A 104,751-nucleotide genomic window follows, 5' to 3' on the forward strand; every position below is an offset into this window, starting at 1 on the left:
CAGTCCTTGCTTCACGGCGCAGTCCTTGCTTCACGGCGCAGTCCTTGCTTCACGGCGCAGTCCTTGCTTCACGGCGCAGTCCTTGCTTCACGGCACAAGGGGGGCCGGCGGGCGGGCGCGCGACAGCGCACGGCCGCTCGCGACGTACCACTGCACGGCGACGACCGCGGCGAGCCCGATCTCGATCAGGTCGCCCCCGTAGTACATCAGCGCGGCGCCCGCCCGCACGTCGCCCGCGGGGAAGGCGGTTCCCGGCGGCGGCGTGCCGTACAGGGACTTGGCCAGGATCGCATGTGCGGCCGAGGCTGCGACGAGCGTGCCGGCGCGCACCGCAAGGCCGTACCGGCGGCGCAGCGGCTCCACCTGGCAGATCGACGCGCTGAACAGCACCCCCGCGGCGACGACGTGCACGTGCACCAGAGCGTGCAGGAGGGGTGCGTGGTGGGTGGCGGCGAACACGGGCGTCCGGTAGAGCGCCCACAGGCCCCCCATGTCCAGCAGGGCGGCCAGCGGTGGGAAGAGCAGCCATGTGACGACCCGTGAGCGGACGACGGCGAGCAGGCGACGCCGTCCCGCGCCCCCGGCGACGCGCAGCGCGAGGGTGACGGGCCGGCCGAGCACCAGAAGCAGCGGGGCGGCCATGCCGGCCAGCAGATGGCGGAGCATATGCGCCGTGAACTCGCCGCCGGGCAGGGGAGACACGGCCGCCACGGCCAGGCTCACACCTCCGAGGGCGAAACATGCCTGCCGTACGGCCGGCCAGCCGCGCCCGCGACGCCGCGAGCGGGCCGCCGCCCACGTGTACAGGACGACGGCGGCCAAGGCGGAGAAGGCCGCGAGCCAGGAAAGGACGCCCGCGAGCTCGCCGCCCGGCGCGTGGCCCTCATGCATCGCCGGCCTCCCGGGAGCGGCTCGACCGGAAGGCGGATCGCAACAGCAACGCCCCGGCCACCAGCAAGATCACCGCGATGATGTTCCACGTCCAGTCGTACGGGACGAGGTTCACGTGGTACCGGATCTGGTGCAACTTGAGGACCTTGTGCTGGAAGGTGCCGTCGTAGAGCTGGAAGGCACCCGCGCCGAGGAGAATGCCCGCGGTGAAGGCCCGGCCGGAAAGGGCGGCCCAGCGGCGCAGGTCGGCGAGCCACACCAGGCCGATGACGACCGCGAACCACCCGAAGGCGTGGAACAGCCCGTCGGAGACCAGCCCGATGTCGGGGGTCGACCGGTCATAGAAGTGGTGCCAGTGCAGCAACTGGTGGAAGACGGTCTCGTCCACGAACGCCGCGATGCCGACCCCGACCAGCACTCCTGCCCAGGCCGACCGCGGATGTGACACCTCCTCCCGCTCGCGTGAGCCGTGCGGAGCGCCTGACGGGTCTGACGGGTCTGACGGGTCTGACGGGTCTGACGGGTCTGACGGGTCTGACGGGTCTGACGGAAAGGTACGCACACGATCACCTGCCCCGAAGCGGCGTCGTCCTGGTCTGCGGAGCCTCCTGCCCACGGCAGTACCCGGCCGCCCTGTCCCACACGCACGGGCCCACACGCACGGGCCCACACGCACGGGCCCACACGCACGGGCCCACACGCACGGGCACACACGCGCGGGGCGAGGCGGGTGCCGATGATCAGCGACGTCGGAACCTGGGCGCGCGCGCCTCGCTGACCCTCCGCCAATGCTCCCCCGCCGCCAGGGTGTACGCCAGGGCGATGACGGTGAGCACGACCGCGACCATGAAGAGCGGCCACACCTGCGCGATCCCCGCTCCGACCGCGAAGAGCAGGAAGACGATCATTGCCGCTGGGGCGACGGTCAGCCTGATGTTCGTGGATTGCTTCATCGCCCTCCCCTACCCTGCTCCACGCAATCAACCGGACGGCGCCTCTTCGGCGGGGACGGCGATCGGCTTCGACGGCGCCCGCATGCGGCGATATCGCCATATCCGCTGGCTGTCGTTTCACCGCCGGGGCATGAGACCACGTGGACCCGCTCGCACGAACGAGGGAGCCGATCATGACAGCCCAGCCCGCGAGCATCATCAAGGACAAGCACTACGACCTGGTGTCCGTGCTGCACACGTCCCAGAAGCTGGTCTGGGAACTCGAGACCTATGTCGAGGACGCCCAGAAGCAGGGCGACGCCGAGCTCGCCGAATGGTTCGCCGGCCTCCAGGCGCACTGCCGCTCCTTCGGGGACGAGTGCAAGCACCTGCTCGCCCAGCGGCTCACCAAAGACTGATCCTCGCCCGCTCCTGCCGGCGTCCCGCACGGTCTGACACGGGCCGGCCAGGCGGCCGGGTCAGGCCGTCCAGCTGGGGTAATCGGTGTAGCCGTGGGCGTCGCCCCCGTAGAACGTGGCGGCGTCGGGGGTGTTGACGGGGGCATGGTCTCGCCAGCGCCGCACCAGGTCGGGGTTGGCGATGAAGGCCCGGCCGACGGAGACGAGGTCTGCCTGGCCGCTGCGCACACGCCGGCGGGCGGTGGTCTCATCGGTCACGGAACTCCAGCCGTCGTTGACGATGAGCGGGCCGCCGAAGCGCGCACGGAGGTCCCGGAGCAGCGGCCCGGCAGGGTCGCCGACGGTGTGCAGGTACGCCAAGCCCAGCGGCGCGATCCCATCGAGCAGCGCCCGGTAGGTCGCGGCCGTCTCCGCCGGATCGTCCTCGATCGCCCCGTGAAGGTTCACCCCCGGCGAGATGCGGATGCCCACCCGTCGGCTCCCGATCGCCTCGGCCACGGCCTGAGCCACCTCGACGACGAACCGGGCCCGGGCCGCGGCGGACCCGCCGTAGGCGTCGGTGCGCCGGTTGCTGGAAGGCGCGAGGAACTGATGGAGCAGGTAGCCGTTGGCGGAGTGCAGTTCGACCCCGTCCAGACCTGCCTCGACGGCCGATCGCGCCGCATGAGCGTGTTCCTCGATCACGGACGGCACCTCGGCCGTCTCGAGGGCGCGGGGCACCGGATGCGGCTGGGGGCCGTACGCGGTGAACATCACGCCGGGCGCCGCGATGGCGCTGGGGGCGACGGTTTCGCAGCCGTCCTTGTTGTCCGGATGAGCGACGCGCCCGGTGTGCATGATCTGGGCGACGATCCGGCCGCCTTCCTCGTGGACGGCGTCGGCGACCTTGCGCCACCCCTCGATCTGCTGGGGCGTGTGCAGGCCGGGGGTGTTGAGGTAGCCCTGCCCGGTCGCACTCGGCTGCGTCCCCTCAGTGACGATCAAACCTGCGGTCGCCCTCTGCCGGTAGTACGTGGCGGCGATGTCCCTGGGCACGCCACCGGTTCCGGCCCGGCTACGCGTCATGGGCGCCATCACGAGCCGGTTTCTCAGCGTCCATGTGCCGACGGTGACCGGGTCGAACAGGTCGGGCATCGACGATCTCCTCCTCAGGCGGTGGTCTGACGATCAGTCGGTCAGGCGGCGGACGGTGACGACGGTGTCGGTGATCACGGCGGTCTGGCCGTCCGGGCCGGTGGCCCGGCGTCGGGGACGGTCGAGGCGTTCGGGCCGCCAGCGCGCCGGATCGAGGTCGAGCGCGCCGAAGATGTCCTCCGGTGCGGGGAAGTGGGCGTCGGGGTCGGGGTTCCAGCTCCACGGGGATACGGAGCCGTGGTCGACGATGAGCAGGAGGCCGCCGGGCGTCAGCGCGTGCGCGGCCTGCTGGAAGAGCCGGGTGCGGGACAAGCTGAACGGCGTGTGCAGGTATTGGGCGTTGACGAGGTCGAAGGTCCCGGTGGGCAGACCGCCGTCCAGATCGTGCCGCCGGGTGGTGACGAGATCCGCGACGCCGGCCGTGGCCGCGTGGGCGGCCGTACGGCGCACGGCGGTCGCGGAGATGTCGACGGCGGTCACCCGCCACCCGCGGGTGGCCAGCCAGACGGCGTCCCCGCCCTCGCCGCATCCGAGGTCCAGGGCGCTGCCGGGCGGCATCGCCTCGGCGGTCGCGACCAGAAGGGCGTTGGGGTCGCCGCTGAACAGCTGTTCCCGGCTGTTGTAGTGCTTCTCCCAGAAATTTTCGGCTTCGCCGTCGGCGAGACGGTCGTGGTGGTGCATGGCTGTGCTCCCTTTCTCGTGGGCCTGTGAACCTCGTGAGCCTGTGAACAAAGCAGGGGCCCGATGGTGGGCGCCGTCTCCCCCCGGTTGCAAAACTTCATGCCGTTTCGGCAAAGTGGCGGGCATGGACGAGCTGAAAGAGGTGCTGGCGGGCGTCGGGCCGAAGCTGCGTGACCTGCGCAGGCGGCGCGGCATCACGCTGGCCGAGCTGTCACGGACCACCGGCATCTCGGAGAGCACGTTGTCGCGGCTGGAGAGCGGCAACCGGCGGCCCAACCTGGAGCTCCTGCTACCGCTGTCCCGCGCGTACGGCGTCCCGCTCGACGAGCTGGTCGGAGCACCGCACACCGGGGATCCGCGCGTGCACCTGCGCCCGGTGCGCCGCTACGGCATGACCGTCGTGCCGCTGACCAGGCGCGCCGGCGGCCTGCAGGCGCACAAACTGGTCATCCCGCCAGGTCGGGACGCGGCCGAGCCCGACCTGAAGACGCATGAGGGATATGAGTGGGTCTACGTCCTGGACGGCCGGCTGCGGCTGCTCCTGGGCGACCGGGACCTGGTGCTCAAGCCCGGCGAGGTGGCCGAGTTCGACACCCACGTGCCTCACTGGATGGGGTCGGCGGACGCCCGCCCGGTCGAGCTGCTCGTCCTGTTCGGCCCGCAGGGCGAACGCGCTCACCTGCGCGCCCGCCCCGCCTGACCAGCCGGTGACTCACTCCTGAGGCGGTCCGGGTGGCAACAGGCTCTCCAGGCCGTGGCGGCGCTCCCCCGCGACCAGTTCGCAGACGGCGGCCTCCCCGGCGGGTCCGAAGGCGCCTGCTCCCCCGTCCTTGTGACGCCGTCCCTCCCGTCTCCGGGCCACTGCGGCGTCCGCGTCGGCGGCCACGAGGTCGGCGTTGATCGCCGCCGCGGCCCGCACACCCGCGGCGGCCGCGGCCGGCACTCCTCCCATGAGGTCGGTCACGTCGCCCGCGACCCAGACCCCGGCGACACCGGTGAGGCCACCGGCTCCCGACTCCACATGGCATCCCACGCCCATGGGGTGCTCCACGGCCGTCAGGCCGAGATCCGCCGGCAGGCCGTCGCGGGCCTCGAACCGGGGCGCCACCACCAGGGCCTGTGCCGGAACGCGGCGGCCTGACGCCAGCCGTACCCCGGTGAGACGGTCGTCATCGACTTCGACGGCCGTGACCGGCCCCTCCACCACGCCGACGCCGCAGGCGGCCAGGCGTTCCCGCTGCTCCACGTCCAAATCTCCGGCCGTGTGCGTGAAGACGGTCACGTCCGCCGACAACTGGCGGAACAGGAGCGCCTGGTGGACCGCCGCCGGGCCGGTGGCCAGCACTCCGATCCGCTGGTCCCGCACCTCCCATCCGTGGCAGTACGGGCAGTGCAGCACGTCGCGCCCCCACCGCTCGCGCAGCCCGGCGACGTCGGGAAGCCGGTCGGCCAGCCCGGTGCTCACCAGCAACCGCCGCGCCGCGTAGCGCCGCCCGCCCGCCGTGTCCACGAGGAACCGCTCGCCGTCGCGACGGGCGGCCACCGCCCGGTCGACGACCACCTGGCCGCCATATGCGGCGACCTCCTCCCGGCCCATCCGCAGCAGCTCTCCCGGAGGGATGCCGTCACGGGACAGCAGGCCGTGCACCCCCGAAGCGGGCGCGTTGCGTGGGTCTCCGGCGTCCACCACGGTCACCGACCTCCGGGACCGGGCCAGCGTCAAAGCCGCCGACAGACCGGCGACTCCGCCACCGACGACCAGAACGTCCACATCAGACGGGTTCTCATCCATGCGGGCACCATCCCCCGCCTCCCGGCGCGGAGGCAAAGATTCTTGCCGATTCGGCAAGCGGGTCACCAGTGCCTGGCCGTACCCAGGAGGTGTTCCCGGACGAGGGCGACGTGGGGCCGTTCGGGCGCGCCCGCGCGCTGCGCCAGGAAACCGGTGTTGATGGGCGGATCGTCGGGGTCGAGGAGCGCCACCAACTCGCCGGAGCCGAGTTCGCCCGCACAGAGATAACGAGGGAGCGCGGTGATCCCCGCTCCGGCGACGACGGCCGCCAGCACGCCGCGCAGATCGGGGACGACCACGGCGGGCGACCTGGTCAGGCGCGTACGGAAGACGTGACGCCAGTAACGGCGCACGATGGGCAGGTCTTCGGCGTAGGCGACCAGCGGCGCGTCCAGGAGTGGGCCGGGGTCGTCGCAGCCGAGGGGGCCGATCCGCTCCGCCCAGACGGGTGCGGCCACCAGCACGAACTCCTCGTCCATGAGCGGCAAGGCGACCACCGAGCGCCCACGCGGGCGGATCGCGGACAGGACCAGGTCGAAACGCCCCGCCCGCAGGCCGTCGAGCAGGTCGTCGGCCAGTCCGGGGGTGACCCGCAGGCGCAGGCCCTGATCGACCAGCGGCGCGAGGGCGGGCAGCACCCGCGTGCTCAGCAGCTCGATCGGGCCGCCGAGGTGTACCGGCTCGGAGGACACGGCCCCGGGCCGAGTCCGTCCGGCCACCGCCGCCAGGGCGTCCAGAGGACCGGCCACCTGTGCCGCCAGCTCGTCGGCCACCGACGTGGCGGCCACTCCCCGGGGCAGCCGCTCGAACAACTGGCGATCGAGCTGCTCCTCCAGCGCGCGCACCTGGCTCGTCACCGTCGGCTGGGACAACCCCAGCAGCGCGCCGGCGGCCGTGAAGGAACCGGCGCGGTACACGGCGAGGAATGTGCGTAGCAGCATCAGGTCCAGCGGCGCGGCTGTTTCCAAGGTATCGGTCTGCCTATGGGACATACAACCAAGGCTATTGGTTCTCCTATGGATCCGCCGCCTACGATCGAGCTCGTTCCCGCCGATGACCTGCGAAGTGTCGTCGGCTCACTCGCCTCGCCTCATGCGAGGGCCGTGAAAAGAGAACCCCGCACCCGTGTACGGCCACGGCAATCCCAGCTATCTGAAAGGTGAAACACCATGGCACTGATCCTCATCACAGGCGCCTCGGACGGGCTCGGCCGCGCCCTGGCCGAGGACCTCGCAGCGACCGGGCAGCACCGGCTGCTGCTGCACGGGCGGGACGCCCGGCGGCTCGCCGAGGTGGCCGAGGCCACCGGGGGCGAATCCTTCCAAGCCGACTTCTCCTCGCTCGCCGACGTCCGGCGTCTCGCCGAGGAGGTCGCCGCGGCGCACGACCGGCTGGACGTGCTCGTCAACAACGCCGGCATCGGATTCCACGTCGACGGAGTAGAGCGGCAGGCGTCGGCCGACGGGCACGAGCTCCGCCTGGCGGTCAACTATCTGGCTCCGGTGCTGCTCACCCGGGAGCTCCTTCCGCTGCTGCGCCAGGCCGCGCCCTCCCGGGTCGTCAACGTCGCCTCGATCGGCCAGCAGCCGATCGACTTCGACGACCCTCAGCTCGAGCGCGAATACACCGACATCGCCGCTTACTGCCGTTCCAAGCTCGCACTCATCTCGCACACCATCGATCTCGCCGAGGAGCTGGACGGCAGCGGCGTCACGGTGAACAGCGTGCATCCGGCGACGTACATGCCGACGACCATGTCCGCACGGTCCGGCATGGAGGTCGTCGACTCCCTGGAGAAGGGGGTGGCGGCCACCTGGCGCCTGGTGGACGCCCCCGAACTGGCCGGGGTCACCGGCCGCTACTTCGACGGCGAGGCGGAGGCGCGAGCCTCCGAGGAGGCCTACGACCCCGGTTACCGCCGGCGCCTCGGCGAGCTGACGCAGAAGCTGCTTGTGGGCTTCTGAGTGAGCCCGTTCGGATTCCCGCGGCGTCCAGGCGGCGGTCGATGGCGTCAAGCCGCTGGACGATCCGGTCGAGGCGTGCGGCCCGAGCACGCGAGGCTCAGCAGGCGGCGGTCCCGAAGGGTCCGCCGGGCATCCCAGCCCGGACGACCAGCCCGATGAGGTAGGTGGTGAGGCCGTCGCGGAGCCCATCCCGAGTCAGGCGTGGCCGTCGGCTACCAGTGCACCAACGAGTCGGGAATGGCGAGCCCGACCCGCGCTGGCTGCCCTGGACCGCCGCGCTCCACGACGCGGTCGAAAGGCAGGGACGGCTGCCGTAAGCCGTACGGCCATGGGGCCGGGCACGGCGTGAACGGCGCGTGAAGCGGACGTGCACGTGACGTCAACGCCGCGGCGGTTTGATCGGGACGTGGCCGGAACGACCGGTCGCAGACGACGCAGAGGAGTTTGGTCCCGATGACCGACAAGAAGATCATCGCCGTGGTCGGAGCCACCGGACAGCAGGGCGGCGGGCTCGCCCGCGCCATCCTCGACGACCCGGCGGGCCGGTTCGCCCTCCGTGCGATCACGCGGCGGCCCGACTCCGACGCCGCGAAGGCGCTCGCCGCCCGGGGCGCCGAGGTGGTCGCCGCCGACCTCGACGACGAGGCGAGCCTGACGAAGGCGCTGCAGGGCGCCTACGGCGCCTTCTTCGTCACGGCGTACTGGGAGTACAGCTCAGTCGAGCGTGAGCAGGCCCAGGCCCGCGCGATGGCCGCGGCCGCCAAGACCGCCGGGCTGGAGCACGTCATCTGGTCGACGCTGCCGGACACGCGCAAGCACATCCCGCTCGACGACGACCGGGTTCCGACGCTCTTCGGCACCTACAAGGTGCCGCACTTCGACAGCAAGGGCGAAGCCGACGCGTTCTTCATCGAGGCGGGCGTGCCGACCACGTTCCTGTCCACCACGTTCTACTTCGACGCGTTCATCGAATTCTTCCGGCCCGCCCCCGACGAGGACGGCGTGCTCGCCATCAACCTCCCAATGGGCGACCGGAAGCTCCCCGGCATCGCGTCCGAGGACATCGGCCGCACCGCGCTCGGCATCTTCGAGCGGGGCACCGACCTGGTCGGGCAGACGATCAACATCTCCGGTGAGAATCTGACCGGCGAGGAGTACGCCGCCGCGTTCAGCAAGGAACTCGGCGAGACGGTCGTCTACCGGCCGATGACCCTGGACGCGACGCGCGCGCTGCCGTACCCCGGCACCGACGACCTCGCGAACATGTTCTTCTTCTACGCCGAGCACGAGGACGCCTTCGCCGGCGTCCGCGACCCCGCCGAGGTTCGGAAGCTGAACCCGCGCCTGAAGGACTTCGCGACCTGGCTGGCCGCCAACCACGACAAGTTCACGAGCTGACCGCCATGCAGTTCGGCATCTTCACGGTCGGCGACATCGCGCCCGATCCCGCGACCGGGCGCGCGCCGACCGAGCATGAGCGAATCACGCGCATGGTCGAGACGGCGCTGAAGGCGGAGGAGGCAGGCCTGGACGTCTACGCCACCGGCGAGCACCACAACCCGCCGTTCGTGACGTCCTCACCCACCACCCTTCTCGGCTACATCGCGGCCCGGACCAGCACCATCCTGCTGTCGACCTCGACGACACTGATCACCACGAACGACCCGGTGAAGATCGCCGAGGACTACGCGATGCTCCAGCACCTCGCCGGCGGCCGGCTCGACCTCATGATGGGCCGGGGCAACACCGGCCCCGTGTACCCGTGGTTCGGCAAGGACATCCACGACGGCATCTCGCTCGCGGTGGAGAACTACGCGCTGCTGCGCCGGCTCTGGCGTGAGGACGTGGTCGACTGGCAGGGCAGGTTCCGTACGCCGCTGCAGTCGTTCACCTCCACCCCGCGCCCGCTGGACGGCGTGCCGCCGTTCGTCTGGCACGGCTCCATCCGCAGCCCCGAGATCGCCGAGCAGGCCGCCTACTACGGCGACGGGTTCTTCCACAACAACATCTTCTGGCCGAAGGAGCACACCCGGCGGATGATCGACCTGTACCGCACCCGGTTCGAGCACTACGGGCACGGGCCGGCCGACCAGGCGATCGTCGGGCTCGGCGGGCAGGTCTTCATCCGGCGCAGGTCGCAGGACGCGATCACCGAGTTCCGCCCGTTCTTCGACCATTCCCCCGTGTACGGCAACGGGCCGTCGCTGGAGGAGACCATGCGGCAGACGCCGCTGTCGGTGGGCAGCCCGCAGGAGGTCATCGACCGGACGCTCCGGTTCCGGGAGGACTTCGGCGACTACCAGCGTCAGTTGTTCAACGTCGACGGCATGGGCCTGCCGCACAAGGCGGTGCTGGAGCAGATCGACTTCCTCGGTGAAGAGGTGGTCCCGGTGCTCCGCAAGGAGTTCGCGGCGATACGGCCGGCGCACATCCCGGACGCGCCGACGCACGAGTCACTGAAGGCGGCCCGATGAGACGCGCCGTCGCCGTGGTGTCCGCCGGGCTCGGCCGGCCGTCGTCGAGCCGGCTGCTCGCCGACCGGCTGGCCGAGGCCGCCGGGAACGAACTGCGCGAGCTGGGCGACGAGGCCGACATGCGCGTGGTCGAGGTCCGCGAGCACGCGCACGACCTGGTCAACAACCTGGTCAGCGGCTACCCGTCCCCGGAGCTGCGCGGCGCACTCGACACGGTCGCGGGCGCCGACGGGCTGATCGTGGTGACCCCCACGTTCACCGCCTCCTACAGCGGGCTGTTCAAGGCGTTCTTCGAGGTCCTCGACCTCCTGGACCACGACGCGCTGACGGACAAGCCGGTTCTGATCGCCGCGACCGGCGGCACCGCCAGGCATTCGCTGGTGCTGGAGAGCGCGATGCGGCCGCTTTTCACCTACCTACGCTGCGTGGTGGTGCCCACCTCGGTGTTCGCCGCGCCGGAGGACTGGGGCGGTGCGTCCGCCCCCGACCTCCTGGCGCGGCGGATCGGCAGGGCGGCGGCTCAGCTGGCGGAGGAGATCCACCGGCGGGGCGCGCGGGCTCACCGTGACCCGTTCGAGCCGACGCCGTTCCAGGAACTCCTCGACGGCGGGTGACCCGGAATACCGGCCGTACACCGCGCGGTTGATCACAAGAAAGGTTGCGGAAGGGGTCGTCGGTGGGCGAACGGCTGCGGTTCGAGGTGCTCGGCCCCGTGCGCGCCTGGCGGGGCGCAGACGAGATCGAGCTCGGCTCCCCGCAACAGCGGGCGATCCTGGGGATCCTGTTGCTGCAGACCGGCGCGGCCGCCTCTCCCGACCAGCTGATCTCCGCGATCTGGGGAGCCGCCGCGCCGCCCGCCGCGGTCGGCATGGTCCGCTCCTACGTGTCGCGGCTGCGCCGCGTGCTCGATCCCGGCCATCCTGCCGCGGTGATCGAGTCGGCCGGCGGCGGCTACGTGCTGCGGACCGGCGACCTCGACCTCACCGAGTTCCAGCGGCGGCTCGGCGTCGCGCGGGAGGCCCGCCGCGCCGGTGACGCGCCCGCGGCGGCGTCGGCGCTGCGCTCCGCGCTCGGCCTGTGGCACGGCACTCCGCTCGCCGGCGTCAACGGGGAATACGCCGAGTTCGAACGCACCCGGCTCGCCCAGCTGCGGCTCACGGCGATCGAAGACCTGGCCGCGGCCGACGTCGATTCGGGGCGGCACGCCGAGGCCGCCGCCGAACTGGCTGAGGTGATCGCCGAGCATCCGCTGCGGGAACGGCCGTACGAGCTGCTCATGCTCGCGCTCTACCGGTCCGGCCGCCAGGCCGAGGCGCTCGCCGCGTTCGGCCGGGCGCAGCGCCTCCTCGCCGACGAGCTGGGCCTGGACCCGGGGCCCGACCTGCGCGAGATGCAGCGGCGGATCCTCGCCTCCGATCCGGCGCTGATCGGCCCCGCCGTACCGGCGCCGGCCTCCGCCGCGAAACGTCCCACCCAGCTGCCACCTGACCTGCCGGAATTCGTCGGACGCGAGAAGGAACTGGCCCGCATGGCCGACGCCATGACCCCGTCCCACGCGAGCGTGCCCGTGATCGGGGTCGAAGGGCTCGCCGGAGTCGGCAAGACAGCGCTGGCCGTGCACCTCGGGCACACGCTCGCCGCGAACTTCCCCGACGGCCAGCTGTTCGTCGACCTCGGTACGGCCGGCGAGCCGCTGGCCGAACTCCTCCGCGGCGTCGGCGTCCTGGACGCGGGACTCCCCGCTTCGTTCAGTGAGCGGACGGCGTTGTGGCGCACGCTGACCACCGGCCGGCGTCTGCTCGTCGTGCTGGACGACGCCCGCGACGCCGAACAGGTGCGGCAGCTACTGCCCGGCTCCGGCGGGTCCGCCGTGGTGATCACCACACGGCAGCGGTTGTACGGCCTGGGATACGTCCAGTGGGTGAATCTCGGCGGGCTGGAGGAGCCCGACTCGATCACCCTGCTGGAGCGGCTCATCGGCGCCGACCGGGTGCGGCCGGAGCTCGCCGAGGTGCGCGAACTGGTCCGCCGCAGCGCCGGCCTGCCGCAGGTACTGCAGATCCTCGGCGCGCGCGTCGCCTCACGCCCCGGCTGGAGCATCGCAGACGCGAACCGCCGGCTCGGCAGGCCCGAGCCCGGCTCCCCCGTGCTCCCCTCGGAGTGCAGGGCCATCGAACGGCCGTACATGTCGATGATGGAGCAGTTGTCGCCGCCGCAGGCTCGGGCCTTCCGGCTGCTCTCTCTCCCCGACGGTCCGGAGATCACGCTCAGCGCCGCCGCGGCCGTACTGGATGTGCAGCCCCGCGATGCGGCGATGCTGCTGGAGTCGCTGGTGGACATGCACCTGCTGGAGGCCGCCGGCATCGACCGGTACTACTACCACGAACCGGTGCGCAAGTTCGCGCGCAGCCGGGCGTTCGACGACGACGGCCTCGAAGCGAGCCGGGCCGCGCTGAGCCGCCTGAGCCGGGTCGGCGAAACCACGACGGTCCGCCTCGGCGTGTAGTGCCGGAAAAGCGGCCCAGGACACCTGTTGACCGTCGCCGACCCTGATCTCGGGGAGGACCACACGCTCGACGGTGCGCTAGATCATCGGCCCGTCACGTCGAGGAAGAGCCGGAGCAGCGGGGTGATGGTGTTGGGGGCGTCTTCAGGGCTGTAGTGGCCGGTCGCGGGCAGCTCGCTGACGATTCCGTGCGGGAAGGCGGTGCGGAACAGAGGCAGGAAGTGCTCGGCGGCCAGGGTGCGGTCCTCGGTCCCCCAGACCGCGAGGGCTGGAATGCCGGCGGCCCGGTCGCGCGCATCGGCCGTGGGCTCCTCGAATCGGTGGGCGCCGAGCGCGAAGCCCTTGGCCCAACCGAGCGCGCCGGCCGCCTCCGCGCGGGTCGGGAAGGCGTCGGCGTAGGCGCGTATCCAGGTCGGGGTGACGATCTGGTTGTTCAGGAAGCCGTTGAGCTTTAGCGTGCTCAGGATGTTGTAGCCGAGGCCGCCGAGGGTCTCGTCGAGGCTGCCGTCGGCCTGTGCTCGGGCGATCCAGGTGAACCAGGGGGCTCGGGCCGCGTTGGCGGCCAGCGCGGCGGCCAGGTCCGGCTGCCCGAAGGGCGTGGGTCCGTTCAGGCTGACGACGCGGGAAATCCGGTCGGGGCGGCGGGCGAGCAGGCCCATGCCGACCGGGCCGCCGAAGTCGTGCATCACCAGGGTGATCTCGCGCAGGTCGAGATCCAGGACCAGTGCTTCGAGGTTGTCGACGTGGTCCTGGAGCCAGTAGGTGCGGTCCGCCGGAGTCTCGCTCTTGCCGAAGCCCATGTGGTCGGGCGCGATGACGCGGTGCGTGGCCGACAGGCCGGAGATCAGGTGACGGAAGAGGTAGCCCCAGGTGGGCTCGCCGTGCAGGCAGAGCACGGTGGGACCGGAGCCTTCGTCCACGAAGTGCATGCGGAATCCGGCGGCGGAGCTGAAGCGGGGCAAGAACGGGAACGTTCCGTCGAAGGTCTCGCTGGCGTCGATCATCTGGCGGCGTCTCCTCGGGTGGGGCGGCCTGTGGGGCGTGCGCCACCCTAGCCCGAAGCGGTTTTTATTTGCAACCAGTGTAGTCTTTATTCGAAACCGGATGACGAGCGGTGGAGGCACCCAGGTGACCAGGCCCCAGGCGAGCGCGACACCATGCCCCGTGATGCGGACGGTGGACCTGGTGGGAGACCGGTGGACGCTGCTGATCCTGCGCGACGCCTTCGACGGGCCGCGCCGCTTCGGCCAGTTCCAGCGCAGCCTCGGCATCGCCAAGAACATCCTCAGCGACCGGCTCGCCGGACTTGTGGCGGCCGGAATCCTCCGCACCGAGCCCGCCGCCGACACCACGGCATACCTGGCTTACACCCTCACCGAGAAGGGCCGGGACCTGTTCGACGTGGTCATCGCCCTGCGCCAGTGGGGCGAGCGCCATGCCTTCGCTCCCGGCGAGGAGTACCGACCGCTGATCGACCAGACCACGGGGGATCCGCTACAGCGCCTGGCGTACACCCGTCCCGATGGGAGCCCTGTGCGCCCAGACGAGACGGCGGTCGGCGAGCCTCGCCTCATCGGGGCCGTCGCACTCTAGGAGAACGGCATTCCGGCATTGGTGGATTGCGCTCCCTGCGCCTCCTGCCCGCCGACCAGGAAGACGCAGGGAGACCTGTTTCCCGCCGTCCCCGCCGTCCCGCGGCCATCACGGGACGGCGGGGGCGCCGTGGCTAACCGATGCGCTGAACGTAATAAGACGAGACCCAGCCGGGCCTGCCGTTGGATGAGGTGACGGGAACCCAGCCCTGGGTGGCGGTGCAGCCGCCGCCGAACCTCCCGTCAGCCGGCGTGAGGGTTCCCACCGGCTGGTACGTCGCGCCGCGACCGCTGTAGACGGTGACCATGCTGGACGGCTGAACGTGGGCGAGCTGATAGACGCACCCCCACGCACGAACCGTGGACGCGGCGAGCGGCGTTCTGGAGGTCTTGCGCAGGTAGTGGGCCGCCGCCCAGCCGGACCGGCCGTTGGAGGACTTGACGGCGGTCCAGCCGTGTGTCGACGTGCAGCCCCCCGCGAACCGCCCGTCGGAGACCCTCAGCGCACCGACCCGCCGGGCGCCGACCGCCGGAGCGGTGCGGACGTTCAGGAAGCTGGAACGCCGGACGTTGGCGACCTGGTACGTGCATGCCAGAGAAGGGCGTGCGGGAACGGAGATTCTCCGCACCGGGGTGGTCTTGCGCAGGTAGTGGCCGGAGGCCCAGCCGGACCGGCCGTTGGAGGCCTTGACGGAGACCCAGCCGAGCGTCGACGTGCATCCTCCGGTCAGCCGTGCGCCCGTCGGCCTCAGCGTGCCTACGGGCTGGGCCTTGAGCGTCGGCGCCGTCCGGACGTTGAGGTAGCCGCCGGTCCGGAGGTTGGTGACTTGATACGTGCAGGTCTGGGCCTGATGGGTGGGCAGAGGGCTCGCCTCTGCCGGCGATGGGATGGATGCGAGCCAGCCTGTGGCGGCGCAGGTGGCGAGCGCGGGGATGACCCGTCTGTTGATTCGCACGACGTCTCCCTTCTGATCGCATCGCTTTGCCCGGATAAGCCCGGGTCTTGGTTGAGATCGGATGGTCTCCGCCGCGATGCTCACTTTCAGTGATACTCCGATTACACAGAGTTTGCAATATATGAGCGGCTGTTCATTAGTTTCTTTACCTAAGGGAATCCGGCCTCCGTGCTCCGGCCGTCCGTGATTTCTCCATGCCGGAGCACGCTGTTCCCAGCACTCCCATTCGCCATTCAGGCAATGTTCAGCAAACCCTTCGAGAGTTCTCAGGTCGGTATCTACGGCACATGAGCGAAGGGCGGCACATGCCGGACAAGAAGACCGAAGACTCCGAGCGGTCGGCGCTTTCACGGCGTCAGCTGGTCAAGTTCGCGGGCGTCGGAGCGACGTTCGTCGCCGCGAGCCCGTTCGTGGGCGGCACCGCGGCGCAGGCGAGCGACCACGACGACCGTAAGGACCAGGGCCGCGGCGACTCCCGCAACCGGGTGTGGCGCGCCGGGGACCACCACGTGCACTCCGAGTACAGCGGCGAGTTCGACACCACCAAGAACCCCCCGGTGTTCCACAAGGGCGCCGACGCCGTCTACCCGATCGTCACCAACGCGATCATGGCGAAGAACTTCGGCCTCACCTGGGCGATGTGCACCGACCACGGCGGCCCGAACCACTCCAAGGTGAACCTCGAGCAGGCCTATCCCGACCTGCTGCGCTCGCGCAGGCTGGTGCCCGAGGTACTGCAGTTCTGGGGCATGGAGTTCGACACTCCCGCCCTGGACCACCACACGCTCATGATCCCCCGGCACGACGACGAGGCGCAGCAGCTGTTCGAGCTGGAGAGCCGCTTCAACAAGTTCGACGCCTTCCCGACGGACCCGGCCCGCGACACCGAGGCCAAGTTCATCGAGTTCCTGAAGGCCGCCAAGAGCATGCGGCACAAGCCGCTGGTGATCGCCCACCACGCGGCACGCTCGGCCACCGGCCTGGGCGTGTACGGCCAGGACACCCCCCACGAGTTCCGCAACGGCAACAACCTCGCGCCGGAGATCTACGTCGGCTTCGAGGGCGCCCCCGGCCACCAGGCCGGCCCGCTCAACGGCGGCGCGCGCGGCGGGTACGGCAACCACCCGACCTATGGCGGCTTCGACCAGATGACCGCCCGCGTCGGCGGCCTGTGGGACTCGCTGCTCGGCGAGGGCCGGCGCTGGTGGATCACCGCCACCTCCGACTCGCACGTCCACTGGACCCGCGGTGGATCCGACTTCTGGCCGGGCGAGTACAGCAAGACCTACGTGCACGCCAGGCAGGACTACGCCGACATCATGGACGGCCTGCGCAACGGACGCATCTGGGTCACCACCGGCGACCTGATCACCAGCCTCGACGTCACGGCCAAGAGCCAGGGACGCGGCGCCGCCTCGGGCGAGACCCTCGTCGTGAGCCGCCGCAACCGCGGCGACGTCGAGATCGAGATCCGGTTCCGGCCGCTGCAGGGCACGAACGCGAACGGCGACCGCCCGCAGGTTCGGCGCGTCGACCTGATCGTCGGCCAGGTCACCGGCCCCGCCGCCAACCCCGACGCCGACACCAACCCCACCACGAAGGTCGTGGCCCGTTTCGGCCCCCGCGACTGGCACAAGCAGGGCAGCGAATACGTCATCAAGCACACCCTGCGCAACGTGGAGACCGACCTCTACGCCCGTGTCCGCGGCACGAGCACCGACGAGGCCGAGCCCCTCGCCGACGGCAAGGAGAGCCCCTGGGACGACCTGTGGTTCTATTCCAACCCCGTCTTCGTCGAGGTCCGCTGACCGTACGGCCAGGCATGGCCTCCCTGATGGGAGGCCATGCCCCCGGCGGGCACGTGCCGTACCGCCGGGTTGTGCTCAGCCGATGCGAAGCGGGAGCGTGCGCGGCCCGCGCACCTGTCCGGCGGCCCAGGCCACCGCGGCGGGATCGGCAAGGCTGAATTCAGGGATGCGTTCCAGCCAGACCTCGAGAGCGACGCGAAGCTCCATGCGCGCCAGGTGCGAGCCCACGCAGCGGTGGATGCCGAGGCCGAACGCGGCGTGCCGGTTGACCTCGCGGTCGATGACGACCTCGTCCGCCCGCTCGAACTGCTCCGGGTCGCGGTTCGCCGCCGGGAACGACAGCAGGATCCAGTCGTCGGCCTTCATGTCGACGCCCTGCCAGTGCATGTCCTCCTTCACCAGGCGCGCCATCGTCACCGGTGCGTAGGCCCGCAGGAACTCCTCCATGGCGGTGGGCAGCAGCTCCGGCTCGGCGACCAGACGCCGGCGATCGCCGGGCGTCTTCGCCAGGTGCCACAACGACGCTCCGATCGCGCTCCACGTCGTGTCGATGCCGGCGATGAGCAGGAGGGCCATCGTGCCGGCCACGTGGGACGGGTCGAGCTTGCGGCCGTAGAGTTCGGCGTCGATGAGGTAGGTCGTCAGGTCGTCGCGCGGGTTGTCGACATGGTCGCGGATCTGCGCCAGCAGGTAGTCGAACAGCCGGCCCATCCGCGCCATGCGCTCTTCCGGTGGCAGATTGATGCCTTCGAGCGAGTTCTCGATGAACTCCCGGAATCGCGGTCCGTCCTCCGGCGGGAAGCCGAGCATGTCGGCGATGACGCGCATCGGGATGTACTGCGCGTAGTCGTGCGCGGCGTCGACCACAGGCTGTCCCTCGAACGCGTCGATGAGCGAGTGGCACAACGCTCTGGTCGCCGCCTCCCGCCTGGCGACCGCGCTCCTGGTGAACGCCGGAAGCAGCAGCTTCCGCGCGTCGTGGTGGAACGGCGGGTCGGAGGAGATCGGCGGCGTGCCGCCCACCGGCGCCACCTCACGAGGGGGCCGGAAATTGCTCATGATGATCGACCGTGAGGAGAAACTCTCGGTGTCGTACGCGACCGCCGCGACATCCTCATAGCGCGTCGGCAGCCACCCGCCGCCGAACCGCTCGGTGCGCGCGATGGGACAGCGCTGCCGCAGGTCGTCCTGGATGGGGTACGGGTCGGCTGCCCATTCGGGTTCGAGGTGGGAGAAGTCGGTCGCCCAGTCCGAGACCTCGCCGGTGACGACCTCATTGCGTATGCCGACAGGCAGGTCTCCCCGCGTCTCCCTGTAGTCGTGCGTGAAACGGTCGTCGACAGCCACGTCACGCCCCCTCAAGTAAGTCGACCGCCCGTTCCGGGCAGTTGGACGCCGCCAGCCGTGCCGCGTGCTCGTGGCCGGGTGGTACGGCGCCGCCGCCGGCGACGTGTCCGTAGCCCTCGTCGTCCTCTCCGAAGAGGTCGGGGGCCAGGGTGTAGCAGCGGCCGTGTCCATGGCACCGCTGGGGATCGATCTGCACCTTCATCGTTCTCCTCTGTGCAGCACTGTCGGGCGTTGGGGCGAGGGCGGCGACGATGCGGGCGAGCAACGCGGACCACTCCTCTTCGTCGACCGCATGCAGGTCCGGCGTGACGAGCGCGCTGCCCATGGAAAGCAGGAGGCAGAAGTGGGCGAGCGCGTTCGGAGGCAACGAGGAGTCGAGCTCGCCACCCGTCTGGGCGGCGCGCACCAGATCGGCGACCCAGTCGCCGCGTTCGCCGACGTAGTCCCTCATCGGCCGGGCGACGTCCTCGTCACGACGCGCCGCGACCAGCGCCTCGATGATGAGGTAGCCGCTCGCGTCGCGACGGCGTGGCAGCGAGCGGCCGATGGCGAGCAGCAACTCCGTGACCGGCTGCCCGGGATCGGCGGCGAACACGGTGGCGAGCAGTCGCCGCCCGTGAGCGCGCAGCGCAGCCACGATCAGCTCGGCCTTCGAATCGAAGTGCGCGTACAGGGCGCCGTTGCTCACACCGGCGGCCGCCGCGATGTCGGCCACGCGCGTGCCGTCATATCCGCGCTGGGCGAAGACGTCGGCGGCCGCACTCAGCAGCCGCTCGCGTGTCTCAGCCGAAGTCACGCCTGCGATACGGCCCATAGGTCAAATTAAAGATCGTTCATTTAATTCGTCAAGGCTCTACGGCTCGATCAAACCGACCCGGATGGCATAGCGGGTGAGCTCCAGCCGGTCCTTGAGGCCGAGTTTCTGCAGCAGGTTGGCCCGATGCCGCTCGACGGTCTTGACGCTGATCACGAGCATGCCGGCGATCTCCTGCGAGGTGTGCCCCTCGGCGACGAGCTTCAGGATCTCCTCCTCGCGTCCGGTGATCGCTTTGGCGGGTACGGCGCCGCCTTCACCGGCGCGATCGAGGTAGTTGCGGATGAGGGCGGTGACGGCGCCGGGATAGAGGAAGGGTTCGCCCCGCATGGCGGCGCGGCAGGCCTCGATCAGGTCCTGGTCGGCGACGGATTTGAGGACGTAACCGGACGCGCCGGCGCTGAGGGCCTCGAAGAAGTACTGCTCGTTGTCGTACATGGTCAGCATGAGGATGCGCAGGTCCGGCTGGATGCGGGAGAGCTCACGCGCCGCCTGGAGGCCCGTCATGCGGGGCATCGCGATGTCGAGGATCGCCAGGTCCGGGTGGTGGATGCGGGCCAGCTCGACGGCTTGGGCGCCGTCGCCCGCCTCGGCCACGACGTTCAGGCCGGGTTCGTTGTCGAGGATGAGCCGCACGCCGCGGCGGACGAGCGCGTGGTCGTCGGCGAGCAGAATGCGGACGGTTCCCGCCTCGGGCATGTCAGCGGCTCCGATCGTCGACGGGCACGGTCAGGCAGACCTCGGTGCCGCCGCCGGCGCCGGGGCCGAGGGTCAGGGAGGCCCCGACGAGCAAGGCCCTTTCCCGCATGCCGCGGATGCCTGCGCCTTCGGAGGCGTCGCCGACGCCGCGGCCGTCGTCGCGGATGCGCAGCTGCACGCCTTCTGCGACACGGTGAAGGCTCAGGTCGACGTGCCTGGCACACGAGTGCCTGGCGGTGTTGGTGAGGCCTTCCTGGGCGACGCGGTACAGCACCAGTTCGACGTCGTGTCCCAGAGGCGGCAGATCCGAATCGAGGTGGTGACGCACCAAGAGCTCAGGGGTGCGGAACTCGTCGCTGAGCGCCTTGAGCGCCCTGGTCAAGCCGAGTTCTTCCAGGATTCCCGGGCGCAGGCGGCGGGCGATGCGGCGGATCTCCTCCAGGCTGGCCCGGGTGGTCTCCTGGGCCTGGTGCAACTCCTTCGCCACGGCAGGCGGCGCGTGGTCGGCGATGCGCTTGAGTTCGAGCAGGACAGCGGTGAGCGTCTGGCCGATCTCGTCGTGAAGTTCCCGGGCGATGCGGTGACGCTCGGACTCCTGCGCGGAAAGGGCGCGAGCGGTGCTGGCGGCCCGTTCAGACTCCAGGCGGTCGAGCATGGCGTCGAAGGCCGCGATCAGTTCGGCGATCTCGCCGCGCCCGTCGACGGCGATCCGCCGCCCGGGCTGCAGCAGGTCGATGGTGGTCATGGCCCGGGTGAGCCGTTGCAGGGGAGCCAGGCCGACGCGCAGCAGCGCGGCGTTGGCGACGAGCATCGCGGCCAGGCCCAGCACCAGGATCGCCGCCTCGGTCAGCAGCACGGGGGTGGAGACCGTGACGGGCCCGAGCAGCAGCCCGGTGGCCACGATCAGCACCACGGCGTTCAGCAGGAAGATCCGCCTGAACAACGCCATCACCGATCGCCTCCCTTCTTTCACTCCTCTCCGACCCATGGTGCGTTTGCCCGTCCATCGGTGCCGGCACCCATATCTACCCGGTTCCTACAGGCCTCCCACCAGCACATTTGGGGGTCGGCACCGATAGCGGGAGCAGCACGCCCCCGGGCATCGTGGAGCGGGACCGCAATCCGCGTGGGAAGGAGGAGCCATGGCACAACTCGACCAGAGAGAACGCACGACCCGGCCTGCCCCCGCGTCGTCTTCGCGGCCGGCCCGCCGGCGCGGGCTGACCTGGCTCGTCGTGGTCGTCAGCGTCGCGATCCTGCTGACCGGCCTGCTGCTGCCGAACGTGCCGCTCATCACGGCCGGACTCGTTCTGGCGGCTGTGGCGGGCCACCTGCTCGACCCGCAGAACGCCCGGGGCCACCGGCGTACGCGGTGACGGGCCGATCGAATCCTCCGTGCACGAAAGGTGGTGACCCGTGGGACATGCCGACATCCTGCTCGCCATGGGCGGCGCGTTCTTGGCCGCCGCCTTCCTCGCGCGCCTCGGCCGCCGCATAGGGCTGCCGACCATTCCGCTGTTCATGCTGGCCGGCATCCTGCTCGGCCCGCACACCCCGGGCCTCGTGCTGGTCGGCGACGCTCGCGAACTGGAGATGCTCGCCGCGCTCGGGCTCGTGTTGCTGCTGTTCTACCTGGGCCTGGAGTTCCACCTGGACGACCTCAGGAGCGGCGGCCGCCGCCTCGTCGCGGCAGGCGGGATCTACCTGCTGCTCAATGTCGGCGCCGGTCTGGGGTTCGGATTCGCCGTCGGATGGGGTGTGCGGGAGGCTCTGGTCCTGGCCGGAGTCCTGGGGATCTCCTCGTCCGCGATCGTCACCAAGATCTTGATCGACCTGGGGCGCCTCGGCCGCCCGGAGACGCGGCTGATCCTCGGTGTGATCGTGGTCGAGGACATCTTCCTCGCGTTGTACCTGGCGGCTCTTCAGCCCGTCATCAGCGGCGCGCACGGTGTGACGGACACCGTCCTGCAGACGGCCAAGGCGTTCGGCTTCCTCCTGCTGCTGGCCGCGGCCGCCCGCTACGGCACCCGCCTGATCGGGCGCCTGATCGCCGTCCGCGACAACGAACTGCTGGTCGTGAGCTTCCTGGGCGCCGCCGTACTGGTCGCCGGCGTCTCCGAAGTGCTGGGGGTCGCGGACGCGATCGGCGCCTTCATGGTCGGCCTGATCATGGCGGGAACGCCGTCCGCGCCGCGTATCCGCGAGCTGGTGCATCCGATGCGGGACGCCTTCGCCGCGATCTTCTTCTTCGCCTTCGGGCTGGCGATCGACCCCGCGGACCTCGGCTCCGTCGCGGTGCCCGTGGTCGCGGCCGTCGCGCTGACCGTCGCGATGAACGTGGCCGCCGGGCTGGCCGTCGCCCGCCTGCACCGCTACGGGCCTCGGCCGACCGCCGACATCGCCATCACGCTGCTGGCCCGGGGCGAGTTCGCTCTCATCCTGGCCGCCATGGCGGCCGGAGCGGGCCTCGACCGGCGTCTGGCTCCGTTCGTCGCGGGTTACGTCCTGCTCCTCGCCGTCCTGGGGCCGCTCATGGCCGGGCGTTCCCACTGGCTCGCCTCCCTCCTGGCCCGCGTTCGCACCGCCGCGCCCGGCGACCGGGACCGCATCCGCACGGAAGGGGAACCGGTGCCGGCCGGCCAGGCATGCCGCTACGATTCGCGGTGAAATGACCGCTTTGGTCGCTGATGAGATGGGGGTCCGTGTCGGGGCGAGACGACGTCGAGCGCGTCGACACGGTGGTCGACACTGTGGTCGACACGGTGGTCGTGGGAGGCGGAGCAGCCGGGCTGGCGGTCGGCTGGCACCTGCGCCGGCAGGGGCGGCGGTTCGTCATCCTGGACGCCGCCGCTCGCACGGGCGACTCATGGCGGCACCGCTACGACTGCCTGCGGCTCTTCACCCCGGCCCGATTCTGCGCGCTGCCCGGCCTGCCCGTGCGGCTGCCGCCGTACGCCCATCCCGGCAAGGACGAGATCGCCGACTATCTGGCGGAGTACGCGGCCAGGTTCGAGCTGCCGATCCGGCTCGGCACCGCCGTGCACGCGCACCGTCACGCAGGGGGGCGGCACCACGTGGACGCCACCGGCGTCCGGATAGAGGCCAGGCATGTCGTCGTCGCCACCGGGGCCTGGAGCCACCCCGCGTTTCCGGCATTCGCCGGCGAGGTCGACCCGGCGGTGCGCCAGCTGCATTCGAGCCGGTACCGGCGTCCCGCCGACCTGCTGCCCGGACCGGTCCTCGTGGTCGGGGCCGGCACCGCCGGCGCCGACATCGCCCTCGACCTCGCCCTCGATCTGGCCGGGGAGCGGGAGGTCCGGCTCTCCGGGCCGAAGACGGGCCGCGTGCCGCTCTGGCTCGTCCGCAACGCGGCGTTCCGCCGGCTGCTCTACGAGCGCAGGGTGCCGCCCGGCCGGCTGGGCGACGTCGTACGCCACCGGCTTTCCCAGCGCGGCAGCCCGCTGACCTGGCAGTCGGAGTCGGTTCTGCGTGACGCCGGCGTCCTGCGGGTTCCCCGCGTCACCGGCGTACGGCACGGGCGGGCGGTGCTGGCCGACGGACGGGCGCCCGAGGTGTCCAACATCGTCTGGTGCACCGGGTTCCGTCCCGACTACGGCTGGCTGGACCGGCGCGCCGTCGGCCCCGACGGATGGCCGATCCACCGGCGCGGCCTGTCCCGTACCGTCCCGGACCTGGGCTTCGTCGGCTTGCCCTTCCAGTACACGTTCGCCTCGGGTTTCCTCGGCGGGATGTCCGGCGACGCCGGCCACGTCGTGAGCCGCCTCGCCGGTCCGACGCCCGCGGCCTGACATCGCTCCCCCGCCTGCTTCACTGCTCCTGCGCCGCGGAAGCCGGCCGGACCGGGCATTGGGAGGCCCTCAGCAGGGCCGCGAGCTGGCCGGCGTTGACCTGCGCGTAATCGCGATAGCAGTTGTTCATGAGCACATGCGTGCCGGAGGTCTGTTCCGCCAGCTCGCGCAGCCTGGGCGCCCACTCCTTCAACTCGTCGCGGGAGTAGAGATAGCCGAAGCGCTCGTGGATGTCCTTGCTCGTCCACTTGTCGCTGCGCCCGTGGAACCGGACTATTTCGAGGTCCGCCGTGACCGCCGTGACGGGTGGGATCGAACACGGGTAGCCCTGAGGCATGTCGACGCACACGTACGGAATGGCATGCCTCCCGAGGAATTCCAGCGTCTCGGCCTGGTTCTCCTCCGACATCCAGGTCCGGTTCCGGAATTCGACGGAGATCCTCAGCGGCTCGCACCGTCGCCGGCATTCCACGATGTAGTCCTTGTTGCGCCTGCTGATCGGGAACCATCGGGGGAACTGGAAGAGCAGCGCGCCGAGTTTGCCCTGTTCCCCCAGCGGCCGCAGCGCGGCCAGGAATCGTGCCCAGATCTGGTCGATCCGGCCGGGGTCCAGGTCCCGCGGGTACAGGTTCCTGGTTTCGGGGCCGGATTCGACCCGCAGGTCCTTCGGCAGGGCCGCCGGGCGGGTCGGGTGCCCCGTCAGCAGGGAGAACGCCTTGACGTCGAAGGTGAAGCCGGGCGGCGTCCGCTGCGCCCACAGCCGCGCCGTCTCATCCGCGGGAAGCGCGTAATAGGTCGAGTCGACCTCCACCAGCGGAAACCGCTCCGCGTAGTAGCGCAGGCGCTCCTCCGGCGTCGTGACGCCCGGCGGATACCACCCGGACTGCAAGAGCGTCTTGTCGGTCCACGACGCCGTTCCGACCAGAATCTCCCCCATGGGCGGACCGGTTACCCGTTCACACGGGGCCCATCCCCATGCCGTGGTCATGAACTTTCCACCAGGTCGGCAAGGAATGTTTCCGCTCCATCCGGAGGGCATGGGAGCGAAGAACAACCCGGGCCCCGCCGATCAGAAGGGACCCTGTGATCATGCATGACGCTCCGAAACGAGAGCCCGGCACCGAGGAGACGCCGCGCGACGTGATCGAGATCCGGGCGGGCTCCGTCCTGTTCATTCTGGCCCTGACCGTCGCCGTGGCCTCCGCGGCGGTGGGCGTGACCATTGCAACGATCGTCTTCGGCGTGGTGGCGTTGTCCGCCGTCATCCAGATGGTCGCTGCCCTCAGGCGCCGCACGGCGAGAGCCCTGCCCGATGAGGACGATTCGCGCCGCCGGCGCTGAGCCCGGCACCTCTGACGACTCGGCGCGGATCAGCGGATCAGCACGTTGACGAGAATCGTCAGCAGGAGCGAGAGCACGAGCGACACCGCGATCATCGCCAGACAGCCCGCCGCGCCGCCCAAGGGGCGGATCTTGAAGTTGCGTGCCATCGCGCGCCTCCTCAACCCGGGTGTCACCGGCGTGCCCCTCATGACGCAGTCCAACCCGCGCCGCAGGCGGTCCTGCGTCCTCCCCCGGCACGCGGACGAGCAGAGCTGTTGACCGAAAAATGACCCACTCACCGGCGACGCGCCACGATTCGGCCGCCGATCCGGGCCTGCGGCACTGCTAGCGTCGTGCTCGCGCCTCCTCCTTACCGAGGTTCCGCGCAGGTGGGAATCGCTTGGGCCTGGCGTTTCAGAGTTCCCGCCAGGCTGTCCCGCTGCTGAATGAGGGACACGAAGGGCGCCCGTCCTCGGGGGGAGACGGGCGCTCTTCGCCGATCACCATTCGTTCGCCGATACTCCTGCGGCCTGGCCGCGCGCGTCCCCGTACTGATCTCTGCTTGGGGTACCAGGACCGTCGTGGGATCGCTCCCCGCGTACGCGCCGATGACGGCCCAGCTCGGCTCCCTGCCTGAGCCGGGCGACGACTACGGCCACGAGATGAAGTGGGACGGCGTCCGGGTGCTGGCCTACGTGGAGAGCCGCGGCCTCAGGCTGATGTCCCGCAACGGCAAGGACGTCACCGTCGCCTATCCGGAGGTCTACCCGCTCGCCGGCGCGACCGGCGGGCACGACTGCGTCCTCGACGGGGAGATCGTGGCGTTCGACGAGGCCGGTCGGCCCTCGTTCGGGCGGCTCCAGCCGCGGATGCACCAGCGGAACAGAGACAAGATCGTACAGCTGGTGCGGCTCGTGCCCGTCACCTATCTCGTCTTCGACATCCTGCACCTCGACGCCTCGACGTCGATCGGCATGCCGTACGTGGAACGGCGCAGGCTGCTCGAAGAGGTGGTCACGCCGGGCGCGCGGTGGCAGGTGCCGGGATGGTTCAACGACGCGGGGCGGACCGCGCTCGACATGTCGCGGCAGATGGGCCTGGAAGGCGTGGTCGCCAAGCGGCTCGACTCGCCCTACCGGCCGGGACGGCGCTCGCCCGACTGGACGAAGGTCAAAAACTTCGCCACGCAGGAGGTCGTGATCGGCGGATGGAAGCCGGGCGGCGGACGCCGCGAGGGCATGATCGGGTCGCTGCTGCTCGGCGTCCACGACGAGGCGGGACGGCTGGTGTTCGCCGGCCACGTCGGGACCGGGTTCACCGAGGCCGCGCTCCGGGACCTCCGCGAGATGCTCGCGCCGCTGGGGCGGCCGGGTTCCCCGTTCGACGGGCCGGTGCCGCGCGAACACGCCAGGAACGCGCACTGGGTGGAGCCGCGGCTCGTCGGCGAGGTGCAGTACGGCGAGTGGACCGGCGACGGGTACCTGAGGCACCCGTCGTGGCGCGGGCTGCGGCCGGACAAGACCCCGGCCGAAGTGGTGCGGGAAGACCGCCGCGGCCGGCACGCCGACTGACCGGCGACGCGGAGGACGGCTCCCCTGCCGGGGAGCCGCCCCTCGCCTTCTACGCCTTACTCTCCTTCAGCGACTTCGGCGGGGTGGTACGGGAGTCCAGCCAGGCGTCGATGAGCTTGGTGAAGTCCTTGCCGGTGAACTTGTTGACGAACTCGGTGAACGACTCACGGGTCTGCTGGGTGTTCTTGTGCTCCTGCGCCCAGGCGCGGGCCAACGCGAAGAACTTCTTGTCGCCGATCGCGCTCTGCAACTGGCGGAGCATCGCCGCCCCGCAGATGTACACGTTGCTCATGGCGAACTCCGACGGCTTGGGGTGACCAGGCGGGCCGTACTGCTTGCGCAGGGCCGCGTCGGACTGCCGCAACCAGGCGTCTAGGTCGGCGTCGGTCGCGTGGGCCGTTTCCTTCTGGTAGACCAACTGGGCGTACTCTGCCCAGCCCTCGTTGAGCCACAGGTCCTGCCAATCGGCCGGCGTGACGGCGTCGCCGAACCACTGGTGGGCGTATTCGTGCACGACGTCCAGCTCGAACTGGTCCGCGCCGAAGGAGAGCACGGCGGACCCCAGGGTGACCATCTGCTGGGTCTCCATCCCCGATTCGGACTCCACCATGACGACGCCACCGCTGGGGAAGGGGTAGGGGCCGAACTTCTTCTCCAGCCAGGTCAGGTACTTCGGGGACTTCTTCAAGATCGGGAGGGCACGCTTGTCGCTCGGCCGGTACCAGTAGGTCAGCGGCAGCCCGTGGGGGCCCTTCGCGGTGACCTTCTTGTACTTCCCGACGGCGAGCGTCGTCAGGTACGACGCGACCGGATCGGTGCTCTGGTAGCGGAAGGTGTTTCCGTCCTGCCCCTTGGGGGTGCCGCTCGCGATGCCGGACCAGCCCTTCGGCACCGTCACGGCGATGTCGTAGAGCGCCTCGTCCGACGGCTGGTCGTTCGCCGGATACCAGGTGAACGCCCCGTACGGCTCCTGCATCGTCCACAGGCCGCCGGCCTTGTCGACGGTCAGCCCCAGCGGTTCGGAGTCGCCACGCTTCGACGGCATCGGGACGGTCTTCGGCTTGCCGTGGTAGGCCACGACGAGGGTGAACGGCTTGTCCTTGGTGACAGGGGTTGCGACGGTGAGCTTCTCCTTGGTCACCTCCCCTGTCGCAGGGGCGTCGTCGACTGTCACCGAGTCGATCGTGTAGGGCACAAGGTCGAGGCTGAACGACTGCGCGTCCTTCGTCGGCCGGATCTGCAGGGTCGCCTTGCCGGTGAGAACACGCTTCGACGGCGACCAGTCCAGCGCGAGGTCGTAGTGGAGCACGTCGAGGGCGTCGGTGCCCCTCTTCGGGTAGATCGGGTCGCTGACGGGCGTGGACTGCCCGTCCTTCCAGGCCGCGTACGTGTCCACAGACGGGGTCGGCGACGGGGCGGCGGAGGCGGCGCCGGAGGAAGCGGGCTCGGGGGCGGCGGAGGGCTCGGCCGTGCAGGCGGTTATGAGCAACGCCGGCACGAGCGCGGCGTAAAGGAGAGGGCGATACACGGACGCCAACCGTACCGGTCATGATCAGTGAACGAAAAGCGTTATTTGTCGCCTACGTCCGACTCTCCGGGTTAGGAATTGCGAATTTACGCAATTAGCGGCACCATGAAGTCCGCCGAAACCGACGGAGAGGGATGCCATGAGTGGGCCGTTCGCCGCTGCGATCAGGGAGCGGGCGCGTCTGGCGCGGGCGGCGCTCGAGCAGGCCCGCCGCGACGGCGACGCCGACGATCTCATCGTCGCCGAAGGAGAATGGGAGGACGTCGTGCGGCTGGCCCGCGCGCACGGTGTTCCGATCGGCGTCGAGGAAGCCGCGCCTGGCGAGGGGACGATCTGATGATGTCGGTGCCGTTGTACGAGGCGAAGGCCGAGCTGTTCCGCCTGCTCGGGCACCCCGTACGGATCCGCGTCCTTGAGCTGCTGCAGGACGGGCCCATGCCGGTGCGAGAGCTTCTCGCCGCCATCGAGGTGGAGCCGACAGGCCTGTCGCAGCACCTCGCCGTCCTGCGCCGGTCGAGCATGGTGACCGCCCACCGCGACGGATCCACCGTGGTGTACGCCCTGGCCGGGGGCGATGTGGCCGATCTGCTGCGGGCGGCCCGCAAGCTCCTGACGCAGAAGCTCACCGGGCAGAACGAGTTGCTGACCGAGCTGCTCGACACGGAGACTGGCGTTCGGTGAGCACTCTTCTCTCCTCGGGCCTGTCCCGGGTGCGCTCGGTGCTGCCCGAGCGCGCGGAACTCGCCGCCATGGCCCGCCGCCCGCGCCGCGACCTGCTGGCCGGGCTCACGGTGGCGATCGTCGCGTTGCCGCTGGCGCTCGGATTCGGCATCTCCTCCGGCATGGGAGCCGAAGCGGGGCTGGCCACCGCCGTGATCGCCGGTGCGGTCGCGGCCGTGTTCGGCGGTTCAGGCTTGCAGGTGTCCGGTCCCACCGGTGCGATGACCGTGGTTCTGGTGCCGATCGTGCACCAGCACGGCGCCTCGGGCGTTCTGACGGTCGGCGTGCTGGCCGGTCTGCTGCTCGTCGCGCTCGCCCTGGGCCGTGCGGGAAAGTACATGGCCCTGGTCCCCGCCCCCGTGATCGAGGGCTTCACCATCGGCATCGCCTGCGTGATCGGCCTGCAGCAGGTGCCTGCGGCCCTCGGCGTGCCGGTGCCCGAGGGTGACAAGGTCATCGTGGTGGCCTGGCGGGCCGCGGCCGACTTCGTCGCCCATCCGCAGTGGTGGGCGGTGGCCATCGCCGTCGCCGTGGCCCTGCTGATGCTCGCAGGCGCGCGAATTCGGCCCGCGTTCCCGTTCTCGCTGGTCGCCGTCGTCGTCGCCACGGTCGCCGCGGAGCTGGGCGGCCTGCCCGTGTCGCGAATCGGAGACCTTCCCGCCGGGCTGCCCTCTCCCTCCCTGTCCTTCCTCGACCTGAGCGCGCTGCCGTCGCTGCTCGCCCCCGCGGTCGCGGTCGCCGCGCTCGCCGCCCTGGAGTCGCTGTTGTCGGCCGCGGTCGCCGACGGCATGAGCGTCAACCACCGGCACGATCCCGACCGCGAGCTGTTCGGCCAGGGCCTGGCCAACCTGGCCGCCCCGCTGTTCGGCGGCGTCCCGGCGACGGGGGCCATCGCCCGTACCGCGGTCAACGTGCGCTCCGGCGCCGGCTCCCGGCTCGCCGCCCTGGCCCACGCCGGCATCCTGGCCGTCATCGTCTACACCGCCGCCGGCCTGGTGTCCCGCATCCCGCTGGCCGCGCTCGCCGGCGTGCTGCTGGCCACGTCGATCCGGATGGTGGAGGCCGGGTCGGTCAAGGCGATGATCCGGGCGACCCGCGGAGACGCGGCGGTGCTGGTCCTGACCGCGGTCGCCACCGTGGCCCTCGACCTCGTCCAGGCCGTGATACTCGGCCTGATCGTGGCCGGCGCCCTGGCCCTGCGTGCCGTCGCCCGCGACGTCCGCCTCGACGAGGTCCCGATCCGTCCTGATCTGTCCGGCGACCACACCGATGAGGAACACGCGCTGCTCGCCGAGCACATCGTGGCCTACCGGCTGGACGGACCATTGTTCTTCGCCGCCGCCCACCGCTTCCTGCTCGAGCTGTCCGAGGTCGCCGCCGTCTCCGTGGTGATCCTGCGCATGTCCCGCGTCACCGCCGTGGACGCGAGCGGCGCCCTGGTGCTCGGCGACGCCATCCGGCGCCTGGAACACCGCGGCGTCACCGTCTACGTCTCCGGCATCCGCGACGGCCACCACCAGCCGCTGCGCGCTCTCGGTGTCATCGCGCGGCTCGACGAAGCCGGGCGGGTCTTCGCGACCACCCCCGAAGCGATCTCCGCCGCCCGCGACCGGCTGCACCACGCCGGCGTCCTCACCGCCGCCTCGCGCGACGTCGTGCCAGGGTGAACGTGCCAGGGTGACGCCCGGCCGGAAGGAGAGGCCCCGGCCCGGCGTGCGCGGTCAGGAGCGAGCCGCCATCTCGAACCAGACGACCTTGCCCGAGTAGGTGCGGACCGAGCCCCACCGGAGGGACAGACGCTCGAGCAGGAGGAGTCCCCTGCCGCTCGTCTCGTCCGCATCGGGCTGCCGCATGCGCGGAAGCTCCGGGCTCAGGTCGTTCACCTCGCATCGGAGGACACCGTCGATGAGGGACAGGGTCAGGAGCGGCTTCCCCCACGCGTGGTGCAGGGCATTGGTGATCAATTCGTCGGCGAGCAACTCCGCGACGTCGATCTGATCCGGCACCTGCCACCCGGTCAGGGTCTCGCCGATCAGGTGGCGGGCCTGCGTCACCGCGGCCGGCTCGTCCGGCAGGACCCACGTCACGCGGCGGCCGGGCACCGGTCGCCGGGCCGGTTGCGGGGCCGGTCGCGGGGCGGCGCGATACCGCTGGGCGCCGCCGAGCGACGCGTCGAAGGCCGGATCCATGTGCGGACGCGGCGCCGAGGCGGGCTCGGCGGAAAGGGTCGTCGCGGTCATGGCTGCCTTCTCTCCTGCGGCTGTGGTCCCTTTCAGGATTCCGCCGCGGATGCTCGCCGTCTTCGACGGCAGCACCCAATCCCGCCGTGCAGGCAGCATCCATCGCAGATCCCGGAAGCCGGAGCTCCGCGGTTCCCGCTAGCCGGAATGCCCAGGGTCCGGGCCCGTCCTGCCGTACGGCCGGCGCCTGGTCAGCGCAGACGGCCGACGCCGCCGTATCCCACCGACGCCGTCCGCTGGAAGACCGGCTCGTCCTCGTCGGGCCGCCAGTCCTCCGGATAGACCAGGCCTGGCTCGACCAGCTCGTATCCGTCGAAGAACCGCTCGATCTCGGCGTGGCTGCGCAGCGCGAGTGATGCCGTCGCCTTCTCGTATATCTCGAGGGCCTCGGGCGTCATGTCGGGCCGTGCGTCGCGCGCGTGCGAGATCGCCAAGTAGCTGCCCGGCGCGCTCACGGCTCGCAGCTTCTCCACGATCTCGTACGGCTTGGCCGCGTCCGGGACGAAATGCAGCACGGCGTAGAGCATGAACGCGACCGGCTGCCCGAAGTCGACCAGCCCGTCGAGCTTCGCCAGCAGGTCGCCGGGATTCCGTACGTCGGCCTCCACGACGGACACCAGCGCGCCGTCGCTGAGCAGCGCCCGCGCGTGCGCGCACACGACCGGGTCGTAGTCCACATAGACCACGCGGGTGTCGGGAGCGCTCCGGTGGGCGATCTCGTGGACGTTGCCCTGCGTCGGCAACCCTGAGCCGATATCGACGATCTGCCGCACCCCGGCGTCGACCAGGTATCGCACGGTGCGCGCGAGGAAGGCCCGGTTCTCGACTGCCGACGATCGGGTGTCGGGGAAGATCTTCAGGATGTGCTCGGCGGCCTCCCGGTCGGCCGCGAAGTGGTCCTTGCCGCCCAGGTAGTAGTCGTACATCCGGGCGACGTTCGGAACGGACGTGTCCACTCCGTCGGGCGCCGGTCGAAGATCTGCCATTTCCACTCCCGATTCACGCATGCCCAAGGTTGCAGATGTACCGGAAAACGATCATATACAACCGTCCGCCTCAAGGACCGGCGCTGAGGCATCCGGCCCCAGCAGAAGCAGACAGACCGCGACGGTCACCGCGAGGCGCCGGCCTCCAGCGCTGCCCGCAGAGCCGCCTCGTCGTCGGCGTCGAGCGCGGTGACGAAGCGCAGCAGGATCTCGTTGCGATCGGCTCCGGCGTCCAGAGCGGCCCGCATCTGCTCGGCGGCCGCCTCCGCCGCGCCCTTCACCGGCCTGTACGTCGAGCGGCCCGCCGGCCCCAGCCGATGAACCTGTCCCTTGCCGTGTAGCCGGGAGAGGATGGTGTGGACGGTGTTGTAGGCGAGATCGCCGCCCACGGCCGCCTGAACTTCGATCGCGGTCATCGGGCCGTCGGCCGCCCACAACGCACCCAGGATCTCGCTTTCCAGCTGGCCCGCCGACCGTCTCGACCGGCCCGCATCCCTGGGCGCCATCACACCTCGATTCGTCGCCACCACCGTACCCGGAGCCACGGGGACACACAGGCCCAGTGTTGTAGGCCTCATCGGGTTCGCCTTCCTCGCGAGCTGGGGCTGAAGCGCTCCTCACCGGCGCGGGGCCACAGTGACCTGGGTGACCATTACATCGTGTAGGGTCACGTGGTACCTCACCTGGCAAAACATCTGAATGCATACAAGGGAGACCGTGGTGGACGTGCCCGTCGGATCGTCCTGCGCAGCGTCGGCACGGTTCGCATGAGCGCGGGAGTGCCCGAGGCGCTGGCCGACGGTGTCGCCGGCCTTCTCAACCCGACGTCGCTGCTGCAGGCCTTCGGAGTGGCGGGTGTGGCGATCACGTTGTTCGCCGAGACAGGCCTGCTCCTCGGCTTCTTCCTGCCAGGCGACTCGCTGCTGTTCCTCGCCGGCATCGCCGCCTCACCGGTGGCGCGTGACATCGTCGGCGTCCAGTTGAATCTGCCGCTGCTCCTTGCGGCCGCCCCCCTGTCCGCGATCATCGGCGCCCAGCTCGGCCACCTGCTCGGAACACGCTTCGGCAGACGGCTGTTCGCGCGACCCGACTCGCGCCTGTTCAAGGCCGCCTACGTGGCGCGCGCCGAGGCGTACTTCGACCAGTACGGCCCCGCCAAGGCGGTGGTGCTGGCCCGCTTCATCCCCGTCGTACGGACGCTGCTCAATCCGGTCGCCGGTGTCCTCGGCATGCCGGTCGGGCGTTTTCTCCGCTGGAACATCGTGGGCGGCCTGGTGTGGACCGAGGCGATCCTCCTCGCCGGTTACCTGCCTGCCGCTGCGCTGCGCGACACCGTGAGCGCGCAGAACATCGACAACTACCTCTTGCCCGTCATCGCGGTGATCGTGTTGATCTCTCTGGCGCCTCTGCTCATCGAAGCGTTGCGACACCGGCGTGCCGGTCGCACCGTACGGGGACCCGAGTCGGCGACCATCGGCGAAGAGCGCCCCTGAGCGGGCGCCTCCACAGGCACCTCCGTACGGCGAAGGGCGTCCGCGGGGAAATCACACGGCGGCGACGGTCATGTGCCGGCCCCGGAGGCCGCCACGGACCTCCGGATGATCTCCGCCGTTCCGGACGGGTCCTCGGTGATGGGCGAATGCCCGGCGCCGGGCACGACTTCGACGGTGGCGTCAGGCATGGCCCGGTACCGGTCGCACGACTCGGCGCTGCGGAACACCTGGTCGCGTTCCCCGAATATGACGAGGGCAGGCGTTCCGAGCGCGGGAATGCGCACATCGAGAGGCCGCTCGGCGACGTACCGCTCCTTCTCTTCCTGGGTGCCGAGAAAGCAGGCGTACTGCACGGCCCGCACATCCCATACCGGCTGGGTGACGTCGTCGAAGGCCGAGGCCACAGATGCGCCGGGGGCGAGGAATCCCATGACGACCTTGCGGGACACCGACGGCGGCAGGCCGCGGAACAGCAGCGGGCCGAGCACGGGAAGCCTGAGCAGCGCGTTGATGGCGGGAGGGTCGGCGACGGAGTAGTCCGGCCCCTCGCCGACGACGACGAGCCGTGACACCGCCGTTCCCTGTTCGTTGAGCGAGATCGCCACGTCCGCCCCCAGGGAGTGGCAGGGAGTGGCCGACCACGACGGGGTTCGCCACGCCGACCCGGTCCAGCACCGCACCCAGCACGCGCGCCTGGTCTTCCGGTGCGTATCCGCGATCGGGCTTGCTGGAGAACCCGTGTCCGAGCAGGTCCGTCCGGATCAGCCGGAAGTCCCCGGCGAGCAGGGGGACCAGCCGGTCGAACCACCGCATCGAGCCGAGGAACCCGTGCACCAGGACCATCGCGGGCGCGTCGCGGGGGCCGTCCTCGCGAACATGGATCGTGTGGTCGCCGACGGACTCCATCCACCCGATCGGCGCCGGGCCAGGTCTGTTCGGTTGATTCGTCATCGCGTGCGCTTTCGAGTTCGGTGCCGGCGGCTCACATCACCGGGGCCGGGGGCCTTCTGCCGCCCCGAGCGCCGACGCGGTGTCGCGGAGCCGGTCGAGCAGCCCGTCCAGCGTCGCCAGGTCCTGTTCGCCGAAGTCCGCGAAGACGCGGCGCAGGTCCATGGCATGACCCTGGAGCGCCTCGTCGAGCTTGGCCCGTCCGGTGTCGGTGATGGCGGCATAGGACACCCGGCGGTCGGTGGGGCATGGCCGCCGCTCGACGTATCGGGCGGCCTGCATGCCGTCGACGAGCCGGGTCACTCCGCCGGTGGTGAGCGTGATCTGCTCGGCCAGATTGCCCATCGTCATCTGTCCCTCATCGGAGCGCGCCAGCCGGATCAGCACTTCGAACCACACGTGCGGCAAGCCGTACCGAGACTCGAGCGCCTGGCCGAGCCATCGTTCGAGCCGGCTGGACGCCTCGAACAGCCGTCCGAACGTGGTGATCAGCGGGTCGTCGATGGCACTCGATGAGGTCACGGGGGAAGCCTACCGGAACATCACTGAGCACTCATTGGCTGATCAGTCAATATTTGCGCAGTCAGATAAATTGCCCTACGGTGCAGATATCTGACCAGTCAGGTAACTGACCGTGACGTCACGCGCTCCGACTTCCACACGTTTCGCGAAGGGTCTGCCATGGATCGTCGTTCACTCATCAAGAACAGCGGGGTCGCCGCGTTCGGCGCGCTCGCGCTCACCGCATTCGCAAGCGGAGCCGACGTCGCCGAGGCGGCCGCGCGCCACGCGGCGCTGCTGCCGGATCCCACCACCGACCCGGTTCCGAACCCGCCCCTCCCCCAGGGCCTCACGGCGTCGGAGCGCACGCACCTGAGGATCTTCGACGAGCTCGACTTCGACGTCTTCACCCATCAGGACTGGGACCGGTTCAGCGAGAGCCACGCCCAGAACATCCGGGTTCACTGGCCCGACGGGCACTTCACCGACGGGCTCGACGCTCATGTCGCGGACATGAAGTCCTTGTTCGTCTGGGCGCCGGACACCCGTATCAAGGAGCATGCGCTCCGTATCGCCATGGGTGAGCTGACCGCCGTCATGGGAGTCATGCGCGGCACCTTCACCCGCCCGATGCCGGACGGGCAGGGCGGCTTCATCAAGCCGACCGGCAAGAGCTACGCGATCAACATGACCACCATCGGCATCTGGAACAAGCAGCCGCGCATGAGCGAGGAGTTCCTCTTCTGGGACAACCAGACCTTCTACCAGCAGATCGGCGCCGCCTGAGATTCCGTACGGACGCCCCTCACGGCGCCGATCAGGGCGCTGATCAGGGCGCTGATCACAGCGCGGGCCCGGGCCGTCGCGTCGGCCCGGGCCCGCACCGCCGTGTCAGCGGGTGGCGGACAGCACCTGGATCGTGTCGCCCACAGGACGCTCACCGGTTGCGTCGGACGGGCGGTTGACGAGCGCGCCGTTCACCGCCATGGCGGACGAGCCGCCTCCGTCGAGGTTGAGCGCGTCCACCGCGCCGAGGGACCGCATGAAGGCCGCACCCTCGGCGATCGTGAAGCCCTCGCTGCCGCCGCTGAGGCGACCGTCCACGGTCACCAGGAGGAGCCGGCCCTTACGGTCGATGCCGGCCATGGTGCGGGGCTGGCGGTTGTTCGCCCACGCGAAGCCGAAGGACAGGTCCAGCGGGTCTACGGTGCCTTCCGTCGCGGCGTCGATGTGGATCCGCCCGTCCTGGACCAGCGTCGGAGCGGCGCTGACGATGCTGTCGTCCGCGCTGAGCCTGATCCTGCGGCCGTCACCGTCGCGGATGTCCTCCTTCACGGAGATCTTCTTGCCCACCTTCGCGTGGGCGGTCAGCCAGTCGCCCGCCGGGCCGATGCCCTGGAGCACGGTCTGACCGGCCGCGACGGTGCCCGCCCGGCCTCCGACCGACACGACGCGATCCTTGGCGTCCAGCACCACCTGGACGCCGGAGCCGGCCGGCAGGGCGTGGACGTAGTCGTCGGTGAACTTCACCAGGTCGTCGGTCGTGGTGCACGTGGTGTCCTGGCGCGGATCGGCGGTGGGGGTCGCCCCCGGCCGCCCGCAGTTCCGCAGCCGTCCGGGCGTGCGGTTGATGCCTTCGACCGCGTGCTCGGCGTGGCCGGCACGTGCGGTCACGGTGGTGGTGAGATCGGAGATCCGGGCCCGCCGGCCGCCGTCCTGGAGGATCAGCGCCGCACGCGAACCCGCCGCCATCGAGGTCAGTTCGCCGTCGTAGGCGCCGACGCCCGCCAGGGTGCCCTGGACGCCGTCGCTGTCGGAGGTGATGAAGAAGCCGCCGTTGACGCCGACCAGCGAACCGAGCTTGGACGCCACCGAGGAGGTAGTCTCCCGCTGGGTCACGTTGCCGTCGTGGGTGGCCTCGACGGTTCCGCGGAACTTGTGCGGGTCGATGATCGCGATGTTGATGTTCTCCACGTCGGCCGGCTGGTCGGCGTCATAGCCGGTCCACTCCACGACATTGCGGAATCCCGCCGCGCTGATCTTCGACGCCACACTCTGCGCCGCGGCCTGGGTCGGGTAGGAGCCGACCCGGACCCGCACGCCCATGAGCCCGTGCGGCGTGTCGGAGTAGTCCGGCCACGGGATCTCCGTCACCACCGGGTCGAGACCGGCGGCACGCAGCTTGTCCGCCGCCTGCGACGCCCACGACTCCGTTCCCACGACGGCCCACGCCTGGGCGCCGGTGAACCTCGCCTTCACCTCCGCCTGCAGGGTGACGGTCCAGCCCGGAGCGGCGGCGGCATTCCTGAGCGTCCCGGTGCGCACCTCCACACCCGGCGAGACGCTCCGCGTCGTCCACTGCTCCGTGACACCGCCGGTCGTCACCGCGGCGGGCGCGGCCGGCGCGTCCGCCGCGGCCGTTCCGGGGATCGCCAGCGGCGCCACGACGGCCAGAGCGGCCACGCCGAGTGCCAGTCGGGCACGAGCTCTACCTGGACTTCTGTGCATTACCCATCCTCAGGACTCGCCGGATGCCCCGGCTCAAAATGATCCATTTGAAGTCCAGTCCGCCCAGGCGAACGCCGGGGCGAAAGCGCGAGTGTGCAGGCAGACGAGATCGTGAACGATGAGTGGCGCCCCGGCCGCGTCCCGGCCGCGGGCAGACCGGAAGGGGCGGGCTATAAGCTCTGCTCTACACGGCGTAGAGCAGAGGTGGAGGACATGCGCCAGCCTGGATGGTTCCGGATGTTGCGAGCCGGGCTGTTCGCCGTGGTCTGCGTCGGGCTGTCCCAGGCCGGCCACGATCTCATGGCGCCGCGTCCGGTGCCCGCCTGGTCGGTCGCCGTCGCGCTCGGCCTGGTCACGCTGATCGGATACCGGCTGGCGGACCGGGAGCGCTCGATCGGCTGGATCCTGCCCGGTGTGGAGATCGCCCAGCTCTACCTGCACATGTGGTTCGCCTGGACGACCCCGTCGGGGGCGTCCGGCGACGTCGTCCACCTTGCCGACGGCCACAACATGATGGCCGGTCACGCAGGATCGATGGCCGTCATCCATGGGGGCATGTCGACGCCGGCGATGTTCGCCGCGCACGCTCTCGCGGGGGCGTTCGTCGCCGCCTGGCTCTCCGTGGGCGAACGCACGCTGTGGCGGACCCTGCGCGCGCTCTCGTGGATCCTGTCCTCAGGCCTCGGATGGGTCCTGGTCCTCGTCCAGGCGAGACCGCTCACCGTCCGCCTGCCCCCTTCGCGGCCGATCGGCCATGACGATGCCGTTCCCGCCACGGCGCTGCTGCGGCACACGTTGGCGAGGCGCGGGCCTCCGCGCGCGGTGCGAGCTGTCCACATCTCCATCCGGTCACGGCTGATCCGCGCACGCCTCGATCCCGGCACTTCCACGGCCTTCTGATCCCGGCGGGGCGAGCGATCAGCGTGATCGTGTTCGCCCATGTCAAACGCCGAATCAGGAATGACCATGACGTTCATGCGCTCCACCGGTGGCCGCGATCGCCTGCGGCAGGCCGCCGCCGGACTCGCCGCGCTGCTCTTACTCGGCGGCGTCGCCGCCTGCACCACCCAGTCCTCCGGAGCGGATTCCGCCGCCCCCGTACGGGTGCTCGGCCCCTCGTCCGAATTCCACGGAACCTGGCTGCAACAACCGCTTCCCGAGCCCGACGTCACGCTGACCGACACGTCCGGGAAGCCGTTCAACCTGCAGAAGGGCACGGCCGGCCGACTCACCCTCGTCTACTTCGGCTACACCCACTGCCCGGACGTCTGCCCCACCACCATGGCCGACCTCGCCTCGGCGCTGCGGGACATGGCCACGCCCGACCGCGACAAGATCTCGGTCGTCTTCATCACCACCGACCCCGACCGGGACACTCCGGAGGTCATCAAGTCCTGGCTCGCGTCCTTCGACACGTCGTTCGTCGGGCTGACCGGCGGCTATCCGGCGATCCAGTCCGCCGCGAAGTCGCTCGGGATCGCCCTCGAGCAGCCCAAGAGCAAGACCGGCGACTACGAGGTGACCCACGGCGCGGAGGTCATCGCCTTCGACGGCTCCCACCAGGGCCGCCTGATCTTCAGCTCGGGCACGTCGTCCGCCGACTACGCGGCCGACCTGCACAAGCTGCTCGGCCGGGTCTCCCTCGCCGATTCCGCACCGGCCGGCGACGCGGAGGGGGCTGCCTCATGACCAGAACGTCCACCAGGTCGCTCGTGTTCGGCGTGGTCGTGCTCGCCGTCGCCGGTGTGATCGCCTGGGCGGTGACGGGCCGCGCGAGCGAAACGACGATCTCCGATCTGCACGTGACGCAGGCGTATGTGCCGCAACCGGCCTCGCCGGACGTCGCCGCCGCCTACTTCACCATCGCCAACTCCGGTGACACCCCTGCCGTGCTGACCGGCGTCCACGCCGACGTGTCGGACATGTCGATGTTGCACGAGACCAAGGGCACCACCATGACGATGGTCGACGCGGTGACCGTGCCCGCGCACGGCACCTTCGTCCTCAGCCCCGGCCACTACCACGTCATGATCGAGTCTCCGACGCGGGCCCTCAAACCGGGCGATCACGTGACGCTCACGCTCAGCTTCGCGAAGGTCGGCCAGCTCAGCGTGAACGCCCCCGTGATGCCCATCGGCTACCGTCCTCCGGCACAGGGCCGATGAGTCCCGAGAGCACGCCGCGCCGGTTCTCCCGGCGCGGCCTCCTGGCGGCGACGTCGGCGGCCGGTGTCGCGGCCGTCGCGGGAGCGGTGGCCGGGGACGCCACAGCGTCGATCTTCGGAGGGGAGCGTGCCCGCCAGGTGGGCGCGCGGCGCATCCCCTTCGACGGCCGGCACCAGGCGGGCATCCTGGCTCCGCCGGCCGCGCACGGCTGGTTCGCCGCATTCGACGTGGTGCCGGGCGTCACGGTCGGCCAGGTGGAATCCCTGATGCGCACCTGGACCCGCGACGCACGGCTGATGACGGCGGGCGAGCCCGTGGCGGGTGACGACTCCATGGCGCTCGGCCATGGCCCGTCGTCTCTGACGATCACGGTGGGCTTCGGCCCCTCGTTGCTGCGCAAGCTGGACGCGGCCGTTCAGGCAGCGCTCACCCCGATTCCCGCGTTCCCTCGGGACCAGTTGGACCGGGAGCGAAGCGACGGCGACATCGGTGTCCTGCTGACCGCCGACGACGCGATCGTCGTCGCCCACGCCCTGCGGGCGCTCAGCCGTACGGCTCGCGGCACGGCGGCCGTCCGGTGGCAGATGAGCGGATTCAACGCCGCAGATGGCGTCACCGTGGCGCAGGGAGCCACCCCTCGCAACCTCATGGGCCAGGTCGACGGCACGGGGAACCCCAAACCGAGCGATCCGGAGTTCGACGCGCGCATCTTCGCCGACGACGGCCCGGCCTGGATGCACGGCGGCAGCTATCTGGTCTTCCGAAGGATCCGGATGCTGCTCGACTCGTGGGACACCTTGTCCCGCGAGCGGCAGGAACAGGTCATCGGGCGGCGGAAGGACACCGGAGCCCCGCTGTCCGGGGGCACCGAATTCACCCCGTTCGATCTCGACAAGCAGAACCCGGACGGCGGGCTCGCCATCGGTCCCAGCGCACACGTACGGCAGGCCGCCCCCGCCACCTCCGGCACGTGGATCCTCAGAAAGGGGTTCTCCTACTTCGACGGCTACCGAGCCGACGGCGCGCCGGACGCCGGCCTGTTGTTCCTCGCGTTCCAGAACGACCCCCGGCACGGGTTCACCCGAATCCAGCAGCGCCTGGCGCTGGCGGACGAGCTCAGCCGGTTCATCGTGCACGAGTCCAGCGCGCTGTTCGCCGTGCCGTCCGGAACAGACCCGCACGGCTACATCGGACAGAGCCTGTTCGCAGCCCTGTGACCCCTCACCAGCATGTTCTGAAGATCGGGAGCGTTATGAGCAAGTCGAGTCGTGAGCGACTGCGTCTGGAGCGGATCCGGCAGGCGCAGAAGGAGCGCCGCCGCCGGAGGCTGGTGCTCGGGTCCATCGGCGCGGTCGTGGTGGCGGCCGCCGTGGCGGGCGTGCTCGTCCAGGCGATCCGGACGAAACCCACGTCGTACGCGGGCGCACTGGCGCCGGTCAGCGTGCAGGAGGACGGCACGGTCGTCATGGCCCGGCCCGGGGTGACCAAGCCGGTGCTGGACGTCTACGAGGACTTCCAGTGCCCGATCTGCAAGGAGTTCGAGCACATCAACGCCGCCCAGATCAAGCAGTTCGCCGCCGAGGGCAAGATCAAGGTCGTCTACCACCCGATCGCCTTCGTCAACCCCCAGGGGTCGCTGCGGGCCGCCGCCGCGGCGCAATGCGTGCCGAGCGGCTCCTGGATGGCCTACCACGACGAATTGTTCGCCAAGCAGCCGGACGAGCGGATCGCCCTGACGATCGACGATCTGAAGGGCTTCGCCGCGAACGCCAAGATCACCGACCCGGCCGTTCTGTCCTGCATGGAGGCGCAGGGCAACGCCGCCCAGGTGCGGCAACGCACGCAGACGGCCTTGAATTCGATCCCGGGCACGCCCACGCTGCTGCTCGACGGCAAGCAGCTCGGCAACGACCAGGCCCTCACCTCGACCGGCCTGAAAGACGCCCTAGCGGAGCCCGGCAGGTAACAGCGGAGATCACGGCGTCGTCGTGTCGCGCGATCGCCGACGCCGTGATCTGCTCCGCCACCCACCGGCGGCCCAACCTGTCCCTGCCGGTACCGGTGTCAGCGGGGACTTACTGTCCGTGACGGCTCACCCCATCATCGACACCATGACGCAAACCTTGCAGACACCTTTCGGAGCCACCTCGACCTCCGAGGAGGTCCTTGCCGGCGTGAACCTGTCCGGCACCCGCGCCCTGGTGACCGGCGCCAATTCCGGTATCGGCATCGCCACCGCCCGCACCCTGGCCGGCGCCGGAGCCGCCGTCGTGCTGGCCGTACGCGACGTCGAGGCCGGCAAGACCGTCGCCGCCGAGATCACGCAGCTGACGGGCAACCAGGACGTCACCGTCGGCCGTCTGGACCTGGCCGATCCGTCTTCTGTCCGCACGTTCACCGACGCCTGGGACGGCCCGCTGCACATGCTCGTCAACAACGCCGGGATCATGGCGCTGCCCGATCTCACCCGTACCCCGCGGGGCCGGGAGATGCAGTTCCAGGTCAACTTCCTCGGGCACTTCGCCCTGACCCTCGGCCTGCATGACGCGCTCGCCTCCGCCGGAGGGGCCCGCATCGTCTCGCTCAGCTCCAACGCCCACCTGTACTCCCCGGTGATCTTCGACGACCTCGACTACCGCTTCCGGCCGTACAACCCCATCGGGGCCTACGCGGAGTCCAAGACCGCCGACGTGCTCCTCACCGTCGAAGCGACACGACGGTGGTCCGGCGACGGCATCCTGGCCAACGCCGTGCACCCGGGCGCCATCGAGTCCAACCTGCAAAAGCACACCGGCGGAATGCAGACGCCGCCCGACCGCCGCAAGAGCCCCACGCAGGGCGCGGCGACCTCGGTCCTGGTCGCCGCTTCACCGCTCCTGGACGGAATCGGAGGGCGCTACTTCGAGGACTGCAACGAGGCCCCCGTCGTGGACGAACGCCCGGCGCCGTTCGCTGGGGGTGTCGCGCGCTACGCCGTCGACCCCGAGGGCGCCCAACGGCTGTGGAACATCGCCACGGAGCTCGTTTCCTGATCCCGTCATATGTGTGAGGCCAGGTCGTGACGACCCGACCTGGCTCCCCCGCGCCTTGGCCGACCTCAGGCGCGGCACCTGCAGAATCGGTGTTGATAGCGTGGCTGTCGTCGACACTGACCTGCGCGTACGGGAGCTGCATAGCGAAGGACAAACGAAGATCATGAGAGATACCGGCAAAGAACTCGATCAAGATCGCGTCTCGCAGTTCATGGAGCGCGTGGCGTCCGACAGTGCCGCCGCCCTCGCGGGGCTGTGCACGTCCCTCGGTGCTCGGCTCGGTCTGTACACGGCGATGGCCGAGGCCGGGCCGCTGACCTCGGAACAGCTGGCCGAGCGCACCGGCCTCGTCGAACGGTATGTGCGAGAGTGGCTGGCCTCCCAGGTGGCCGGCCAATACGTGCACTACGACGCGGAGACGAGGACCTACTCCCTTCCCGATGAGCACGCGGCCGTGCTGGCGGACGCAACGGCGCCCACGTACCTGATCGGTGCCTTCACCATGCTCAAGCCGCTGTACGGCACGGAGGACGCCTTGGCGGACGCCTACCGTACGGGGGCGGGCGTCGGCTGGCAGGAGCACGAACCCGAACTATTCGAGGGGGTCGCCACGTTCTTCCGCCCCGGCTACTCGGCGATGTTGGTGCAGGAGTGGTTGCCTGCTCTGGACGGCGTCGCGGAGAAACTGGAGCGGGGCGCATCGGTCGCCGACGTCGGATGCGGGTTCGGCTACTCCACCGTGCTCATGGCGCAGGCTTTCCCGACGTCTCGATTCCACGGCTTCGACTTCCACGCCCCGTCGATCCTCGCCGCGCGGAAGGCCGCCGAGGAGCACGGGGTGAGTGACCGCGTGACGTTCGACATAGGCGGCGCCCAAGACTTCTCCGGCGATGACTACGACCTGATCACCTATTTCGACTGCCTGCACGACCTGGGGGATCCCGGTGCGGCCTTCCGCCGCGCCCGGGAGGCGCTGGCCGAAAACGGCACGTGCATGGTGGTCGAACCGAACGCATCGGCCGACCCTCTGGCACTGGTCAACCCGATCGGCCGATCCTTCGCGTCCACCTCCGCCACGCTCTGCCTGCCTGTGGCGATGGCGCAGGAAGGCCCGCAGGCGCTGGGCAATCACGCCGGGGAGGAGGCGATGAGGCGCATTGCCGACGAAGCGGGCCTCCACCGCTGGAGACTCGCCGCGGAAACCCTCACCAACCGCGTCTACGACGTCAGGCGATAGCACCGCCACGCATCGGCCGTACAAGCCGAGCAGATCCGGAACGCCGTCGCGAAACTCGGCCGCCGAAAGCATGGTCAGCGCAGCCGCCGGCGGTACGGAGACGGACGCTCCGCCGCAGGGGCGAGACGCATGCGGACATCCACGGCGACGGCGCCGCCCGGTGTGACGATCACGGGGTTGAGGTCGAGTTCGGCGATCTCGGGAATCTCGTCCATGAGACGGCCGATCGCGACGACATGGGCGGCCAGCGCCTCCGCGTCGACCTCAGGGTTCCCCCGGTATCCGTGCAGCAAGGGCGCGCAGTGGAGCTCGGCGATCATCCGCCCGGCCTCGGCGCGGCTGATCGGGGGCACCCGGAAAGAACGGTCGACCAGCAGTTCGGCGGCCACTCCCCCCATGCCGACCATGATCAGTGCGCCGAACGTCTCGTGCGCGACTCCGCCGACGATCATCTCGACTCCGCCGGGCGCCATGCGCTGGACGAGCGCCCCCGTCATGGCGGGCCCGACACGCTCCGCCATCTCGCGGTAGGCCTGCCGTACCTCGTCCACGCTGCGCAGATCCACCCGCACCCCGCCTACGTCGCTCTTGTGCACAAGGCCGGGACCGGTCGCCTTGAGCACCACCGGCAGCCCCAGCCACGCGACCGCCTCGCAGGCGGAATCCGGCCCGTCGACCGAGATCGCCTCGGCCACCCGGATCCCGTAGCAGTCGAGCAGGCGTGCGGCGGTGGCGTAGTCCAGCCAGCGGCCTTGCGGGTGCTCCGCGAGATCGGTCTCGACGATCTCGCGGGCCGCCGCCGTATGCGCCGGGGGCGTCTCCACGGGAGGGTCGAGCGGCCGCGAGCGCCATGCGGCGTAGTCCGCGGCACGGCCGAGCGCGTGCACCGCCTGCTCGGGGAAGGCGTAGGCCGGCACGTTCGCCCCGATCAGCCCGTCCTGCCCGAGCACGCACGCGAGCACGGTCTTGCCCGCACCTTCGGCCGCGGCCGCGATGGCCTCCCTCGTCCTCGCCAGGCCCGAGCCGAACGGCGGTGTGTAGACCGCCAGCACGGCGTCGACGCCGGGATCGGCCAGCAGGATCCGCATGGCGTCCGCGAGTTCGGTGGCCTCGCCGTCCGCGGTGAGGTCCACGGGATTGCCGACGGCCGCGGCCGGCCGGAGCCGGGCCCGCAACGCCTCCCTGGACGCCTCCGACAGTTCGGGAACGACGAGGCCCCGCCGTTCGCACGCGTCAGCCGTCATGGCCTGCGGCCCGCCGGAGTTTCCCACGATCGCGACCCTGCGGCCGGCCGGAAGAGGCTGCGAAGCGAGCAGCCGCGCGGTGTCGAGCATGTCCTGAACGCTGTCTTCGCGGATCGCGCCCGAAGCATGCAGTAAGGCGTCCACCGCCGCGTCCGGCGTCGCCGCCGCCGCGGTGTGCGACCGTACGGCACGGCCACCGGCCGTCCCCCTGCCGCTCTTGACGACGACGATCGGCTTCTTGGCGCTCACGCGCCGGGCGATGCGGCCGAACCGGCGCGGATTGCCGAACGACTCCAGGTAGAGCGCGATGACTTCGGTGGCCGGATCGTCCTCCCAGTATTCGAGCAGGTCGTTGCCGCTGACGTCGGCCTTGTTGCCGACGGAGGCGAACGAGGAGATGCCGACGCTCATCTGGGCGGCGCGGTCGATCATCCCGACGGCGACGGCGCCGGACTGCGACATCAGCGCGAGCCTTCCCGCGGGCGGCTGACGGGGAAGGAAGCCGGCGTTGAGCTTCGCGGTCGTGCTCACCACGCCCAGGCAGTTCGGCCCGACCAGGCGCATCCCCGCCTCGCGGCAGATCCTCAGCAGTTCGGCCTCCCGGTCGGCGTGCCCCGCCTCGGCGAAGCCTGCGCTGACCACGACCAGGCTGCGCACGCCGTGCCGTGCGCAGTCGCGGGCGACGTCCTGCACCGCGGCGGCCGGGACGGCGACGACGGCGAGTTCCGCCTGCCCGGGAGCGGCGCTCAGGTCGGGATAGGCCTCCAGTCCCTCCAGGTCGGCCGCCCGGGGGTTGATCGGGTAGATCGGGCCGTCGAAGCCGCCCGCGATCAGGTTGTGCAGCACGCGGTGGCCGACGTTCGCCGGGTCGCGGCCCGCTCCTATCACCGCGACGGAGCGGGGCGCGAACAGACCGGTCAGCGAGTTGCGGTCCGCCTCGTGCGCCCGGGCGTCGATCGCCGTCAGCAACGCGGCGGTGGTCTCGGTGGAGATCCGGAACTCCTCCCATCCGTCGATGTGCCGCCGCCTCGTCTCCAGGCCCGCGTCCTCCAGCATCCGGATCACGCGGGTGTTCTCGGCGAGGACGTCGGCCACGAGTTCCTTGACGCCGTTGTCCGCCGCGTTCAGCGCCAGATGCTCCAGCAAGATGGTGCCTAGCCCGTGTCCGTGCGTCGCGTCGTCCAGCAGCACGCCCAGGTCGGCCTCGGCCGACGCGGCGTCGCCGACCCATTCCGCCACGCCGACCACCCGGCCCGACATGATCGCGACCAGCGCCTGGCCCCGATATCCGGATCCGGTCATCCGGTCCACGTAGGCGTGGGCCGTGGCGGTGCCTCCCGCGGCGAACCTCAGGTAGACGGACTGTCCAGAAGCCCGGTCGACGAGGTCGTGAAGCGCGTCGCGATCATGGGGTTGCAGGGCGCGGACATGCGCGACGCCGCCGTCCCGGAGCAGGACGTCGCATTCCTCGGGCAGAGATCGTCTCATGTGTCCAGGCTCCGCCCCCGGCCCCGGGCGGCCACAGGGCCGAAGTCCCCCTCGGCGAGGGACCCTCGGCCCTGTGGAGATCCTCTGTTCTTCCTGAGCGGCGATCAGGACGCCGCGGCTCCCGTGTCGATTGCCGACAGAGCCTCGTTGAAGGCCTGCGCGTGGGCCAGCTTGTCACGTGCCGCGGCCGTGAAGAGCTCCGACGACGCCGTGTCTCCCGCCGCCGCGGCCTGCTGCGCGTACATCGGGTACGTCTCGCCGCCCGCGGTGGACTCCTCGGCGATCGCGGTGCGCAGGTTCGTCCCGGTGTCGCGGACGAGACCGGTGAGGTTCGCCTGCTCGGCGAAATGCTCGGCCCGCTCGACCTCAGCGGTGCGGTCGTACAGCGTGGCGAGCCTCGGCTCGCCGGTCGCCCGAGCGCGCTCGGCGTACATGACGTACTTGGCATGCGCGAGCGCCTCGCCCCGCATCGCGGTCCGCAGGTTCCGCATCGTTCGCGGCGACGACACCTGGGGCATCCCGGCTCGGATGCTCGCCGGCTTGACCGTCACATCCGTGGGGACGGCGGTCTCGGAGGATCGGCCCGCGATCGCCTCGGCCGCCCGCGCGAACCTGACGCGGTGCGACGCCTCGTCGCCGCTGATCTCGTTGAACAGCGCCGCCGCCTTGGGCTCGGCGTCCTCCTTCGCCTGGGCGGCGAACCTCTTGTACATGGTCCTCTCCTCGTAGGACTCGCCCCCGGTGCTCTCGCGCAGGTTGGCGGCGTTGTCGCCGACCATGCCGAGCTGCTTCGCCTGCGGGGCGACGAGCCCGCGCAGCTCGCTGGCGGCGGTGCGCTCGAACAGCTCCCGCACCTGCGGCAGGCTCTCCCTCTCGGCCTGCGCCGCGTAGGCGCGGTAGACGGCGTGGGCCATCGCCTCGCCCTCCATGGCGTTTTTCATGTTGGACCGCGTGGACGGGTCCATGTCGTCGGCGCCGGCCACCGACGCCGTGGCGGCCCCGGCCGGAACTGCGACGAACGCGGCCGTGCCCAGAGCGACCAGGCCGGCCTTCCACCAGATGAGACCTCGGGTTTCCATGCGACCCCCCGGGAATCGGCGTGCTCCGGGGGTCCGCCACGAGATGGACCGGGCGGCGCCGCCGGAGCGCGACTGCCGGCCCCCTCTTGGCGCGGAGACCGGACATGTACTCGCGGTGGTACCCGACGAACAGCGCCAAACCTCCCATCAGCCCCATCTGTGCGTGGGCGGAGGCAAAGTGACGACACCGAGCCGTAAAACGGGTCCGCGTCCAGACCCTGCGGCCCATGAGGTCAAGGCCTTAGGTCCCTGGCCGGTGGGGCCACGACGTGCATCCCTCCGGCTTCCGGTCAGAGGAGGGGCGGCGGCACAAGGAGGTCGTCGAAAAGGAAGGCCAGGTCGGCCCTGATGTCGACGACGCCGTCGACGCCGCGTACGGCCTCCAGCAGGGGTGCCAACTGCGAGTGCCGGGGAAGCCACCCCTTGAGGCTGACGACGCCCGACTCGACGGCGACCCGCAGCTCCGCCGGGTCGACGTCCAGCCGCCTCGCGATGGCCTCGATCTCACCGCCGATGTCCTCCGCCGGCCGGTTGAAGACCTTCAGCAGGTCGCGTTGATGGACGGTCCCGGTGATGCGGCCCGTCGCCGGGTCGACCACGGGCAGCTGCTTGATCCTGTTGTGGTGCATCAGGCGTGCTGCCTCGCCCACGGTGGTCTCGCCGGTCACGGTGATCGCGGGGCTGCTCATGAAGTCGTGCGCCGTCAGGCCCGCGGCCTTGCGGTGCTCCGCCCACCTCTTCGGCCCCTGAATGACCCACGGGCCGGGCCGGGACGTCTCCTTGAGAAGCAGATCGTCCTCCGACACCACCCCGACCGGGCGGCGGTCGGCGTCGATCACCGTGACGGCGCCCACCTTGTACCGCTGCATGATGCCGACCAGGTCGGAGAACGACGCGTCCATACGGGCGGCGATGGCCACTTTGCCCATCACGTCCTTCACTTTGACCGCCATGACACGCCTCCCCGGTCGACTTCGCCTCAGTGAGAGCCTCGCGCTGCCGGCCGCCGACAGGTCAGCGGTGAAGGTCCCGCGTGCCGGGGACTTTCGGCCACAGGTCCACCGGCCGAGCGGGCGGCTCCCGTGCCGATCCGGGCGATCGGCCCCGGCAATGAGGTCCTCCGGCCCTTCCCGCTCCACCTCCGGCCGCGATGCGATGGAGACGAGTGCCCGGCCTGAGAGGGAGCCGATCATGCACATGAAGGTCAGAGACGTCATGACCAGGGATGTCGCGTCGGTCAACGGCACCACCCCGTTCAGGGACGTCGCCGAGGTCCTCGTCAACCACCGTGTGAGCGCCGTTCCGGTGGTCGACGGCGACGGCCACGTCATCGGGGTGGTCTCCGAGGCGGATCTGCTCAGGAAAGAGGAATCCCGCGAGCAGTACTACCGCGAGGCCTACCGCCCCTCGCTCCTCCTGCGGCTGCGCCGGCGGGTCAGCCGTCCGGGCGCCGGCGACGGCGGCAAAGCCCACGCGGAGACGGCGGCCCAGCTCATGACCGCACCCGCGATCACGGTGCAGCCCCACACCAGTGTGGTGAGCGCAGCCCGGATCATGGAGGAGAGGGGGGTCAAACGGCTCCCGGTGGTCGATGACGACGGGCGGCTGGAAGGCGTGGTGAGCCGCCACGACGTGCTCAAGGTCTTCGTGCGGACCGACGACGACATCGCGGGCGAGATCCGCCGCGAGATCCTCGACGGGGCCCTCTGGACCGACACGTCGGACGTTCAGGTCTCGGTTCAGGCGGGAGTCGTCAGACTGCGCGGCCACATGACCTGCCGCAGCGACGCGCACATCCTGGTACGGATGACCGAACGGGTGAACGGGGTCATCGACGTGGTCGACGGTCTGACATGGGCCAAGGACGACGTTCCCGGCGACGGCGTCTCATGACGCCGTAAGGCGGGCCTCCCCGGACGTGCGGAGATCACGCCTGCTTCTGCGTGCGGACGACGGCCAGGGGGCACCGCGCGTGGTGCAGCAACGCCTGGCTAACCGAGCCGAGGACCAGCCCCTTGAACTCGCCCAACCCCCGCGACCCGACGACGAGCAGGTCGGCGCCGCCGGAGGCGGCTTTCAGCACCTCGACCGCATGGCCCTGAACGACCTCCTCAGTCACCTTGACCTCCGGGTAGCGCTCCCGCATGCCCGCCACGGCCTCCGCCAGCAGGCGGATCTCGATCTGCTCGTCCTCGTAGGCGTCCCCCACGGGCACGTAGGCGCCGCCCACGCTCCACATCGGCAGCGTCCAGGCGTGCACGGCGCGCAGCGCCGCACCACGCAGCGAGGCTTCGGCGAAGGCGAACTCCACGACCGCGGTTCCCGTGGGCGACCCGTCGACGCCGACGACCACCTCTCCCCGGGGCGGCGTGGCCGGTTCCCGCACCACCACCACGTCGCAGGGCGCATGGCCCGCCACGCCGTAGGCGACAGAACCGAGCAGCAAACCACGGAACCCGCCCAGCCCGTGGTTGCCGACCACGAGCAGATCCGCCCCCTCCGCCGCCTGGATCAGCGCCTGGCGCGGGTCCCCTGCCAGGAGCGCGGTGTCGGCCGGAACCTCCGGCGCGTCGGCGCGTGCACGTTCGGCCGCGGCCGCCACCACGTCCTCGCCGCCGTCGCGCATCCATCTGGCCACGTTGGCGCAGGACCCGCGAGCGACCCCGGCGAAGATCCAGGCGGGGAGGGCGTGCACGATCTTCACGGGCACGCCGCGCAGCGCCGCCTCCCTGGCCGCCCACCCCGCGGCCTCGATGCCCGCCTGCGATCCGTCGACACCTACGATGATCATCGCAAGTCCCCCTCTGTCGCGTATCTCCATGACATGCGTCATGCCGTCGGGGGCTGAAGCGCCGAAAGTCCTTCCGCCCGGGGACCTCCGTCATGCCTCGCCGGGCCGGCCGGACATGCGGGGACAGCGGCGCGCAGATCGCGAAGTGGGCGCCTTCGATGCCGAAGACGAGCAGCTTTCGCGGCATCCGGCCGACCGGAGCGGTCGGCCGGCACCGGCGGCGGCCGGTGCCGGCGTGGCGATCATCGCCGGGTCACATGCCCGACGGTGTGGCGGCCGGATCTTCGATGCCGGACGCCGCCGCCTGCTCCGGCGGCAACCCGGGCGCCGGCGCGCCTCCGGTCTCGCCGCGGGCCACCGCGCCGGGCGCGGTCTCGCGGTCGATCCCGGCCGCGGCGTACGCGTCGTCCTCGTCCAGCGTCTCGGTCTCGAGCAGCCGGTGAGCCAGCCGGTTGAGCTGCTCACGGTGCTCCCCGAGCAGGCGTACGGCCTCGGCGTAGCAATCCTCGACGATCTTGCGGACCTCGCTGTCGACGAGCTCTTTGGTGGCCGGGGCGACGCCGTCCAGGCCGAGTGGGGACTCCTGGCCGGGCGGAGGCAGCACGGTGACCGGGCCGATCGCCTCCGACATGCCCCAGCGTCCGACCATCTGCCGGGCGATGTTGCTGACCTGGTCGAGGTCGCTCTCCGCACCGGTGGTCATGTCGCCGTACACGACCTCCTCGGCGGCCCGGCCGCCGAGCGCGCCGATGATCCTGCCGCGGAGGTACTGCGCGGAGTAGCCGTACCGATCGGTCGCCGGGCTCTGGAAGGTGACGCCGAGCGCCTGGCCGCGCGGGATGATCGAGATCTTCCGCACCGGGTCGGCGCCGGGGGTGAGCATTCCGAGCAGCGCGTGTCCGGACTCGTGATACGCCGTGCGCGCCTTCTCCTCCGGGGTCAGCATGATGCCCCGCACAGTGCCCAGCACGATCTTCTCCAGCGCGTCGGTGAAGTCGTTGTTCTGCACCACGTCGTGACCTCGCCGGGCCGCGAGCAGCGCGGCCTCGTTGACCAGGTTCTTGAGGTCGGCTCCCACCATGCCCGGGGTCGCTGCGGCGAGATCCTCCAGGCCGACGCCGGGCGCGACCGGCACGCCGCGGGTGTGCACCTCGAGGATCTTGCGGCGGCCGACCAGATCCGGCGGGCTGACCGTGACCCTCCGGTCGAAACGCCCCGGACGCAGCAGGGCCGCGTCGAGGATCTCCGCCCGGTTGGTGGCGGCCAGCACGACCACGCCCTCGCTGCCGTTGAAGCCGTCCATCTCGGTCAGGATCTGGTTGAGCGTCTGCTCGCGCTCGTCGTTGCCGCCCAGCGACTGCCCGCCGCCGCGGGCACGGCCGATGGCGTCGAGCTCGTCGATGAAGACGATCGACGGCGCCACCTTCTTGGCCTGGTCGAACAGGTCGCGGACCCGGCTCGCGCCGACGCCCACGATCATCTCGATGAACTCGGAGGCGGAAATCGAGAAGAACGGCACCTTCGCCTCGCCCGCCACCGCGCGTGCCAGCAGCGTCTTGCCCGTTCCGGGGGGCCCGGACAGCAGGACGCCGTGCGGGACCTGCGCACCCAGCCGCCGGTATTTCTCCGGTTCGCGGAGGAAGTCGACGATCTCCGTGACCTCCTGCTCGACCTCCTCGATGCCGGCCACGTCGGCGAACGTCGTCCGGGGACCGCTCTCCGGCTCATAGAGTTTCGCGCGCGACCGGCCGAAGCCGCCGAACCCGCCGAGCCCGCCCGCCCCGGAGGCCATCCGCCGGCTCACCCAGAAGAGGAGGCCGACGAGCAGCAGCGTGGGTCCGAACCCGACGAGAATCTGCTGCCACAGCGGCGGCGGCGCGTCAGGCGGGTTGGCGTTCACCGGTACGCCGTTGCTCTGCAGCATGGCGAACAGATTGTCGTCGGCGAACGACGGGCGCTGGGTGGTGAACCGGTCGACCTGCTGGGCCTGCTTCTCTCCGGTCGGGGTGTAGGACGCCTTCTTGGTGAACGCGCCCTCGATGGTGTCGCCGGTCGAGGTGATCTCCGCGACGTTGACGGCCTTCACCTGGGTCAAGAAGAAGGTGTACGAGACCGGGGTGCGAGCCGGCGGCGCCAGAAGGACCGACGAGACCACCCAGTTGAGGCCCAGCAGAAGCAGCAGCATCCAGCCGAAGCGCAGCCACGCCGGCCGTCGATTCGACGGGCTTGGCCCGCTTCCGTCCGACGGCGACGGTGGTGCTCCCTCGACCCGCCATGGCGGTTGCGCGGGGCGGTCCGTCGCCCGCGTGTTGTTCGGCGTATCGATGGGCATGGTGGGTCCTTACCTCCCGAGTATCAGGTTCATCAAACGATGGACCACCCCATGAACCCCAGACAAATCGGGATCAGACCTCCTGAACCGATGCGCCTTACGGTCAGCAGATCCGATTCGGGCTGTCGCTCAGCGCCGCACGCAGTGCGGGCGGCATGCGATCGACGACGTGCTGCGGATACTCCACCCGCCGGCCGTCCACGCGGACGGCCAGCGCCGGCGGCCGCGCGGTGAAGCACCGGTCGCAGCGGCCGATCGCCCCGACCGGCTGAAACCGGCCGCACTCGGGACACCGGTCCAGGCCACGTTGCGGCCGGCGGCCCGGTTTGCGCCGCCACACGGTGAGCCGATCGGGTATGCCCGGCCAGGACGGCAGGCCGAACTCTTCGGCGAGGGTCCAGTTCAGCGCGAGCTCGCGATGCAGGCGGACGGTGCCGGTGGGGCCGTCCTGGTCCCCGCCGACGTAGAGCAGCGTGTCGCCACGGTACGCGCGCAGCGCGCCGTACCCCGCGGCGTCGTCGTCCGGGGGCGGCCAGCACAGCAGCAGCGTGCGGTGCGGGTCGGCGCGGACCGCCTCCTCAGTGCTCAGCCGCTCGACCTGCGCAAACCCGGGGGCGTCCGCCTGGTGGAACCTGTTGCCGCCGGACGCCGCAGGCGCGGTGTCGACCGCGCGGACGTCCACGCCGCGCAGCCGGAGCAGGGCCGCCCAGTAGCCGGTGCCGGCCCCGCCGTCGAGCACCGGGGAGTGGTCGGCCACACAAGCCAGTGCGGCCTCGTTGGGAATCGCCCACGCGAGCCGGCCGGCCAGCTCCCGCCTGCGCCCGGGCAGATCGAGCATTCGGGCCAGCCCGGGAGACAGCCGCAACGGGCCGACCCCGGGTGGTCCGCCGGCGAGGATCGCCACCAGCTCGAGGTACGGGTTGCCGGCCGGGCCGAGCCTGCTGCGGCCCAGTTCACCGAGCGCGGCGTGGTAGGTCTCCAGCCTGCGCCGCCCCTCGATCCAGTCCTGCTCTGTGGTCGCAGAAGCCGGGCCGCCGGCCGGCCGTACGGCGTCCGGGTAGCGTGCGGCGAAGTCCTCGTACGTCGGCAGTTCGCGCAGCTCGGCGAGGGTGATCGGCGCGAGCCACCGGGACCGGCGGGGGTACGGCTTCCCGGCGGGCAGGTGCCGCCAGCGGTCCGGCCCGTGCGGCACCACGGCGGCACCGCAGCAGGCGCAGATCGGGTGGCCGTCGACGAGCGCCCGCCGGCCGCCGAGCAGCAGCGGTCGCACGGCCTCGCGGTGGCGGCCCGGCGCGGCACTCGCAGACGGCACGTCGGGTGGCACGGCACTGGCGGATGGCGCACCGGCCGGCGCGGCACTCGCGGATGTCACGCCGGCCGGCGCCTGGCCGTTCACAGCCCGAGCACGCTGCGCCGTACCTCGGCGCTGTCGCGCAGCTCGGCGGCCGGGCCGGACATCACCACCCGCCCCTCCCCCAGCAGGTAGGCGCGGCCGGCGATGGCGAGCGCCCGCTGCACGTCCTGTTCCACCACGACGACGCTCACCCCGCGCTCGTTGATCCGCCCGATCGCGTCGTAGACCTCGTCCACCCGGACCGGCGCCAGCCCGAGCGAAGGCTCGTCGAGCAACAGCAGCCTCGGCTGGGCCATTAGGGCCCGGCCGATCGCGACCATCTGCTGTTCGCCGCCGCTGAGGCTGCCGGCGAGCTGACCGGCGCGCTCGGCCAGCCGCGGGAATATCTCGTAGACGCCTGCCAGGGTCTCCCGGTGCGGCCGCCTGGCGCTCTTCCGGTAGGCGCCCAGGACCAGGTTGTCCAGCACGGTCATCCGGGGGAAGATGCGCCGGCCCTCGGGCACGATCGCCACGCCGTGCCCGCAGACCCGGTGACCGCGAAGCCGGGTGACGTCGACGCCGCCGACGCTGATGCGGCCCCGGTGCGCGGGGTGGATCCCGGCGACGGCGTTGACCAGCGTGGACTTGCCGGCGCCGTTGGGACCGACGACGCAGACCGTCTCTCCCTCGTGAACCTCGATCGCCACGTCCCACAGTGCCTGTGCGTCGCCGTAGCGCACGTCGAGATCCCGGACCTGCAACAGCGGCTCAGACATGGGCTTGCCTTCCCAGGTAGGCACGGATGACGGCGGGGTCGTTGAGCACGGTCTGCGGCTCGCCGTCGGCCAGGCAGGTGCCGCGGTCGAGCACGACGAGCCGCGTGGCCAGCTGGTTGAGCACCCGTAGCAGGTGTTCGACGATGACGATGGTGATGCCGCTCTCGTGGATCCGGCGCACCACCCGTACCGCGTTGTCGACCTCGGCCGGGTTGAGTCCGGCGAGCGCCTCGTCGAGCAGCAGCACCTTCGGGCTGGAGGCGATGGCGCGGGCCATCTCCAGCAGCTGCCGCTGATGCAGGTTGAGGTCGGCCGGGTGGGCGTCGGCCAGGTGGTCCAGCGCGACCGTGGCGAGATGCCGTTCGGCGATCGGGCGGGCCCGGTGCAGCGGCAGCGGCTCCCGGCCGAACATGATGGCCATGGCCACGTTGTCGCGGACCGTCATCGAGTCGAACGGCCGTGGAATCTGGTAGGTGCGGGCCATCCCGACGTGAGCGATCTTGTGCGGGGCCATGCGGGTGATGTCCTGCCCGTCGAGGCGGATCACGCCGCGGGTCGGCCGGAACGCGCCCGAGAGCAGGTTGATCAGTGTCGTCTTGCCCGATCCGTTCGGCCCGACCAGGCCCACCAGTTCACCGGCCCGGATGTCCAGCGTGACGTCCTCCAGCGCGTGCACGCCGCCGAAGTAGCGGGCCACCTGGCGGCACTCGACGAGGACCGCGCCGGGCTCGTCGCCGGGCGTCCCGGCCTCGGCCTCGGCAGGCTCAGGATCGGCGATCGCGGGCTCGGCGATCGCGGGCTCGGCAGGCACGGGCTCGGCGGTCGTTCGGGCCCGCCGGCCGAGCGGCAGCCGGGCGGTGGCCCACCGTGAGCCGAGCACGATCGCCAGCAGGGCGGCCACGAGCATCCCGACGACCAGCCAGTCGAGGAATTCGCCCCAGACGTTGAGCACCGCCAGTCCCCCGCCGACCACGACCAGGGAGCCGAGCGAGACGAGGGGGCGGGCCCGCAACCGGGCGTACAGGCCGTCCGGGGAGACCGCGACCAGCAGCGCGAGGACGCCACCGAGAATGATCGAATTCCAGGCGTCCAGTCCGTACGAGGAGAGCCGGTCCTGCAGGGTGACGATCAGCACCGCGCCGATCACCGGGCCGAGCCAGTGGGTACGGCCGCCGAGCACCCCCATCACGATGACGAAGAGCGGGATGGTCAGGCCGAAGACGCTCTCCACGGTGACGAAGCCGATCTGCAGCGCGTAGACGCTGCCGGCCACGCCGCCGAGCACGCCGCTGATCAGCATGGCCAGCATCTTGTAGCGGAAGGTGGCCACCCCCAGCACCTCGGCGACGTCCTCGGCGTCGCGGATCGCCGCGAGCGCCGAGCCGGTCCGGCTGTGCTGGATGGCGTACGCGGCCGCGACCGCGATGGCCGCGATCAGCAGGGCGAGGAGGTACTGCAACTCCGGCAACGAGCCGAACGCGTCGGGCACCTCCGGGACCGGGACGGTGGTGCCCTGCCCGCCGTCGATCGACTGGTTGATGCGGGCGAACGCGGCGAGGATGAACGGCACGGCGAGGGTCAGCAGGGCGAAGATCTCGCCGCGCAGCGAGCCGAGCCGGAACGCGACGGCCCCCACCCCGAGCGCGAGCAGGCCGCACAGGACGGCGGCGAGCGGCACGGTGAGGAAGAAGTTGACGCCGTGCCGCCCGCTCAGCACCGCCGTGGTGTAGGCCCCGACGCCGACGTACGCCGCCTGGCCGAAGCTGAAGTATCCGCTGTATCCGGACAGGATGTTCCAGCTGGTGGCCTGCGCGATCCAGAAACAGATCGAACCGAGCAGGATGAGGTAGAACGACGGCAGGCCGAGCGGGTCGCTGAACGCGCCCACGGCGACCAGCACCAGGAATGCCACCAAAAGCCCGATGCCACCTCGGCGGATCATCGGACACCTCCCGCCGCGAACAGACCCTGCGGACGCAGCAGCAGAGCCAGGATGATTGCCGAGAAGAGCACGAACGGCGCGGCCGCGGGCGACCACACCGCGGAGACCACGCCGGACAGGACGCCGACCAGGATGCCGGCCGCGAACGTCCCCACCACCTCGCCGATCCCGCCGAGGATGACCACCGCGAAGACGGTGCCGAACCACTCGTACGCGGTGTCCGGGGTCAGCGCGTTCGAAAGGGCGAAGACCATGCCGGCCAGGGCGGCGGTGGCCCCGACCACCCCGCCGAGCAACACGCTGAGCCGGCGGTGGTCGACGCCGAACGCGCCTGCCACCGCCCGGTCCTGCGCGATCGCCCGCATCGCCCGGCCGGCGAAGGTACGGCGCAGCACCAGGTGGGCGCCGAGCACCACCAGCGCGGCCAGCCCGAAGGCGACCAGTGTGGTGACGGGGAAGACCAGCCGGCCGAGCGCGACCGACTGGGTGGCGTACGGGTTGACGTCGGCGGACATCCGCCGGAAGTCGGCGCTCCAGATGTTGCTCGTCACCTGGATGGTGATGATCAGCAGTCCGAAGCTGACCAACAGCGAGTTGAACTCGGTGAGCCGCAACCGGTCGAACAGCCACTGGATCGCGGCCCCGGCGACGAACATGGCCGGCACGGTGACCACCAGCGTCAGGACCGGGTCGAGGTGCCAGGAGGTGGCCACCTGGAAGGTCAGGTACGCGCCGATCAGGATCAGCCCGAAGTGGGCGAGGTTGATGATGCGAAGTACGCCCCAGGTCACCGATAGACCGGCGGCCATGAGGGCGTAGAGGCCACCGATCAGCGCTCCGGTGAGCGTGGCCTGAATAACGTTCATGTGGGGGTCGCCTCGAGTCGGGCCGGGCCGCGGGGTCGGCGGCACGGCGTCGGCACGTGTAGGGGGCCGTCGGGTACGTGGCCGGGGAACCACGTACCCGACGGCGTTGTGCGGTGGTGGCAGGAAGACCCGGGTGCCCGGCGCGGGCCGGGCACCCGGGCGGCGGTCAGGGGCGGGGGCCCTCCAACTTCGCGGCGGCCCGGTCGGCCGGCCACACGGTGACCCAGTCGCCGTTCTGGATCTGCTTGATGCTCTGCGTGGTGGGCCAGAAGTTGTGCGCCTTCGGGTCGAAGGTCAGGTGCCCGCTGAACGTCGTGTCGGCGCCCTTCTGGTGCAGCGTGTCGCACATCTTCCGCTGGTCGGTGCCACCGCTGTTCTTGACCGCGTCGGTGAGGATCTCCCACGCGTTCCAGGACGCCGCGGCCTGCGTCTCGAAGACCGTGTACGGCAGCTTCGCCGCCTCCGCGCGCTTGGTGAAGTCGGCGGTGATCGCCGTGGCCTCCGGGCCGAGCTTGTCGAGGGTCGGCTTGTTCGGCTCGAACATCGAGACCGACAACATCCCCTCGGCCTCGTCGCCGAGCGCCAGCAGCGGTCCGGGTGCGGGGAACAGCCCGAACATCTGCTTCGGCTTGTAGTTGAGCTGGGCCATCGCCTGCAGGATGTTCGCCGCGTCCACCCCGAGGCCGTTGTCGATGATCAGGTCGGGGTCGGCGTCGCGCACCTGGGCGGCGATCGGCGCCCAGTCGGTGGTGGTCGGCGGGTAGTGGATGTCGGCCACCACGTCGAGGCCGCGCTCCTTCGCGATGCTCAGCGCGCCCGACTTGTCGTCGCCGAACCCGTCGGAGACGAAGGCGGCCGACCCGCTCTGGCTGGTCAGCACCGCGATCTTCTTCGGCGGGCTGGGCAGCGTGGCCACCGCGTCGAACAGCTGGTTGGGGATGAAGCTGTTCGGCGTGGGGCCGATCGACCAGGCCGGGAACTGGCAGTCGTAGGTCAGCTGCGGGGCCAGCACGGCGCTGTGCTGGGGCATGACGTACCCGTGCCGCTGGGCGACCGCCATCGCCGACAGGATGTTCGGCGTCGCGTACGGCCCGAGGATCAGGTCGACCTTGTCCTGGCTGATCAGGCGCTCGTAGAGCTGGCTGACCTTGGCCTGGTCCGACTGGTCGTCGACGACCTTCCACTCGACCTTGCGGCCGAGCAGCCCGCCGTTCGCGTTGAGCCGGTCGACGAACTCCTGCCCGGCGATCTTGTGGATCTGGCCGGTCGCGGCGAATGCGCCGGTCAGCGACAGGGTGGAGCCGACGACGATGGGCTTGTCGCCGTCCCCGCCGGAGCCCGAGCCGTTGCCGCATCCCGCGGCCGCGGCGCCGAGCACCAGGGCGGTGCCGATGACAGCTAGGGAGCGCCTGCGCATCTGGATATGACCTTTCGTTGGGGGGTGCGGGGGCAGCGAACGGTCAGTGCACGGCGCCGGTGTCGTGCACGACGGCGCCGCCGACCACGGTCAGAACCGACGAGATCCTCTTGAGCCGCTCGTCCGGGACGGTGAAGTAGTCGTCGTTGAGCACGACCACGTCGCCGAGCCGGCCGACCTCGAGGCTGCCGAGCAGGTTCTCGTCCTCTCCACCGAGGAACCACTGGTTGTCGCGGGTGTAGAGGCGCAGCAGCTCCTGCCGGGTGATCTGCTGGCCGGCGTTGATCACCTGGCCGCGGGCGTTCTTGCCGGTGACCGCGTAGTAGGCGTGGATCCACGGGTTCATCGGGGCGATCTGCATGCCGTCCGAGCTCATTCCGGCCGGAATGCCGTTGTCGAGGATCATGCGGAACGGCGGCCCGGCCGCCGCACCGGTGCCGGCGAGGTACTGCCAGCCGGTGAGGTTGACCCCGCCGCCGATCGCCTTGAGCCGGTTGACGTACTCCTCGGTGATCTGCGGGACGTGGGCGACCACCCAGCGCAGGTCGGCGATGCTCGTCTCGGCGTGCACCGCCTCGAAGGCCTGGATCTGGGTCTTGAAGTCGCCCCCGGTCAGCGAGTGCACCTCGACACGCCAGCCGGCCTTGGCGGTGCGCCGCGCGGCCTCCAGGAAGACCGGGCCGCCGGAGTAGCTGGCGGCGATGAACTCGCCGATCGCACCGGTGCGGACCATGTCGTTGCCGAAGAACTTGAACGCGTTGAGCAGTCGCTGGTTGAGCGTCGTCACGTTCGTGTCGGTGTCCTGGTGCAGATAGTTGATCCGCAGCCGGATGATGCCTTTCTCCTCGTCGTAGACGGAGAGGAAGGGCAGGTTCATCGTGTAGTTGTCCTCATGGGCAGCGCCGTCGGACGGGGTGTTGGTCGCCTGGAACGCGCCCTGGTCGAGGTGCGTGGTGACGCCGAGGCTGACGGCGTACTCCATCGCGTCGAGCACGCCGCGCTTGCGCTGCTCGAAGGTGAGCGTCTGGCGCAGCGCGAGGGTGGCCTTGCCGGTCTCGGTGCCGCCGGCGATCGAACCGTCCGCGCCCACTGTCACCGGGATCGCGGCCGCTTCGAAGAACTTCTTCCCGAGGCTGTTGGTGACCGACGGCCCGGTGAAGCCGATGGACAGGTAGACCGGGTGGTGCGGCAGCGCCTTGTCCAGTTCGGCGAGGGTGGGCAGCCGTACTTCCGTGAACTGGTTGAAGTGGAAGCCGCCGATGGTGGTGATGAATTCGCCCGCGGGGACGTGGCGGGCCCGGTCCCGCAGCGTGTTCTGGACGTCGGCGATGGAGTAGGCGTTCTCCAGCGGGGTGTGGTGACCGGGCCGGTTGCCCATGAGCACGACGTGGTTGTGGCAGTCGATCAGGCCGGGAACGGCGGTCCGGCCGCGGAGGTTGATGGTGCGCGGATTGCCCTCGAAGCCGCGGGTGGCGGCCCGCTCGTCGTTGCCGACGTACACGATCTTGCCGTCCTGGATCGCCAGCACGCTGGCCACCCGGTCCCGCCGGTCCATCGTGTGGATGCGCCCGTTGTAGAGCACCAGGTCGGCGCGGAGAGCGCCCTCGCGATAGTGCTGCTCCTGGGCGAGTGCCGGACCGGCGCCGGTGGCCGCGCCGATGGCGGCGGCCGCGCCGGCCACCGCTCCGCCACGCAGGATGCTGCGGCGGGAAAGTCCTCGTTGTTCGTCGTTGCTCATGTGCGGTTTCACCTCTTGGGGGATGTGCGCCGGCTGCCGCCGGTGGGCGCGGTGCGAGGTTGGGACGAGGGCCACCGGGGACGCGCAGTGGCCGGACGGTGGCGTGTCCGGAGATCTGGGCCGCGCCCGGGTCCGGACGGCGCCGTGGCGACGGCCGTCCGGAATGCGGGTGGGGGTTCGGTGGGCCATCCCGTGATTCCGGTACGGGTGCATGCCGGAGCACAGGGGCTCAGATGTGGATGGGGGGCGGGGGGGTGACCGGCCGGCCCGTGCGGGCGGCCGGGTTTGCTCAGCTGGCCGCCGCCGGGTTTCGGCCGCGGCCGGCCGGGTTGGTCAGTGGTCGGGGTCGAATCGGGCCGCGGGCGGAACCGGTCCGTGCGCCCGGTGGCCGCCGGACATGGCGACCGCGGCAGCGGCGGTCGGTCCGCCGGGACCGATCGGCACCGCAGCGCCGGGGATCGACTCGGCCGGCCGCGCCGTGGCCTGCTGCGCGCAACGGTGAACGGCTGGTGGCCGGGTGCAGACGGCCGCGGCGCCGGAAGTGGAAACAACTGCTGGCGACAGTGTCATAACTCTCCTCCGGAGCCTGAGCCGTGCACGCGGTCCGCCTTTGCGGACGATCGTCCGCCAGACGGACGTTGCGCAGGTCACAATCTGCGCTCACGCCTGGATAATGTCAAGACTCTCGAATGAAACAATTAGTCGCTCTTGCGGACCAATGTCCGCTGCACGGTCAATGGCCCGCCGGTTTCGCCTGGTCGGGCAACCGTACGGCAGGCCCTGCGACGGGAGCGGGCCGATAGCCCGGCCCGGTGATCATGCTGTCGGCATGACGAAGCGACGCGTCCGCGGCCCAAGTGGCGACGGCGACAGGGTGAACGGCTCAGGACCGGAACGACGCCGGCGGCCGGAAAGGGAAGACGGAGATCAGTCGATCATGTGAGAGCCGGAGGGAGACCGCAGGTCAGCACCCCGGATACCTGTCCCCCGCGACGTCCTCGCCGGTGAGCTGGGCGGCGAAGTCGTCGGCGAGCCGGGTGACGGTGTCGGCGCCTTCCAACCGGGACAACCACCGGTGGGGCAGGGCGGCCTCGCCGTACGCGGCTCCGAGGAGGTTGCCGCAGAGCGAACCGGTGGAGTCGCTGTCGCCGGAATGGTTGACGGCGAGCAGCAGCGCCTGCTCGATGTCGTCCTCGCTGACGAGGGCACAGTAGACGCCGATCGCGAGCGCCTCCTCGGCGACCCATGCACCGCCGAGGCGCTCCACCGTCTCCGGCGACCGCTGCTCCGTATCGGCGAGGGCGAGCGCAGCCCGCATGGCGGCGGTGGTCTCCTCGTGTGCGGGCCGCTCTTCGAGGAGGTCGAGCGTGTCCTGCACGGCCTGCCGCAACGGCCGGCCCTGGACGACGAGGCAGACGAGCGCGGCGAAGGCCCCGGCCGCGAGATAACCGGTGGGGTGCCCATGGGTGATCTGGGCGCAGTCGACCGCGAGCTGGAAGGCCCTGCGCGGATCGCGTACGGCCAAACCGAACGGAGCCGAGCGCATGACGGTGCCGCAACCCTTGGAGCCGGGATTGACCGGACCGGGCTTGCCTGGGGCGGCGAGCGCGCCGAACTCGGAGTGCAGCCCGGACAGGCAGGCGTTGCCGGGTGCGCGACGCGAGTACAACCACGTTTGCCGGCGAAGCCAGCCCGTGCGGACGAGTCCGTCTTCCGGCGGCGGGGTGGAATGGTTCTGGGTGTCGAGCCAGCGCAGGTAGGCGTTGCGCACGACGGTCACCTCGGCGCCGCCGATGCCCTTTGCCGCCGCCCGGACGTTCGCGCGGATCAGCCCCTCGACGGTGAACAGCGTCATCTGGGTGTCATCGGTGACCAGACCGGTTTTGCCGCGCCAGTCGTGCACGAGGTCGGTCAGCCCCTCCGGGCCGTGGATTCGCCGGATGGTCGCGATCGAATCGAACTCGATGGGCGCGCCCAGCGCGTCACCGATCGCCCCGCCCAGCAGGCAACCACGCACCCTGCTCGGAAATGCCATGTCACCCGTGCCGCTGTCGTTCACGACGATGCTTTCCTCTCGCCTGCTGAACCGACCGTATCGAAGGAGGGTGACATTTTGTGATTCATCCCTCCGATCTGGAGGACAATCGACACCTGCCGGCCCGGACCCGGCCCTTCTGAGTCAGACGGTTGAGGAGGCCTTTTCTTGAATCTCCGAACCAGCCACGTAACGGCGACCGTCACGCCGGCCAAGGTGGCCAGACCGATGATTTCCAGAGAATTACTGCCGGCGTAGTCACGGGTCACGGCTCTCGTCAACCATGGGAGGCGGAACAGTGCGGATACCCCGAAGACGACGCCCGCTCCGATGAGTACCAAAATCCCCCAGACAACCAACTCACCGACAACCTCCCCGATGAGGTCCATAAATCGTCGGCCTAAACGGCGCATTCCACACCTCCCCTGGGCCAACGCAAATCATGACGGAAAACGATCTACACGGCTATCGGAGTTCCGTGTGCCGACCGAGCCTGAGCAGCTCGGACCCCGAATCAGCCTGTTCGACTACGCGGTGCGCCTGCACCGGCAAGATCCGGACTCCCCCCTGCCGCGCGACGGTGAGCCCATTGGTGCGAAACGGTTCGCGCGAGGCCGCCGGACAGCGACTTCTTCGCCTGGTTCACCGACAACGTGACAGCGCGTCTGCGACTACGGGCTTGGCACGACGCCGACGATCCCAGCTGACAGATCGCGACGGCCCCCGCCCTCCGACGTGGACACTGTTGGTGATCATCCGGATTCTGGCCGCCTACCCTGCCGGGCGGACGCTATGCTTCCCCGCCACTACCAAGCGAGACAAAGAGGCTGGTCACCGCGAGCGCCAGCGCAGCCGGCGTCCCGGTGTACCGCTCCGGCCTACTGCGGGACAGCGCGTTGACGAAGACACTGAGAGTCATCAACCCGCACACTGCCCAGCTACCGACAACCGCGACGGACTCTGCCAGCACATCAATCCGGCCGACCCGATTCAGGATCACAAACGCGAACGCGACATACAGCACGAGCGAGACAGCGCTCCCAACCCGGAGCCGAACGGGAAGGACTCGGTGCTGACCGCCCCACGCGAGCCTCCCCCACGGAGCGCCGCACACGAGCGCGAGTTGGAGTACAGACAGCGGGACGAGGAGGGCGACGAAGATACCTGCGGCTGCCACAGTGACAGCCTAGGGCTCGATCTTCCACTCGGATAGATGATCGGTTGTCGCTGGACAGCACCTCATCCTTGACCTGACATGCCGCCGCTGCCGCGGTTCACAGCAGGATGCGCCGCCGGGCCGAGGGATCGGGGGGCAGCCGGAGAAGGGCGAGCTCCCTCAGGGCTCGCGCGGCTCCGGTACGGCGCGCCAGCACCAGCGCCTCTCGCGCCAGCGCCGCCGCCCGTTCCCGCTCGTGCGCCTCCGCGTACGCGTGGGCCATGCGGGCGGCCGCGAACGCGGCGGCGTAGCCGGGGCCGTAAGAGATTCGTTCACCGGCCGGGCCCGCCTCGACGTGTTCGCGGACACCCTCGCGACCGCCGGCCTCGAACGCGGCGGCCTCCCGTTCGAGAATCTCGACGGCCCCGGCGGGACGGCCCAGGTCGACCAGGCAGCCGGCGCACAGCACGGCCTCCGGCTCGGCGGGGACGTCCAGGCGATATCGCACGTCCTCTCCCTGTTCTCGCTGCTCCGGCGGCGACGCCGATTCCTCCAGGCACCGGTGGCACAGGTCCTGCTCGCCGGCGATGGCGTGGCCCTGTGCCTCGTACCGCCGCGACACCGCCGTCATCCAAGCCGTTATGCGGCCGCGTTCCCTGGCGGACACGGCGGCCTCGACCGCCTCTCGAGGGCCCGTCGCGTCGACGAGCCCCGCCCGCTGCACGAGGGCGTAGGTCTCCAGCAACGTGTCGGCGCACTCCCGTGCCTCGCCGATGGCGCGGTCGGACCACGTCCGCGCGCCACGCGCGTGCCCTGCCTCGTGCTCCAGGCGGCTGATCAGCTCCGCGTCCCGCGACGCGAGCGCTAGGAGCGACCGCCGTACGGCGGGCCGGGCCTCCCTGCGGAATTCCTCGATCGCGGCGAAGACCGGGCGCAGGGCGGCGACCAGGCTGGACGGCACCCGGTCGATCCGGGAGAAGGCGTCGACGAGCGCCTCGAAGTAGCGGACCGTCCCCTCGTCCGCGCGGCCGGGCTGCTCGATCGCCCGTCCGGCCCGCTCCTCCTCGTCCTCGGAGACTAGGCCCGGCACGAGCGGGATCCCGGTGATGTGGTGCCAGAGAGTCGTGCCGGACTGCTCGCCCACGAACAGGCCGCGCTCGGGCAGGCCGAAGGCCCGACACAACAGGTCCGTCTCGGCCTCGCTCGGGCGCCGCTCACCGCACTCCCACTCGCGGACGATCTCCGCGAGCGTGTCGGCTGACGGCAGTCGGTCGCGCTCCTCCTCGTCCGCCGCCTCGCGAAGCCGACATCCCAGTCCGTGGCGGCTCCACAGGCGGCTCTCACGCAGCACACGCAGCCGAGCGGCCCAGATCGGAACATCTATGCTGATCATGACGTGCCCCCGTCCCCCTCTCCCATCGTCCGCCTCAAGCAGAGGGTCGTCCACCCCAGGAGACCCTTGCCGGCGGCGCGAGGAGCGCATCCGCGGACGTGCGCGAGCGGCGCCTTCCATGTGCCCTGCATCGGACAGGTGATGCCCCTTACCGCCGATCACCGGGTGACGAACAGCCGAAGACCGGGATATCCAGGCGTTCGCTGTAAAGGGTGCGAATGCCGCCTTCGGTTACGTACGCCGACTTTCTCGCCCGAGGCCATCGTTCTGCGCCGCTACGTGAAAGTCGCGCGGTGTTATGCGGAATTTGGTGCACGATCATCTGGATCTTGTGCGCTGTCATAGAAATCACGATCTCTGCCGCTGCGCCCGCACCCGCACCACCCTCCACCATGCCGTTCGCCCTCGAAGACCACATCCCTTGATCGCCGCGCGAGAGAAGCCTTCCGGAAATTTCGCTTTTTCGGATCAGCTTCATCGTCATTTCCGGTCTCTCGCTTCGGCCAAAAGCGGCCACGGAAGCCGGCGATCAATTTCGGGAGATCACCCCCTATTCCCCGGCATCACTTCCATGTAGCGTCCGGTGTGGGTTCAAGCCGACGAGGGGCCTCGGCGAGGGGAATGTTTCGTGACGCTGCCACTGGTGCTTGCGGGGCCTGTCGTCAGACGGGTCGACGCGTCTTCCGCGACGTTCTGGATCGCGCTCTCCCGGCCCGCGAGTATCGAGGCGCTCGCCTGGGCCGGTGACCAGACCAGCGCCGGTTCTGGAACGGTCCAGTCCGGCGACCCCGTCGTGGCGCGAAGCATCGCCACTCCTACCCGGGCTTGGGGCGACCACCTCTTCACCGCCACGGTCACCGCCGAGACCCAGGGCGCCGGCGGCCTGTCACCGGGAGCCGTCTTCTCGTACGACGTCGTCGTCGACGGGCAGGGGCTGAAGAATCTCGGTCTGCTCGCCGACGCCTCGGGCGCCGAGAGCGGCATCGACGCCGCCGCCCCCGCGAGGCTCGCCCTCGGCTACCTCCCCGATCACCTGCCGACCTTCGTCACCCCCTCCGGCACCGTCGACGGACTGCGCCTGGCCCACACCTCCTGCCGCAAACCGCACGGCCTGGGGCCGGATGCCATGTCCTGGCTCGACGACCTCATCGCCGACAACCGCACCGACGTCGACAAGCGGCCTCAGCAGCTCTTCCTCACCGGTGACCAGATCTATGCCGACGACGTGGCCGCACCGCTGCTCGGCATGTTGCAGACGCTCGCCTCCGAACTGCTCGGCTACGAGGAGACCGTCGTGATGGCCGGCGGGGCCGCGGGCACCGGGGAAACGCGCGTGGCCCTCAAGGATCTGCCGCCACTGCGGCGTGGGCGGCTGTGCGCCGAGGTCGCGAAGTTCTCCACCACCGACGGCGCCAGCCACCTGATCGGCTTCGGGGAGTTCGCGGCCATGTATCTCGCGTGCTGGAGCCCACGCGTGTGGCGCCCGTTGCCCGCGCGCAGCGCGGTCTTCGCCGAGGTGCCCGACCAGCAGCGCGCGGACCGCCACCTCACCGACTTCGAGACCGCCTTCGACGGCCGGGCGAAGTGGGAGGCCGCGGACGTCAAGGCCGAGGCGGAGGGGAGCGGCACAGGTGCGGACCGGAAGCGGGTCGAGGCCTTCGCCCTCAGCGTGCCCAAGGTCGCGCGCGCGCTCGCGAACTGCTCGACCTACATGATCTTCGACGATCACGAGGTCACCGACGACTGGTACCTCAGCGCCCCCTGGCGTACGCGGGTGCTCACCTCGCCACTCGGCAGATCCGTGATCCGCAACGGGCTCATGGCGTATGCGGTCTTCCAGGCTCCGGGCAACGACCCGGCCAAGTGGCAGCTGCAGGCGGCCCTGGCCGGCGGCCCGCCGCCCACCCCCGAGCAGAAGGTGCAGGAGAAGATCGCCACGCTGCTCGGCGACCGCGCGGCGCCGACCGTCCCGCACGAGAACGACGTCGACGAACTGCTCGGGCTGTCCAGCCCCGCCGACGGTCCCCAGGTCCGCTTCCACTACACCGTCGACGGACCTCGCCACCGGGTCGCGGTGCTCGACACGCGAACGCGACGGGCGTACGACTCCGCGACCCGAGAAAGCCCGCCGAAGCTCGTCGGATCGTCGCTGGATGCGATGCTGCCGGCCGGGCCCCTGACCGACGGGCGCGAGTTGCTCGTCGTGGTGTCGGCGGCACCGGTGCTCTTCCCGCGCATCTTCGACGCGCTCGTACAACCGGCCGCCGCCGCGGTGTTCGACCTGAAGACCCACCTGGTGCGTACCGAGGCGTTCGACCCGGCGCATCCGCGTCCGGCCATCGTCGGCAGCGAACAGTGGGACGTCGAGGGCTGGAGTGCCGACGAGGCCTCTTTCCACGCCTTCCTGCGCCGCCTCGGCAGCTACCCGCGGGTGGTTCTGCTCGGCGGTGACGTGCACTTCGCCTCGAGCCTCGTCTGCGATTTGTGGACCAAGGGCGACGACGCCGCCGACAGCCGGATTCTGCAATGCACCAGCAGCGCGGCCAGGAACGAACCGTCACCCGGAATGCGCGCGGTGTTGCGCGGCCAGCGCAGCGCCCAGCGACTGCTGCAGGGCGACGCCGTCGAGCGGCTCGGATGGGACGGCCAGCACGGCGTGGTGCTTCCCGGAGGCGCGCACATCCCACCCGGGCGGCGTGGGCGCCTTCTGCGAAAGCCCACGTTCGTGCCCGCCCGCGGCTGGCCGCAGGGCACCACGCTCGCGGGCGACAAGCCGCCCGACGTGCGCTACCGCGTCTCCGTGCTGCGCGACGAGCGGCCGAGGGAGGCCCTCGGCGTGGGTGCCCCCGCGCCCCCGAGGCTGCCGGCGTGGAACGCGGCCGACCCCGTCCTCACCTACGCGCAGATCGCCGCCGCCCACCAGCAACTGCTCGACGACGGAAAGGACCCGATCCGGCTCATGATCTTCCGCAGCAACATCGGGATCGTCTCGTTCACGCCGTCGCCCTCGGGACCGGGAGAGTACGTGGCGACGCACTCGGTGATGTCCCCCGTCGGTGACGGCACCACCGGCACCGCGTTCACCAGGCACGTCGTCGACCTGGCGAGGTCGGCCGCCGCCGCCCCGCCCACCTTGGTCACGGGAGGCTGAGCGCGCCGTGGCGGACAAGAAGAAGCCGAATCTGTTCCAGAAGGTCTCCTCGTGGGTCGAGGACGTCGTCGAGTGGGTCGAGGCGACCTTCAGCGACCCCGCCCTGTCGGCACAGATCCGCGCCGACCTCGGTCTCGACGCCTCCGGTCCGGCTCCGGTGCGGGCGGTCGACCCGGCCACCAAGGCCAAGATCGACGAGTTCGTCGCCAAGCAGGACGTCGACGAGGCCTCGCTCATGGCCGTGGTGGCCGAGGTCAAAGCCCTTGTCGACACCGGAATGACCTTCGCGGACGCCGTCAAGACGCAGGGCGTCGACGGCAGAGACGTGCTGTGGCTGCTCTTCAAGGTCTGGATCGCCGACTCCTTCAAGGCGCGCAACCCCGCCGCGTACGGCCTGCTGACGCTCGCCGGGATCTTCACCGAGGACGACGAGGCCCTGGGAGCGCTGGACCTCGCCCCGATCGGGCGCCTGCTCAAGGGCGAGGCGCGCGGGGACGCCGAGGACGTCGTCGACCGGATCTCCTTCCTCGTCGGCACCACCATGGTGGCCCTCGACACGTTCGTCGGCGCCGTCGGCGGCACGGTCGACGCGGCATACGGATGGGACCCCGAGCCGGACGACGACCCGGCCTCGGCACGTGTCGCCGCCCGTGCCCTGACCGTCAGGTTCCACATCCCCGTCATGCCGGTCTCGCCCATGCTCACGCTCATCGGCGTCCCCGCCGCGCACGGCGGACCGGGCATCCTCATGTCGCTCGGCGCCGCCCTGCAGGTGAGCCACTCCACCGGCGACACGACGTACACCTTCAGCGCCGGCGCCAACGGGGCGTTCGCCGTCTACCTCGGGGCCGGCGCGCCGCGTGCGCTCAGCGCCGCCACGCCCTCGTTCGCCCTGCGGACCGAACCGGCCGAAGGCGCCGCGGGCAAGCCGGCGCTCGTCGTCGGCACGAGCGACGCCAGCAGGCTGGAGATCGGCGCCCTGGCGTGGGGCATCGAGGTCGGCGCGGATTTCGCGGCCTTCCGCCTGGCCGTACGCCGAGGCAAGCTCGTCATCTCGCTCGGCCAGGGCGACGGCTTCCTGAGCAGCCTGGGCGGGTCCGTCGAGGTGCCCTTCGACCTCGGGCTGATCGCCGACACCAAGGACGGGGTACGTTTCGAGGGCGGCACCGGCCTCAAGGTCAACCTGCCGGTCGCGGCCTCCCTCTTCGGCGTCTTCACGGTGCAGTACGTCGAGCTCGAAGTCATGCTCGACACCCGGGTGCTGCTGGAGCTGCGCGGCGGATTCTCTCTCAAGCTGGGCCCCTTCACGGCCACCGTCGACAAGCTCGGCCTCTCCGGCGACCTCACCTCCCTGTCCGACGGCGCCGACATCGGTGACGTCGTGAAGTTCCTTCCCCCCAAGGGAATCGGCCTGCGGCTCGACGCCGGCGTGGTCAAGGGCGGCGGTTACCTGTTCATCGACCCCGAACGGGGAGAGTACGCGGGCGCCCTCGAGCTGACCCTCGCCGGCAGCTTCAGCATCAAGGCGATCTGTCTCATCACGACGAAACGGCCCGACGGCACCGACGGTTGGTCTCTGCTGCTGCTCATCTACGGGCAGTTCTCCGTCCACGTCGCCTTCGGCATCTTCCTCACCGGCGTCGGCGGGCTCATCGGCCTGCACCACCGGGTAGATGTCCAGGCGCTGACCGACGGAATGAAGACCGGAGTCCTGGACGACATCCTGTTCCCGGCCAACCCCGTCGGCGACGCGCCGCGAATCATCAACCGCTACCGGCAGCTGTTTCCCTTCGAGTCCGACTCGCTGGTGCTCGGGCCCATGCTGGAGCTGGCCTTCAGCCAGCCCCCGATCGTGTACGTGCGCCTCGGCCTGCTTTTCGAGGTGCGCAACGCCCTCGGCGGTGACAAGCCGCTCACGCTGACCAAGGTGGTGCTCATCGGCCAGCTGCTCGCCCAGCTGCCGCCCAAGGCCACCGGCTCCCCCGCGGTCCTCAAGCTCCTCGTCGACGTCGTGGGGTTCTACGACGCGCAGGAGAAGTTCCTGATGATCCGGGCGCGCCTGCGCGACTCGTTCGTCGGGATCGAGGGGTTCGCGACGCTGAACCTCTCCGGCGAGCTGCTGCTCGCGATGCGTTTCGGGGACGATCCGTCGTTCGTGCTGTCCGCGGGCGGGTTCCACCCCGCTTTCAAGGACGTCCCCGCGGGCGTGCCCGCCGTCCTGGAGCGAATGGCGGTCTCCTTCGGCTTCGGCCCGATGCGATTCCGTTGCGAGACCTACTTCGCGATCACCAGCAACTCGGTCCAGGCAGGGTTCAAGATCGCGGTCTCCGCCAAGCTCGGTCCGGCAAGCATCGAGGGCCACCTCGGCTTCGACGCCCTCATCTACCTCAAGCCGAAGTTCCGTTTCATCGTCGGGATCGACTTCGCGGTCTCCCTCAAAGCGTTCGGCTCATCGCTGTGTGCGGTCACGGTCACCATGCAACTCGAGGGCCCCGGTGAGTGGCACGCGGTCGGCCACTTCTCCTTCTCCATCCTGTGGTGGGACGTCGAGGTCGGTTTCGACGAGAAGTGGGGCAGCGCGCCCGCCATCGAGGAGCAGACCACGAGCGCGACCCAGGCGATCCGCTCCGAGCTGTCCGACCCCCAGCGGATGTTGCCGGAGGCGCCCGCCGGAGGCGCCGGGCTGGTGACCCTGGCCTCGGTCGAGTCCGGGCCCGTGCCCTTCGCGCACCCGTTGGGGCGGCTCACGATCAGGCAGAAGGCGTTCCCCTTCGAGGTCACTGTCGACCGGCTCGGCACCAAGCGGCTCACCGAGGGATCGGTGCGTTACTCGGTCTCCGACGTTCTCGTCGGCGAGAAATCGGTCAAGGCCACCACCACGCCGGTGCTGGACCACTTCGCGCGCGCCCAATTCATGGAGGTCGGCGAGCAGGAGCGCATCGGCGGCAAATCCTTCGAGCGGTTCCCCTGTGGGGTCAGCGTCGGCACGGACGCTTACCGGGTCGACGACATCGGCGCCGCGGTCGAGGCGACCTACGAGGAGAAGATCCTCGAGCCGCAGCCCCGCATCGCCCGGTTCCCCTGGACGCTCACCGCCATGGATGCGCGGGCGCTCCCCGACACGCTTCTCGACGCGCACGTCGCCCTCGGCGCCGCCGCGAGGTCCGTACGGGCGATGGGCGACGCGATCGCATCAGGAGGTCCCGGAGGGGCGACCGTACGCAAGGATCCGGCGCTGGCCGTCGTGGATTCCCTGTCGCTGTCGCCCGCCACGCCGCTGCTCGCAGCGGCCGCCGGGTCCGACGCGATCGCACACCAGGCGGCCGGGCCGGGCTCGGTCGTGATCGAGGCGTTCGAGCTGGCAGGAGTCTGACATGGCGGCCACCGTCTACCGCTTCCTGCCCTGGACCCGCCGTGGGCTCGTCGCGGCTCTGCCCAACGACGGCGCCCCTGACCAGCGGCCCGAGCTCGCGGTGAAGGTCGTGGTGGCGGGGGCGGGCGAGGTCCCGACGTCCGTACGCCTCCACGGGCCCGGCGACGTGGTCGGCATCGACCCCAACCAGGTGGTGCGCACCTATCCACGCCCGTACACCACCGACGCGGAGCCCAACTACCTCGCCGCGGTCGACCTCGATGCGCCGGAGCTGCCATGGTTGTTCACCCCGCGCGGCGTCCCGGGCAGCGGTCACCTGCCGCCGTGGGTCGTGCTCGTCGTCGTCGAGGACAAGCCCGGCGTCTCCCTCACGGTGCCGGCGGGCGCGCCCCTTCCGCAGCTGCGCATCGAGTCCGGTGCCGCCGACGAACTGCCCGACCTGACCGACTCATGGGCCTGGGCGCACGTCCAGCTGGTCGAGCCCTCCACGGCGACGCCGTCGGCGCAGGACGTGGCCATCGCCCTGGCCGCGGATCCCGACCGCAACGTGGGCCGGCTGGTGTGCCCACGGCGGCTCGCCCCGCGGCGTCGCTGGATCGCCGCACTCGTCCCGGCCTTCGATGTGGGCCGGGTACGCGGGCTGGGCGGCACGCCCGCCCCGGACGCGAAGGTCGGTCCCGCATGGGAGCCCGGGCAGGACACGGTGACGTTGCCGGTCTACTTCCACTGGGAATTCCAGACCGGGCCTGAGGGTGACTTCGAGTCGCTCGCGCAGCGGCTGAAGCCGCACAAGGCCGCCACGACCGTAGGGCTCGTGCCGATGCACGTCGGAGAGGGAGCCCCGCCGATCCAGGTGCCCACGGACCAGAACCGCCATCTCGACATGGACGGCGCCCTGCGCGCTCCCGCACAGTCGGACGGGCGCCTCTCCGACGTGCCCGTCGCGCTGCGGGCCGGGCTCAAGGAGGTGACCCGGACCCTCGCGGACGCGGCCGACGGTGTGCTCGACGGCCAGACCCTGGCGGACGCGTCCCGGCAGCCGGTCGGCCCGCCCGTCTACGCCTCCTCGCACGTGCGCCGCTGGCGGGTGCTGGACGGCGAGGACCCCGAGGACGCCGAGTGGTTCCGGGAGCTGAACCTCGACCCGCGAGCCCGCGTCGCGGCAGGTCTCGGCACCGAGTGCGTGCGGGTGAACCAGGAGGACATCGCGAACGCGGCCTGGCGCCAGGTCGGGGATGTGACGGCCGCCGAGGCGGCGCTGCAACGTGCCGCGCTCGGCGCGCTCGTCTCCGGCTCCTTCTTCCGCCGGCACGTCGCGCCGATGCCCGACGAGGCTCTGCTGCCCCTCGCGGGCCCGATGGCACCCCGCACGCCTTTCGCGGGGCGCAGCCTCACCGCGACGATCGCGCGCACCTCGCTGCCGGACGCCGTGGTCGACGCCGGATTCCGCCGGGCGCTCGGCCCCGCCGGACGGGCGGTGGCCCGCTCGGCCCGGCGCCTCGGCGTGCCGATCGGGGCCGTTCGGCCCGGACTCGTCAGCGCGCTCGCCAAAGGCCGCAAGGACCTGGACGCCACCAGGTTTCCCCGGCCGGTGCTGTCCGGCGTGCGGCCGGACGCGCTGACCGGTGGCGACCTGTCCGCGATCGGCCTGCCGGTCCAGGTGGCGCCCGAAGTCCTCACGCGCCTGGCGGCTTCCGCACGCCTGCTGTCCGCTGGGCCGGTCGAGGAGTCGAAGCGACTGGTGATACGCGACGAGGTCCGGACCGTCGGGCTGATCGGCCAGGCGCATGTGGAGGCGGCGCGTCTTCTCGCCTCGCAGGCGGCGGGCACGCTGGCCGGCGCGATCGCCTCGGGCGCCCGGCCGGATGTGCCCGCGGTCGCGACCGTGGCCGCCGCCTCGATGCTCGATGCGATGGTCGCCCAGTCGGCCCTCGCGCTGGCGGCCACTCGGGCGGGGGGTGGAGGTGTGGGCCTGCTCGTGGAAGGCCCCGCCTTCCCGGCCGGAGCCGCCGCATTGGACGTCACTGCGCCCCCCGTCGCGGTCGGGGTGCTCGACCTGGACGCGGGCAACACCCTTGTGGTGCGAACCGGGGCCGGTCAGGCGAACATCCCCGTCGCGGTGCTGGACTCCAACCTGTCCGGTGCCGACCTCGGCGGGGTGCTGTCACGCCTTCCGGTGGGCGTGTTCCGCGGGGGCCGCTCCGGCGTGCCGGTGGACCGGACCACCCTGCCGGTGGTGCGCGCCGGCGGCACCGTGGCAGTGCTGCCTGAAAACGTGCGGCCCGGAAACGTGCGACCCGGGGACGCGCTGCCCCTGCGTCGCGGCGGGTTGTCACCGGTGCTGCGCGGACCGGTGACCGTCGGGCCCCGTGTCGTGCCCGACCCGGTCGTCGTCGGGCCGGTGCGCCCGACCGTTCCCGGCGACCGTCCGACGATCGTCGTGCCCCCGTTGATCCGCGACGCCCAGGTGATCTCCCGCTTCGAGGCCGCGCTGACGCTGCAACGGAACGTGACCGTCATCGCGACCCCCACCCCGGTGGCCACGCTCGTGCCGTACGACCTCGCCGCCGCGGCCACGGCCATACGGACGCACGTGGATCCCTCGGTGGCGCAGCCGCTCCGCCGTGACGCCCTTGTGGCATTCGCCGGTCGCGCCATCGGGGCCCTGCGCGGGATCGGCGAGGAGTTCACCGTGGACGGCTGGTGGGCGACGCACGCCCTGGACCGGATCATGGCCTACCCGACGTTTCCGGTCGCCGCGTCGGACTACCTGTCCTCCTACGACAGCACCCGCTTCTGCCCCGGGGTCGACACCGTCCCGTCCGACTCGGTCACGCTGCTGGAGACCAACCCGCGCTTCATCGCGGCCTTCATGGCGGGCCTGAACCACGAGACCAACCGCGAGCTGCTGTGGCGGGGGTTCCCCACCGACAGCAGGGGAACACCGTTCCGCCACTTCTGGCGGCGGCTGGACGGGAAGGACGACATCCCGCCCATCCACGGCTGGCGGCTGGGCCGCCTGGCCGAGCAGACCACCGACCCCAAGGGCAACCTCGTGCTGCTGGTGCGCGGCGACCTGCTCCGCCGGTACCCGAACACCATCGTCGTGGCGATGCCGGCCGCGGCAGAGCGCAAGCCGGACCACGACAAGGTGGTGAAGCCGGTGTTCGCCGGCCGGTTCGACCCCGACGTGTCGTTCTTCGGGTTCCCGCTGGTCGACAGCGACCTCCAGCAAGGCCGGGGCTGGTTCTTCGCGCTCATGGAGCCGGTCACGGAGCCGCGTTTCGGCCTCGACGAGACCAAAGGGGCATCGTCGGGGGGCGGCGTATCCACGGCGAACGCCCTCGCCTGGACCGACACCGATGTGCCCGAGGGCGGGCACCTCGGAACCGAGACGTTCGGCCCCCTCGGCCTGGACCCGGGGACCGCAGGGGCGGGAGACGTGGCGGCGACGTTGTTCCAGAGGCCGTTCGCCCTGTACGTGCACGCGAAACACCTTGTCGACCCGCTGCCCGTGCAGCAGTGACCCGGAGGCCTGATGTCCGACCTCGATCTCAGCGGCGTCGCCGCGGCGCGCGCGCGGATCGGCGCGCTGGAGGATCAGTTGCGGCTGACCCGGCGGTCCCTGTCCGAGGCGGCCGCCCTTGGGGCCGCCGCCCGCGCGCGGGGCGATGCGGCCGTCGCCGCGGACGCGGAGGCCCGGGCAGACCAGCTGAGGCGGCATCTCGACACGCTTGTGAAAGAGGTGCGCGCGTCCACGACGGCGGTTCGCGGGTTGTCGGACGCGCTGCTGACCGCGGTCTCTCCCGAAAACGCGGTCACCTCGCTGTCCGGCCGGCATCCGGTGCTGCTGCTCCCCGTACGCGTCGAGACCCGTTTCTTCGACGGCGGTCAGACGTTGAAGGTGCGGATCTTCCCCGACCAGACGCACGTGACCGCGCACGACCCGGCGATCACCACCGACGAGCGCGACGGGCTCACCTGGTACTGGACACACCGCTGGCCCGACCTCGACGCCGCCGGAGACCGCGGCCGGGCCCTGGCGGAAGAAGCCTGGCAGGCGCTGACCGCACGGTTCCGCCCCGGGCGCGCCGCATTCCTGGTGCGTGCCCACCCTCCGGTCAACGTGGGGTCGGGCGAGGCGGAGCCGCGCTGGGGTGACCTGCCCCTGCGGTCCGGTGAATGGAGTACCGCCGCACGGGCCGCGCTGCTCCCGGACCGCTGGTGCGTGCTGGGATTCCGCGACGCCGGAGAGGGGCGGCACCAGGAGATCTTCCGCCGGTGGAGCGCTGCCGTCCCCGACGCCCTCGCCGCCGGGCCGACACCGGACCCGGGCGCACCCGCGGAGCCCGGTGGGCTGCCCGACGATCCCGACCTGCTGTGGCTGCACGACGCCGGGGAGGCCGAGCGGCTCGGGATGCTGGTGACCATCCGCCAGGCCGACCTGGTCGCCGGGGCCTCACTCGCCCAGGGCGTCGACCGGCTCGTCGTGGTCGGCGTGGACTGGACCCTGGACCCTGCCCAGGCCGCCGCGGCGGTCGACGCGCATCTCGCCGCGCACGCGAACGAGGGCCGGTTGGCCTTCGTGCCGCAGGGCGTGCCCACCAACTCGACCGGCACGACGCGCAGCGGTTTCTCGACGGACATCTCGGTAGCCCGGCAGGTGCTGGCGCCGCACGCCGCGCCCGCCACGGTGGACGGCGCCGCGGGACCCGTGACCGCGGCGGCGCTCGGCATCCCGGCGGCGACCCTGTCCGGCGTGGCCGGCGCGGACCTGCGCGAGCAGGCCTGGCAGGGTGCGCTCCTCGACGCGACCTGGTCGGCCGCAGGTGGTTACTACCTCACCGAGATGCTCGACCCGGTCGCGGACGACCCGAAGATCGAGGCCTCGCTGAGGCAGCATGTCGCGAGCCATCTACGCGCGTCGGGGCCGATACCGACGATGCGCATCGGGGCACAGCCGTACGGCCTGCTGCCGGTCACCCCGCGCGGCCGGTTCGAGCCGGACGCGCGACGCCGGGCCCAAGCCGACGTGCAGCGGGTGACCTCGGCACTGCGCGAGCTGGTCGAACCGCTTGTGGCCTCGGTGCCCAGGCTCGCGCAGGTGAACCGCCGTGAGGACGTCGACGACGTGCTGCTCGCGCTGCTTCAGCGCACACCCGTCGCCTGGTCGCTGACCTTCCGCAACCTCGTCGGACCCGTCGAGCGGCGTGCCGTCAGCGTCAACTGGGACATGATGGCCGCATTCCAGCGCGACGTCACCGCGACGCTGCTGAGCCGACTGGGGTGCTACCAGCTGACCCTGCTCTCGGAGCTGACCCACGACGACCGCGACCACCCGCTGGACGTGCCGCTCGTGCTGAAGCCGGACCCCATTCCGACCGACCCGAAACGGCAGAGCACTGCCTACCTCGCCGAGGTGCACAGCCTGCTCACCGAGCCCGACGGCGTGGACATCCTGGACGCGAGGAAGGACTCCGTGGCGCTGCTGGAGGCCTTCGTGGCCTGTGCCGCGGTGAACGAGAACCGCAAGGCGGGCAAGCGGGTCGTGGCCGCGCAGGCGGCGTCGCTGCAGCTGTCGGAGCAGTTCGTCGCGTACCTGAACCGGCCTGCGGACCGGGTTCCGTACACGCTGCGGGTGGAGTCTTCACCGGTCGCACCGGCCGCCGCGGGGGTGACCGTGGCCGTGCCGAGCACACCTCGAGAGTTCGGGCAGACCGTGATCCCGGCGCTCACCGGAGATCGGACCGTCGCACAGCACGTGGCCGCGCTCTATCGTGAGCGCCTTGCGCGGCCCGGCGTGCTCGACGTCCCCGACGACCCGCTGCAGCAGTTGCAGCGGATGGGCACGGCTCTCGGCACGCTCGAGCAGGCGCCCGCCGATCAGCTTGAGTGGGCCTTCCGCGGCGTGCTCGACCTGTACGCCACCCGCCTCGACGCGTGGATCACCTCCCTCGCCACGGCCCGCCTCGCCGAGCACCGCACGGCCGCGAGCTCGGGGGTGCACGTGGGCGGCTGGGGCGTCGTCGAGGACCTGCGGCCGGACCGCGGGCCAGGCGCGGAAAGCCTGGGTTTCGTGCACGCGCCGTCACTCGCGCAGGCCGCGTCCGTCGCGGTGCTTCGCAGTGCCCGGCAGACGCACCGGGACGACGAGGGACGGATGTTCGACCTGGACCTGACGTCGCGCCGGGTACGGCAGGCCCTGCGCATCCTGGAGGGGGTCGGCAGCGGGCAGCGGCTGGCCGCCCTGCTGGGCTACCGCATCGAGCGGGGCCTGCAGGAACGGGACCTCTCGCTGGCGCAGTGGATCCTGCCGCTCCGGCAGCAGTGCCCGCTGCGCAGCGAGCGGCCGGATGACCCGGAGCACGTCGAACCCGTCGAGGTCGTCGCGGCACGCGACGTCGTCGACGGCGTCGCGCTGCTCGAACGGTGGCGGACCGACGGAACCGGGCTGCTGGCCGCCGCCGGAATCCCGACCGGCGCCGCACGGGCCGGAGTGGCCGCGGTGCTGGACGAGGTCGCCGCCCTGTCCGACGCGGTGGCCGACGTGCTGGTCTCCGAAGCGGTGCACCAGGCCACCACGGGGAACCTCGAACGCTCAGGGGCCGCCCTGGCCGCGCACGACCGGCAGGACCCGCCCCCCGACCCGGAGTTCGTGCGCACCCCACGGGGCGGTGCCGTCCTCACCCATCGGGTCGGGTTATGGCTGCCACGCGAGGGCACGAGCCCGGCACACGGCTGGGCGAGGGATCTGCGCAGCATCGCCGAGCCACGCCTCGACCGCTGGCTCGGCGGGGTCCTGGGCGACCCGTCACGCTGGACCGTCGGCGCGCGGCTGGTCCGGCCGGGCGCCGACGGCACACCGCCGACGATCGTCCTGCTTCCCGAGATCGGAGTCGACGCGCTCGGGCTGTCGGCTTTGTCGCTCGTGCTGGCCGCCCGCCGCCTTGGCAGCGGTCCCACCGAGCTCGAATCCAGACTCGCGCTGCATGTGTCCGGCAGCCCCGCTGTTCAGGCCGCAGGGGTCTCGGCGGAGGACCGGCTCGAATTGGGGTCCGAGGGGCTGGCCCCCCTGTTCGATCTGGCGGCCTGGGCCGCCGAGGTGATGGGTGGCGCTCCCTTGGCCGCCGATCACCTCGCCTCCTCGGCGGACGTGGGCGCCGGTGTCGCCGGGCCCGCGGCCACTGTGGACGTCGCCGAGGCCGTCGCACGGGCTGAGGCAGTGCTGAGCGCGGTCGAAACGGCCGTGACAGAAGCCGACAGGGCCCTCGGTGCCCACCTCGCCGCACCCGACGCGGACACCGAGTCACAGCTGTTCGGGGCGCTGCTCGGGCTCGTCGAGGTCGAAGGTCCCGACGCGTTGCCCGCGGAGGACCCGCTCGAGACGCACACCGCCTCCGTCGTGGCACGGGTTCGGACCCGGCTGAACGCGGCGCGAGGGGTGCCGCTCCCGGACCCGCCGGCCGTCGAGCCAGGCGACCTGCCCTCCCCGGGGCTCGCCGAAGACCCCCGGCTGGTCCAGGCCCGCGGCGTCGTCAGGGTCCTGCTGGGAAACGCACAACCTTTCCTGCCCGTGCTGCGGCCCACCGATCCGGTCCCGATGGCGGCCGCGTTGGCGGGTCGCGACGGCCTCCTCGCCCAGGATCCGACCGCCGTCGTGTCCTGGCTGCACCGAAGCGCGCTCGTACGCCCCCAGCTGGATCCGTTGGCGGCGCTGCTGGTGCACGCCGAGGCGGACGGGGCGGACGTCGGCGCGAACCTGACGGTGGTGCAGACGCCGTACGCGCCCGACACCCCCTGGATCGCCCTGCCCTTCGGCGCGGCCGGACCGCCTCCGCCGGGCGCCGTCGGCCTCGTCCTGCACGCGCCCGAGGGGCTGGACCCGGTGACGGGCGGGGCCGGCCTGGTGGCCGACTCGTGGACTGAGTCCGTCCCCGCGCGCGAGGAGACCACCGCGGTCACCTTCCACTACGACGCACCGGGAGCGCGCGCCCCGCAGGCGATGTTGCTCGCGGTGCACCCCGCGCGGTCTCCGGACCGCTGGGACTTCGACACGCTTCTCGGCTGCGTACAGGAAGCCGTCGACCTCGCGCACCTGAGAACGGTCGGAGCGAAGGAGCTCGCCCCCTTCACCACGTTCCTGCCGGCGCTCTTCCTGCCGGACGTCTACACGCGCGACGTGGCCGGCATCAGGTTCGGCGAGCTGGCGGCCGCCGCCAAAGTGTCCAAGACCGGCGGCCTCCTCGCCGATCACGTGCTGGGAAAGCGGTGAGCGGCGATGCCTGACCGGCGCGACTGGTCCGTGCAGGCGGCGGCCGCGGCCGCCGACCTGCGGCTGTGGGCGACCGTCCCGGTGATCCCGACATGGTCGCGGCTCGAGCCTCTGCCGCTGACCACCGGGGACCTCACACCGGGGGTCCAGGCTCTCGTCGCCGACCCGTTGTGGATGCTCGGCCGGCAGTGGCAGTTCGACGAGCTGCGCGGTGAGGACGCGGGGAGCCCGGTCAAGGCCACCGTGCGCGGCGAGACCGTGCCGTTCGCCCGCTTCCACGCGGGCCTGCCGGGCGGGCACGCGGCCGCGGCGGCCGTCGACCTCGAACCACCGGGCACGCCGGGTGCGTTGCCCCTTGAGGCTCGCGTCGAGGCGGAGATCCCCGCGGTGCTGCCGCTGCGGCTGCGCACGCAGACCGGGCTGCACCTGATGAGATTGCTGAGGGCGGCGGGTCACGCCTCCGTGGCCGCCGCGGCGGCCGCCGCCTACCCGATTCACGCCGAGCCGATTCACGCCGAGCCGAGCCCTGACGTGTCCGACCCGGCAGGTGAGGCACGCGCACGGCTCGCGGCAGGCCGTGTGCCCGACGGGTCGGCGGTGCTCGACGCCCTGGAAGCGTTCGACGACGGCGCCGGCGGCCTCACAGGGCTGCCCGACCGGCTCGCGAGCGCGGCGGGACCGGACGGGGAGGCCGTGCGCGAGATCGTGATCCGCTGGCGCGTCTGGGCCGGCGGCCTCCTAGTCGCACCGACCGGCGAGTCATGGAACCCGCGCCGGCTGGAACACGCGTTCGCCGCGCAGGCGCCACTGTCGGACGGCCCGGTGACCCTGCTCGTCGAGGAGTACACCGGCGGCACCCTCGACTGGTTCCACGGCGACCTCACGGCGGCGCCCGACCTCGGCACGGCCGCGGCTCCCACCCCTCCTGCTCCGGTGGCCGACACCACGCTGCCGGCACCCGTGCGCTTCGCCGGAATGCCCGCCGACCGGCTGTTCGCGTTCGAGGACTCCGCCGTCTACCTGGGTGGCCTGCAGGCCAGCCGTACCGACCTCGCGCGACTGGCCGTCGTCGAGTTCGCGTTGGCCTACTCCGTGGACTGGTTCCACGTCCCGCTGATCCTTCCGTACGGCAGCGCCACCCGGATCGACGACGTGCGCGTGGTGGACACGTTCGGCGTGACCGCCGACCTGGGGCCGGCGCGTGAGGCGACCTCGCCGGGATGGGCGGCCTTCCAGTCCACCCCGGTGGGCGACACCACGAGGCTGGCCGACGTGTTCGTGCTCGCCCCCACCGTGCCGCGGGTCCTCCAGGGGTTGCCCCTGGAGGAAGTCGCCTTCTTCCGGGACGAGATGGCCAACCTGGTCTGGGGCGTCGAACGGGTCGTGCCGGGACACTCCTCCGGCGAGCCGGTGCCGCGTGCCGGCCAGGCCGCCCGCGTCTCTCTACTGCAGTCGGACCCCGACGACCTCGGGGACGCGCAGATCGTCTACCGCCTCATGACGCCGGTGCCGGACAACTGGATGCCCTTCGTGGCCGTGCGGGAGCGGCAGGGCGACCCCACGGCGCACCACGTCCTCGAAAGGCGGCCCATGCTGCGCTACCGCGCGGACGAACCGGCCGATCTGGTCAATCCGCTGGGAACCGTGCTGCTCACGTCGTCAGGCGCCGACCCGGCCACGGACCGGCTGCTCATCGCCGAGGAAGAGGTTCCCCGCGAAGGAGTGACGATCACGCGTGCATTCCAGCAGGCCCGAACCGAGGGGGGAGGCACGGTGCTCTGGATCGGCCGGCATGTGCGGACAGGGCAAGGCGAGGGCGCCAGCGGGCTGCGATTCGACACGGCCGTTCCGCCGGGCGCGGTCTGACCAGCCTGTGCACCTACTTGCTCCTGCCCCGAGTGCTCCTGCTCCGAGCGACGGCGTCAGTCGGCTGCCGCTTCGGCATCCGCCAGCGCCTTGAGCGACGGGCGGAGCAACTGGGCGATCCTCTCGGCCGAGACCTCCCGAAGCGCGCTGAGGTCCAGCAACTGGTGCGCGATGGTGACGCCGAGCATCGTGCTGATCATCAGGGCGGCCCGAAGGTCGGCGTCCTCGGCCCCGATCGCGGCGCCCACCGTCGCGACCTGATCGTCCAGCGTCGCACGGGCGCGGTCGGCGGCGTCCGGATGCGTGAGCATCGAGCGCATCATCGCCAGTGAGCCCTCGGGAATTGGGCCGATCTTCATGCCGATCCTGGCCAGAAGCTCTTCGATCAGCTCCACCGTGTCGCCCTCCAACGGAGGGATCGGCGGGAGCCGTACGGCCTGATCGAACAGCTCCTGCTTCGAACCGAAGTACTGCATGACGAGGGCGGGATCCACCTCTGCCGCCGCCGCCACCGCCCGTATGGTCGTGCGCTCGAACCCGCGCTCCGCGAACATCCCGCGGGCGACGGACAGAATGCGCTCCTCGGTGCGGCGCCGTCGCTGCGCGCGCGTGGTCGGCGGTTGCTCCACACCTGGACTCTACCGGCGTTGACCGAGCCTTTCATTTCGCTCTACGATCGTTGAGCCAGTTGAGTCAACAACCGTTGAGCAAGGAGCACCGTTGAACGCCACCCCACGCGAATTGCTGCGCCGCTACCACCGCGCCATGATCGACAAGTCCGCCGACGACCTCGCCGATCTGTACGCGGTCGACGCCGTACACGAGTTCCCCTTCCGGGTGCCAGGCTGGCCGGCACGACTCGACGGGCAAGAGGAGATCCGGGCCCTGTACCACGCGGCATGGGACCCGAGCCCCGTCACACTGGCCGAGATCAGCGACGTCGTCGTCCACGAGGCCGCAGACCCGGAGGTCGTCGTCGGTGAATGGCGCAGCGCCGGCACGATCGGCCCCGAAGGGCGCCCGTTCCAGGCATCCGGCCTGCTGATGTTGCGCGCCCGGAACGGCGAGATCGTCGAGATGCGCGACTACATGGACGTCTTCGGCACATTCGGCGCGATGGGCCGCCTCAACGACATCGCCGCCACCCTCGGCGAATCACCGAGCTGACCGTCGCCCGTCCTCGACGCCGAACCTCGTCACCCGTGGATCGCCTTTTCGTCGACGAGTTCGGTGATGGTCGCGACTTCGTCGTCGCTGAGGTCGACCGACGCGGCCGCCACGTTCTCTCGCAGGTGCGCGAGGCTCCTGGTTCCGGGGATCGGGAGCATGGCGGGGGAACGGTGCAGGAGCCAGGCGATCGCGAGCTGCTGAGGGGTGACGCCGTGCGCGGCGGCGATGGGGGCCAGGGCCGACGCCACCCGGTCCGCGTTGTCGCCGCCGTCGCGGAGGCTTGCGGGATGCCAGGGCGAGAAGACGGCGCCGGACTCCTCAGCCGCCGTGAGCAGCTGGGCTCCCCTGCGATTGCCGACGTTGTAGAGGGCGGTGACCGCGACGATGTCGGCAATGCCGCGTGCTGTGGCGAACTGCTCGGGCGTGACGTTGGAGAGGCCGATGTGCTGGATGTATCCCTCGTCCTGCATGGCCTTGAGCTCCCCGATCTGGTCTTCGAAGGGGGCGTCGGTGGCGTAGCCGCTGTGGAGGTAGTAGAGCTGCACGCGATCGAGGCGGAGCCGCCGCAGGCTCATCATGAGCGACTGCCGGAGATACTTGGGGTTTCCGACCCAGCCGAGGGTCGAGTACTCGTAGCCGCCGCGCACGAACCCGCCTTTGGTCGCGATGACGAGCTCGTCCGAATACGGGTGGAGGGCCTCACGGATGAGGAGCTCGTTCGTGTGCGGCCCGTAGACGTCGGCGGTGTCGATGAAGTTCACGCCCTGGTCCAGGAGAGAGCGGAGGAGCCGGACGCCGCCCTCGTGGTCCGGATACGGACCCCACACCTGAGGGCCGGTGAGCTGCATGGCCCCATAACCGATCTTGCGGACCTCGAGGTCGCGGCCGATGGTGATCGTGTCCAGCCTGTCTGCCACGATTCGCTTCTTCCTGTGCTGAAATGGATTACCTCCCCGAATATCCGGGGACACTCCCCATATTACTGGGGAGTGTGTCCGTTTCGACCAGATGGGTTCTGTTCATGCTCGACCTGCTCGCTCAGCGGCGCCCGCACCGGGCGGACGCGGCCCGCAACTTCGACGCACTCGTCGCGGCGGCACGTGACGTCTTCGCTGAACTCGGTGCGAACGCGAGCATGGACGAGGTCGCACGGCGAGCCGGCGTCGGCAACGCGACGTTGTATCGGAACTTTCCGACCCGTGAGGCGCTCGTCGAGGTCGTGTACCTCTCCGAGGTCCAAACCGTGTGCGAGTACGCCGAGGAGCTCGCGGGGGCGGATGATCCGTTCGGCGCTCTCGTCGCCTGGCTTCGACGGTTCGTCGGACTCGCGAGCACCAAGCGCGTGCTCATCGAAGGTCTGGCCTTCAACCCGAACGCCTATCCGGCGGCGCGCGACGCCATCTACGCCGCCGGGGGGTCGCTCATCGCCCGGGCGCAACAGGCGGGGCAGGTCGATCCAATCCTCGACATCGACGACGTGATGCGATTCGCGATCGGCGTGAGCGTCGGCGTCTACCGTGACGACGATCAACGCGAACGGGTCTTCCGCGCCGCGGTGAAGGGAATCGGGGCCGACGCCTGACTCACTCGTCCCGTGTGGAGCGGGACTCCCCCGTCAGGGACACTTCGGCGGGCACGGCCGTGCCCGGCTCCGGCCGTACGGCCAGGCTGCCGAGCAGCCGGAGCTTTTCATGAGACAGGGAACCGGGCTCGGCGTGATAGGTGACCAGCATCTGCCCGGCGGCGCCGGGGATCGCCAGCTTCTCGTACCGCAGATCCAGCGCCCCGACCTGCGGATGAAGCAGCCGGCTGACCCCGCTCGTCTGGTGCCGCACATCGTGACGCGCCCACAACATCCGGAAACGGTCGCTGCGCAGGCTGAGCTCGCCGACCAGTTCGATCAACCGGGGATCGTCGTCGGCGGCCCCGATGACCGACCGTAAGTACGACACGGACTTGGCCGTCATCCCCTCCCAATCGCGGTAGAACTCCCGCATCTCCGGTTCCAGGAAGGCCGCCCGCATCGTGTTGACGCCCGGCGCGAAGAAGGGGCTGAGCGCAATGGCCATCGCGTTGGCCGCGAGGGTCGTCATGTACCGGCCGTGAACGAGCGCGGGCGTGGTCGCCCAGTCGTCGATCAGGCTCTGCACGCTCCCGCTGACCTGCTCGGCGCGGGCCACGGCCCGGCGACGCGCCGGACGCACCGGCCGCGCCAGCTCCCGCAGGTAGATCTCGGCATCCGCATCGAGCTGCAACGCCCGGGCGATGCTCTCGAGGACCTGGTCGGACGGATGCTGATCACGGCCCTGCTCCAGGCGCAGGTAGTACTCCACGCTGATGCCCGCCAGCAGCGCGACCTCCTCCCGCCGCAGACCCGGCACCCGCCGCCGATCACTGCCGGGCAGGCCGACATCCTCCGGACGCAGCCGTTCACGGCGAACCCGCAGGTAATCACCCAGTTTGCTTCCCATGGGCATGCGACCAGCGTAGGACGCCGCCGCCCGCTCAGCCTGTCCCTGTTACTACCGGTGTCAGCGGGGACTCACCGGCGGTGACGATCCCAGGCTTCCTGCGGTACGGCCGGGCCGGCATGGTGGACCTCCGGGCCCCGGCCTCAGGACCGCTCGGGCCATGCGTAGAGAGCGTCGGGCACACCTTCTTCGTTGCCGCTGCCGTCGCCGAACTCGACCGCCGTGAACCCGTGCCGCTCATAGAAGCGGCGGGCCCCGGCATTGGGCTGGAAGACGTAGAGCCGAAGGCCCTCCGGCCGTTGCCGTTTGGCCATGCTCAGCAGCTCTGATCCGACCCCGCGACCCTGCTCGGGCGGTGAGATGTAGAGGTGCTCCAGCCCGTCCATCGACAGCGCGGCGAATCCCACTATTTCGCCGTTCGCGGTGGCGACCCACATCTCATGGTCCGGCACCATCACCTGCGAGATCCACGCGCGGGTCTCCTCATCGGTGTGCAGCTCGGGCAGGTAGGTCATCTTGCCCCGGGCGGCGAGGAACACCTCGGCGATGCCGGCCGCGTCGGCGGCCGAACCCGGGCGAATGAGGATCGAGTCGTTCACGCGGCGACCATAGGGCGGCGATGAGCCGCCTGCCACCGGTTTATCGTCTCCCCGTTCCCGCCGCGGCCGCCGCCGGACGCAGGCGCCGGAGTGGACCGCTCAGTGGTGCGGTTGGGCGGCACGCGGGCGCATGATGAGCGCGGCGACGTAGTACGTGCAGGGAACCGAGCCGGGGTTGGCGTAGCCGTGATCGGCGTCGGCGGCGAAGTAGGCCGAGTCTCCCTCACCCAGCTCGACGGCCCTGTCCGCGACGCTCAGCCGGAGCGTGCCCGACTCGACCACGACGTACTCGTGCGAGCCCGGGGCGTAGGCCGGAAACCGGCCCGCGTCGCAACCCGCGGGCAGCGTCGTGCGGATCCACTCGAAGTTCACCCCGGGCACCACGGGGGTGAGGATCGTCCGGTGCCATCCGCCGGGCTCCTCGACGGTGTCCTGATCGGCGGCGCGGCGCACGAGCAGGTGCCGGTCGTCCGGCTGGGCGACCAGCTCGGCGAGGGGCAGGCCGAGGCCGTCGGCGATGCGGCCGAGCACGACGACGGTGGGCGCCTTCTGGCCGCGCTCCACCGAGGACAACATGCTCACGCTGACGTCGGCCGCGTCGGCCAACTGCTGAAGGGTCAAGCCGAGGACGTGCCTGAGCTCCTGCACGCGCCGCCCCAAAGCCGCAAGGTCCACCATTCCTCTATAATAATGATATATTACGCTATAGCGAAATGAGGATCTCGTGACGATACCCGAGGCCGAAATCCGTGCAGCGGCACCCGAGGACCTGAAGGCCGTAGCCGAGATCGGCGCCTACTACGTCACCAACAGCGTGGCCACCTTCGACGAGACACCCCGGACGGTCGACGAGTGGCGGCGATGGCTGGAGGAGCTCGCCGGGCGCGGCCTGCCGTTCCTCGTCGCCGACCTGTCCGGCGAGGTGGCCGGGTACGCCTACGCCGGCCCCTGGCGCCCCAAACCGCCTACCGGCACACCGTCGAGGACACGATCTACATCGCCCCCGGCCATGTCGGTCGCCGGCTGGGCACGGCGCTGCTCGGTGGCCTGGTGGCCGAGTCCGCCAACGCAGGGATGCGCCAGATGATCGCGGTCATCGCCGACACGGGCGACGACGCCTCAGCGGCCCTGCACCGCCGCTTCGGCTTCACCGAAGCCGGTCGGCTGACCGGTGTGGGGTACAAGCACGGCCGCTGGATCGACACCCTGCTCATGCAACGCTCCCTGACGGGATGATCCTTGAGGCGGGGCCGCCGCCATTCTGGAGCTCCCACTGCAAAGGGTCGGTAATCCCCACAGGTCAATGCCGCCCAGCCGAAACGGCACATGATGCGATGCCCTTCGGTAGGGAGATGACCGCGATGGCCATGTCTGCAGGGAGTTCCACGCATGATCCTCAAGCGCTTCAGTCTGGCCGCGGCCGCCGCTGCCCTCAGCGCCGCCGCGGCCCCCGCGCCTCTCGGCGCACATGCCGATGCAACCCGGCAAGCCGACACCGTCCTGGAGACCTTCACAGGCGCCACCGCGGACCCCAGGTTCCAGGCGTTCGGGTCGGCATGTCTGACCGGCGCACCGCAGGGAACGCCACCCGGCCCGGGTCTCCATCCGCTCGGGGGATGCAGCTCGACCCCGGCGGGCCCGGTACCTCCAGGGTCTGGCGCGCCGTTCGGCTATCTCCAACTGACGGACGCGAGCGAGAACCAAGCCGGCGCCGTGCTCCTCAACTCGCCGACCCCCTCCAGCCGTGGAGTGGATGTGACGTTCGAGCAATGGCAGTACGGCAACACCTCGGGCGACGCGGCCGACGGGCTCTCCTTCTTCCTCGTCGACGGCGCCGCCACGCTGACACAGCCCGGGGCGTTCGGCGGCAGCCTCGGGTACGCCCAGAAGCTCCCTGACGACGATCCGCAGAACACCTTCCTTCCCGGCGTGAACGGCGGATACCTCGGCATCGGGTTCGACGTGTTCGGCGGCTTCTACGGCGACGCGGAGCAGCGCGGCGACGGATGCGCGCTGCGATCACCGGCCGGCACCACGCCCGACAGGCCCCCCGGGCCGAACATGGTGACCGTACGCGGCCCCGGGAACGGCACCGCCGGATACTGCTTCCTGACCGCCACCACTTCGAACTTCTCCGCGACCGGGGCGCGGCCGTCGACGTTGCCCGGCCGGCTCCACGGGCCGTTGACCGACATCTCGTCCGATCCCGAAACGGCCCAGGCAGACCTGGAGCCCAGTAAACGGACCGTCCGGATCCGGATCACGCCGGCGCCCAACCCGATCGTCACGGTGGACGTCGACTTCAATGACGGTGCGGGCTTCCAGCAGGTGTTGTCCTTCCCTGCGCCTCAGCCGGTGCCGGCTTCCTACTTGTTCGGATTCGCCGCATCCACCGGGGGCGCCACCGACGTGCACCTGATACGGAATGTCAGGATCGCCGAGTTGGCATCGTCCCCGCCCGCGCCAAGCCCCTCCGCGCCCGGCCCTTCGGTGCCGATGGAGCCGGCCCAGCTGAGCAGCGCCTCCACCGCCTCCCCTGCCGCGCACGAAACCGGTGGCGCCGTCAGGCACAAAAAGGAGAACTTCGTGGGCTTCGTCGCCACCATGGACAGGAGCAAGCTCCACAAGAAGCTCCGCGAGATTCACGCCCTTCTGGAGCAGGCGAAACACCGCCATCTCGGGCGGAACGTCAACGCCAAACGCCCACGGAGCGCAGGCCCACGCTGACCTCGGCGGACGGGTCACGACGACCTGCGTCAGCGAGCCGGCTGAGGTTGCGGGGTCAGGAACTTCGACCGCTGGTACTCGTAGCCCTCAGCCGGGCTGATGCGGGCGGCCGGGCCCTTGCGGGCGCTCAGCATGTTCATCGAGAGCGCCAGCGAGACGCCGTACACCACGTGGCCCAGGGCCAGCAAGGCCTGACGTCGCGGGTCGTCGTGGGAGACCGGCGGAAGCGCGCCGATCCGGGGCGTCCAGTGCTGGAAGCCTGCATACCAGAGCGCGAGGCCGTACGCCGCGCCGATCGGCAGGGGCACCTGCTGCCCGCGGAACAACGAGGCCAGCACCGCCCCGGCGGAACTGCCGTACGCGAAGTGAGCGATCGTCGCGAACGCGTTCTCGCCCGGTTTGGGGCGATGCCTGCTGCCGGGAAGCAGGATCCGCATCACCTTCTTGGGGGGCGGGTGATCCAGCAGGCCGGCGCGCTTGCCCGCCATCAGCACAGCGCTGTACACGCCGGTCGCGATCGCGCCGCCGACGGCGCCGTTCACCATGTTGCGCCTCATGATGGTGCCTGTTCCCCCGGCTCGAGGGACTCGCTCCCCGGAACCGCCCTAATTCGGGTAAATGCCCCACCTGGCGTTTCCTTGGGGAAACGAAAGTGCGCTAGGCCGGGTTGGTGAGGGCGGCCGCCAGGCGGGCCATGCCGTACTCGTAGGCGCGGTCCACGTCGCCGCCGAGGTTGAAGGCGGCGGCCAGTTCCATGCTGATGAAGCCGTGCGCCCAGGCGGTTGTCGTGCGGGCCGCCTCCAGGGCTTCGGCGGGGCCGGCCAGGTCGGCGGATATCTGCAGGAGGGGGGCCGCCGCGCGGGCCAGGAGGGCGGGGTCGGGCCTGCCCGAACCCGGGGTGTTCGTGAAGACCAGATGGTAGGCGGCCGGGCGGGCGTGGGCGAACGCGCGGAAGGCGCGAAGCAGCTCGACCAGGGTCTCACGGGGGTCGGGAGCCGCCGGGACGGCGTGGAGTTGCCTCTCCAGGTCGAGGAGGGTGACCTCGGCGACGAGGCGGACGAGGGCGTCGCGGTTGCGGACCCGCTTGTAGAGCGAGGGGGCGCGCACGCCGACCCGGTCGGCGACCGCCTGCATGGTCAGCTGCGCGAGCCCGTGCGACTCCAGGATGTCGCGGGCTGCTTCGACGATGGCTTCGAGCGAGGTGCGTTCGGGCGTCGGCATGCTGTTCTCCTTCCGGGGTCGATTTCATCATAGCTATGGACCATAGCTATGATGGCTATGTACCGTAGCCATCATCGCAGATCGGCGAGGAGAAGGATCATGAAGCTCGATCACCACCTGCATCGCATCGGGAACGACATCGTGGCGGTCTATCTGGTCGTCACCGGCGACGGCGTGACGGTCGTCGACGCCGGGCTGGCCGGCCACTGGCGGGAGCTGACCGCCGAGCTCGCCGCCCTGGGCCGGACTCCGTCCGACGTCCGCGGCGTCGTGCTCACCCACGGCGACACCGACCACCTCGGCTTCGCGGAACGGCTCCGCCGCGAGCACGGAATCCCGGTCTTCGTCCACAGCGCCGACGCCGCGCGCGCCCGGGGCGAGGTCAAGGTCAAGAACAGCTGGGGGCGCGCCAGGATCGGCGCCACGGCCGGCTTCCTCTGGTACGCCAGCCGAAAGGGCGGCCTGCGCACGACGTACCTCACTGAGGTGTCGGAGGTGGCCGACGGCGACGTGCTCGACCTGCCGGGCGCGCCCCGCATCCTGGGGTTGCCGGGGCACTCGCCGGGCAGCATCGCCGTTCATGTGCCCGAAGTCGATGCGGTGTTCGTCGGCGACGGCCTCACGACGCGGCACGTACTCACCGGACAGCGCGGGCCGCAGCCGGCGCCGTTCACCGATGATCGGGAGCAGGCGCTGGCGTCGCTCGACCGGCTCGGGGAGGTGCGGGCGAAGTGGGTGCTGCCGGGGCACGGCGCGCCCTGGAACGGGGGCGTGCAGGAGGTGGTCCGCCAGGTCCGGGCCGCGGCACGACCGGAGTAGCGTCCGGGCCGTCCTGCGACCTCTAGCGGACGAACTCCGCTCTGACGCCCAGCAGCCGCACCGGCCGCCGTTCGGTGAACCGATCGAGGGCGGAGCGGGCGGCCTGCTCGATCTCCGTGGCCGCCGCGGTCGGCACCGTCAGCGTGTGGCCGTGGGTGTGGGTGATGAACGGGGCGTACCGCACCTTCACGACGACGCGGGTCGCAGGCCGCCCCTCGACGGCGACGTCGTCGGCGACGCGGCGCGCCAGACCGGCGACCTCGCGCCGCACCTGACCCCAATCGTCGAGATCGTGCTGGTAGGTGGTCTCCCGGCTGCGGGAGCGCGCCGCGCAGGGCGTGCCGATCACCGGCGAGCTGTCCCGGCCCTGGGCCAGCCGAACCAGCCACGGGCCTGTCGTGGGGCCGAACTGCGCGGCGAGGGCGTCCGGGTCGGCGGCCGCGAGCCGCGCCACGGTGTCGATGCCTATCGCGGCCAGCCGCCGGGCGGTCTTGGGACCGATCCCCCACAGCGCGTCGGTGGGCCGGTCTCCGAGCACCTCGAACCATGTTTCGCCAGTGAGCCTGAAGATCCCGGCGGGCTTGCCGAACCCGGTCGCCAGCTTGGCCTGCAGCTTGTTCGCTCCGATGCCGACGGTGCAGTCGAGATCGCTCGACTCTCGCACGCGCCTGCGGATCTCCCGGGCCGTCTCCTCCGGGTCGTCGGTTTCGACCCCGAGGAACGCCTCGTCCCAGCCGAGCACCTCCAGGACGGCGTCGATCTCCCGCAACGCCGCCATCACCTGTGACGACGCCGCTTCGTACGCCTCCCGGTCCACGGGCAGGAACACCGCGTCGGGACAGCGCCGCGCCGCCGTCCGCAGAGGAAGGCCGGAGTGCACGCCGTACGGGCGGGCCTCGTAGGACGCCGTGCTGACCACGCCCCGCTTGGCCGGATCACCGTCTCCGCCGACGACGACCGGGCGGCCGCGCAACTCCGGACGGCGCAGCAGTTCGACGGCGGCGACGAACTGGTCGAGGTCGACGTGGAGCACCCACCGGGCCATATTTCATTCTCACCCGGCCGTCTCCCGGCGGCGACGAGGCGGCCGGGCCCTGGGCCACCTTGAACCGGGCCTCCGGAAGGCGCTCATGCCACCCTCAATGTGGCCACCGCACCGGAATTGGCCGAGACCACGGGTACTTCCACATCGGAACCCAAATCCGCTCCCCCGCCGCGTCCTACGATGTCGGGCTACAACGGCGAATATGGGATATGACCGTCGCCTACATCGCTCGCAATGGCGTCGAAAAGGAGCTGTCCGGTAGTCACAGCCACGCCCCCGGTTCCGACGGGTGCGCCACCGCGCAGATGCTCGCGCGAGGTCTGTTTCGCCACGAAGCGTGGGTGACGGTCGAGCGGCAAAGCGTGGCGCTTCGCGTGCCGTCATGCGGCGGCGAACTCCCGGCGAACATCGGAGAACCGGTCAGTTAAAACACCCGAATCCTCATTGCCGCCACATATCGCGAGCGAAGATCATATGTGGGGCTATTGCCGTATCAAATTGAAAGCCCGCATTCCGGGGCATTCACGGGGAGCGTCACAAGGGTGAACTGGTTCAGCCCCGAGAACATCGTCGCCGTGGTCGCCGCGCTGCTCGGCCTCGTGGCGCCCGCCGCGGGCGGCCTTTACCAGCTGCGAACGCGGCGCGGCAAACGCATCGGCCACCGCGTCCAGATGGACACCGCCGTCGGCGGCAACGGCGGCGAAGAGACGCGGCCGAACGCACCGCTCGGGCTCTTCACCGATCAACCCGGCATGTCCAATGTCACCCTCGCGCTCCTCCGTATCGAGAACACCGGCACCAGCAGCATCTCCGACGCCGACTACACCAACCCCGACAAGAATCACGGCCTCACCGTCGTCTTCGCCGGGCGCACCGTACGGAACGTCGAGGTCATTCCCGACCCCGAGGCAGAGCACCTGCTGGGCTACTTCGTCCCGGTCGAGGGCAAGGGAGGCATGCAGTACAGCGGCAACGCCATCCGCCTGCCGCGCGTCCCGCTCAATGAGGACGAGTACTTCAAGCTGCTCGTACTGCTCACCGGCGGCCGCGTCGGGAGGGTCGAAGTCACCGGGGGCATCCAGGACGGCAAGGTGGAGCGCACCCGCAGCATGTCGGTCGACGACAAGCCGCCCCTGTTCAGCAAGCTCGCCTTGGCGACCACCATCGTCCTCGCCGCCTGCCTCCTCATGCTGGCGGGCATCATCGTCTTCCGGCAGTCGGCCCCTCCCATCGGTTGCGCCACGGGCGAGCTCAGGGTGGTCGGGTCCACCGCCTTCGCCCCGGCCATGCGGGAACTCGCCACTCGGTATGAGGCGGACTGCCCGGGCTCGGAGATCACGGTGGACGCGCACGGCAGCAACGAGGGAGTGCGCGAACTGGCCGAAGGGGGCGGCGCGAACAACGGGTCCCCGGCCCTGCTTGCCGTCTCCGACGGCCCCAAGCCGGCAAGCTACACGCAGCTCAGGGAGGACCGGGTCGCGATCGCGGCTTTCGCCCTCGTGGTCAACGACAAGACCGGCATCAGGAACCTGACGATCGACCAGATACGCCGGATCTACCGGGGCGACATCGTCAACTGGAAGGAGCTGAGCGGCCCCGACCTCCCCATCCGGCTCGTCAGCCGCGACGCCAACTCCGGCACGCGTGACCTGTTCCGACGGCGCATTTTGGACGGCCAGGGCGAGCCCGCCTTCACCTCCCGGGACTGCGAAAGCAAGAACTCCCCGCAGGACAAGATCATCCGCTGCGAACTGGACAGCACGGACGAAGTGCTCAAGACCGTCGCCGAGCTGCCCGGCGCCATCGGCTACAGCGAGCTGAGGGCCGCGACGACCACCAAGCGTCTGCACACCCTGAACATCGACGGCCATGCACCGTCGATCAAAGCCATCGGCGACAACACGTACCGCTTCACCGAGATCGAGTACGCCTACACCGACGGCGCACCGGCCTCCGGCTCCCTGACCTCGAGCTTCCTCAATTACGTGATCAGGGGCAATGGCCAGGAGGTGTTGAAGACCTTCGGCCACCTGCCGTGCTACACCCCGGACGGCCTCAAGCGCTGCCAGTCGTGAGCCCTGCGCTCCCCGGCCGCCGCCATGGGTGCGGCGGGCTCGTCCAGGGGCCAGGCCGGCCCACAGCCTGACGCCTCCGGCGGCTGTCCAGCGGGCTATTCCTTGATCGGCAGCCGAAGCAGCGCGGGCTTCAGCTCGATCCAGGCCCGCAGTTCGTCGGCCAGAGCAGCGGACGTGATGTACGGCAGGCACGGCTGGATCAAGTGGATCTGGTTTCGCAGCCGCCGGGACAGCCGGACGCCGTCAGGGTCGAGGGGCCGATCGGCGCACAGGCGTGTGGCATGCGCGAGGGTCGTCGTTGCCGCCAGCCACCGTTCCGCCGCCTGGTCCATCGTCGGCAACCCGTCGGCCATGCCCCGTGCGCGGGCCTCGGTGAGCGAGCCGATCAGCGTCACGGCCGCCTCGTCTGCGGTGTCGATCCCCCGCTCTGCCGCGTGGCGGTCGAGGACGAAGCCGAGTCGCCGCCACCGTGCCTCTTGGGCGGGCGTGTGCCCGGTACGGCGGGCCACCACGTTGCGCAGGTAGGCCCACCAGTTGGTTCGGCCGGGTTCCGCGCCGGGTTCACGTCTGTCCAGCCAGGCGACCAGGTCCGGTTCGCGCAAGGTCAGCAGATGGTCGGCGTAGCTCCGGAACGCCTGCTCACGCCCTTGGAACAACAGGTAGACATGACCATTCTCCGGCCCCAGCATCTTGAGCACGGTCCCGGGCAGTTCTTCCCACTCCTCCGGGTCCGCCACTACAAGGAGACCCATCCTGGAGGTGGGCTCCCAATACTCGATCATTCCGTCGTTGGGCGATGGGAGCTCCGCCAACGTGAACCCGCGTGCCTGCACGGCGCTGTGCAGTTCGCCGAAGTCGAGTCGCGGCCGGAACACGCCGTAGCGGTCGGCGAGCGCGGACTCGATCTGCTTCGTGCCGGTCAACCATGGCAGCCGGTGCGTCTGCGCTCCGAAGTAGGTGACCGCCCACTCGTCGTCAGCCCTGCCCCGCCACCAGCCGAACTCGACCAAGCCGAAATCGGAGATCATTCCCGACGGCGCCTCGAACGTGCAGTCATGCCCGAGCGCCTCCTCGACGTCCGGCCGCGTGCTGGTGTGGTCAAGGCCCAGCATGGTGCCGGTGATCATCAGGTCGGCGAAGAAGTCCAGGTCGTCCACCGGGGCATTGTCCAGCTCAGGCAAGCGCTCACGCATTCGGATATCGGGTGCGCGGCCCGCCCCTGAACGCCGAGATCTCAGTCGATGATTCAGCCCGGGCGCCTACCCGCGCCATAAGCGAGATCAGCCGGCGGCGGACAGCACGACGTCGACGAGCCGGTCCGCCGCGTCGGGCCGCCCGAGCGACCGAGCCCGGTCAGCGATGCCGGCGCGCAGGCGCGGATCGGCGATCAACCGGCCCACGGCCTGCCCCACCGCGTCCGGCGTCACTTCGCCCAGCAGGGCGACCGCGGCGCCGGACTCGTGCAGATGACGCGCGTTGTGCGCCTGCTCCCCACCGGCCGAACTGGCCAGGGGAATGAGCACCGCGGCCTTGCCCAGCGCGGTCAGCTCGGCGATGGTCCCCGCTCCGCTCCGGGAGATCACCACATCGGCCAGGGCCAGCACGTCGGGCAACTCAGGGCCGACATAGTCGGTGAGGTGATAGCGACCCGCCAGATCCCAGGGCAACCCCGCCACCCGCTCACGAAGGCCGGCGAGGTTCGCCGGACCGCACTGGTGGATGACGTTCGCGTGGGACAGCAACCACGGGAGGACCGCCGCCACCAGGCCGTTGATCTGCTGCGACCCCTGGGCGCCGCCCGTCACGTAGACGGTGGGCCGGGTGCGGTCGAAACCGTACAGGCGAAGAGCATCGACGGCCTTGGCAGGATGGCCCGACAACACCTCGGGCCGCACCGGGTTGCCCGTCACCACAGCAGACCGGCGCGCAGACTCCGGCAGCAGCGGCAGACTCGATTCGGAGGACACGGCCACGCGTGCCGCGGCACGCGCAAGCATCCGGTTGGCGAGACCCAGACGGACGGTCTGCTCATGAACCACCAGCGGACGGTGACACATCTTGGCCGCCAGGCCCACGGGGACGGCGACGTAGCCGCCGGTGGCCAGCACGACATCGGGCTCGAAATCGGACACGATCGACCGTGCCTGGGCGACACCCAGCGGAACACGGCCCATGTCGCGGACGTTGGCCGCCGTCACCATCTTCAGCGGGTTACGGGCCCGGCGCACCTTCCCGGTGGCGACGTGCGCAAATGGGATTCCCTCACTCGCGGCGACCCGGGCCTCCAAGCCGCCGACCGTCCCCACCCACAGCACCTCCAGCGCCCGGCCTCTCGCCTGAAGCCTGGCCTGCAAGGTGCGTACCGCGGTGAGAGCGGGATAAGTGTGCCCCCCCGTCCCACCCCCGGTCACGATCAAACGGAAGGGCCGCTCCGGGCTGTTCACAAGAAGGCTTCCCATCTGGCTGAGGATGACATCAGCCCGCGGCTGGGAGCAGCGGAGCATTGCGGACGATAGCAGTCCAGCCGTACTACACCGGCCTTGCCCGCCTCGCTCCAGGACCGCCGTCGGCGACATTGTCGGTGCTGCTTGAGATGGTCTGCCTGGACACTTCCGCGGCGGGTGGAACGAAGGGGGGATGGCTCGGATGGGCTTGGAAGTCGAGAGCCGATCGTCCGATTCGCCGTACATCGAGCGGGTGTGGCGAAGCAGGAGCCACGACGTCGACCGGATGACGTCGGTCGCGACCGCGCATTGGGATCTGGTCTTCTGGGAGCACCGCGGTCAGGTCAAGGTGGCTGTTCAAGGGCCGGAGTCGAAGGCCGGCCCGGCCCCCGTTCCCGACGACGCCACATTCTTCGGGATCAGCTTCGCGCTCGGCACATCGATGCCCCATTTACCGATCACTCAGCGCCTCGACGGTTTCGCGGAGATTCCCGGCGCGACGCGCAGATCGTTCTGGCTGAAGGGGTCCGCCTGGCGCCTTCCTGGCTATGACAACGCCGAGGGATTCGTACGGCGGATGGTGCGTGAGGGTGTTCTGGTCCGCGACCCGATCGTCGCCGCTCGATGAGGAGGTCGTCGTGACGAAGCTGGTCGTGTCTGAGTTCGTCTCACTCGACGGAGTGATGCAGGCTCCGGGAGGCGAGCCGGGTTTCCGGCACCACGGCTGGGTGCTGGAGCACTTCGCCCCGGAGCACGACGCCTACCGGTACGAGGAGCTCCTGGAGACCTCGGCCCTGCTGCTCGGCCGTGTCACCTACGAGGGGTTCTCCGGCGCCTGGCCCACGGTGACGGGCGAGTTCGCGGACCGGATGAACGCGCTGCCCAAATATGTGGTGTCCGGCACCCTGCACGAGCCGCTGGAGTGGAACGCCTCCCTCCTCAAAGGCGACCTGACCGGCGAGGTCGAGACGCTCAAACGCCAGGACGGCGGCGGGCACATCTTCGTCCACGGCAGCCGTTCGCTCGCGCAGGAGCTTTTGAAGCGAGGCCTCGTGGACGAGCTGCGGCTCATGGTGTTCCCCGTCATTCTGGGGTCGGGTGCGCGCCTGTACTCCGAATCACCCGACAAGACCTCGCTGACGCTGGTCGGAAGCCGCACGTTCGAATCCGGCGTGGTCGCGCTGACCTACGCCCGCAAGTAGTCCGCACCCCGGAACGCCACGGCGAGGGCGCGGTCCTTGAGCCGCCCCTCACCAGGACTTGTCATGCGCCGGTCCGAACTCCCTTCGCTTCGTCCTCTGCGGGCAGCCAGGTCTCGGCCCACAAGGAGAGCTCGCGGACGGCCGCCTCCAGTGCGCGACCCTTGTCCGTGAGCCGGTACTCGATGGTCACGGGAGTGGTCGGGAGCACGACGCGTTCGATGACGCCTTCACTCTCGAAGCGCTTGAGCCGCTCGGAGAGCAGCTTGTCGCTGATGTCGGGGATGGCGTCGCCGATCTGCCGGAAGTGCGTGGCTCCGGCGAGCAATTCGCGCAGGATCACCCCGGCCCACCGGCGGCCGATCATCTCGACGGCCTGGTGGTAACGGGGGCAGAAATCAGGCTCGTACGTGGACACGCTGCAAGCTTACCAATGGATAGCGACTTGCGCACCGGGAGAGCGGTGGGCTAGCTTCTGAACGTAAGGCACTTTCCAAAGGAAAGTCGATAACCCACCATCCTTACTCGTGCAGAGAGGTATCCCCATGCCCACCAGCACCGTGCAGGACCTGCCCGACAACGCCGTCGCCAGCCTGTTCAACGCCGAGGACACCGCGCTCGTCCTCGTCGACCACCAGCCTCAGATGATCTTCGGGGCGCGCAGCGCCGACCCGCAGACCCTGGTGAACAACGTGACCGCCCTCGCCAAACTGGCCACGGTGTTCCACCTCCCCACCGTGCTCACCTCCATCGCCGCCGAGACCTTCTCCGGCCCTCTGATCCCGGAGATCACGCGCGCTCTCCCGGACGTCGAGGTCATCGACCGCTCCCACATCAACGCCTGGCAGGACGGCGCCTTCCGGGCCGCCGTCGAGGCCACCGGCCGGCGCCGCCTGCTCATCGCCGGCCTGTGGACCGAGGTCTGCCTGACCTTCCCAGCGTTGTCCGCGACCGAGGCGGGGTACGAGGTCTTCGCCGTCGTCGACGCCTCCGCTGGGTCCAGCACCGCCGCTCACGACGCCGCGATCATTCGGATGACCCAGAAAGGCGTTGTTCCCGTCAGCACCGCGAGCGTGCTGTCCGAACTGCAGCGCGACTGGGCACGTACGGACACCTACGACGCCGTCAACGAAATCGTCAGCGACCACATGGGCGCCTGGGGACAGGGCGTCAACTATGTCCGCGCCGGGTTCGCCAAGAAGTGACTTATCCTCCTACCTATCCCCCCGTGCGACGCCCTGCGCCAGTGCAGGGCGCCGCACCGTCAGTGAACACCGGGGTCGGCGACGCACTGTTCAGCGGCAGGCATCTCCTATCTCATTCGCGATGGATCGATGTGGGAACAGATGCTCAGACGTCCGGGCGCTGACGGCGGATTTCCGCGCTCTCCAAGGGGACGGCACATGCACACGTCGTGCGGTGCTCGAGTGGCCGTGGTCGAAGCCACTGAACCGCCGGACCGGCCGACGCCCAAGATGATCGCGGCGCACAGCGGGCTGGAGTTCCTTCTGACGTTCGCTCTGCTGTTCGCCGTTACGACGATCACACGCTGGGTCATGGGGCCCTCCCCCATCGCCGACGTGATCCCGCAGATCCACCTGCGGCTGCTGCTCATCGGCGCGTGCGTGGGACCTCTGCTCGCGGGGCTGATCCTCAGCCCGCCCGGAAAGATCTCGGGGGCTCACACCAATCCAGCGATCTCGCTCGCCATGTGGCGCCTCGGGGTCTTCCCCGGCGTGTCCGTCGTGCCGTACATCGTGGTCCAGCTCGCCGGGTCGATGCTCGGAGTGCTCGCGGCGCGCGCCGTGTGGGGTCCGGTGATCGGGGACCCGTCGGTAGCGTACGCCGTGCTGCGGCCGGGCCCCGGCTGGTCGGCCCCCGCGCTGTTCGCGGCCGAGGCCGTCAGCATGGGTGTCATCGTCTGTCTTGTGGGGACCTTCCTGCGGAAACCCCGGCTGGCGCCGCTCGTGCCCTGGCTGGTCGGATTCCTGGTCGGTGTGGCGATCGCCTCCCTGGGCACCACCACGGGGGGCTCGATCAACCCGGCGCGCGAGTTCGGGCCGGCGGTCATTTCCGGGCAGCTCGACTTCCTGTGGGTCTACCTGCTTGCGCCCATGGTCGGAGCGGCGGTCGCCGCCACCATTTTCCTGCCGGCTTTCTATTTCGTCACCGGCGAAGGCCTGCCCCGCGTCCGCCGTCAGAGCGGGTGAGCAGGCTTCCAGCACCGGTCAAGGGTGAGTTGGGACCTCTTAGGCTCCCCCGCGCATATTGCGGTCGAGGTCGGCCATCTCGATGTCGACCGCGTAGACCACGAAGTCCTCTGTGGTCGGCAAGACGGCGCTCCAGTCTTCGGTGGCGAGTGTGCGCGCGAGTGCAGCGAGAAGATCCCTGCCGATGCCGGAACGGGCCAGGGTGAGTTCCTGAGCGAGCAGGCGGGCGGTGGCGGCGACCGCGCTGAGGTCCGCCGACGTCTCGTAGGCCATGTCCGCCGGTGACCAGACACCGTCCGGGTCCGCGTTCTCGGCCAGGTACGCCTGGCGGTCCTCGTCCAGCCCCACGTGGATGGTGAGATCGGCCGGATCCTCAGGGCCCTCGTACACGAGGGCGACGCAGTAGGCCGGCGACTCGACGGCCAGAGCGCGGACGGAGCGGGGGATCTGGACGCGCAGTTCACGCTGGACCGTCTGCCAGGCGGACTCGACGGTGAAACCGGCCGGTGGGCGTTCGTACTTCACCTGCGGGGGCCTGCCGGGTGGCGAGATCTCCAGTCGAACCAGGCCCTTGCCGTCGTAAACGGCGTCGATCGACATCCAGAGCCTGGTCCGGAGCGAGGCGCCAGGTCGTCTCTCCGCGTGGTGCACGGCGACATGGGTCACCTGATCCCCGTCGTACTCGTAGGTCTCGTATCCGCACCCGCCGATGGCGGCGGACGACGCCGTCCGGATCAGGCCCGCCTCGAAGCGGTATTCGTGCAGGTAGATCGGCCGGCCGTCCGCGGCGTAGAAGCGCGCCTGCTCGACGACGTCCGCGCCGTACGTGCGGAGGGTCTCGTAATGCAGTTCGCCGTCGAGGAAGCCGCTGTATTCGAGCAGGGCCACCACGCGATCCTCGATGTCGAACCCGATGCGGACGTGGTCCCCGGCCGGGGACGGGCGCTCGGGAAGACGGCGTCCCGGCCGGCGCAGGTCTCGCTCGTAGTGCAGCGGGCGCAGATCAAAAGCCTCGTCGTCGTACCATTCCCACCGGACCACCGCGGCGTACGTGGCGATCCGGCGACGGCCGTAGTCCTCGGCCAGACTCTCGAACCGTGCGTCGAGGTCGGAAAGGTCGATCACGCGCCTGATGATACGTACGGCGAGCCCCTCAGGCTTGGCCGATCGCAACGCGCGACGACGCACCAGTCCGTCGCCGCACACATTCACGATTTCCTCTGAGGACAGTGACGCGTATGACACTCCCGGCCGCACTGCCCGATGCGATCCGCGCCGACGTCGAGGTCCTGTGGGACTACCACGACATGCATCACACGGTTCGACCTGCCGACGTCGGGATAGGTCTCGGCAGTCATGACCTCGGAGTGGCGACCTGCGCCGCCGACCTGTATTCGCGCGGCATGTTCCCGCTGATCGTCTTCACCGGGGCCAACGCACCCACGACTCTCGCCGGATTTCCACGCGGCGAGGCCGTGCACTATCGCGAACACGCCCTCGAGCAGGGCGTCCCCGCGGAATCCATCCTCATCGAGCCCACCGCGACGAACACCGGCCAGAACATCACCCGCACACGTGACCTGCTCAGCCGACGAGGTCTGACGGTTCGCTCGGCCGTCCTCATGTCCAGGCCCTATCAGCAGCGACGTGCGTACGCCACATGCAAGAAGCTTTGGCCAGAGCTCGACGTCACCTGTGCGTCGCTCCCGATGCCACTCGACCAGTACGTGAGCGCGATAGGAGACTCCGACCGCGTCGTCAACATGCTGGTCGGCGATACTCAGCGGATCGTCGAATACCCCAAGCTCGGTTATGCCGTCGAGCAGCCGTTCCCGGCCGAGGTCCAGTCCGCCTACGAACGCCTTGTACAGGCCGGCTATACAAGTCGCCTGATCTGACGCGCCCGGGTCGGACTCTGGACGGACGTCCACAGGCACGTGCCTACCTGGTGGGGCCGATTCCGGTGCGGCGGTCACGAGGCCGACTTCGTCCCTTGCAGCGGATTGAGGAGGTTCACGAGCAGCTCGCGTGGGTGCGGACGTGGCTGGAACCGGAGGCCGAGGTGCTGCAGGGACCTCTTCAGGGAAGGTTGCGGAAGACGCCTGAAACTTTGTCGATCACTCCGGTGGCCAGGAGCGGGCCGCCGGGGACGGCCGACAGCGAGGTCAGTTCGCCGCCGGACGGAACCCTGGTCCAGTGGCCGGAGGGGTCGCGGTGGGCGAGGGCGGAGTCGTTGCCGTTGATGTCGGTGGAGCCGAGAAACCAGTGGCCGCCCCTGCCGTCGGGGACGGGTGGGAGGCCACGGATCATGCGTCCGGCCTTCGCGGAGGTGTCCTCGCTGCGCCAGCCGGAACCGGTCTGGAAGAGCAGGAACGAGGAAGCCCCGATCTCCCCGGTGATCCAGATGCCGGAGGAGTCGGCGGTGATGGCGGTCAGCCGAGGGCCGGTCGGGTCGGTCGGGGAATCGTCGGACGGGGGTGGGGCCGTGGGTAGAGCCGGGGTCAGGTTGACTCGGGTCCAGACCTTGCCGTCGAAGTGGTGCACCCAGGGGGCGTCGTCGTGGAGGGCCCAGATGTCGGAGGCGGAGCGGGCGCTGACTCGGAAGGTGTGGAAGGAGACGCTCTGTTCCGACCAGGTGGCGCCGTTGTAGTGCCAGGCCTTGTGGTCGCCGAAGACCCACACGTCGTTGTCAGCGGTGACGGCGAGGCTCCCGGCCGTAGCGGGCAGCTTCTGGACGATCGTCCAGGTGCGTCCGTCCCAGCGCAGGACGGAGGTGATGCCCTCGTCGTCGGCCAGGGCCCACACGTTGGAGGGGGCGGACGCGGCGACAGGGCCGACGTTGCCGCGTTTTACCGGGAAATCGCTTTTCGTCCAGCGGTCGCCGTCCCAGTGGAAGGCTGTGGGGTGATGCGGGCCGTCGGCCATCGGGAGCCAGGCGCCGATGCCGAGGATGTCCCAGCCGAAGGCCCAGGCGTTGTGCTCGCCGGTGGCGATGACCTGTCCGTAGGTGACCGACGACTGGGCGGCCACCAGTTTCCAGCGGTCGTTGCCGTCGTCTCGGGGTGCGGCCCACCAGAGCCAGAGGCCGGCGGCGGCTGCGGCCGCCGCGACGGCGGCTGCCCACCTGAGCCACAGGCCGGTGACGGCCAGCTTCAGAAACATGATCGAAGCATCTTAAAGGCGGCCAGAACGGCGCATGAGTATTCGTACTCAGCTGGATGGGCGTAGGGCCCAGAGGCGTTCGTGGCTTTCGCCACCGCCGTCACCAGGACGAACATACCCTCACAGCCCGATCGAACCAGTCACTGCGGAAGAGCCACACCCAACGGAGTAGCCCTTCTCAAACACGTTCTTAATCGATTGCCGTGCCCCCGGCCACAGCAGTACGGTCGGCCGGTCGCCCCCTCCCAGGGGTCTCATCGTGAAAGAGGTGTGTGCACATGCGCAGGAGCTTTCCGCAGCCGACCTCGCGTCCTGCCCTGATTCACCTCCTCACGACGGAGAAAGCGTGTCCATTCGCATCACCCCGCTGACCGACCCCGACCGCTCCCCCGCAAGCCGCCACCTCGTGTGGCTGGCCTCGCAACCGGACGGAACCCCCGTCGGATCGGCGTTCCTCCGGCTGTTCACCGGGCTGGGCCAGGCCCACCGGGCCGAGCTCGACATCGCCGTCCACCCCACCGAGCGTCGGCGCGGCATCGGCACACACCTGCTGGCGGCAGCCGTAGAGACGGCACGAGACGAAGGCCGGCGCAGCGTTTTCGCACAGGTCCAGGCCTGCTCGCCCGGCGACCTGTTCCTGCGTGCCCGGGACTTCCGCCGGGTCCTCACCTTGACGTACGCCCGGCTGCCGCTGGCCCGCGTCGACCTGGACGAGCTCGCCGAGATCGTCGAACGGCCGCACCCCGGCTACCGGCTGGCGTCGTGGGACGGTGTCGTCCCGGACGAACTCGCCGCGACCTTCGCCGCGTCCCGCCGGGCTATGGACGACATGCCGATGGACGACACCGACTACGGCATCGACACCTGGGACGTGGACCGCGTCCGGGCCGTCGCTCGGGTCGTCGCCGAGCGCGGCGACCTGCTTCACACCGTCGTCGCCGTCGACGAGTCGGACGACTCGATCGCCGGGTTCACCGAACTGGTCGTCCGGGGCGACGGCACGAGGGACGGCCAGCACTACGGTACGGGTGTCCTCCCCGAACACCGCGGCCACGGCCTCGGTCTGTGGATGAAGGCCCTGGCCGTACGGCAGGCCCGGGAGCGCCATCCGGCTCTGGACGGTCTGCTGACCGACACCGCCGACAGCAACCGCCACATGCGCGCCATCAACGACGCGCTGGGCTACGCCCCGACACACCAGGCGTACGGCTACCAACTCGACCTCTGACCCGGGGTGGGCCGGGAGCCTGTTAACAGCTCGGCGTGGCTCCGGCATCGTGCTGCCGG

General features: G+C 70.5%; 96 protein-coding genes and 1 pseudogene. 46 read left to right on the top strand and 51 right to left on the bottom strand.

All coding sequences use genetic code 11. From position 1 onward, the window contains the following. Positions 1-87: 87 nt before the first annotated feature. The 3 genes from Pth03_RS12715 to Pth03_RS12725 form a co-directional block, all read right to left on the bottom strand. On the bottom strand, positions 88-891 hold the full coding sequence (locus Pth03_RS12715) for a cytochrome c oxidase assembly protein (RefSeq protein WP_203944425.1): 804 nt from the start codon (positions 889-891) through the stop codon (positions 88-90). Continuing rightward, the gene (locus tag Pth03_RS12720; RefSeq protein WP_203944426.1) at positions 884-1,339 is read right to left on the bottom strand and encodes a DUF2243 domain-containing protein; all 456 of its coding nucleotides are present in this window, start codon (positions 1,337-1,339) and stop codon (positions 884-886) included. The genes Pth03_RS12715 and Pth03_RS12720 overlap by 8 nt, the downstream gene beginning before the upstream one ends. Before the next feature lie 292 nt (positions 1,340-1,631). Next, positions 1,632-1,844, bottom strand: a complete 213-nt coding sequence (locus Pth03_RS12725; RefSeq protein ID WP_203944427.1) for a hypothetical protein — start codon at positions 1,842-1,844, stop codon at positions 1,632-1,634. Between the two features lie 173 nt (positions 1,845-2,017). Between Pth03_RS12725 and Pth03_RS12730 the strand changes: the two genes are divergently transcribed. Continuing rightward, on the top strand, positions 2,018-2,242 hold the full coding sequence (locus tag Pth03_RS12730) for a hypothetical protein (protein WP_203944428.1): 225 nt from the start codon (positions 2,018-2,020) through the stop codon (positions 2,240-2,242). Between the two features lie 60 nt (positions 2,243-2,302). On the opposite strand, the gene Pth03_RS12735 is transcribed toward Pth03_RS12730, so the two are convergent. Both Pth03_RS12735 and Pth03_RS12740 read right to left on the bottom strand, forming a co-directional pair. Then, a complete protein-coding gene (locus Pth03_RS12735) occupies positions 2,303-3,376 on the bottom strand; it encodes an alkene reductase (protein WP_203944429.1) in 1,074 nt (357 codons plus the stop codon). A gap of 33 nt (positions 3,377-3,409) precedes the next feature. Beyond that, the gene (locus Pth03_RS12740) at positions 3,410-4,057 is read right to left on the bottom strand and encodes a class I SAM-dependent methyltransferase (RefSeq protein ID WP_203944430.1); all 648 of its coding nucleotides are present in this window, start codon (positions 4,055-4,057) and stop codon (positions 3,410-3,412) included. 124 nt (positions 4,058-4,181) lie between these two features. Here Pth03_RS12740 and Pth03_RS12745 point away from each other — a divergent pair, with 124 nt between their 5' ends. Continuing rightward, positions 4,182-4,757, top strand: coding sequence for a helix-turn-helix domain-containing protein (locus Pth03_RS12745; protein WP_203944431.1), 576 nt, complete (start codon positions 4,182-4,184; stop codon positions 4,755-4,757). A gap of 12 nt (positions 4,758-4,769) precedes the next feature. On the opposite strand, the gene Pth03_RS12750 is transcribed toward Pth03_RS12745, so the two are convergent. After that, a complete protein-coding gene (locus Pth03_RS12750) occupies positions 4,770-5,849 on the bottom strand; it encodes an NAD(P)/FAD-dependent oxidoreductase (RefSeq protein WP_203944432.1) in 1,080 nt (359 codons plus the stop codon). 62 nt (positions 5,850-5,911) lie between these two features. Further along, the gene (locus Pth03_RS12755; RefSeq protein WP_203944433.1) at positions 5,912-6,841 is read right to left on the bottom strand and encodes a LysR family transcriptional regulator; all 930 of its coding nucleotides are present in this window, start codon (positions 6,839-6,841) and stop codon (positions 5,912-5,914) included. 177 nt (positions 6,842-7,018) lie between these two features. Here Pth03_RS12755 and Pth03_RS12760 point away from each other — a divergent pair, with 177 nt between their 5' ends. The 5 genes from Pth03_RS12760 (at position 7,019) to Pth03_RS12780 (ending at position 12,793) form a co-directional block, all read left to right on the top strand. Further along, entirely contained in the window at positions 7,019-7,813 is a 795-nt protein-coding gene (locus tag Pth03_RS12760; protein WP_203944434.1) for an SDR family NAD(P)-dependent oxidoreductase, read from the top strand. 453 nt (positions 7,814-8,266) lie between these two features. Then, complete coding sequence (locus Pth03_RS12765) at positions 8,267-9,211, top strand: NmrA/HSCARG family protein (protein WP_203944435.1); 945 nt, start codon at positions 8,267-8,269, stop codon at positions 9,209-9,211. Positions 9,212-9,216: 5 nt separating this feature from the next. Further along, positions 9,217-10,287: an LLM class flavin-dependent oxidoreductase gene (locus tag Pth03_RS12770; RefSeq protein WP_203944436.1), complete on the top strand. Its 1,071-nt coding sequence runs from the start codon at positions 9,217-9,219 to the stop codon at positions 10,285-10,287. Next, complete coding sequence (locus Pth03_RS12775) at positions 10,284-10,901, top strand: FMN reductase (RefSeq protein WP_203944437.1); 618 nt, start codon at positions 10,284-10,286, stop codon at positions 10,899-10,901. Before Pth03_RS12770 ends, Pth03_RS12775 begins: the two co-directional genes overlap by 4 nt. A gap of 62 nt (positions 10,902-10,963) precedes the next feature. Next, on the top strand, positions 10,964-12,793 hold the full coding sequence (locus Pth03_RS12780; protein ID WP_203944438.1) for an AfsR/SARP family transcriptional regulator: 1,830 nt from the start codon (positions 10,964-10,966) through the stop codon (positions 12,791-12,793). An 83-nt stretch (positions 12,794-12,876) separates the two neighbouring features. Here Pth03_RS12780 and Pth03_RS12785 read toward each other — a convergent pair whose 3' ends face one another. Then, positions 12,877-13,797, bottom strand: coding sequence for an alpha/beta fold hydrolase (locus Pth03_RS12785; protein WP_203944439.1), 921 nt, complete (start codon positions 13,795-13,797; stop codon positions 12,877-12,879). 163 nt (positions 13,798-13,960) lie between these two features. Here Pth03_RS12785 and Pth03_RS12790 point away from each other — a divergent pair, with 163 nt between their 5' ends. Further along, on the top strand, positions 13,961-14,386 hold the full coding sequence (locus tag Pth03_RS12790; protein WP_239118990.1) for a winged helix-turn-helix transcriptional regulator: 426 nt from the start codon (positions 13,961-13,963) through the stop codon (positions 14,384-14,386). Positions 14,387-14,519: 133 nt separating this feature from the next. Here the strand turns inward: Pth03_RS12790 and Pth03_RS12795 are convergent, their stop codons facing one another. Further along, positions 14,520-15,341 carry an SH3 domain-containing protein gene (locus Pth03_RS12795; RefSeq protein ID WP_203944441.1) on the bottom strand — a complete coding sequence of 274 codons (822 nt, stop codon included), beginning with the start codon at positions 15,339-15,341 and terminating at the stop codon, positions 14,520-14,522. Between the two features lie 287 nt (positions 15,342-15,628). Between Pth03_RS12795 and Pth03_RS12800 the strand changes: the two genes are divergently transcribed. Next, a complete protein-coding gene (locus Pth03_RS12800; protein WP_203944442.1) occupies positions 15,629-17,149 on the top strand; it encodes a CehA/McbA family metallohydrolase domain-containing protein in 1,521 nt (506 codons plus the stop codon). 75 nt (positions 17,150-17,224) lie between these two features. On the opposite strand, the gene Pth03_RS12805 is transcribed toward Pth03_RS12800, so the two are convergent. The 4 genes from Pth03_RS12805 to Pth03_RS12825 are packed head-to-tail and all read right to left on the bottom strand — an operon-like array spanning position 17,225 to position 20,958. Continuing rightward, complete coding sequence (locus Pth03_RS12805) at positions 17,225-18,496, bottom strand: cytochrome P450 (protein ID WP_203944443.1); 1,272 nt, start codon at positions 18,494-18,496, stop codon at positions 17,225-17,227. 1 nt (position 18,497) lies between these two features. After that, complete coding sequence (locus Pth03_RS12815; RefSeq protein WP_239118991.1) at positions 18,498-19,292, bottom strand: TetR family transcriptional regulator; 795 nt, start codon at positions 19,290-19,292, stop codon at positions 18,498-18,500. A 57-nt stretch (positions 19,293-19,349) separates the two neighbouring features. Continuing rightward, positions 19,350-20,009, bottom strand: a complete 660-nt coding sequence (locus Pth03_RS12820) for a response regulator (protein ID WP_203944444.1) — start codon at positions 20,007-20,009, stop codon at positions 19,350-19,352. 1 nt (position 20,010) lies between these two features. Further along, on the bottom strand, positions 20,011-20,958 hold the full coding sequence (locus tag Pth03_RS12825) for a HAMP domain-containing sensor histidine kinase (protein WP_203944445.1): 948 nt from the start codon (positions 20,956-20,958) through the stop codon (positions 20,011-20,013). A gap of 193 nt (positions 20,959-21,151) precedes the next feature. On the opposite strand from Pth03_RS12825, the gene Pth03_RS12830 reads away from it, so the two are divergent. From Pth03_RS12830 to Pth03_RS12840, 3 genes are read left to right on the top strand one after another with little or no spacing between them, the layout of a single operon-like run. Next, a complete protein-coding gene (locus tag Pth03_RS12830) occupies positions 21,152-21,385 on the top strand; it encodes a hypothetical protein (RefSeq protein WP_203944446.1) in 234 nt (77 codons plus the stop codon). Positions 21,386-21,425: 40 nt separating this feature from the next. Then, on the top strand, positions 21,426-22,676 hold the full coding sequence (locus tag Pth03_RS12835; RefSeq protein WP_239118992.1) for a cation:proton antiporter: 1,251 nt from the start codon (positions 21,426-21,428) through the stop codon (positions 22,674-22,676). 35 nt (positions 22,677-22,711) lie between these two features. Next, the gene (locus Pth03_RS12840; RefSeq protein WP_203944447.1) at positions 22,712-23,818 is read left to right on the top strand and encodes a flavin-containing monooxygenase; all 1,107 of its coding nucleotides are present in this window, start codon (positions 22,712-22,714) and stop codon (positions 23,816-23,818) included. A gap of 19 nt (positions 23,819-23,837) precedes the next feature. Here the strand turns inward: Pth03_RS12840 and Pth03_RS12845 are convergent, their stop codons facing one another. Beyond that, a complete protein-coding gene (locus Pth03_RS12845) occupies positions 23,838-24,755 on the bottom strand; it encodes a DUF72 domain-containing protein (RefSeq protein WP_239118993.1) in 918 nt (305 codons plus the stop codon). A 152-nt stretch (positions 24,756-24,907) separates the two neighbouring features. Between Pth03_RS12845 and Pth03_RS12850 the strand changes: the two genes are divergently transcribed. Next, entirely contained in the window at positions 24,908-25,159 is a 252-nt protein-coding gene (locus Pth03_RS12850) for a hypothetical protein (RefSeq protein ID WP_203944449.1), read from the top strand. 563 nt (positions 25,160-25,722) lie between these two features. After that, positions 25,723-26,712 (top strand): non-homologous end-joining DNA ligase, encoded by a 990-nt coding sequence (ligD, locus tag Pth03_RS12855; RefSeq protein ID WP_239118994.1) that lies wholly within the window; start codon positions 25,723-25,725, stop codon positions 26,710-26,712. A gap of 49 nt (positions 26,713-26,761) precedes the next feature. Here ligD and Pth03_RS12860 read toward each other — a convergent pair whose 3' ends face one another. Next, complete coding sequence (locus Pth03_RS12860; protein WP_203944450.1) at positions 26,762-28,240, bottom strand: M1 family metallopeptidase; 1,479 nt, start codon at positions 28,238-28,240, stop codon at positions 26,762-26,764. Between the two features lie 139 nt (positions 28,241-28,379). Between Pth03_RS12860 and Pth03_RS12865 the strand changes: the two genes are divergently transcribed. From Pth03_RS12865 to Pth03_RS12875, 3 genes are all read left to right on the top strand, one after another. Beyond that, a complete protein-coding gene (locus Pth03_RS12865) occupies positions 28,380-28,577 on the top strand; it encodes a hypothetical protein (RefSeq protein ID WP_203944451.1) in 198 nt (65 codons plus the stop codon). Between the two features lie 2 nt (positions 28,578-28,579). Next, a complete protein-coding gene (locus Pth03_RS12870; protein WP_203944452.1) occupies positions 28,580-28,921 on the top strand; it encodes an ArsR/SmtB family transcription factor in 342 nt (113 codons plus the stop codon). 68 nt (positions 28,922-28,989) lie between these two features. Then, complete coding sequence (locus tag Pth03_RS12875; RefSeq protein WP_203944515.1) at positions 28,990-30,627, top strand: SulP family inorganic anion transporter; 1,638 nt, start codon at positions 28,990-28,992, stop codon at positions 30,625-30,627. 54 nt (positions 30,628-30,681) lie between these two features. On the opposite strand, the gene Pth03_RS12880 is transcribed toward Pth03_RS12875, so the two are convergent. The 3 genes from Pth03_RS12880 to Pth03_RS12890 form a co-directional block, all read right to left on the bottom strand. Continuing rightward, entirely contained in the window at positions 30,682-31,200 is a 519-nt protein-coding gene (locus Pth03_RS12880; protein WP_203944453.1) for an ATP-binding protein, read from the bottom strand. 191 nt (positions 31,201-31,391) lie between these two features. Beyond that, positions 31,392-32,186 (bottom strand): SAM-dependent methyltransferase, encoded by a 795-nt coding sequence (locus tag Pth03_RS12885; RefSeq protein WP_203944454.1) that lies wholly within the window; start codon positions 32,184-32,186, stop codon positions 31,392-31,394. Positions 32,187-32,311: 125 nt separating this feature from the next. Next, the gene (locus Pth03_RS12890) at positions 32,312-32,692 is read right to left on the bottom strand and encodes a BlaI/MecI/CopY family transcriptional regulator (protein ID WP_203944455.1); all 381 of its coding nucleotides are present in this window, start codon (positions 32,690-32,692) and stop codon (positions 32,312-32,314) included. A 261-nt stretch (positions 32,693-32,953) separates the two neighbouring features. Here Pth03_RS12890 and Pth03_RS12895 point away from each other — a divergent pair, with 261 nt between their 5' ends. After that, positions 32,954-33,679 (top strand): DedA family protein, encoded by a 726-nt coding sequence (locus Pth03_RS12895; RefSeq protein WP_203944456.1) that lies wholly within the window; start codon positions 32,954-32,956, stop codon positions 33,677-33,679. Between the two features lie 68 nt (positions 33,680-33,747). Here Pth03_RS12895 and Pth03_RS41420 read toward each other — a convergent pair whose 3' ends face one another. From Pth03_RS41420 to Pth03_RS12905, 3 genes and pseudogenes are all read right to left on the bottom strand, one after another. Then, positions 33,748-34,284, bottom strand: coding sequence for an alpha/beta fold hydrolase (locus tag Pth03_RS41420; protein WP_239118995.1), 537 nt, complete (start codon positions 34,282-34,284; stop codon positions 33,748-33,750). Positions 34,285-34,315: 31 nt separating this feature from the next. Further along, positions 34,316-34,630 (bottom strand): annotated as a pseudogene (locus Pth03_RS42055) (alpha/beta fold hydrolase); the annotation flags it as partial. A gap of 36 nt (positions 34,631-34,666) precedes the next feature. Next, entirely contained in the window at positions 34,667-35,149 is a 483-nt protein-coding gene (locus tag Pth03_RS12905; protein WP_203944458.1) for a MarR family winged helix-turn-helix transcriptional regulator, read from the bottom strand. 159 nt (positions 35,150-35,308) lie between these two features. On the opposite strand from Pth03_RS12905, the gene Pth03_RS12910 reads away from it, so the two are divergent. Next, positions 35,309-35,914 (top strand): ester cyclase, encoded by a 606-nt coding sequence (locus Pth03_RS12910; protein ID WP_203944459.1) that lies wholly within the window; start codon positions 35,309-35,311, stop codon positions 35,912-35,914. Positions 35,915-36,019: 105 nt separating this feature from the next. On the opposite strand, the gene Pth03_RS12915 is transcribed toward Pth03_RS12910, so the two are convergent. Then, complete coding sequence (locus Pth03_RS12915; protein WP_203944460.1) at positions 36,020-37,636, bottom strand: phosphodiester glycosidase family protein; 1,617 nt, start codon at positions 37,634-37,636, stop codon at positions 36,020-36,022. Between the two features lie 213 nt (positions 37,637-37,849). On the opposite strand from Pth03_RS12915, the gene Pth03_RS12920 reads away from it, so the two are divergent. The 7 genes from Pth03_RS12920 (at position 37,850) to Pth03_RS12950 (ending at position 44,070) form a co-directional block, all read left to right on the top strand. Next, positions 37,850-38,536 (top strand): hypothetical protein, encoded by a 687-nt coding sequence (locus Pth03_RS12920; RefSeq protein WP_203944461.1) that lies wholly within the window; start codon positions 37,850-37,852, stop codon positions 38,534-38,536. A 66-nt stretch (positions 38,537-38,602) separates the two neighbouring features. Beyond that, positions 38,603-39,325 carry an SCO family protein gene (locus tag Pth03_RS12925; protein WP_203944462.1) on the top strand — a complete coding sequence of 241 codons (723 nt, stop codon included), beginning with the start codon at positions 38,603-38,605 and terminating at the stop codon, positions 39,323-39,325. Beyond that, positions 39,322-39,801: a copper chaperone PCu(A)C gene (locus Pth03_RS12930; RefSeq protein ID WP_203944463.1), complete on the top strand. Its 480-nt coding sequence runs from the start codon at positions 39,322-39,324 to the stop codon at positions 39,799-39,801. Before Pth03_RS12925 ends, Pth03_RS12930 begins: the two co-directional genes overlap by 4 nt. Continuing rightward, a complete protein-coding gene (locus Pth03_RS12935; protein WP_203944464.1) occupies positions 39,798-41,018 on the top strand; it encodes a Dyp-type peroxidase in 1,221 nt (406 codons plus the stop codon). Before Pth03_RS12930 ends, Pth03_RS12935 begins: the two co-directional genes overlap by 4 nt. Before the next feature lie 35 nt (positions 41,019-41,053). Then, complete coding sequence (locus Pth03_RS12940) at positions 41,054-41,767, top strand: DsbA family protein (protein WP_203944465.1); 714 nt, start codon at positions 41,054-41,056, stop codon at positions 41,765-41,767. 145 nt (positions 41,768-41,912) lie between these two features. Further along, positions 41,913-42,833 carry an SDR family NAD(P)-dependent oxidoreductase gene (locus Pth03_RS12945; RefSeq protein WP_203944466.1) on the top strand — a complete coding sequence of 307 codons (921 nt, stop codon included), beginning with the start codon at positions 41,913-41,915 and terminating at the stop codon, positions 42,831-42,833. Between the two features lie 163 nt (positions 42,834-42,996). Beyond that, positions 42,997-44,070, top strand: a complete 1,074-nt coding sequence (locus Pth03_RS12950; protein ID WP_203944467.1) for a class I SAM-dependent methyltransferase — start codon at positions 42,997-42,999, stop codon at positions 44,068-44,070. Positions 44,071-44,144: 74 nt separating this feature from the next. Here Pth03_RS12950 and Pth03_RS12955 read toward each other — a convergent pair whose 3' ends face one another. The 3 genes from Pth03_RS12955 to Pth03_RS12965 form a co-directional block, all read right to left on the bottom strand. Next, positions 44,145-46,802, bottom strand: coding sequence for a bifunctional acetate--CoA ligase family protein/GNAT family N-acetyltransferase (locus Pth03_RS12955; protein ID WP_203944468.1), 2,658 nt, complete (start codon positions 46,800-46,802; stop codon positions 44,145-44,147). Between the two features lie 104 nt (positions 46,803-46,906). Next, positions 46,907-47,881, bottom strand: coding sequence for a ferritin family protein (locus tag Pth03_RS12960; RefSeq protein ID WP_203944469.1), 975 nt, complete (start codon positions 47,879-47,881; stop codon positions 46,907-46,909). Between the two features lie 290 nt (positions 47,882-48,171). After that, positions 48,172-48,834, bottom strand: a complete 663-nt coding sequence (locus Pth03_RS12965; protein WP_203944470.1) for a CBS domain-containing protein — start codon at positions 48,832-48,834, stop codon at positions 48,172-48,174. Between the two features lie 238 nt (positions 48,835-49,072). On the opposite strand from Pth03_RS12965, the gene Pth03_RS12970 reads away from it, so the two are divergent. Further along, positions 49,073-49,774 carry a CBS domain-containing protein gene (locus tag Pth03_RS12970; RefSeq protein WP_203944471.1) on the top strand — a complete coding sequence of 234 codons (702 nt, stop codon included), beginning with the start codon at positions 49,073-49,075 and terminating at the stop codon, positions 49,772-49,774. A gap of 34 nt (positions 49,775-49,808) precedes the next feature. On the opposite strand, the gene Pth03_RS12975 is transcribed toward Pth03_RS12970, so the two are convergent. From Pth03_RS12975 to Pth03_RS13035, 13 genes are all read right to left on the bottom strand, one after another. Beyond that, positions 49,809-50,672 (bottom strand): universal stress protein, encoded by an 864-nt coding sequence (locus tag Pth03_RS12975; protein ID WP_203944472.1) that lies wholly within the window; start codon positions 50,670-50,672, stop codon positions 49,809-49,811. Positions 50,673-50,925: 253 nt separating this feature from the next. Next, the gene (gene ftsH, locus Pth03_RS12980; protein ID WP_203944473.1) at positions 50,926-53,004 is read right to left on the bottom strand and encodes an ATP-dependent zinc metalloprotease FtsH; all 2,079 of its coding nucleotides are present in this window, start codon (positions 53,002-53,004) and stop codon (positions 50,926-50,928) included. 103 nt (positions 53,005-53,107) lie between these two features. Further along, positions 53,108-54,316, bottom strand: a complete 1,209-nt coding sequence (locus tag Pth03_RS12985; protein WP_203944474.1) for a class I SAM-dependent methyltransferase — start codon at positions 54,314-54,316, stop codon at positions 53,108-53,110. Between the two features lie 80 nt (positions 54,317-54,396). Next, complete coding sequence (locus Pth03_RS12990; protein ID WP_203944475.1) at positions 54,397-55,113, bottom strand: ABC transporter ATP-binding protein; 717 nt, start codon at positions 55,111-55,113, stop codon at positions 54,397-54,399. Next, on the bottom strand, positions 55,106-57,055 hold the full coding sequence (locus Pth03_RS12995; RefSeq protein ID WP_203944476.1) for a branched-chain amino acid ABC transporter ATP-binding protein/permease: 1,950 nt from the start codon (positions 57,053-57,055) through the stop codon (positions 55,106-55,108). The genes Pth03_RS12990 and Pth03_RS12995 overlap by 8 nt, the downstream gene beginning before the upstream one ends. Next, positions 57,052-57,921 (bottom strand): branched-chain amino acid ABC transporter permease, encoded by an 870-nt coding sequence (locus Pth03_RS13000; RefSeq protein WP_203944477.1) that lies wholly within the window; start codon positions 57,919-57,921, stop codon positions 57,052-57,054. Before Pth03_RS13000 ends, Pth03_RS12995 begins: the two co-directional genes overlap by 4 nt. A gap of 166 nt (positions 57,922-58,087) precedes the next feature. Then, positions 58,088-59,338 (bottom strand): amino acid ABC transporter substrate-binding protein, encoded by a 1,251-nt coding sequence (locus Pth03_RS13005; protein ID WP_203944478.1) that lies wholly within the window; start codon positions 59,336-59,338, stop codon positions 58,088-58,090. A 43-nt stretch (positions 59,339-59,381) separates the two neighbouring features. After that, positions 59,382-61,076: an amidohydrolase gene (locus tag Pth03_RS13010; protein WP_203944479.1), complete on the bottom strand. Its 1,695-nt coding sequence runs from the start codon at positions 61,074-61,076 to the stop codon at positions 59,382-59,384. Positions 61,077-61,409: 333 nt separating this feature from the next. Beyond that, complete coding sequence (locus Pth03_RS13015) at positions 61,410-61,646, bottom strand: hypothetical protein (RefSeq protein ID WP_203944480.1); 237 nt, start codon at positions 61,644-61,646, stop codon at positions 61,410-61,412. 394 nt (positions 61,647-62,040) lie between these two features. Then, positions 62,041-63,135, bottom strand: a complete 1,095-nt coding sequence (locus tag Pth03_RS13020) for an ADP-ribosylglycohydrolase family protein (RefSeq protein WP_239118996.1) — start codon at positions 63,133-63,135, stop codon at positions 62,041-62,043. 766 nt (positions 63,136-63,901) lie between these two features. Beyond that, a complete protein-coding gene (locus Pth03_RS13025) occupies positions 63,902-64,288 on the bottom strand; it encodes a hypothetical protein (protein ID WP_203944481.1) in 387 nt (128 codons plus the stop codon). A gap of 97 nt (positions 64,289-64,385) precedes the next feature. Then, entirely contained in the window at positions 64,386-65,660 is a 1,275-nt protein-coding gene (locus tag Pth03_RS13030) for a hypothetical protein (RefSeq protein WP_203944482.1), read from the bottom strand. Positions 65,661-65,808: 148 nt separating this feature from the next. Beyond that, positions 65,809-66,144 (bottom strand): hypothetical protein, encoded by a 336-nt coding sequence (locus Pth03_RS13035; protein WP_203944483.1) that lies wholly within the window; start codon positions 66,142-66,144, stop codon positions 65,809-65,811. Positions 66,145-66,288: 144 nt separating this feature from the next. On the opposite strand from Pth03_RS13035, the gene Pth03_RS13040 reads away from it, so the two are divergent. From Pth03_RS13040 to Pth03_RS13060, 5 genes are read left to right on the top strand one after another with little or no spacing between them, the layout of a single operon-like run. Beyond that, complete coding sequence (locus Pth03_RS13040; protein WP_203944484.1) at positions 66,289-68,811, top strand: metallophosphoesterase family protein; 2,523 nt, start codon at positions 66,289-66,291, stop codon at positions 68,809-68,811. A 7-nt stretch (positions 68,812-68,818) separates the two neighbouring features. Further along, complete coding sequence (locus Pth03_RS13045; protein WP_203944485.1) at positions 68,819-72,184, top strand: DUF6603 domain-containing protein; 3,366 nt, start codon at positions 68,819-68,821, stop codon at positions 72,182-72,184. A gap of 1 nt (position 72,185) precedes the next feature. After that, positions 72,186-75,710, top strand: a complete 3,525-nt coding sequence (locus tag Pth03_RS13050) for a hypothetical protein (RefSeq protein WP_203944486.1) — start codon at positions 72,186-72,188, stop codon at positions 75,708-75,710. 12 nt (positions 75,711-75,722) lie between these two features. Then, a complete protein-coding gene (locus Pth03_RS13055) occupies positions 75,723-80,456 on the top strand; it encodes a hypothetical protein (RefSeq protein WP_203944487.1) in 4,734 nt (1,577 codons plus the stop codon). A gap of 6 nt (positions 80,457-80,462) precedes the next feature. Continuing rightward, a complete protein-coding gene (locus Pth03_RS13060; protein WP_203944488.1) occupies positions 80,463-82,322 on the top strand; it encodes a hypothetical protein in 1,860 nt (619 codons plus the stop codon). Between the two features lie 56 nt (positions 82,323-82,378). Here Pth03_RS13060 and Pth03_RS13065 read toward each other — a convergent pair whose 3' ends face one another. Continuing rightward, positions 82,379-82,951: a TetR/AcrR family transcriptional regulator gene (locus Pth03_RS13065; RefSeq protein ID WP_203944489.1), complete on the bottom strand. Its 573-nt coding sequence runs from the start codon at positions 82,949-82,951 to the stop codon at positions 82,379-82,381. 91 nt (positions 82,952-83,042) lie between these two features. Between Pth03_RS13065 and Pth03_RS13070 the strand changes: the two genes are divergently transcribed. After that, positions 83,043-83,489, top strand: coding sequence for a nuclear transport factor 2 family protein (locus tag Pth03_RS13070; RefSeq protein ID WP_203944490.1), 447 nt, complete (start codon positions 83,043-83,045; stop codon positions 83,487-83,489). 29 nt (positions 83,490-83,518) lie between these two features. Here Pth03_RS13070 and Pth03_RS13075 read toward each other — a convergent pair whose 3' ends face one another. Further along, a complete protein-coding gene (locus tag Pth03_RS13075) occupies positions 83,519-84,409 on the bottom strand; it encodes an aldo/keto reductase (protein WP_239118997.1) in 891 nt (296 codons plus the stop codon). 74 nt (positions 84,410-84,483) lie between these two features. Here Pth03_RS13075 and Pth03_RS13080 point away from each other — a divergent pair, with 74 nt between their 5' ends. Continuing rightward, a complete protein-coding gene (locus Pth03_RS13080; RefSeq protein WP_203944491.1) occupies positions 84,484-85,074 on the top strand; it encodes a TetR/AcrR family transcriptional regulator in 591 nt (196 codons plus the stop codon). A gap of 1 nt (position 85,075) precedes the next feature. On the opposite strand, the gene Pth03_RS13085 is transcribed toward Pth03_RS13080, so the two are convergent. The 3 genes from Pth03_RS13085 to Pth03_RS13095 form a co-directional block, all read right to left on the bottom strand. Then, complete coding sequence (locus tag Pth03_RS13085; protein ID WP_203944492.1) at positions 85,076-85,969, bottom strand: helix-turn-helix transcriptional regulator; 894 nt, start codon at positions 85,967-85,969, stop codon at positions 85,076-85,078. 137 nt (positions 85,970-86,106) lie between these two features. Then, a complete protein-coding gene (locus tag Pth03_RS13090; RefSeq protein ID WP_239118998.1) occupies positions 86,107-86,562 on the bottom strand; it encodes a GNAT family N-acetyltransferase in 456 nt (151 codons plus the stop codon). Positions 86,563-86,661: 99 nt separating this feature from the next. Next, positions 86,662-87,240, bottom strand: coding sequence for a helix-turn-helix domain-containing protein (locus Pth03_RS13095; RefSeq protein ID WP_203944493.1), 579 nt, complete (start codon positions 87,238-87,240; stop codon positions 86,662-86,664). A gap of 46 nt (positions 87,241-87,286) precedes the next feature. Between Pth03_RS13095 and Pth03_RS13100 the strand changes: the two genes are divergently transcribed. The 3 genes from Pth03_RS13100 to Pth03_RS13105 all read left to right on the top strand — a co-directional run bounded on the left by Pth03_RS13100 (position 87,287) and on the right by Pth03_RS13105 (position 89,289). Then, a complete protein-coding gene (locus Pth03_RS13100; protein WP_275413094.1) occupies positions 87,287-87,649 on the top strand; it encodes a GNAT family N-acetyltransferase in 363 nt (120 codons plus the stop codon). Then, complete coding sequence (locus Pth03_RS42060; protein WP_275413096.1) at positions 87,559-87,798, top strand: GNAT family N-acetyltransferase; 240 nt, start codon at positions 87,559-87,561, stop codon at positions 87,796-87,798. Before Pth03_RS13100 ends, Pth03_RS42060 begins: the two co-directional genes overlap by 91 nt. Positions 87,799-87,951: 153 nt before the next feature. Continuing rightward, positions 87,952-89,289, top strand: coding sequence for an L-type lectin family protein (locus Pth03_RS13105; protein ID WP_203944494.1), 1,338 nt, complete (start codon positions 87,952-87,954; stop codon positions 89,287-89,289). Positions 89,290-89,318: 29 nt separating this feature from the next. On the opposite strand, the gene Pth03_RS13110 is transcribed toward Pth03_RS13105, so the two are convergent. Continuing rightward, complete coding sequence (locus Pth03_RS13110; RefSeq protein WP_203944495.1) at positions 89,319-89,846, bottom strand: DUF6789 family protein; 528 nt, start codon at positions 89,844-89,846, stop codon at positions 89,319-89,321. A 100-nt stretch (positions 89,847-89,946) separates the two neighbouring features. Then, entirely contained in the window at positions 89,947-90,510 is a 564-nt protein-coding gene (locus Pth03_RS13115; RefSeq protein ID WP_203944496.1) for a TetR/AcrR family transcriptional regulator, read from the bottom strand. A gap of 99 nt (positions 90,511-90,609) precedes the next feature. On the opposite strand from Pth03_RS13115, the gene Pth03_RS13120 reads away from it, so the two are divergent. Further along, positions 90,610-91,329 carry an MBL fold metallo-hydrolase gene (locus tag Pth03_RS13120; RefSeq protein ID WP_203944497.1) on the top strand — a complete coding sequence of 240 codons (720 nt, stop codon included), beginning with the start codon at positions 90,610-90,612 and terminating at the stop codon, positions 91,327-91,329. A 22-nt stretch (positions 91,330-91,351) separates the two neighbouring features. On the opposite strand, the gene Pth03_RS13125 is transcribed toward Pth03_RS13120, so the two are convergent. Next, positions 91,352-92,374: a DNA polymerase IV gene (locus Pth03_RS13125; RefSeq protein ID WP_203944498.1), complete on the bottom strand. Its 1,023-nt coding sequence runs from the start codon at positions 92,372-92,374 to the stop codon at positions 91,352-91,354. A 209-nt stretch (positions 92,375-92,583) separates the two neighbouring features. Between Pth03_RS13125 and Pth03_RS13130 the strand changes: the two genes are divergently transcribed. Both Pth03_RS13130 and Pth03_RS13135 read left to right on the top strand, forming a co-directional pair. After that, positions 92,584-92,802, top strand: coding sequence for a hypothetical protein (locus Pth03_RS13130; protein ID WP_203944499.1), 219 nt, complete (start codon positions 92,584-92,586; stop codon positions 92,800-92,802). Between the two features lie 114 nt (positions 92,803-92,916). After that, entirely contained in the window at positions 92,917-94,449 is a 1,533-nt protein-coding gene (locus tag Pth03_RS13135; protein ID WP_203944500.1) for a substrate-binding domain-containing protein, read from the top strand. A gap of 95 nt (positions 94,450-94,544) precedes the next feature. On the opposite strand, the gene Pth03_RS13140 is transcribed toward Pth03_RS13135, so the two are convergent. Both Pth03_RS13140 and Pth03_RS13145 read right to left on the bottom strand, forming a co-directional pair. Then, positions 94,545-95,642 carry a hypothetical protein gene (locus Pth03_RS13140; protein ID WP_203944501.1) on the bottom strand — a complete coding sequence of 366 codons (1,098 nt, stop codon included), beginning with the start codon at positions 95,640-95,642 and terminating at the stop codon, positions 94,545-94,547. 87 nt (positions 95,643-95,729) lie between these two features. Beyond that, positions 95,730-96,908 (bottom strand): UDP-N-acetylglucosamine--N-acetylmuramyl-(pentapeptide) pyrophosphoryl-undecaprenol N-acetylglucosamine transferase, encoded by a 1,179-nt coding sequence (locus tag Pth03_RS13145; RefSeq protein WP_203944502.1) that lies wholly within the window; start codon positions 96,906-96,908, stop codon positions 95,730-95,732. A 187-nt stretch (positions 96,909-97,095) separates the two neighbouring features. Between Pth03_RS13145 and Pth03_RS13150 the strand changes: the two genes are divergently transcribed. Both Pth03_RS13150 and Pth03_RS13155 read left to right on the top strand, forming a co-directional pair. Next, positions 97,096-97,521 (top strand): hypothetical protein, encoded by a 426-nt coding sequence (locus Pth03_RS13150; protein ID WP_203944503.1) that lies wholly within the window; start codon positions 97,096-97,098, stop codon positions 97,519-97,521. A 10-nt stretch (positions 97,522-97,531) separates the two neighbouring features. Next, complete coding sequence (locus tag Pth03_RS13155) at positions 97,532-98,095, top strand: dihydrofolate reductase family protein (protein ID WP_203944504.1); 564 nt, start codon at positions 97,532-97,534, stop codon at positions 98,093-98,095. Positions 98,096-98,156: 61 nt separating this feature from the next. On the opposite strand, the gene Pth03_RS13160 is transcribed toward Pth03_RS13155, so the two are convergent. After that, positions 98,157-98,510 carry a winged helix-turn-helix transcriptional regulator gene (locus Pth03_RS13160; RefSeq protein ID WP_203944505.1) on the bottom strand — a complete coding sequence of 118 codons (354 nt, stop codon included), beginning with the start codon at positions 98,508-98,510 and terminating at the stop codon, positions 98,157-98,159. A gap of 127 nt (positions 98,511-98,637) precedes the next feature. Here Pth03_RS13160 and Pth03_RS13165 point away from each other — a divergent pair, with 127 nt between their 5' ends. Both Pth03_RS13165 and Pth03_RS13170 read left to right on the top strand, forming a co-directional pair. Continuing rightward, positions 98,638-99,297 (top strand): hydrolase, encoded by a 660-nt coding sequence (locus tag Pth03_RS13165; RefSeq protein WP_203944506.1) that lies wholly within the window; start codon positions 98,638-98,640, stop codon positions 99,295-99,297. Between the two features lie 222 nt (positions 99,298-99,519). Beyond that, positions 99,520-100,302, top strand: coding sequence for an MIP/aquaporin family protein (locus tag Pth03_RS13170; RefSeq protein WP_203944507.1), 783 nt, complete (start codon positions 99,520-99,522; stop codon positions 100,300-100,302). Between the two features lie 39 nt (positions 100,303-100,341). Here Pth03_RS13170 and Pth03_RS13175 read toward each other — a convergent pair whose 3' ends face one another. Further along, entirely contained in the window at positions 100,342-101,427 is a 1,086-nt protein-coding gene (locus tag Pth03_RS13175; protein WP_203944508.1) for a hypothetical protein, read from the bottom strand. A gap of 113 nt (positions 101,428-101,540) precedes the next feature. Between Pth03_RS13175 and Pth03_RS13180 the strand changes: the two genes are divergently transcribed. Beyond that, positions 101,541-102,200 carry a YdcF family protein gene (locus Pth03_RS13180; RefSeq protein WP_203944509.1) on the top strand — a complete coding sequence of 220 codons (660 nt, stop codon included), beginning with the start codon at positions 101,541-101,543 and terminating at the stop codon, positions 102,198-102,200. Positions 102,201-102,381: 181 nt separating this feature from the next. On the opposite strand, the gene Pth03_RS13185 is transcribed toward Pth03_RS13180, so the two are convergent. Next, the gene (locus tag Pth03_RS13185; RefSeq protein ID WP_203944510.1) at positions 102,382-103,464 is read right to left on the bottom strand and encodes a hypothetical protein; all 1,083 of its coding nucleotides are present in this window, start codon (positions 103,462-103,464) and stop codon (positions 102,382-102,384) included. Positions 103,465-103,810: 346 nt separating this feature from the next. Here Pth03_RS13185 and Pth03_RS13190 point away from each other — a divergent pair, with 346 nt between their 5' ends. Beyond that, the gene (locus tag Pth03_RS13190; RefSeq protein ID WP_203944511.1) at positions 103,811-104,692 is read left to right on the top strand and encodes a GNAT family N-acetyltransferase; all 882 of its coding nucleotides are present in this window, start codon (positions 103,811-103,813) and stop codon (positions 104,690-104,692) included. The last annotated feature ends 59 nt before the right edge of the window (positions 104,693-104,751 follow it).

It is taken from the genome of Planotetraspora thailandica (assembly GCF_016863335.1).
Lineage (GTDB): Bacteria > Actinomycetota > Actinomycetes > Streptosporangiales > Streptosporangiaceae > Planotetraspora > Planotetraspora thailandica.

What these genes read in the sequence shown, in the direction of transcription:
- Pth03_RS12870 (WP_203944452.1), top strand. Translation starts at nt 28,580, where the DNA reads ATGTCGGTGCCGTTGTACGAGGCGAAGGCCGAGCTGTTCCGCCTGCTC.
- Pth03_RS12825 (WP_203944445.1), bottom strand. Translation starts at nt 20,958, where the DNA reads ATGGCGTTGTTCAGGCGGATCTTCCTGCTGAACGCCGTGGTGCTGATC.
- Pth03_RS13055 (WP_203944487.1), top strand. Translation starts at nt 75,723, where the DNA reads ATGTCCGACCTCGATCTCAGCGGCGTCGCCGCGGCGCGCGCGCGGATC.
- Pth03_RS12885 (WP_203944454.1), bottom strand. Translation starts at nt 32,186, where the DNA reads ATGGCAGATCTTCGACCGGCGCCCGACGGAGTGGACACGTCCGTTCCG.
- Pth03_RS12790 (WP_239118990.1), top strand. Translation starts at nt 13,961, where the DNA reads ATGCGGACGGTGGACCTGGTGGGAGACCGGTGGACGCTGCTGATCCTG.
- Pth03_RS12740 (WP_203944430.1), bottom strand. Translation starts at nt 4,057, where the DNA reads ATGCACCACCACGACCGTCTCGCCGACGGCGAAGCCGAAAATTTCTGG.
- Pth03_RS13180 (WP_203944509.1), top strand. Translation starts at nt 101,541, where the DNA reads ATGACACTCCCGGCCGCACTGCCCGATGCGATCCGCGCCGACGTCGAG.
- Pth03_RS13185 (WP_203944510.1), bottom strand. Translation starts at nt 103,464, where the DNA reads ATGTTTCTGAAGCTGGCCGTCACCGGCCTGTGGCTCAGGTGGGCAGCC.
- Pth03_RS13095 (WP_203944493.1), bottom strand. Translation starts at nt 87,240, where the DNA reads ATGGTGGACCTTGCGGCTTTGGGGCGGCGCGTGCAGGAGCTCAGGCAC.
- Pth03_RS12755 (WP_203944433.1), bottom strand. Translation starts at nt 6,841, where the DNA reads ATGTCCCATAGGCAGACCGATACCTTGGAAACAGCCGCGCCGCTGGAC.
- Pth03_RS12820 (WP_203944444.1), bottom strand. Translation starts at nt 20,009, where the DNA reads ATGCCCGAGGCGGGAACCGTCCGCATTCTGCTCGCCGACGACCACGCG.
- Pth03_RS12800 (WP_203944442.1), top strand. Translation starts at nt 15,629, where the DNA reads ATGAGCGAAGGGCGGCACATGCCGGACAAGAAGACCGAAGACTCCGAG.
- Pth03_RS12830 (WP_203944446.1), top strand. Translation starts at nt 21,152, where the DNA reads ATGGCACAACTCGACCAGAGAGAACGCACGACCCGGCCTGCCCCCGCG.
- Pth03_RS13115 (WP_203944496.1), bottom strand. Translation starts at nt 90,510, where the DNA reads ATGCCGACGCCCGAACGCACCTCGCTCGAAGCCATCGTCGAAGCAGCC.
- Pth03_RS12730 (WP_203944428.1), top strand. Translation starts at nt 2,018, where the DNA reads ATGACAGCCCAGCCCGCGAGCATCATCAAGGACAAGCACTACGACCTG.
- Pth03_RS12975 (WP_203944472.1), bottom strand. Translation starts at nt 50,672, where the DNA reads ATGATCATCGTAGGTGTCGACGGATCGCAGGCGGGCATCGAGGCCGCG.
- Pth03_RS12990 (WP_203944475.1), bottom strand. Translation starts at nt 55,113, where the DNA reads ATGTCTGAGCCGCTGTTGCAGGTCCGGGATCTCGACGTGCGCTACGGC.
- Pth03_RS12895 (WP_203944456.1), top strand. Translation starts at nt 32,954, where the DNA reads ATGAGCGCGGGAGTGCCCGAGGCGCTGGCCGACGGTGTCGCCGGCCTT.
- Pth03_RS12715 (WP_203944425.1), bottom strand. Translation starts at nt 891, where the DNA reads ATGCATGAGGGCCACGCGCCGGGCGGCGAGCTCGCGGGCGTCCTTTCC.
- Pth03_RS13125 (WP_203944498.1), bottom strand. Translation starts at nt 92,374, where the DNA reads ATGGCCCGGTGGGTGCTCCACGTCGACCTCGACCAGTTCGTCGCCGCC.
- Pth03_RS12915 (WP_203944460.1), bottom strand. Translation starts at nt 37,636, where the DNA reads ATGCACAGAAGTCCAGGTAGAGCTCGTGCCCGACTGGCACTCGGCGTG.
- Pth03_RS12960 (WP_203944469.1), bottom strand. Translation starts at nt 47,881, where the DNA reads ATGGAAACCCGAGGTCTCATCTGGTGGAAGGCCGGCCTGGTCGCTCTG.
- Pth03_RS12765 (WP_203944435.1), top strand. Translation starts at nt 8,267, where the DNA reads ATGACCGACAAGAAGATCATCGCCGTGGTCGGAGCCACCGGACAGCAG.
- Pth03_RS13110 (WP_203944495.1), bottom strand. Translation starts at nt 89,846, where the DNA reads ATGAGGCGCAACATGGTGAACGGCGCCGTCGGCGGCGCGATCGCGACC.
- ftsH (WP_203944473.1), bottom strand. Translation starts at nt 53,004, where the DNA reads ATGCCCATCGATACGCCGAACAACACGCGGGCGACGGACCGCCCCGCG.
- Pth03_RS12890 (WP_203944455.1), bottom strand. Translation starts at nt 32,692, where the DNA reads ATGGCGCCCAGGGATGCGGGCCGGTCGAGACGGTCGGCGGGCCAGCTG.
- Pth03_RS13150 (WP_203944503.1), top strand. Translation starts at nt 97,096, where the DNA reads ATGGGCTTGGAAGTCGAGAGCCGATCGTCCGATTCGCCGTACATCGAG.
- Pth03_RS12995 (WP_203944476.1), bottom strand. Translation starts at nt 57,055, where the DNA reads ATGATCCGCCGAGGTGGCATCGGGCTTTTGGTGGCATTCCTGGTGCTG.
- Pth03_RS12970 (WP_203944471.1), top strand. Translation starts at nt 49,073, where the DNA reads ATGCACATGAAGGTCAGAGACGTCATGACCAGGGATGTCGCGTCGGTC.
- Pth03_RS13130 (WP_203944499.1), top strand. Translation starts at nt 92,584, where the DNA reads ATGACCGTCGCCTACATCGCTCGCAATGGCGTCGAAAAGGAGCTGTCC.
- Pth03_RS12850 (WP_203944449.1), top strand. Translation starts at nt 24,908, where the DNA reads ATGCATGACGCTCCGAAACGAGAGCCCGGCACCGAGGAGACGCCGCGC.
- Pth03_RS12725 (WP_203944427.1), bottom strand. Translation starts at nt 1,844, where the DNA reads ATGAAGCAATCCACGAACATCAGGCTGACCGTCGCCCCAGCGGCAATG.
- Pth03_RS12880 (WP_203944453.1), bottom strand. Translation starts at nt 31,200, where the DNA reads ATGACCGCGACGACCCTTTCCGCCGAGCCCGCCTCGGCGCCGCGTCCG.
- Pth03_RS13035 (WP_203944483.1), bottom strand. Translation starts at nt 66,144, where the DNA reads ATGACGATGAAGCTGATCCGAAAAAGCGAAATTTCCGGAAGGCTTCTC.
- Pth03_RS12950 (WP_203944467.1), top strand. Translation starts at nt 42,997, where the DNA reads ATGAGAGATACCGGCAAAGAACTCGATCAAGATCGCGTCTCGCAGTTC.
- Pth03_RS12770 (WP_203944436.1), top strand. Translation starts at nt 9,217, where the DNA reads ATGCAGTTCGGCATCTTCACGGTCGGCGACATCGCGCCCGATCCCGCG.
- Pth03_RS13105 (WP_203944494.1), top strand. Translation starts at nt 87,952, where the DNA reads ATGATCCTCAAGCGCTTCAGTCTGGCCGCGGCCGCCGCTGCCCTCAGC.
- Pth03_RS13140 (WP_203944501.1), bottom strand. Translation starts at nt 95,642, where the DNA reads ATGCGTGAGCGCTTGCCTGAGCTGGACAATGCCCCGGTGGACGACCTG.
- Pth03_RS12910 (WP_203944459.1), top strand. Translation starts at nt 35,309, where the DNA reads ATGGATCGTCGTTCACTCATCAAGAACAGCGGGGTCGCCGCGTTCGGC.
- Pth03_RS12935 (WP_203944464.1), top strand. Translation starts at nt 39,798, where the DNA reads ATGAGTCCCGAGAGCACGCCGCGCCGGTTCTCCCGGCGCGGCCTCCTG.
- Pth03_RS12930 (WP_203944463.1), top strand. Translation starts at nt 39,322, where the DNA reads ATGACCAGAACGTCCACCAGGTCGCTCGTGTTCGGCGTGGTCGTGCTC.
- Pth03_RS13145 (WP_203944502.1), bottom strand. Translation starts at nt 96,908, where the DNA reads ATGGGAAGCCTTCTTGTGAACAGCCCGGAGCGGCCCTTCCGTTTGATC.
- Pth03_RS12945 (WP_203944466.1), top strand. Translation starts at nt 41,913, where the DNA reads ATGACGCAAACCTTGCAGACACCTTTCGGAGCCACCTCGACCTCCGAG.
- Pth03_RS13015 (WP_203944480.1), bottom strand. Translation starts at nt 61,646, where the DNA reads ATGACACTGTCGCCAGCAGTTGTTTCCACTTCCGGCGCCGCGGCCGTC.
- Pth03_RS13010 (WP_203944479.1), bottom strand. Translation starts at nt 61,076, where the DNA reads ATGAGCAACGACGAACAACGAGGACTTTCCCGCCGCAGCATCCTGCGT.
- Pth03_RS13005 (WP_203944478.1), bottom strand. Translation starts at nt 59,338, where the DNA reads ATGCGCAGGCGCTCCCTAGCTGTCATCGGCACCGCCCTGGTGCTCGGC.
- Pth03_RS12760 (WP_203944434.1), top strand. Translation starts at nt 7,019, where the DNA reads ATGGCACTGATCCTCATCACAGGCGCCTCGGACGGGCTCGGCCGCGCC.
- Pth03_RS13000 (WP_203944477.1), bottom strand. Translation starts at nt 57,921, where the DNA reads ATGAACGTTATTCAGGCCACGCTCACCGGAGCGCTGATCGGTGGCCTC.
- Pth03_RS13050 (WP_203944486.1), top strand. Translation starts at nt 72,186, where the DNA reads ATGGCGGCCACCGTCTACCGCTTCCTGCCCTGGACCCGCCGTGGGCTC.
- Pth03_RS12925 (WP_203944462.1), top strand. Translation starts at nt 38,603, where the DNA reads ATGACGTTCATGCGCTCCACCGGTGGCCGCGATCGCCTGCGGCAGGCC.
- Pth03_RS12775 (WP_203944437.1), top strand. Translation starts at nt 10,284, where the DNA reads ATGAGACGCGCCGTCGCCGTGGTGTCCGCCGGGCTCGGCCGGCCGTCG.
- Pth03_RS12965 (WP_203944470.1), bottom strand. Translation starts at nt 48,834, where the DNA reads ATGGCGGTCAAAGTGAAGGACGTGATGGGCAAAGTGGCCATCGCCGCC.
- Pth03_RS12955 (WP_203944468.1), bottom strand. Translation starts at nt 46,802, where the DNA reads ATGAGACGATCTCTGCCCGAGGAATGCGACGTCCTGCTCCGGGACGGC.
- Pth03_RS12785 (WP_203944439.1), bottom strand. Translation starts at nt 13,797, where the DNA reads ATGATCGACGCCAGCGAGACCTTCGACGGAACGTTCCCGTTCTTGCCC.
- Pth03_RS12845 (WP_239118993.1), bottom strand. Translation starts at nt 24,755, where the DNA reads ATGGGGGAGATTCTGGTCGGAACGGCGTCGTGGACCGACAAGACGCTC.
- Pth03_RS12865 (WP_203944451.1), top strand. Translation starts at nt 28,380, where the DNA reads ATGAGTGGGCCGTTCGCCGCTGCGATCAGGGAGCGGGCGCGTCTGGCG.
- Pth03_RS12735 (WP_203944429.1), bottom strand. Translation starts at nt 3,376, where the DNA reads ATGCCCGACCTGTTCGACCCGGTCACCGTCGGCACATGGACGCTGAGA.
- Pth03_RS13060 (WP_203944488.1), top strand. Translation starts at nt 80,463, where the DNA reads ATGCCTGACCGGCGCGACTGGTCCGTGCAGGCGGCGGCCGCGGCCGCC.
- Pth03_RS12750 (WP_203944432.1), bottom strand. Translation starts at nt 5,849, where the DNA reads ATGGATGAGAACCCGTCTGATGTGGACGTTCTGGTCGTCGGTGGCGGA.
- Pth03_RS13165 (WP_203944506.1), top strand. Translation starts at nt 98,638, where the DNA reads ATGCCCACCAGCACCGTGCAGGACCTGCCCGACAACGCCGTCGCCAGC.
- Pth03_RS12940 (WP_203944465.1), top strand. Translation starts at nt 41,054, where the DNA reads ATGAGCAAGTCGAGTCGTGAGCGACTGCGTCTGGAGCGGATCCGGCAG.
- Pth03_RS13120 (WP_203944497.1), top strand. Translation starts at nt 90,610, where the DNA reads ATGAAGCTCGATCACCACCTGCATCGCATCGGGAACGACATCGTGGCG.
- Pth03_RS13030 (WP_203944482.1), bottom strand. Translation starts at nt 65,660, where the DNA reads ATGATCAGCATAGATGTTCCGATCTGGGCCGCTCGGCTGCGTGTGCTG.
- Pth03_RS12875 (WP_203944515.1), top strand. Translation starts at nt 28,990, where the DNA reads ATGGCCCGCCGCCCGCGCCGCGACCTGCTGGCCGGGCTCACGGTGGCG.
- Pth03_RS12920 (WP_203944461.1), top strand. Translation starts at nt 37,850, where the DNA reads ATGCGCCAGCCTGGATGGTTCCGGATGTTGCGAGCCGGGCTGTTCGCC.
- Pth03_RS12745 (WP_203944431.1), top strand. Translation starts at nt 4,182, where the DNA reads ATGGACGAGCTGAAAGAGGTGCTGGCGGGCGTCGGGCCGAAGCTGCGT.
- Pth03_RS13085 (WP_203944492.1), bottom strand. Translation starts at nt 85,969, where the DNA reads ATGCCCATGGGAAGCAAACTGGGTGATTACCTGCGGGTTCGCCGTGAA.